Annotated in this window: 102 protein-coding genes and 3 pseudogenes (1 of these 105 running past the window's edge); 45 read left to right on the plus strand and 60 right to left on the minus strand. The window is 61.5% G+C overall.

Features of this window, described 5'->3' with window-relative positions; genetic code table 11:
- The 3 genes from F757_RS33075 to F757_RS0106560 all read right to left on the minus strand — a co-directional run.
- Positions 1–474, minus strand: a 474-nt coding sequence (locus tag F757_RS33075) for a POTRA domain-containing protein (RefSeq protein ID WP_442856629.1), incomplete at its 3' end; no start/stop codon positions are given.
- 307 nt (positions 475–781) lie between these two features.
- Complete coding sequence (locus tag F757_RS35675) at positions 782–928, minus strand: hypothetical protein (protein WP_156923534.1); 147 nt, start codon at positions 926–928, stop codon at positions 782–784.
- A gap of 515 nt (positions 929–1,443) precedes the next feature.
- On the minus strand, positions 1,444–2,316 hold the full coding sequence (locus F757_RS0106560; RefSeq protein ID WP_156923537.1) for a DUF6387 family protein: 873 nt from the start codon (positions 2,314–2,316) through the stop codon (positions 1,444–1,446).
- 1,749 nt (positions 2,317–4,065) lie between these two features.
- On the opposite strand from F757_RS0106560, the gene F757_RS0106570 reads away from it, so the two are divergent.
- Both F757_RS0106570 and F757_RS34925 read left to right on the plus strand, forming a co-directional pair.
- Entirely contained in the window at positions 4,066–4,659 is a 594-nt protein-coding gene (locus F757_RS0106570) for an outer membrane beta-barrel protein (protein WP_027210711.1), read from the plus strand.
- A gap of 294 nt (positions 4,660–4,953) precedes the next feature.
- Positions 4,954–5,589 (plus strand): LuxR C-terminal-related transcriptional regulator, encoded by a 636-nt coding sequence (locus F757_RS34925; RefSeq protein ID WP_198021354.1) that lies wholly within the window; start codon positions 4,954–4,956, stop codon positions 5,587–5,589.
- A 353-nt stretch (positions 5,590–5,942) separates the two neighbouring features.
- Here F757_RS34925 and F757_RS0106580 read toward each other — a convergent pair whose 3' ends face one another.
- The 6 genes from F757_RS0106580 to F757_RS0106605 all read right to left on the minus strand — a co-directional run bounded on the left by F757_RS0106580 (position 5,943) and on the right by F757_RS0106605 (position 12,527).
- Positions 5,943–6,671 (minus strand): Sua5/YciO/YrdC/YwlC family protein, encoded by a 729-nt coding sequence (locus F757_RS0106580; protein ID WP_027210712.1) that lies wholly within the window; start codon positions 6,669–6,671, stop codon positions 5,943–5,945.
- Between the two features lie 94 nt (positions 6,672–6,765).
- The gene (locus tag F757_RS0106585) at positions 6,766–8,370 is read right to left on the minus strand and encodes a long-chain fatty acid--CoA ligase (protein ID WP_084530750.1); all 1,605 of its coding nucleotides are present in this window, start codon (positions 8,368–8,370) and stop codon (positions 6,766–6,768) included.
- A gap of 36 nt (positions 8,371–8,406) precedes the next feature.
- Complete coding sequence (locus F757_RS0106590) at positions 8,407–9,612, minus strand: MFS transporter (protein WP_027210714.1); 1,206 nt, start codon at positions 9,610–9,612, stop codon at positions 8,407–8,409.
- A gap of 39 nt (positions 9,613–9,651) precedes the next feature.
- Complete coding sequence (gene leuD / locus F757_RS0106595; protein ID WP_027210715.1) at positions 9,652–10,254, minus strand: 3-isopropylmalate dehydratase small subunit; 603 nt, start codon at positions 10,252–10,254, stop codon at positions 9,652–9,654.
- Between the two features lie 3 nt (positions 10,255–10,257).
- A complete protein-coding gene (gene leuC / locus F757_RS0106600; RefSeq protein WP_027210716.1) occupies positions 10,258–11,655 on the minus strand; it encodes a 3-isopropylmalate dehydratase large subunit in 1,398 nt (465 codons plus the stop codon).
- Positions 11,655–12,527 carry an isocitrate lyase/PEP mutase family protein gene (locus tag F757_RS0106605; RefSeq protein ID WP_051376694.1) on the minus strand — a complete coding sequence of 291 codons (873 nt, stop codon included), beginning with the start codon at positions 12,525–12,527 and terminating at the stop codon, positions 11,655–11,657. Before F757_RS0106605 ends, leuC (F757_RS0106600) begins: the two co-directional genes overlap by 1 nt.
- A gap of 186 nt (positions 12,528–12,713) precedes the next feature.
- Here F757_RS0106605 and F757_RS0106610 point away from each other — a divergent pair, with 186 nt between their 5' ends.
- The 5 genes and pseudogenes from F757_RS0106610 to F757_RS0106630 all read left to right on the plus strand — a co-directional run bounded on the left by F757_RS0106610 (position 12,714) and on the right by F757_RS0106630 (position 17,794).
- Positions 12,714–13,484: a GntR family transcriptional regulator gene (locus F757_RS0106610; RefSeq protein ID WP_027210718.1), complete on the plus strand. Its 771-nt coding sequence runs from the start codon at positions 12,714–12,716 to the stop codon at positions 13,482–13,484.
- A 46-nt stretch (positions 13,485–13,530) separates the two neighbouring features.
- The gene (locus F757_RS33085; RefSeq protein ID WP_051376695.1) at positions 13,531–14,595 is read left to right on the plus strand and encodes an AraC family transcriptional regulator; all 1,065 of its coding nucleotides are present in this window, start codon (positions 13,531–13,533) and stop codon (positions 14,593–14,595) included.
- A gap of 101 nt (positions 14,596–14,696) precedes the next feature.
- Positions 14,697–16,499, plus strand: coding sequence for an acyl-CoA dehydrogenase (locus F757_RS0106620; RefSeq protein ID WP_027210719.1), 1,803 nt, complete (start codon positions 14,697–14,699; stop codon positions 16,497–16,499).
- A 92-nt stretch (positions 16,500–16,591) separates the two neighbouring features.
- Positions 16,592–16,909: pseudogene (locus F757_RS0106625) on the plus strand (acetyl-CoA C-acyltransferase); the annotation flags it as partial.
- A 30-nt stretch (positions 16,910–16,939) separates the two neighbouring features.
- Positions 16,940–17,794: a 3-hydroxybutyryl-CoA dehydrogenase gene (locus F757_RS0106630; protein ID WP_027210721.1), complete on the plus strand. Its 855-nt coding sequence runs from the start codon at positions 16,940–16,942 to the stop codon at positions 17,792–17,794.
- 126 nt (positions 17,795–17,920) lie between these two features.
- On the opposite strand, the gene F757_RS0106635 is transcribed toward F757_RS0106630, so the two are convergent.
- Positions 17,921–18,484, minus strand: coding sequence for an isochorismatase family protein (locus F757_RS0106635; RefSeq protein WP_027210722.1), 564 nt, complete (start codon positions 18,482–18,484; stop codon positions 17,921–17,923).
- 342 nt (positions 18,485–18,826) lie between these two features.
- Here F757_RS0106635 and F757_RS36085 point away from each other — a divergent pair, with 342 nt between their 5' ends.
- Complete coding sequence (locus F757_RS36085) at positions 18,827–20,239, plus strand: porin (RefSeq protein ID WP_198021356.1); 1,413 nt, start codon at positions 18,827–18,829, stop codon at positions 20,237–20,239.
- A 48-nt stretch (positions 20,240–20,287) separates the two neighbouring features.
- On the opposite strand, the gene lspA is transcribed toward F757_RS36085, so the two are convergent.
- The 6 genes from lspA to F757_RS36090 form a co-directional block, all read right to left on the minus strand.
- Positions 20,288–20,797 carry a signal peptidase II gene (lspA, locus tag F757_RS0106645; protein WP_027210723.1) on the minus strand — a complete coding sequence of 170 codons (510 nt, stop codon included), beginning with the start codon at positions 20,795–20,797 and terminating at the stop codon, positions 20,288–20,290.
- A 239-nt stretch (positions 20,798–21,036) separates the two neighbouring features.
- Complete coding sequence (locus tag F757_RS0106650) at positions 21,037–21,813, minus strand: MipA/OmpV family protein (protein ID WP_027210724.1); 777 nt, start codon at positions 21,811–21,813, stop codon at positions 21,037–21,039.
- The gene (locus F757_RS0106655) at positions 21,810–22,691 is read right to left on the minus strand and encodes an alpha/beta hydrolase (RefSeq protein ID WP_156923539.1); all 882 of its coding nucleotides are present in this window, start codon (positions 22,689–22,691) and stop codon (positions 21,810–21,812) included. The genes F757_RS0106650 and F757_RS0106655 overlap by 4 nt, the downstream gene beginning before the upstream one ends.
- A 1-nt stretch (position 22,692) precedes the next feature.
- Complete coding sequence (locus tag F757_RS0106660; protein ID WP_027210726.1) at positions 22,693–23,493, minus strand: DUF4118 domain-containing protein; 801 nt, start codon at positions 23,491–23,493, stop codon at positions 22,693–22,695.
- Between the two features lie 909 nt (positions 23,494–24,402).
- Complete coding sequence (locus F757_RS0106665; protein WP_027210727.1) at positions 24,403–25,533, minus strand: excisionase family DNA-binding protein; 1,131 nt, start codon at positions 25,531–25,533, stop codon at positions 24,403–24,405.
- A gap of 105 nt (positions 25,534–25,638) precedes the next feature.
- Complete coding sequence (locus tag F757_RS36090; RefSeq protein WP_027210728.1) at positions 25,639–25,824, minus strand: hypothetical protein; 186 nt, start codon at positions 25,822–25,824, stop codon at positions 25,639–25,641.
- 106 nt (positions 25,825–25,930) lie between these two features.
- Here F757_RS36090 and F757_RS0106675 point away from each other — a divergent pair, with 106 nt between their 5' ends.
- From F757_RS0106675 to F757_RS0106690, 4 genes are all read left to right on the plus strand, one after another.
- Positions 25,931–27,205: an EAL and HDOD domain-containing protein gene (locus tag F757_RS0106675; protein WP_027210729.1), complete on the plus strand. Its 1,275-nt coding sequence runs from the start codon at positions 25,931–25,933 to the stop codon at positions 27,203–27,205.
- Positions 27,206–27,340: 135 nt separating this feature from the next.
- The gene (locus F757_RS0106680) at positions 27,341–29,038 is read left to right on the plus strand and encodes a methyl-accepting chemotaxis protein (RefSeq protein ID WP_027210730.1); all 1,698 of its coding nucleotides are present in this window, start codon (positions 27,341–27,343) and stop codon (positions 29,036–29,038) included.
- Between the two features lie 196 nt (positions 29,039–29,234).
- On the plus strand, positions 29,235–31,595 hold the full coding sequence (locus F757_RS0106685) for an ATP-binding protein (protein ID WP_027210731.1): 2,361 nt from the start codon (positions 29,235–29,237) through the stop codon (positions 31,593–31,595).
- 30 nt (positions 31,596–31,625) lie between these two features.
- The gene (locus tag F757_RS0106690) at positions 31,626–32,066 is read left to right on the plus strand and encodes a response regulator (RefSeq protein ID WP_027210732.1); all 441 of its coding nucleotides are present in this window, start codon (positions 31,626–31,628) and stop codon (positions 32,064–32,066) included.
- A gap of 15 nt (positions 32,067–32,081) precedes the next feature.
- Here the strand turns inward: F757_RS0106690 and F757_RS0106695 are convergent, their stop codons facing one another.
- The 3 genes from F757_RS0106695 to F757_RS0106705 all read right to left on the minus strand — a co-directional run bounded on the left by F757_RS0106695 (position 32,082) and on the right by F757_RS0106705 (position 35,488).
- Complete coding sequence (locus tag F757_RS0106695; RefSeq protein ID WP_027210733.1) at positions 32,082–33,758, minus strand: sensor histidine kinase; 1,677 nt, start codon at positions 33,756–33,758, stop codon at positions 32,082–32,084.
- Between the two features lie 18 nt (positions 33,759–33,776).
- Positions 33,777–34,547 (minus strand): biliverdin-producing heme oxygenase, encoded by a 771-nt coding sequence (locus F757_RS0106700; protein ID WP_232221368.1) that lies wholly within the window; start codon positions 34,545–34,547, stop codon positions 33,777–33,779.
- 419 nt (positions 34,548–34,966) lie between these two features.
- Complete coding sequence (locus F757_RS0106705) at positions 34,967–35,488, minus strand: Lrp/AsnC family transcriptional regulator (RefSeq protein WP_027210735.1); 522 nt, start codon at positions 35,486–35,488, stop codon at positions 34,967–34,969.
- A 287-nt stretch (positions 35,489–35,775) separates the two neighbouring features.
- Here F757_RS0106705 and leuC (F757_RS0106710) point away from each other — a divergent pair, with 287 nt between their 5' ends.
- The 6 genes from leuC (F757_RS0106710) to F757_RS0106745 all read left to right on the plus strand — a co-directional run bounded on the left by leuC (F757_RS0106710) (position 35,776) and on the right by F757_RS0106745 (position 45,061).
- A complete protein-coding gene (gene leuC / locus F757_RS0106710) occupies positions 35,776–37,185 on the plus strand; it encodes a 3-isopropylmalate dehydratase large subunit (RefSeq protein ID WP_027210736.1) in 1,410 nt (469 codons plus the stop codon).
- A 159-nt stretch (positions 37,186–37,344) separates the two neighbouring features.
- On the plus strand, positions 37,345–37,998 hold the full coding sequence (gene leuD, locus F757_RS33095; protein WP_035466437.1) for a 3-isopropylmalate dehydratase small subunit: 654 nt from the start codon (positions 37,345–37,347) through the stop codon (positions 37,996–37,998).
- A gap of 269 nt (positions 37,999–38,267) precedes the next feature.
- Positions 38,268–39,581, plus strand: coding sequence for an MFS transporter (locus F757_RS0106725; RefSeq protein ID WP_027210738.1), 1,314 nt, complete (start codon positions 38,268–38,270; stop codon positions 39,579–39,581).
- Between the two features lie 667 nt (positions 39,582–40,248).
- On the plus strand, positions 40,249–42,570 hold the full coding sequence (locus F757_RS0106735; protein ID WP_027210739.1) for an alkaline phosphatase family protein: 2,322 nt from the start codon (positions 40,249–40,251) through the stop codon (positions 42,568–42,570).
- Between the two features lie 195 nt (positions 42,571–42,765).
- On the plus strand, positions 42,766–44,235 hold the full coding sequence (locus F757_RS0106740; protein ID WP_027210740.1) for a cytochrome-c peroxidase: 1,470 nt from the start codon (positions 42,766–42,768) through the stop codon (positions 44,233–44,235).
- Positions 44,236–44,389: 154 nt separating this feature from the next.
- On the plus strand, positions 44,390–45,061 hold the full coding sequence (locus F757_RS0106745; protein ID WP_027210741.1) for a hypothetical protein: 672 nt from the start codon (positions 44,390–44,392) through the stop codon (positions 45,059–45,061).
- A 36-nt stretch (positions 45,062–45,097) separates the two neighbouring features.
- Here F757_RS0106745 and F757_RS0106750 read toward each other — a convergent pair whose 3' ends face one another.
- Together F757_RS0106750 and F757_RS34550 are read right to left on the minus strand one after the other, a co-directional pair.
- Positions 45,098–46,003 carry a 2OG-Fe(II) oxygenase gene (locus tag F757_RS0106750; protein ID WP_027210742.1) on the minus strand — a complete coding sequence of 302 codons (906 nt, stop codon included), beginning with the start codon at positions 46,001–46,003 and terminating at the stop codon, positions 45,098–45,100.
- A 381-nt stretch (positions 46,004–46,384) separates the two neighbouring features.
- The gene (locus F757_RS34550) at positions 46,385–47,332 is read right to left on the minus strand and encodes a phosphodiester glycosidase family protein (protein WP_084530754.1); all 948 of its coding nucleotides are present in this window, start codon (positions 47,330–47,332) and stop codon (positions 46,385–46,387) included.
- Positions 47,333–47,699: 367 nt separating this feature from the next.
- On the opposite strand from F757_RS34550, the gene trpC reads away from it, so the two are divergent.
- From trpC to F757_RS0106780, 6 genes are all read left to right on the plus strand, one after another.
- Positions 47,700–48,491 carry an indole-3-glycerol phosphate synthase TrpC gene (trpC, locus tag F757_RS0106760; protein WP_027210744.1) on the plus strand — a complete coding sequence of 264 codons (792 nt, stop codon included), beginning with the start codon at positions 47,700–47,702 and terminating at the stop codon, positions 48,489–48,491.
- Positions 48,492–48,826: 335 nt separating this feature from the next.
- Positions 48,827–49,096, plus strand: coding sequence for a hypothetical protein (locus F757_RS33105; protein WP_027210745.1), 270 nt, complete (start codon positions 48,827–48,829; stop codon positions 49,094–49,096).
- An 876-nt stretch (positions 49,097–49,972) separates the two neighbouring features.
- On the plus strand, positions 49,973–50,842 hold the full coding sequence (locus F757_RS0106770; RefSeq protein WP_027210746.1) for an intradiol ring-cleavage dioxygenase: 870 nt from the start codon (positions 49,973–49,975) through the stop codon (positions 50,840–50,842).
- 468 nt (positions 50,843–51,310) lie between these two features.
- A complete protein-coding gene (locus F757_RS36990; protein ID WP_084530765.1) occupies positions 51,311–51,694 on the plus strand; it encodes a DUF3331 domain-containing protein in 384 nt (127 codons plus the stop codon).
- An 860-nt stretch (positions 51,695–52,554) separates the two neighbouring features.
- Entirely contained in the window at positions 52,555–53,385 is an 831-nt protein-coding gene (locus F757_RS34555) for a methyltransferase domain-containing protein (RefSeq protein ID WP_198021358.1), read from the plus strand.
- Between the two features lie 123 nt (positions 53,386–53,508).
- A complete protein-coding gene (locus F757_RS0106780; protein WP_027210747.1) occupies positions 53,509–54,066 on the plus strand; it encodes an RNA polymerase sigma factor in 558 nt (185 codons plus the stop codon).
- A 370-nt stretch (positions 54,067–54,436) separates the two neighbouring features.
- Here the strand turns inward: F757_RS0106780 and F757_RS0106790 are convergent, their stop codons facing one another.
- The 7 genes and pseudogenes from F757_RS0106790 to F757_RS0106825 all read right to left on the minus strand — a co-directional run.
- The gene (locus F757_RS0106790) at positions 54,437–54,886 is read right to left on the minus strand and encodes a universal stress protein (RefSeq protein WP_084530758.1); all 450 of its coding nucleotides are present in this window, start codon (positions 54,884–54,886) and stop codon (positions 54,437–54,439) included.
- Between the two features lie 839 nt (positions 54,887–55,725).
- Entirely contained in the window at positions 55,726–57,105 is a 1,380-nt protein-coding gene (locus F757_RS0106800) for an amino acid permease (RefSeq protein ID WP_027210749.1), read from the minus strand.
- A 501-nt stretch (positions 57,106–57,606) separates the two neighbouring features.
- Entirely contained in the window at positions 57,607–58,662 is a 1,056-nt protein-coding gene (dmpG, locus tag F757_RS0106805; RefSeq protein ID WP_027210750.1) for a 4-hydroxy-2-oxovalerate aldolase, read from the minus strand.
- The gene (locus tag F757_RS0106810; protein WP_027210751.1) at positions 58,659–59,621 is read right to left on the minus strand and encodes an acetaldehyde dehydrogenase (acetylating); all 963 of its coding nucleotides are present in this window, start codon (positions 59,619–59,621) and stop codon (positions 58,659–58,661) included. Before F757_RS0106810 ends, dmpG begins: the two co-directional genes overlap by 4 nt.
- A gap of 19 nt (positions 59,622–59,640) precedes the next feature.
- On the minus strand, positions 59,641–60,408 hold the full coding sequence (locus tag F757_RS0106815; RefSeq protein WP_027210752.1) for a 2-keto-4-pentenoate hydratase: 768 nt from the start codon (positions 60,406–60,408) through the stop codon (positions 59,641–59,643).
- Positions 60,408–61,214 carry a 2-keto-4-pentenoate hydratase gene (locus F757_RS0106820; protein ID WP_027210753.1) on the minus strand — a complete coding sequence of 269 codons (807 nt, stop codon included), beginning with the start codon at positions 61,212–61,214 and terminating at the stop codon, positions 60,408–60,410. Before F757_RS0106820 ends, F757_RS0106815 begins: the two co-directional genes overlap by 1 nt.
- Positions 61,211–61,426 (minus strand): annotated as a pseudogene (locus F757_RS0106825) (tautomerase family protein); the annotation flags it as partial. The pseudogene F757_RS0106825 and the gene F757_RS0106820, both read right to left, overlap by 4 nt.
- 123 nt (positions 61,427–61,549) lie before the next feature.
- On the opposite strand from F757_RS0106825, the gene F757_RS0106830 reads away from it, so the two are divergent.
- The 4 genes from F757_RS0106830 to F757_RS0106845 all read left to right on the plus strand — a co-directional run bounded on the left by F757_RS0106830 (position 61,550) and on the right by F757_RS0106845 (position 65,947).
- A complete protein-coding gene (locus F757_RS0106830) occupies positions 61,550–62,455 on the plus strand; it encodes a LysR substrate-binding domain-containing protein (RefSeq protein WP_027210755.1) in 906 nt (301 codons plus the stop codon).
- Positions 62,456–62,732: 277 nt separating this feature from the next.
- Complete coding sequence (locus tag F757_RS0106835; protein WP_027210756.1) at positions 62,733–63,371, plus strand: TetR/AcrR family transcriptional regulator; 639 nt, start codon at positions 62,733–62,735, stop codon at positions 63,369–63,371.
- 354 nt (positions 63,372–63,725) lie between these two features.
- Positions 63,726–65,198 carry an MFS transporter gene (locus tag F757_RS33115; RefSeq protein WP_156923543.1) on the plus strand — a complete coding sequence of 491 codons (1,473 nt, stop codon included), beginning with the start codon at positions 63,726–63,728 and terminating at the stop codon, positions 65,196–65,198.
- A 479-nt stretch (positions 65,199–65,677) separates the two neighbouring features.
- Entirely contained in the window at positions 65,678–65,947 is a 270-nt protein-coding gene (locus tag F757_RS0106845) for a YodC family protein (RefSeq protein WP_013341309.1), read from the plus strand.
- An 18-nt stretch (positions 65,948–65,965) separates the two neighbouring features.
- Here F757_RS0106845 and F757_RS0106850 read toward each other — a convergent pair whose 3' ends face one another.
- Positions 65,966–66,277: a superinfection immunity protein gene (locus F757_RS0106850; RefSeq protein ID WP_027210757.1), complete on the minus strand. Its 312-nt coding sequence runs from the start codon at positions 66,275–66,277 to the stop codon at positions 65,966–65,968.
- 465 nt (positions 66,278–66,742) lie between these two features.
- Between F757_RS0106850 and F757_RS0106865 the strand changes: the two genes are divergently transcribed.
- Positions 66,743–68,206: a M20 family metallopeptidase gene (locus F757_RS0106865; protein ID WP_027210759.1), complete on the plus strand. Its 1,464-nt coding sequence runs from the start codon at positions 66,743–66,745 to the stop codon at positions 68,204–68,206.
- 282 nt (positions 68,207–68,488) lie between these two features.
- Here F757_RS0106865 and xylB read toward each other — a convergent pair whose 3' ends face one another.
- The 8 genes from xylB to F757_RS0106905 form a co-directional block, all read right to left on the minus strand.
- On the minus strand, positions 68,489–69,949 hold the full coding sequence (xylB, locus tag F757_RS0106870; RefSeq protein ID WP_027210760.1) for a xylulokinase: 1,461 nt from the start codon (positions 69,947–69,949) through the stop codon (positions 68,489–68,491).
- A gap of 48 nt (positions 69,950–69,997) precedes the next feature.
- Positions 69,998–70,876, minus strand: coding sequence for an AraC family transcriptional regulator (locus tag F757_RS0106875; RefSeq protein ID WP_013341305.1), 879 nt, complete (start codon positions 70,874–70,876; stop codon positions 69,998–70,000).
- Positions 70,877–70,920: 44 nt separating this feature from the next.
- Complete coding sequence (locus F757_RS0106880) at positions 70,921–72,096, minus strand: ABC transporter ATP-binding protein (protein ID WP_027210761.1); 1,176 nt, start codon at positions 72,094–72,096, stop codon at positions 70,921–70,923.
- 3 nt (positions 72,097–72,099) lie between these two features.
- Positions 72,100–73,134 carry an NAD(P)-dependent alcohol dehydrogenase gene (locus F757_RS0106885; RefSeq protein ID WP_027210762.1) on the minus strand — a complete coding sequence of 345 codons (1,035 nt, stop codon included), beginning with the start codon at positions 73,132–73,134 and terminating at the stop codon, positions 72,100–72,102.
- Positions 73,135–73,144: 10 nt separating this feature from the next.
- Positions 73,145–73,957, minus strand: a complete 813-nt coding sequence (locus tag F757_RS0106890; protein WP_027210763.1) for a carbohydrate ABC transporter permease — start codon at positions 73,955–73,957, stop codon at positions 73,145–73,147.
- Positions 73,945–74,823 (minus strand): carbohydrate ABC transporter permease, encoded by an 879-nt coding sequence (locus tag F757_RS0106895; protein ID WP_027210764.1) that lies wholly within the window; start codon positions 74,821–74,823, stop codon positions 73,945–73,947. Before F757_RS0106895 ends, F757_RS0106890 begins: the two co-directional genes overlap by 13 nt.
- A 111-nt stretch (positions 74,824–74,934) precedes the next feature.
- Entirely contained in the window at positions 74,935–76,155 is a 1,221-nt protein-coding gene (locus F757_RS0106900) for an ABC transporter substrate-binding protein (protein ID WP_198021361.1), read from the minus strand.
- A 334-nt stretch (positions 76,156–76,489) separates the two neighbouring features.
- Entirely contained in the window at positions 76,490–76,876 is a 387-nt protein-coding gene (locus F757_RS0106905; protein WP_027210766.1) for a MerR family transcriptional regulator, read from the minus strand.
- Positions 76,877–76,963: 87 nt separating this feature from the next.
- Here F757_RS0106905 and F757_RS0106910 point away from each other — a divergent pair, with 87 nt between their 5' ends.
- The 4 genes from F757_RS0106910 to F757_RS0106925 all read left to right on the plus strand — a co-directional run bounded on the left by F757_RS0106910 (position 76,964) and on the right by F757_RS0106925 (position 81,189).
- Positions 76,964–77,872, plus strand: a complete 909-nt coding sequence (locus F757_RS0106910; protein ID WP_027210767.1) for an alpha/beta fold hydrolase — start codon at positions 76,964–76,966, stop codon at positions 77,870–77,872.
- A gap of 25 nt (positions 77,873–77,897) precedes the next feature.
- The gene (locus F757_RS0106915; RefSeq protein WP_027210768.1) at positions 77,898–78,791 is read left to right on the plus strand and encodes an alpha/beta fold hydrolase; all 894 of its coding nucleotides are present in this window, start codon (positions 77,898–77,900) and stop codon (positions 78,789–78,791) included.
- A gap of 133 nt (positions 78,792–78,924) precedes the next feature.
- A complete protein-coding gene (locus F757_RS0106920; protein WP_051376706.1) occupies positions 78,925–80,076 on the plus strand; it encodes a TDT family transporter in 1,152 nt (383 codons plus the stop codon).
- A 117-nt stretch (positions 80,077–80,193) separates the two neighbouring features.
- Complete coding sequence (locus F757_RS0106925) at positions 80,194–81,189, plus strand: malate dehydrogenase (RefSeq protein ID WP_027210770.1); 996 nt, start codon at positions 80,194–80,196, stop codon at positions 81,187–81,189.
- 61 nt (positions 81,190–81,250) lie between these two features.
- Here F757_RS0106925 and F757_RS0106930 read toward each other — a convergent pair whose 3' ends face one another.
- The 6 genes from F757_RS0106930 to F757_RS0106960 form a co-directional block, all read right to left on the minus strand.
- Complete coding sequence (locus F757_RS0106930) at positions 81,251–81,991, minus strand: SDR family oxidoreductase (protein ID WP_027210771.1); 741 nt, start codon at positions 81,989–81,991, stop codon at positions 81,251–81,253.
- A 143-nt stretch (positions 81,992–82,134) separates the two neighbouring features.
- Positions 82,135–83,040: an SDR family oxidoreductase gene (locus F757_RS0106935; RefSeq protein WP_027210772.1), complete on the minus strand. Its 906-nt coding sequence runs from the start codon at positions 83,038–83,040 to the stop codon at positions 82,135–82,137.
- Between the two features lie 62 nt (positions 83,041–83,102).
- Positions 83,103–84,182, minus strand: coding sequence for a HoxN/HupN/NixA family nickel/cobalt transporter (locus F757_RS0106940; RefSeq protein ID WP_051376699.1), 1,080 nt, complete (start codon positions 84,180–84,182; stop codon positions 83,103–83,105).
- Between the two features lie 90 nt (positions 84,183–84,272).
- On the minus strand, positions 84,273–85,310 hold the full coding sequence (locus F757_RS0106945) for a DUF4331 family protein (protein WP_027210774.1): 1,038 nt from the start codon (positions 85,308–85,310) through the stop codon (positions 84,273–84,275).
- Between the two features lie 203 nt (positions 85,311–85,513).
- Positions 85,514–86,818, minus strand: a complete 1,305-nt coding sequence (locus F757_RS0106955) for an MFS transporter (RefSeq protein ID WP_027210775.1) — start codon at positions 86,816–86,818, stop codon at positions 85,514–85,516.
- A 15-nt stretch (positions 86,819–86,833) separates the two neighbouring features.
- On the minus strand, positions 86,834–88,171 hold the full coding sequence (locus F757_RS0106960; protein ID WP_027210776.1) for a sensor histidine kinase: 1,338 nt from the start codon (positions 88,169–88,171) through the stop codon (positions 86,834–86,836).
- Between the two features lie 293 nt (positions 88,172–88,464).
- On the opposite strand from F757_RS0106960, the gene F757_RS36910 reads away from it, so the two are divergent.
- Entirely contained in the window at positions 88,465–88,671 is a 207-nt protein-coding gene (locus F757_RS36910; protein ID WP_332258130.1) for an SDR family oxidoreductase, read from the plus strand.
- On the opposite strand, the gene F757_RS33120 is transcribed toward F757_RS36910, so the two are convergent.
- The 9 genes from F757_RS33120 to F757_RS0107005 all read right to left on the minus strand — a co-directional run bounded on the left by F757_RS33120 (position 88,652) and on the right by F757_RS0107005 (position 97,168).
- Positions 88,652–89,620, minus strand: a complete 969-nt coding sequence (locus F757_RS33120; RefSeq protein ID WP_051376700.1) for a LysR family transcriptional regulator — start codon at positions 89,618–89,620, stop codon at positions 88,652–88,654. The two genes, F757_RS36910 and F757_RS33120, sit on opposite strands and share 20 nt — an antisense overlap.
- 101 nt (positions 89,621–89,721) lie before the next feature.
- Entirely contained in the window at positions 89,722–90,069 is a 348-nt protein-coding gene (locus F757_RS0106975; RefSeq protein WP_027210778.1) for a DUF4148 domain-containing protein, read from the minus strand.
- Between the two features lie 263 nt (positions 90,070–90,332).
- Positions 90,333–90,767, minus strand: a complete 435-nt coding sequence (locus F757_RS0106980) for a c-type cytochrome (protein ID WP_027210779.1) — start codon at positions 90,765–90,767, stop codon at positions 90,333–90,335.
- Between the two features lie 14 nt (positions 90,768–90,781).
- A complete protein-coding gene (locus F757_RS0106985; RefSeq protein WP_027210780.1) occupies positions 90,782–92,026 on the minus strand; it encodes a molybdopterin-dependent oxidoreductase in 1,245 nt (414 codons plus the stop codon).
- The gene (locus F757_RS36475) at positions 92,023–93,195 is read right to left on the minus strand and encodes a heavy metal translocating P-type ATPase (protein WP_051376701.1); all 1,173 of its coding nucleotides are present in this window, start codon (positions 93,193–93,195) and stop codon (positions 92,023–92,025) included. The genes F757_RS0106985 and F757_RS36475 overlap by 4 nt, the downstream gene beginning before the upstream one ends.
- Positions 93,111–94,331, minus strand: coding sequence for a heavy metal translocating P-type ATPase (locus tag F757_RS36480; RefSeq protein ID WP_269658693.1), 1,221 nt, complete (start codon positions 94,329–94,331; stop codon positions 93,111–93,113). Before F757_RS36480 ends, F757_RS36475 begins: the two co-directional genes overlap by 85 nt.
- Positions 94,328–94,915, minus strand: coding sequence for a c-type cytochrome (locus F757_RS0106995; RefSeq protein ID WP_027210781.1), 588 nt, complete (start codon positions 94,913–94,915; stop codon positions 94,328–94,330). The genes F757_RS36480 and F757_RS0106995 overlap by 4 nt, the downstream gene beginning before the upstream one ends.
- Positions 94,912–95,511 carry a cbb3-type cytochrome c oxidase subunit II gene (locus F757_RS0107000; protein WP_027210782.1) on the minus strand — a complete coding sequence of 200 codons (600 nt, stop codon included), beginning with the start codon at positions 95,509–95,511 and terminating at the stop codon, positions 94,912–94,914. Before F757_RS0107000 ends, F757_RS0106995 begins: the two co-directional genes overlap by 4 nt.
- A 1-nt stretch (position 95,512) precedes the next feature.
- A complete protein-coding gene (locus tag F757_RS0107005) occupies positions 95,513–97,168 on the minus strand; it encodes a cbb3-type cytochrome c oxidase subunit I (protein ID WP_027210783.1) in 1,656 nt (551 codons plus the stop codon).
- Between the two features lie 699 nt (positions 97,169–97,867).
- Here F757_RS0107005 and F757_RS0107015 point away from each other — a divergent pair.
- Genes F757_RS0107015 through F757_RS0107025 form a run of 3 tightly spaced genes read left to right on the plus strand, consistent with a single transcriptional unit; the run spans position 97,868 to position 99,527 of the window.
- Complete coding sequence (locus F757_RS0107015; RefSeq protein WP_027210784.1) at positions 97,868–98,848, plus strand: helix-turn-helix domain-containing protein; 981 nt, start codon at positions 97,868–97,870, stop codon at positions 98,846–98,848.
- Entirely contained in the window at positions 98,835–99,044 is a 210-nt protein-coding gene (locus tag F757_RS0107020; protein ID WP_027210785.1) for a hypothetical protein, read from the plus strand. The genes F757_RS0107015 and F757_RS0107020 overlap by 14 nt, the downstream gene beginning before the upstream one ends.
- A 33-nt stretch (positions 99,045–99,077) precedes the next feature.
- The gene (locus tag F757_RS0107025; RefSeq protein ID WP_027210786.1) at positions 99,078–99,527 is read left to right on the plus strand and encodes a DUF3331 domain-containing protein; all 450 of its coding nucleotides are present in this window, start codon (positions 99,078–99,080) and stop codon (positions 99,525–99,527) included.
- A 435-nt stretch (positions 99,528–99,962) separates the two neighbouring features.
- Here the strand turns inward: F757_RS0107025 and F757_RS0107035 are convergent, their stop codons facing one another.
- The gene (locus F757_RS0107035) at positions 99,963–100,307 is read right to left on the minus strand and encodes a hypothetical protein (RefSeq protein ID WP_027210787.1); all 345 of its coding nucleotides are present in this window, start codon (positions 100,305–100,307) and stop codon (positions 99,963–99,965) included.
- 88 nt (positions 100,308–100,395) lie between these two features.
- Positions 100,396–100,893 carry a Dps family protein gene (locus F757_RS0107040; RefSeq protein WP_027210788.1) on the minus strand — a complete coding sequence of 166 codons (498 nt, stop codon included), beginning with the start codon at positions 100,891–100,893 and terminating at the stop codon, positions 100,396–100,398.
- Between the two features lie 626 nt (positions 100,894–101,519).
- On the opposite strand from F757_RS0107040, the gene F757_RS0107045 reads away from it, so the two are divergent.
- Positions 101,520–101,906 carry a response regulator transcription factor gene (locus F757_RS0107045; protein WP_027210789.1) on the plus strand — a complete coding sequence of 129 codons (387 nt, stop codon included), beginning with the start codon at positions 101,520–101,522 and terminating at the stop codon, positions 101,904–101,906.
- Positions 101,907–102,079: 173 nt separating this feature from the next.
- Here the strand turns inward: F757_RS0107045 and F757_RS0107050 are convergent, their stop codons facing one another.
- The 4 genes and pseudogenes from F757_RS0107050 to F757_RS36995 all read right to left on the minus strand — a co-directional run bounded on the left by F757_RS0107050 (position 102,080) and on the right by F757_RS36995 (position 106,243).
- The gene (locus F757_RS0107050; protein WP_027210790.1) at positions 102,080–102,736 is read right to left on the minus strand and encodes a response regulator transcription factor; all 657 of its coding nucleotides are present in this window, start codon (positions 102,734–102,736) and stop codon (positions 102,080–102,082) included.
- Positions 102,737–103,024: 288 nt separating this feature from the next.
- Positions 103,025–103,279: pseudogene (locus F757_RS0107055) on the minus strand (alpha/beta hydrolase); the annotation flags it as partial.
- Positions 103,280–103,410: 131 nt separating this feature from the next.
- Positions 103,411–106,173, minus strand: coding sequence for a helix-turn-helix transcriptional regulator (locus tag F757_RS33130; protein WP_051376703.1), 2,763 nt, complete (start codon positions 106,171–106,173; stop codon positions 103,411–103,413).
- Positions 106,154–106,243 (minus strand): hypothetical protein, encoded by a 90-nt coding sequence (locus F757_RS36995; RefSeq protein ID WP_442856631.1) that lies wholly within the window; start codon positions 106,241–106,243, stop codon positions 106,154–106,156. Before F757_RS36995 ends, F757_RS33130 begins: the two co-directional genes overlap by 20 nt.
- A 652-nt stretch (positions 106,244–106,895) precedes the next feature.
- On the opposite strand from F757_RS36995, the gene F757_RS0107065 reads away from it, so the two are divergent.
- The 4 genes from F757_RS0107065 (at position 106,896) to F757_RS37000 (ending at position 111,128) form a co-directional block, all read left to right on the plus strand.
- Positions 106,896–107,552 (plus strand): HD domain-containing protein, encoded by a 657-nt coding sequence (locus tag F757_RS0107065; protein WP_035466492.1) that lies wholly within the window; start codon positions 106,896–106,898, stop codon positions 107,550–107,552.
- Positions 107,553–107,752: 200 nt separating this feature from the next.
- On the plus strand, positions 107,753–108,694 hold the full coding sequence (locus tag F757_RS0107070) for a LysR family transcriptional regulator (RefSeq protein WP_027210793.1): 942 nt from the start codon (positions 107,753–107,755) through the stop codon (positions 108,692–108,694).
- A 357-nt stretch (positions 108,695–109,051) separates the two neighbouring features.
- Positions 109,052–110,557: a catalase gene (locus F757_RS0107075; protein ID WP_198021359.1), complete on the plus strand. Its 1,506-nt coding sequence runs from the start codon at positions 109,052–109,054 to the stop codon at positions 110,555–110,557.
- 70 nt (positions 110,558–110,627) lie between these two features.
- The gene (locus tag F757_RS37000) at positions 110,628–111,128 is read left to right on the plus strand and encodes a DUF3331 domain-containing protein (protein ID WP_084530760.1); all 501 of its coding nucleotides are present in this window, start codon (positions 110,628–110,630) and stop codon (positions 111,126–111,128) included.
- Between the two features lie 271 nt (positions 111,129–111,399).
- Here the strand turns inward: F757_RS37000 and F757_RS0107080 are convergent, their stop codons facing one another.
- Both F757_RS0107080 and F757_RS0107085 read right to left on the minus strand, forming a co-directional pair.
- A complete protein-coding gene (locus tag F757_RS0107080) occupies positions 111,400–112,122 on the minus strand; it encodes an SDR family oxidoreductase (protein WP_027210795.1) in 723 nt (240 codons plus the stop codon).
- Positions 112,123–112,171: 49 nt separating this feature from the next.
- Positions 112,172–112,831 carry an HD domain-containing protein gene (locus tag F757_RS0107085; RefSeq protein ID WP_051376704.1) on the minus strand — a complete coding sequence of 220 codons (660 nt, stop codon included), beginning with the start codon at positions 112,829–112,831 and terminating at the stop codon, positions 112,172–112,174.
- A 178-nt stretch (positions 112,832–113,009) separates the two neighbouring features.
- Here F757_RS0107085 and pdxR point away from each other — a divergent pair, with 178 nt between their 5' ends.
- From pdxR to F757_RS0107100, 3 genes are all read left to right on the plus strand, one after another.
- Positions 113,010–114,419 carry a MocR-like pyridoxine biosynthesis transcription factor PdxR gene (gene pdxR / locus F757_RS0107090; protein ID WP_027210797.1) on the plus strand — a complete coding sequence of 470 codons (1,410 nt, stop codon included), beginning with the start codon at positions 113,010–113,012 and terminating at the stop codon, positions 114,417–114,419.
- A 118-nt stretch (positions 114,420–114,537) separates the two neighbouring features.
- Entirely contained in the window at positions 114,538–114,954 is a 417-nt protein-coding gene (locus F757_RS0107095) for a cupin domain-containing protein (RefSeq protein ID WP_027210798.1), read from the plus strand.
- A 24-nt stretch (positions 114,955–114,978) separates the two neighbouring features.
- Positions 114,979–115,343, plus strand: the 5' portion of a protein-coding gene (locus F757_RS0107100; RefSeq protein ID WP_027210799.1) for a carboxymuconolactone decarboxylase family protein. It continues 91 nt past the right edge of the window; only the first 365 of its 456 coding nucleotides appear in the window; the start codon lies at positions 114,979–114,981; the stop codon falls past the right edge of the window.

The raw sequence follows: 115,343 nt of genomic DNA on the forward strand, positions 1-115,343 counted from the left end.
ATAGTAGCCACGCGTGAGGTATTGGCGCTTCAGTTCCTGTTCGGCCTTGTCGACGAGCGCCTTGTCGTAGTAACGGCCCTGCGACAGGCCGACCGCGCGCAGCGCCTTGGTNAGGNTTTCCTTGNCNAACTCGTGAATGCCCGCGAAGTCGATNNTGCCGATGGNNGGACGCTCCAGCACCTGCACGATCACCACATTGCCTTCGGTTGCGATCTTGACGTCGTTGAAGAAGCCCGTAGCGTACAGCGCGCGAATGGCTTCGGACGCCTTGTCGTCGTTGAACGTGTCGCCCTGCTTGATTGGCAGATACTCGAACACGGTACCACGTTCGACGCGTTGCAATCCCTCGATCCGGATGCCAGCGACTACGAGGGAACCGGTAGCATACGCCGGCGGGGTGCCCCAGATAAGAGCGGCACACGCAAATGCCTTCGCACAATGGAAAGGTAGACTTCGGAATCTGGTCAATTTCATTTAGGACTCAAAATTGTCTATAACATGACCGAACCGACGCGTGTGAACGATCGGTCCGGGAGTCGCTGGTTTAGCCCCGGGACGGCTGAAGGACAGCCGTTACTCGTGTGGATGGACCTCGAAAGATATGGTCCTGTGTCTATCAGTAAGCGAGGCCTGGCAGATGCGCCAACCAGGTGGTCGGATGGCGTGAGCAGTAGAAGGAAGGCCCTCTGGCAGACGTAGAGGCCGGAAAATCCGTTGTGCCCGCATCGAAACTCGCCGCCGCTATTAGCACGCTCAGAAGCACTGCCATGACCTTGCCCCCCTACAGACGGAACTCGCGAATCGCCCGCTCCAGTGACACATACACCTCGTTGCTGAACGCGAGGCCGGGCGTGTCAGGCAGGCTGACAATGTCCACGCTCGCGACATACGTCCATCCTTCAATGTCAATGTGCGGCCCGAACAGCACGGCGGCTCCCAGTTCGCCTTCGGCGACCAGCCATAGGCCGGCAACTCGAGCGGCTCGCCTTCCTTATCCAGCTCCACAAGGCGGGGGGAGTGAGGTGTAAGCGGTGTGGAGAGCGTCTGTTGAAGTTTTGGGCGCGTGTGAATGGGAAACTTCCATCGGAAGGATGCAAGTTCCTCTGTACACAGTCCATTGAAATGACCGGCTAACGCTTGCCATGCAAAGTCCTGCTTTGCCGGGTCAAGGTTCTTCTTGTCTGCATTGGTGAACTGGTTCATAAAAGGACTCTTTGATATCAGGTTGAAGAAGTTGCGGGCGCGTACATCCGGGAGGCGGGTCGCGCAGCAAATCGGAGCACCCCACTGGCGGCGACCCTGGCCTGAAACGGATACCCAGATTTAAAGCCATTCAGGTCGGTCTGTCGCGGCACTGATTTCGGCGCAAAGCGTGCCTTAACGCCCTTCGTCGTAGTTTGGCGGCAAGACGTCCAGGCGCGGACGCCGCCCAGATGGCAACTGTCATTTGCCTCCCGTCTTCGAGTCGCGCACCTGGTCCACCAGTACCGATAGGGTCTGCGGCTTCATCAGCGACAAGGCTAGCGGCGCGACAGTACGACGTACCTTATCGGCGGGACTGGCAAGTTCAATGTCATCCGGAAAGAGGTGCAGACCTATTTCGTTCAGGGTGAATTTCTTGTTTCCCAACAATCCAATGATCCTAAGGTCGAGATAGGCCAGCACTCTATTGCGGTGCCATTTATCAAAATCGCGTTGTTTGAATGGGCTTCGCATATCTTTAATTCCAGTGTGCTTCCTGAGTTTCTGCACGGTTGATGCCATATCTTTGAGGATCGTCTCTGTCGGAGCGAGCAAGTTCACGCGGAAATAGGCATAGCCGTCCTCGCGGATGCGCTTCCCATCGCTGTCGATCAGTGTCCTGTAGGGCTGACTGCCAAGTTGGTAAAGCTGGCAGTCGGCCGGGAGTGCACTGCCGCCCGTGTCCGGCTCAGAATGACGCGCCACGGCGTCAGAAGAGCAGCTCGCTGCACGCACGTTCAGTTGCATTTCGCTTAAGTTGTTCACCGTCACCTCCATGACGGCCCGTTGTCGATCGACCGTGTCATCCAAACACAGCCGAGACCCGTCGACGGCCGGCAAGAGCGGTTGCTGAATCCGCCTCATGCATTTCCGATAAAGCGCGTCGACATGTGCCAGCTGAGCCGCTTCACCATCAGGAAAGGGAAAGCGACCGTTCCGTAGCTGCTCTGCTTCGAACAAATCGAATTCTCGAGGGATCAGGTTTGATGCCCACCTTAAAGCACTGAACTTCTCCGTCCCCTCGTACTTCGTAATATCGAAAAAGGACGGGATAGAGGAATGAGGATTACCCATTAGGCGATCCATTATCGAAAATGACCGAAACTGCTGCGAAGAAAGATGCCAAAGATCTTCTTGCGCAGATTCTTGAATACAAGAGCCCCGTCAGGGACTCGACCTCGCGACGGCACAAAGCGCCAACGCCAGAGCTAACTAACCTTGCCATACGGGCTCCCTATGATTTGCACCACGTTCGCGTGCGAACCAGACGTACTCGTGACGGGACGAGTGGACAGACCTCCGGGCAAGGAGGGCAGGATACGGCAAAGAAAAGTCGGGTTAAAAACGGTGTGGGACATCGTGGTCACCTCTCTGAGTAATGTTGCGCTCCCGCGAATTCAGGCAGTCCAGATCAGACTGTGCTCCGGGCGCGCAACCATTAGAGCTCGAAACCGGCCCATCTGTCATGGCAAAGGAATCGTCCCTGTTCCATGCCGCACACGTTCGGCAACGCAACAGAACAGTGCGTCAGGCGGGTAGAGAAAGGTCATTCCGTCGCCGTATTAACTAATCGGTGAACCGCCCGTATCGCCGCAAGTCATCGTCTCCTCAAGGTGGTGGCCGGAGAACTTGACGCAAGTGGTAGTCAACACGCCGGTCGACCGAACCGGTTTCTGGGGCTGGCGTGAGTCGGGACCTCCTTGTTGATGGCGTCAGAGCCTCTGCCTTGCTCGCTCGTTTTAGAGGAAGACCTCAACATGTCTCTCAGAACGAAGGCGTTCCTCGCGCCCGACCTCGCCAAAGAATTGAGCAACCATCTTCGTGTTAAGCGAATGAGAATGATGTTCGTTGCTTATGCCGCCTGATGACATAGCGGGGGACGTCGGTACGGGCCGCACAGCTTCGTACCTGGAACACAAAAGGGAAGGTGACAATTGTCGTGCAGACGGCGTCCGCGCCTGCACGTCTTGCCGTCTAACTGCGACGAAGGGCATTTCGGCATGCTTTCGCGCGGGAATTCGTGCCGCGACAGACCGACCTGAATGGCGTTAAATGCTAACTGTCTCGTGTTTGAGCGAGCCTTTCCATTCAGGAGCAACAGGCATGAAAGAAAATCGCTATAGCCAGTCCAATCGGACTTTCCGTTTCGATCTCCGCCATTGTGACGGAGGGCTGACTGTTCACTGGCGTCGCTGCTTGACCCGGCCCCTTTGCCAAGCCTCGCAACGCGAAGCATCGCCAGATGCAGTTACCCCGGATGCCGGCGATCTCGCGGTCTGGCTAGGCACCAACACCATATACAGAAGTACGGACAGCTTGAAACTCGACTTTGACGGCATCAGCGGCGTTGATCTGTCCGTCGGCGTAGGGCGGGACCGCGGCGACTTTCACGTGTCCGCAAGCGCAGGCATATGCAGGGAAGAATCAAGGGTCGAAAAAGCATAGACCGCGAGAAGTGAAGAAAAATGGACAGAGGTTTTGGTGTGCAGCAGTACGTTTAAGGCGAGCAAAACATTACTCACGAGAACCACAATTCTCGGAGCATGTTTTCAGTCGGCGTCCAATCTGGTTTCCAGGCAATTTACCGGACGCTGACGTGATTTTGACGCCTCCGTGTGGATCCGGCGGGCAGTCACACGCGACATGAATCGATTGCCGCGAGCCGAAAAAGAGCATGCGAGATGAGCAGCATGCAGTCGGCCGGCAGCTAAGTAATTTTCAACTGAGGGCGCAGTCAAGTTCTCCCGAATAGGTAGTTCTTGTCCCTTCTCACCACGAAGTATCCGTGTGCGAACGCGCCTTCTTATTTCTGGAGCAACAAGTATGAAAAAAGTGGCTATAGCCGGGCTGATGGGCCTGTCCATTTCTGTCTCCGCCGTTGCGTCGGAGAGCGGGTTTTACCTTGGCGGCGCTGGTGGTCCTGGCGGACTAGTCAGCCTCTTTTCTCAGGTAAACGGTGGCCACCAGTCTGGTCGTAGAGTACTTCATCTCGACAACAAGAACATTAATAGCGCAGGTAAGGCGTTTGCTGGCTGGGAAATGAAGTTGCCCGATAATAAGAGCAGCATCGGTATGGAACTCGATGCAATGGGACTGGGACTGTTGAACCAGAATTATCTTTCCAAGCCAGCGTGGGGTGGCGCTCTATCGGCGAAATACTCTTTGGAGCCAGTTGACCAGGTCAAAGTCTTTCTCAAGGCCGGCGCCTCAGCGATTAGCCTCGACAACGGGAGCGGGGGCAGGCAATGGGCCATTGCACCTGCTGTCGGGGTAGGCGCGTCATATGACGTCAGCGAGCATCTCTCAGTGCGGCTAGAGGGGCAAGCGCTTGAGGGCGACCGGCGCGTGGCACGCGACAGCACGGGTGGCCTGAATGCGGTCGGATTGGTGACCGCCGGCTTCCAGTATAGTTTCTGACCTCCGAAAAGCTGCCCTAAGTGTATTGCGGCACGCACGTCTTATCTAGCGTCGCGTCTCTTGTCGCGTCTCTTGACAGTGACGTTCACCTTGCAGGCTTCGCGCAGGGTGACGCCTACTGGCGGAGCATAACGTGTGTGCCGCTCGAGCAGCAACTCGCCTTTGCAACGAGCCCGCTCCCGCTCACCAGCATGCTTCGCGTGATGGTGAGCTCTCTGCGGCAATCACAATCTCGGTTGACTCTTAACAACGACGTCCATGTGCACTAAGGTCATCTACGCGGGCAGACACCCCGTGATTTCGGCAGGTATAGTTTCCATCATCGACCGGCTCGAAAATACGGAACTTGCAGGTTCCGCCGATCACTGTTCCAGTGCTCTACGTCTCGCAGACAAGGTCTTTTTCGACGTACTTGTCACTGACACGAGCGTACCGGCACCCGGAGACGGCGAATGGCGTCCCCTTGTATGCCTTATCCGCGATCGACATCCAGAAAAAGGTGTTGTTCTTCATTCGTGCAATAGCAATGCAGCGTACCTGTCAACGCTATTGAGCCGCGGGGTTGATGTGTTGGTCGACTCGTTCGATATTATCGAGCACTTAGGTGAGGCCATCTCGGCAGCCGAACGCGGTGACAGTTACCTGTCGCCCCGATTGAGGTCGACCGTTGAGGGGCACTTACGTGCTCGCGGAAAGCCGACGCCTCTTTCAAATATCGAGATCGATGTGCTGCATCTGTTGATGGCGGGCCTCAGCGTCAGCGAAATCGCGAAAAAGCGCTTCCGCGCCAAGCAGTCGATCAGCACGTGCAAGTGCAGCGCAATGGCCAAGCTTGGCGTCGCCAGTGACGCCCAGCTTTTCAGTCTGTTATCCATCGAGGACGTCAGCCTGCTCGCAGCGTTGAAAAGCACGGTCCCGGCCGGTGTCTGACTTCTAGCCAGGACAAATCTGCGCGGCCCCGAAACAGGGCAATCTTGCATTGCCGTATCTGGAAAACGGCTACCGCTTCTTCAGCCCGGCACTGATGCGATGCAACCGTCCGGACGATCGGAGTCCATTCATCGTTGCAGATGCAACGGGTTTGACAAGCACACAGCGCTGCAGTCATACCCCGCTGAGGCGTCCGTCGTGTTTCCGTTGTCGAGAGTTGGCGAAGCGGTCACAAACGGGCAGACGATCGATTCCGGTGGACCGGCCGCCATACCCCGCATCGAAGGTACTCGAAGTGCGCCCACGTGTACCCGAGCGAGCGCGCTATCGGCTATCTGAGCTGCTAGTTGTTTTTAGCGGGCGAGCTCGAACTCTTTCAGATGACCAGACGGCAGAACATCGCGGCCAGGGTCCGCCGGAAGTTCGATACCGTACTCCCGTCGAACAGCATCGACGATCAGTTCGTAGCAGGTTCCAATACGCACCACCTCAACCTCGGGGAAACGCATGATGGTTACTGAGCGTCCGTAGTGGTGATACTTGCGCAGCCCATAGTCCAGCACAATGTCTGCGGCAGCGCGGATTTCCGGCTGGAGATCGTCGGCCCGGAACCTTTGACCCGTACCGCTCAGGTTTGCAGAGGAGCCAAATAGAGGCTGTACTTCTTCGCGGCTAAGACGCGTCAACTCGGCATATACGGGGCCCGCATTGAGCAGCATGGCAATCGTGCCATTTGCCGTGCTCGCTTCCAGCAGTTCGGGATCGACTTTACGCAGCAAGGGGTGGTGGGTATTGCACGGCGCGATCACGCCCAAAGGAAGGTTGTAGTCGATAGTAATCGTCTCGATGATGTCCTGCGAACGTCGATCGAGCTTATGTACTTCACGTTGGGTGACGGCGTCGCCGATGAGGGCGTTTCTCTTATGACTTCCGCGCTTCTTCGTGTCGAAGATCTTCTTCAGCGCCTGAGTGGTTCCCCCGATCATCCCATAGCCGACATCATTGGGCCAAATGGCTACTCCGCCCTGTTTAATGACATCAAAAACGCGGCGAACGTCACCGGGAATGTCCAGTCGTGGCATTGCTTTCTCCAGTTATATAAAGAATCTGGCGCTTTACGGCGTCAGCACTACCTCGTGCGCTGAGCGCACGGTCAGAACAGTAGGGCAGCAATATCTACTGCTTAAGGTGCTGTCGAAGTGTGGCTTTGACAACCTTGCCTGTCGCGGTGTGGGGAAGCTCCTCGACAAAGTGGACTTCATCGGGCACCCACCATCGCGAGACCCGGGTGCAGAGGTGAGACACCAGGTCTTCTCTGGACGGCGAAGTGCCGGGTCGAGCGACCACGAACAGGACGGGGCGCTCGCCCCATCGCTCGTCATTGCGAGCAACGGCCGCAGCTTCGCAAACGTCGGGATGGGACATCGCGGCGTTCTCGAGCGTAACGGAGCTGATCCATTCGCCTCCCGACTTGATGATGTCCTTTGCGCGATCGACGATCTCGACGACACCAGATGCCTCCACTGTCGCAATGTCACCTGTCTCGAACCAGTCGCTATTGGTGCTCTTTGATTCGACAAAGGGAACGGTGAAGTATGTCGACGCAATCCATGGACCGCGAACCTGCAACCGTCCGGAGGTCTCTCCATCGTGAGTCAAGGTTCGATCGTTGTCGTCGACAATGCGCGTCTCTACACCGAAGAGTGGCTTGCCTTGCTTCAGGCGCTGATTGGCGGGCGTTGTGCCTTCTGGAGCAATTGAGGCAGGCGCCGGACAGCGATGGGTCAGCCCGACCGGGCTGGTTTCTGTCATCCCCCATGCGTGGATAACCTCAACGCCGTGCCTATGAAAACGATCGGCCATAATCTGCGGACATGCTGCGCCGCCGATGGCCACCCGTTCCAGCGGGGCGAGGGTCTCCTTCTGTTCGTTGAGCCAGTCCAACAACGAGCCCCATACTGTTGGTACGCCCGCAGTGAACGTTACTTTTTCACCGGTGATGAGCCAGTAGAGACTGGCGGCATCGAGTTTTTGCCCCGGCAGGACAAGTCGTGCGCCAACCATCGGGGCGGCGTGCGGTAGGCCCCAACCATTGACGTGAAACATAGGGACGACCGGCATGACGGTCGCGTGCTCACCGAGGTTGAACACGTCGGGCGCGCAGACCGCCAACGCATGAAGCACAGTGGAACGGTGGCTGTAGAGCACGCCCTTCGGATCGCCGGTCGTGCCTGACGTGTAGCAGATTCCCGACGCGTCCTTCTCGTCCAGACATGGCCAATCGAACGTGCCATCGTGCGGCGCGATGACTTCCTCGTAGCACTCGAATTGTTCTGCGATGGCCTCGGCCGGCATGGAATTCGCCGCACACATCACGACGACGCGCTCCACGGAACGAAGGCGCTGCCGCAGACCTATTACCAATCCAACGAAGCTTGGGTCCACGAACAACACACGGTCACCGGCGTGGTTGATGATATAGACGATCTGGTCCGGGAAAAGCCGGGGATTGATGGTGTGGCAGACGAAGCCCGCGCCGGACACTCCGTAATAAATTTCCAGATGCCGATGGTCGTTCCACCCGAGCGTTCCGACGCGCTCGGAGCTTTGCAGTCCCCAGGAGCTAAGGGCATTCGCCAGTTTCCCACTTCGTTCGCAGACCTCGGCGTAGCTCGTGCGATGAAGCGAACCGTCGCTTACCCGCGAGACGATTTCAGTCGACCCATGACAGGCCGCCGCATGACGAATGATCGACGATATAAGTAGCGGTTGGTCCATCATCGTAGAGCGCATCTTCAGGATCTCCGTCGGTGGCGCTCAGGCGCCGGTTACAGTTTGCAAGCGTGCAGGGGCGTGCCTGACCAAGGCGAAACCACAGCAGCCAGCAATGAAAAGCGAACCCATCATTGCGCCGAAACCACTCGCGAACGTGCCCGTTTCCTTGACCAGCGTTCCGATTACGAGTGGGGCGAGTACGCTACCGATCATGCCCACGGTGGCGACGATGCCCGCGTAAGCGGCGCGCGCTTCCTTGGGTGCGAAATCGAGCACGAGGGTGCCGTATGTGCCGAGACCGCCGTAGACGCAGAAGGCAGCACCGCACAAGCCCGCGATACAAAGCGGGAGTGTGTTGGCGTAGTACGCGGCGAACAGGCAAAGAGCGCCCAGCAGGTTGATGCCGCTAAGCAGCTGCGGACGTTGCTTCAGCATGGGGCCCCGGCCAAGCCAACCAGTGACAATCAGCCCAATTACGCCGAAGACATACGGTATGCCACCGAGCAGGCCGGCGGACTTCAGATCGATGTGTCGTTCGAGAGAGAGATAGCTTGGCATCCAGCCGAGCAAGCCCCAGTAGGCTGCGTTCCAGAAGCAGAAGACACCACTGATCAACCACAGTGCCGGCTGTTGAGCCAGGATTCGAAACGGAATCCTGGCTTCTTCTGTCATGCCAACAGCGCGAGCCACCTCGGCTTTCCTCGGAAGCAGTGCGGCGTTCAGCACAGCGATCGCAATTGCGGGAGCGGCGAGCATGACGAACACCATCTTCCAGCCGAACGTGGTGAGAAGTGTCCCGACGAGTGGACCCGAGAGGGCTGGCGCTGCCGCGATGGCCGTGGCCCACCAGGCAACCGCCTGAGCCCGCTCGCGCTCATCGAACGTATCGCCAACAAGCTTGTAGATCGCGGGGTTTGACAGTCCTTCGGAGACACCGAAGGCAAAACGCACGAGGACAAGAATCGCAACTCCTGTGAACAGCCCCGTCAGTCCCGTCAGCAGCGCCCAGAAAAGCGGTGCGACAACGAGAACTACGCGCGTGCCGAAGCGGTCAGCGAGCCAACCTCCTGGCATCTGCGATACCAGGTATCCCACGGCGAATGCCGATAAGATGACGCCGAATGTCTGCGGGTTGAGATGGAGTGTGTGCATCATCGCGGGTCCCGCAAAACCGAGAACGACGCGATCTATATAGTTGACGACCTGCAGCAACCATATTGCGACCAGGATGCCCTTTTTGCCTTTCATGTGTGTCTCCGTAGTAGTTCTATGTTTCGAGCTCGACAGCTAGTTGGCTGAGCGTGACCCGATGTAGACCCAAGGACGCCTGAGCGCGTCGTCTGTCTGCCACTGGCGGATGGCGTCTTGCCTGCGAAGGGTGAGCGACAGCTCATCGGCGCCTTCGAGCAACATTTCGCGTCTCACGGGGTCCACTGAAAACGCAAGCGCTGTTCCGTCGGGAGCCTTGACGACACAGGCATCCAGGTCTGCGGTTACTGCTGCGCCGCCTTGCGCCTGTTCAGCGAGATCTGCGACCTTCTCTTCGGTGAGCACGACTGGTAATACGCCGTTCTGGAAGCAGTTCGACATGAATATCTCGCCGAACGACGGGGCGATGACAACGCGCAGTCCCAAGCCTTGTAGTGCCCACACAGCAGCTTCGCGCGACGATCCACAGCCGAAGTTCGCACCTGCGATCAGAATCGGGGCACCGACGAAGGGCGCCCGGTCAAGAACGAAGTCGGGTCCGCGCCAGACTTCGAACGCGTACTGACCGAGCTCTTCCCGTGGAAGACCGGTCAGCCTTTCAATGCGAATGATCACGTCTGTATCGACGTCCCGACGTAGCAGTGGAGCTGCCGGGCCATTCACAGTCTGAAAACGTTCCATTGCTTATCCCCTTCTTGGATCGACGATGGCGCCGGCGATTGCCGCGGCTGCTGCCGTTGCGGGACTTGCCAGGTGCGTGCGCGCTCCTGGTCCCTGACGACCGATGAAGTTGCGGTTCGACGTGCTGACGATGCGTTGGCCTGGCGGGACGACATCGCCATTGGCGGCGACGCACATCGAACAGCCGGGCTCGCGCCACTCGAAACCGGCCGCGCGGAATACGTCCGCGAGACCCTCGGCCTCGGCCATCTCCTTGACCAGTTGGGAACCGGGTACGACCCACGCCCGCACGGTTGGCGCAACGTGCTTGCCTCGCACGATGGCCGCTGCTTCGCGCAGGTCGGAAATTCGCGAGTTCGCGCAGGAACCGATGAACACCCAGTCGACGGCTGTTCCAGCCAGAGAATTTCCGCCGCCAAGGCCCATGTATTCAAGCACCGCTTCGAAATCCTTGCGGCGCTCAGCGTGCGTGCTGTCTTGCGGGTCGGGAACCGTGGCCGTGACAGGTAACGCGTGCTCGGGTGTCGTGCCCCAGGTCACCATCGGTTGCACATCGCCCAGATCAATCCGGACCTCGACATCGAATTGCGCATCGTCGTCAGAACGCAGAGTGCGCCACTCGCTGACAGCCTGCTCAAATGCTTCGCCCGAAGGCGCGTAGGGCAGACCGCGCAGAAACTCGAAGGTAACGTCGTCGGGAGGACACAAAGCGATCTTGCTTCCGAGTTCCACCGACATGTTGCACAACGTGAGCCGTTCGTCGACGCTCATGCCCCTAAGGGCAGGGCCCGAATGTTCGATTGCGTAGCCGACCCCGGCGGAGCAGCCCAGTTTTGCAATCACGTGAAGTGCGAGATCTTTGGCAAACACGCCGGCGCCCAATGCACCGCTATAGACAATTCGCATCTGGCGAGGCTTTTTCTGGCGAACGGTCTGTGTCGCGAGGACGTGTGCCAGCTCGGAGGAGCCGATACCGAACGCGAGTGCGCCCAGGCCGCCGTGCGTGCAGGTATGACTGTCGCCGCACACGATAGTCGTGCCGGGCAGCGTAAGGCCCAGTTCCGGCGCCATCACGTGCACGATGCCCTGGCCAGCTTTTCCGAGGTCGTAGAAAGGAACGGAAGACGTATCGCAGTATTGCCGCAGGCTCGCATACAGCTTCGCGCCAGCCGGATTTGTCTCGCCCGTACGGTGCGGGGCACTGCTGACCGCATGGTCCGCCGTTGCGAAGGAAAGGTCGGGGCGGCTCACAGGCAGTCCGCGCGCAGCGAGCGTCTCGAAACCGCCGGGTCCCGAAAGGTCGTGGAGCAGATGGCGGTCGATTGCGAGCAGCGCCCAGCCGCCGCCCAGGTCTGTTACCACGTGAGCATCCCAGATCCGGTCGAACAGGGTCTGCGCCATCATTTCGCTCCATCAACAACGGTGGACGACGCAGACGGGAACTGCCATTCGAGTGCACCGAGCCGGTTGAACAGATCGCGCACAGGAAGGTCGCCGGGTCGCGCCTCAATGCGTCCTTTGGTGCGTAGCGTCGAAAGTGCGAGGTCTGCAGCGCTCATCATGTTGGTCAGCAACAGCCCCGGCAGAATCACGATGCGAAAGTCCAGCTCGGCAACTTGCGGCAAAGGAATGTTGGGGGTTTTGCCGCCCGGGACCAGGTTGAGAAGGCAAGGTCCATTCACCCGGCGGGCGATGGTCGCGGCTTCTTCGACGGTTTGCGGAGCCTCGACGAAGGCGATGTCGGCGCCCGCGTCAAGCGCCCGGTTCACGCGCTCGATCGCGTCATCAAGGCTCGTCACAGCGCGGGCGTCGGTCCGCGCAACGATCAGGACTCCGCGTTCGCTGCGTGCGGCAGCCGCCGCGGCGATCTTTTCCACGAATTCGGCCGTCGGGACGAGTTCCTTGCCTTCCAGGTGGCCACAGCGCTTGGGAAACAGCTGGTCTTCAATCTGGATGGCAGCAACACCCGCTTTCTCGTATTCCTGAACTGTGCGCCGCACGTTCAGTGCGTTCCCGAAGCCCGTGTCGGCGTCGGCGATAACGGGAATGGACACCGAGCGGGTCAATGTCCGCGCGGCCGCCGTCATCTCGGTCAGGGTAACCAGCCCGAAATCCGGGTAACCGTTCGCCGCCGCTACGCCGGCGCCGGTCATATACGCGACGGGAAACCCGGCTTGCTCGATCAGGCGGGCGCTAATGCCATCCCAGGCGCCCGGCGCAACGATGAGTTCCTTCGACTCCAGCTGCTTGCGCAGCTTGCTGACTGCTTCCAATTTTCTTCTCCGGTCTTGCTAGCGTGCTTTCACTTTACGACCTATTATGACTACATGCAAGTAGTTGTTATACTTACAACGGCTAAGCGTAGAGAAACGGGAATTTCTGTTGGCAGGTCAGTCAACCAGTGTTGGCAGTCGTTGTGGTGCAGAGGTAATATGACTTCTTTAAGCGCGACTATTAATATGACAGAACCCAAAGAAGGCCCTCTGTACGCGCGCGTCCATCGGGCCCTCATGGACGCCATCGAGCGTGGCAAGCTTGCGCCGGGAACCGTGCTGCCGACCGAAAAGGAACTGGAAAAGCAATACGGCGTAAGTCGCATTACCGTGCGGCGGGCGCTGGATGACCTCGAGCGGGTCGGTTTGATAGAGCGTGGCCGCGGAAGGCCGGCAAGGGTGGCCGCTCCTCTCATTGCGTCGACGACGATGGCTATCGACCAGGACCTGCCGTCGATACTTGAGATAGGACGCGGAACCGTGGCGCACGTGCTGTCGTATCTGTGGAAGATGCCGAGTGCTGACATAGCGCAGCGCTTGCAGGTCGATCCCAGCGAGCCGGTTCTCGAGGTGACGCGCTTGCGCCGTCGGTTCGAGCGTCCGGTTCTGCATACGGTTGCGCGAGTTCCTGCGCCAATCGGGGCGCTTCTGTCGAAAGAGACACTGGAAGCGACCAACATGCTCGATCAGTTGTCCAGTCGCGGTCTGCGGGCGGCGCGGACCGAGATGGAAATGCGGGCACAGGCGTGCGACGCGAAAGTCGCTGAACTTCTCGAGCTGAAAAAGGGCGATCCCGTCTTTGTCATGGAGCGCCTGGTATCTGACGCAACCGGGCGACCCATACAAAGCATGACGGCCACTTTCCGGGCGGACAGCTTCACGTATCGAATCGTCTCGTCCCCTCAACCCGAAAACGGCCAGGCAATGCGAATGGAGGCAGCAGGGTTGTTCAACTGAAGAACAACCGCCAGGCGCGACGTTTCACTACCTTCGGGTCATCGGCATGAGCCCTCTCTGCGCTACCGTACCCATCTCGGTCGTCAACGGATTCCTGGCGCGCGCGGATCGCTCTGCAATCGGTCGCCTCGCGGTCCGCTCGGGCATTTCACATAACCTGCTGTCCCAAGCTGCGGCACGCGTAACGCAGGAACAGTTCGCGACGCTGTATCGGCTGCTGGCTACCGAGCTCGACGACGAGATGCCTGGCATCTTTGCCCGGCCACTGCGCAAAGGGACACTGAAGTTCTTGTGCCTGAGCCTCCTGGATGCACCGCGTCTTGAAGTGGCATTGCATCGCTTCGGCCAGTTTTTTCACCTGGTTCTCGACGAGTTCCAGATCATTTCCCGTCGTGCAGAAGCACATGCTGTCGTCGAGATCGTGCCTAACCCGCACGGACCGGTTGCAAGTGCGCTCGCGCGCGAATTGATGCTGAAGTTGGTACATGGCGTTGCGTCCTGGCTCGTACGCGAAAAGATCCCACTGGTCGAAGCCGAATTCGATTTTCCGCGGACGGAGCAGTCGGGCGACCTGCTCAATCTGTTTCCCGGGCCAGTCCGCTTCGAGCGCGATTGCACGCGACTTATCTTCGATGCGGCGTATTTAAACCTTCCGGTCCGCCAGCGAAGATCCGACCTCACCCTGTTCCTCCAACGCGCCCCGGAGGACTGGATCTTCGTCTCGTTCTCCGAGGAGATGGTCTGCCATCGAGTCCGGCAGTGCATCGCTTCGAGGCTACCTGCCGTGCCGACAGTCGATGCTGTCGCAGAGCAGCTGCATTACTCCGTTCGTACCTTATGCCGGCGCCTCGAAGGCGAGGGCACATCTTTTCAGGCCATCAAGGACGAAGTTCGCCGGGACATTTCGATCCAGCGGCTTATTCGGTCAGACGACGCGATTGCCTCTATCGCCTATGACGTCGGGTTCGACAATCCGACGGCGTTTCATCGCGCTTTTCGTCACTGGACCGGTAGTACGCCTGGTGCATACCGGGAGGCGAGGGCGCTTGATGCCCGCTGGCCTGAACGTCACGTTGGCAGGTTTAGTCAATCAAAGGGCAGCTTTAGGTAACGTTGAATGGCGAGACGGTCGCTACTATGACACGCAACGTAGCAACAGATTCGTAGTCCACACTCCTTGCGATCGGGACGTGGCGCTATCAGGAGACATTCATGAGCTACACGGTCCCCGTCAAGGAAATGCTTTTCGTGATGGAAAATCTGGCGAACCTGACGAAGGTCGCAGAACTCCCCGGTCTTGCGGATTCGAATTCGGACACCGCGCGTGCGGTGCTGGAAGAAGGTGCCAGACTTTCCTCTCAAGTCGTTGCTCCCCTTAATCTGCCCGGTGATCAGAGCCCAAGCGAGTGGCATAACGGCGCAGTCAAAGCGAGCCGGGGCTTCGGCGACGCGTATCGTCAGTTCGTCGAAGGTGGGTGGCAAGGCACCAGTCATCCGACCGGATTTGGTGGGCAGGGCCTCGCAAAATTGATCTCGGCACCGTGCACCGAAATGCTGAATGCGGCCAACGTCGCGTTTGCGCTTTGTCCTCTATTGACCGACGGCGCCATCGAGGCGCTGCTGACCGCCGGCTCTGATGAACTGAAGAAGCGTTACCTTCCGAAACTCATTGAAGGTGTCTGGACGGGCACGATGAATCTGACCGAGCCTCAGGCGGGATCGGATCTGTCTCTTGTCCGCGCACGTGCCGAACGACAGGGCGACGGCACCTACAAAGTGTTTGGGACGAAGATATTCATTACATGGGGCGAGCACGATATGGCCGGGAACATCGTGCACCTCGTGTTGGCACGAACACCCGACGCGCCGCCAGGCGTAAAGGGAATCTCGCTGTTCCTGGTCCCAAAGTACCTGACGAATGACGATGGAAGCCCCGGCGAGCGCAACGATGTGAACTGCGTTTCCATCGAGCACAAGCTGGGTATCAAGGCAAGCCCGACCGCCGTCTTGCAGTACGGCGACAACGGCGGCGCGACCGGATACCTCGTGGGCGAAGAGAATCGCGGGCTGGAATACATGTTCATCATGATGAATGCGGCACGCTTCTCTGTCGGCATACAGGGAATCGGCATCTCAGAGGCCGCATATCAGAAAGCTGCCGCTTACGCGAAAGAGCGCATTCAAAGCCGACCCGTGGACGGATCGAGCGCATTGCCGGTGGCAATCATCGAGCATCCGGACGTTCGACGCATGCTCGGTACGATGCGCGCTTTGACGGAGGGCGCGCGTGCCCTGGCGTACGTAGCGGCAGCCCATCATGACATTGCGCGCAATCACGAGGACCCGTCCGTTCGCGCGGAAAACGCAGCGATTTACGAGTATCTCGTCCCGGTCGTGAAGGGGTGGAGCACGGAAATGAGTATCGACGTAACAAGTCTCGGCGTGCAGGTGCATGGCGGAATGGGATTCATCGAGGAGACCGGTGCGGCTCAGTTTTATAGGGACGCGCGAATTCTCCCGATCTACGAGGGTACGACTGCAATCCAGGCAAACGATCTGGTTGGACGTAAGACGTTACGGGACGGCGGCACAGTGGTGAACGTCCTCCTGGCACAGATCGATGCCACGCTTGATGAACTCCACGCGTTCGGCGCGCGCGACGCGGGGCGTGCATTCGGCGCAATGCACCGCCGGCTCGCGGACGGGCGGGCCGCACTGGCTCGCGTCGTCAAGTACATGCTGGAGGCTGGAAAGAGCGATCCGAACGCCGTGTTCGCGGGCAGTGTCCTTTATCTGAAGCTCGCCGGGATCGTCCTTTCGGGTTGGCAAATGGCGCGCGCCCTTATTGTGGCGCAGTCAAAACGGGCCGAGGACACTATGTTTTACGAGGCGAAGATCGCAACTGCGCACTGTTTTTCTGAGTACGTGCTGACCCAGGCCGGCGCGCTTGCAGAAGCCATCGTCTCGGCAAGTGGCGATGATCCACTGCTCTGTTTGACAAAGGAGCACTTCTGAGCGCCGATATTCCCGAGAGGACATACAGGCGCTATGGAATCAGAGATTCCTGGCAAAGAGTCCGCAGACCTGATTGAGCGCTACGAAGCTCGGGAATCGGTCCAGTGCCTGCAAGCCGCACTGCACTGCAAGGCGCCGGTCTCGATTTTGCGCAGCTCGATGTCATCGAGAGCAATGAAGCATTCGCCGCACAGGCGTGTGCTGTGATGAATGAACTTGGGCTCGATCCGCAAAAGGTCAATCCCAATGGATCCGGCATTTCGCTCGGCCACCCGGTCGGCGCAACAGGCGCGCTTATCGCGGTAAAAGCGCTGTACGAGCTGCAGCGCATTGGCGGGCGGTATGCGCTTGTCACGATGTGCATAGGTGGCGGCCAGGGAATTGCGGCCGTTTTCGAAAAGCTTCAATGATCGGACCGGTCCTTTCGAAGTAGATGACTTATGAAAATTGAATCGGTTGGTGTCGTAGGTGCCGGCGCGATGGGCTCCGGAATAGCGCAGGTACTCGCTGTCGCCAGCATCAACGTTGTGATTATCGACGTAAGCGACATTGCGCTTGAAAAGGCCACAGGGAGGATCGACCACAGCCTGCAGCGACTCGTAGCCAATGGAAAACTGGCTGTGTCTGCGAGAGAGGCGGCGCTTGCGCGAATCGTTACTTCAACGGAGTACGCAAGTCTCACGTCGATGGATATGGTTATTGAGGCCGCGACTGAAAACGTAGAGTTGAAAAACCGAATAATTGCTCAGATCGAGTCGGCCGCGAGAGCAGACGCGGTGATTGCAACCAATACGTCTTCGATTTCGATTACGGCGCTTGCTGCGGGACTGGCCGACCCTTCGCGCTTCATCGGTATGCACTTCTTCAATCCGGTGCCTGTTATGCCGCTTGTGGAAATTATCCGGGGTTTGCAGACGAGCGACAGGACAGCGTCCACTGTTCATGAACTCACGGAGCGGATCGACAAGTCACCTGTCGGCGTGCGCAATTCCCCGGGATTCGTCGTCAATCGCATCCTCGTGCCCATGATCAATGAAGCGTTCTTCGTTCTGCAAGAAGGTCTCGCGAGTGCCGAAGACATTGATAAGGGCATGAAGCTTGGCGCTAGCCATCCTGTTGGGCCGCTCGCGCTGGCCGACCTTGTGGGGCTTGATGTCTGTCTCTCAGTGATGGATGTTTATCTGCGGGACTTTGGTGACCCGAAGTACCGCGCGTGTCCGTTGCTGCGAGAACTTGTAGAAGCGGGGCGCCTGGGACGCAAGAGCGGCCATGGCGTGTACGACTACTCAGCGTAGAAGCCGGCGAGTGGATACACAGCTAACAGGATCGGGTGCGAGGAATTGGAGGGGGTGAAGGCCGCGGTGTCTCAGGGCATCGCGGCCTGTCTTTCGCTTTGACCAGCTATGGAAACGGCGTGACTCTCATGATCCAGCTTTTTGCACGAGTGCGAGGATTTCCCCGGTCCTGCCGGTTTCTCCAAGCCAAGGGAAGATGCGCGATACGCTGTTCTCGTGCGCATCTGCGTTCAGATCAGTCATCGCATCTATGGCCAGGGTCACATTGAAGCCTAGAGCATGTGCCTCTCGCGCCGTTGATTCAACACCAATGCTGGTGGCGATGCCGGCCAGCACAACTTGAGTCACGCCTTCGGAGCGGAGCCAGGACTCGAGAGCCGTGCCCGAAAAAGCGCCCCACGTTTGCTTGGTCACGAGGTGGTCGTCTGCATCTCGCTCAAGCTCCGCGATCAGATCGGTCCAGTCGGCGGGGAAGTCGGCGGTGTTGTGGCAGAACTCTGCACGACCAGGAGGGCCCCCGGCGACATTCACCAGTACCACCGGAAGGCCACGGCTGCGAAACGCCGCGGCAAGCGCATTCGCGCGTTCGGCAATCTGGCTGACGGGGTGAACCAGCGGAAGGGCGGCGATGCCCTTCTGAAGGTCGAGGACTATTAGTGCTGTTCGAGAGTCGAGCGTTGTCACACTCATTGCGGTAATTCTCCAAAGGTAGAAGCGCAAAAGACCTGCCCGTGTCGAGCAAACCATACTAGGTATACTACCATGTATAAAGATGGTATGACAAGATGTAGGATAGCGCTTGATGGACTTGCATCGCAAGTGCTGCTTCCCCGAGGGGGAAGATCAGGTTGCGGACGCAATCCGCGATTACGATCTACGTTCGACTGGATGAATGCTCAACCGTCAACCCAGGCGCGATTCCGGCCGCAGCGTAGCGTGAGACCCGGTGCACGGAATGATGCATGTCCATCAACTCATAACAATTTGTATAACGAATGATCACATCCAATAATCCTTACGTTGGAGGCGAATATGCCGAGAATCGATATTGCAGGCGATGTACGCCGGGTCTTTGAAGTCGTAAAAGGCGGGGGCATTGCAATCTGGCCAAACGATGTCGGATACGGCATGGTCGGCAGCAGTAAGGCGGCCATGCAGAAAATTTTCGACACGAAGAAGCGCGGCAGCCACAAGCGTAATGCCATCCTCGGGGATGCCATTACCCAGCGGGAAATTCACGCGCTCGACAAGCGTTCGCAGGACATCATTGAGTCGGTCACACTTGACTACAACTTGCCGCTCGGGGCGGTTGCGCCCTGCCGGCTCGATCACCCGCTTCTTCAGAAAATAGACGGCGAGTTGCTCGAAGCAAGTACGGCAAACGGCACTATCGCCATGTTGCTGAACGCCGGCCCTATCTATAACGAGCTCTGTCCCTCCGGTGTATTGCAGGGCAACCGGTTCGGCATGGTGGGAATTGAAGACATCGGGCACGGTCTGAAGACGGTGTTTCGCCTTGAAAGCGGGTTCTCTTTGACCAACGGCAACCTGGGCCAGGGCGGGCGCATGTTTGGGCGCCAGGCCTATGTCGGAATCAGCAGCAGCACTTTTGGCACGTTGACGGCCGGGCGCCAGTACGACTCGGTCGTCGATTATTTGCAACCCTATAGCGGCGTACCATACACCGGTCTTGCGCATCCGCTGGATAACGACAACATTGTCAATTCCTTCCGGATCAACAACGTTATCAAGTACGCCAGCGCGGAGTTTAAAGGGTTGAAGTTCGGCGGCATGTACGCCTTCAGTAATAGCGCAAGCACCGGCGCGCCCAACTCCGGTTTCGCCGTCAACCGTGCCTGGAGCCTCGGGAGTTCGTACACGGTGGGGGCATTCAGCGTCGGCGCGGCATACCTGCACTTGAATTCGCCGAACAGCAACACAGCCGGCGCCGTGTCCGGAGACTACATCAACGTGGGTCGCACAGGCGCCTTGCAATCAATTGGGCTCGCGGGCCCAGTCACAAGACAGGACGTCGTGGGCGTAGGCAGCTCCTATGCTTTCAGCGGCGGGAAAGTCGGCGTGCTCTACAGTCATACTCGGTTTGATTCGAACGTCGACCGTCTAACGTTCGACAACTACCAGGTCAACGGGACCTACTTCGTCACTCCATTCTTTTCGTTGGCCACTGTGTACAGCTTTACGGACGGCAAGCTGAAGTCGACGGACGCCAGCCCGAAGTACCACCAGGTGCAACTTGTCGGCGACTATTTTCTGAGCAAGCGGACAGACGTGTATCTGCTTGGCGCCTACCAAAGGGCTGCTGGGGATGCGAAGGTGGCATCGATTGCACCCGACACTTTCGGTACAGGTGGCTCTGCGGCGCCGGATGCGTCGACTACGAAGAACCAGGTATTGGTGCGTCTGGCTTTGCGTCACAAGTTCTGAGTAAGCGCGGACCGCGCGACGGCCGGCTATCACGAGCGGATGGAATGGTCAGGCACTTGCAGAGCCAGGCAACGTCGGTTTGCGTTTCATGCCCGCAAAAAGAAGCATAACCACTCCGAGCATGATTCCGACGTCCGCGACGTTGAAAACGCCCGTTCTCAACTGCCCGATTCCCATGTTCAGGAAATCGAAGACCAGGCCTCCATAAATCCAGCGATCCAGGAGATTACTCAGTCCACCGCCCAGGACGCAGGCGATCGCAAGGACCTCGATGCGGCCGAGTCTGGGTGACCCGAGTAACCATACAAACAAGCCGACGAGGACGGCGAGCACACCATAGATAAATACGATGTTGCGAGTCGCGTCAGACATGTGCGCCCCGAGGCTGAGGAAGGCCCCATGGTTGTAGACAGGAAGCACCACGAGGCTTCCGGCAAGAAACGACTTTACGTCGCCCGGAGCCAATACCTGCTTGAATATTGCCTTGGTCAGCTGGTCGACGACGATCCAGGCGAGCGCGCATAGCACGGCAGTCGTGACTCTGTGCTTTTTCGACATTCTTTGTTTGGAATTGGTAGACGGTGACACGATTGTAACGGTCCCTGACTGGCCGACGCTCTCGCGTGGCGCGCAGCGGATTGCGGACAGCCCATCGTCAGAGCTTGCGTTTAGAACCTGGCCGTCTGGTGAGCATCTTTCGCGCTGAGATAACGCCCGAAATTTGCGTTGGCCGCTGTGGTTGGTCACAGTGCGTGCGACGAGCTACGCAGGCAGGTCGAGCGCTAGCGAACGGCGCGCTAGAACCGATACAACACCGAAGCCATGCCATTCAGATCGAGACGCCGCTCGGTGATCGGGCTACCGGCAGCGGACTTCTGCAAACGCCCGACTACAGCCGCAACGTTCGCCGACCAGTGCGAATCGAATTTATACAGCGCGTTCACGTTGATGTGCACGTCGCGCAAGCCTGAATGCGTCGCATACCGAGGCAGGCCCGACGCTGCGCTTTCCTGAGCGTTCACGCCGAAAAAGGTCTGCGTGTACGTCGCGTTCGCCCATGTCACACCTGGCCCCGCGGACAGCAGCAATTTGCCGAGCGGCGCGGATACGAAGAGGTCCGCCATCGCGGTCAGGCCTTGCCCGGTTCCGGCTATGTCCCGGTACACCGCCGCCGAGCCAGTGAAGGCCCACCAGGTGTAGTCGGCGAAAAGCCGCAGTTTCGGTCCGTAGTGCACATCGGGCAAGCCTTTGAGCCGCACATCGTCCGAACTGCTTCGCGACTGGAAATCAAAGCTCAGCGAGGCCCCGGCATGATAGTTCTCACCCGCGAGCGCATTGACGCCCAGCACGTCCGGACCTTGGGAGAAGACCCGGTCGTTCCACGAGATGTCCTGAACGGGAAACGGCAGCACCTGAATCTGCGAAGAGCCCGGATATTTCGGAAACACATACAAGCCCGGTCCAACCGATATTTTCCAGTTGCTTGCTGCTTGCGGTTCGTCGGCGTGAGCCGCGCCGGCAAAAGCTGCCACCGCGAAGCCGCACACTACTGCTGGCAGAGGCGTGCGCTTCATGCTTTCCTCGCCACAGTCGCCAGTTGCCGCAGGCGGCGCGCAAGCGCCCGGGAAACCACGGGCGCCGGATTATGGCTGCACACCGTTGCAGCCACGCTTTCGCGCAGGAAGAGTGCACATTCGCGCGCCACGACTTCGCGCTCGTTGTCGGAAGTGATCATGTGATAGGAGTCGTCGAGCCAGATGGTTCGCAAGAACGACGCGCCAATGGTGGTCCCCACGAACCGCGCGTTATGCGGGCTCGAGGTCTCGTCGTCGATAGCGTGAATAATCAGGCAATCGGTTCCGATGCCCTTGAGCTGCTTCTTTACCGAGTCCGCAAGGCGGCCGGCCTCGTGCAGCGCTGGCATGCCGATGGATGCCGGTCCAACTTCGCTGATGTCGTTCTTCTGCATGGCTCGCGCGATCTTCGAGCGCAACGCCTCGTTGCGCAGCCCGTAGGGTTCCTGTTCGCGATAACGATAACGTGAGCGAAGGGGCGTGTAATACACGTAGTCCAGCAAAAAGCGATACCAGGGAAGCGACCAGCCGTCGTAGTTCAGCGTGATCGATAGCAGCAGCAACGCGCGGGCGGCGGGCCGCTCGTGCGCGACGGCAGCCGCGAGCGTCGCGCCCATCGACAGACCGCATATCGAAACGTGCTCATGCTGTGAGGCGAGCTTATCGAACTCCGCGATGGCCGCGCCGATCCATTGCTCCATCGGCAGATGTCCGGTGCCTGCGGTGTAGCCGGGCAATTCGGGCGTATGGGTGGCAAAGCCCTCGTCGGCAAGCAGTCGCGCGAGAAAACGCAACTCGAGCGGCGAGCTCGACAGGCCGTGCAACAGCAGCACAACGTGATCGCTGTGGTCAAGGCTTGAAAATGGCGTGGCGTTCATGTCAGTCATCTGCGCGCAAAACAAGGAATTCACCGGACGACGTGGTGAAGCGGTCGCACGCGCACTCAACCGGCCGCCAGTCGTCGCGGGCGCTGGAGAGAAAACGCATGCGGTGACGCCCTGGCGTCAGATGGACGCTCACGTGCGCGAGATCCTCCTCATGCACTTGCGTATGCTTCGCGCAGTAGGCGATGCCCGCGTGCAACGATGCGTCGCCCGCGGGGGCGTCGGGTGTAGCCGTGGCGGCGGCGGCCACGAAGTTGCACGGAGGCAAGCTGTTGGCGGGATTGAGCGCCTTAATGAGGATCAGGGAGCGGTTGTACTGGGCGATATGACGCAGCATGCGATGCATTTCATCGGTGGCCCGGCGGGCAATCAGCCGCTCGTTGTCATGGCGCAGCAGCATTTCGTAGCGCGATTGCGCCACGGCTGCGAGCAGTTCGGCGCGATACTGCGCGCGCCGCAAACGTTCAACGAGGCCGATGACGAAAACCGTCATCAGAGGGTACGAGATCAGCAGATGCAGATCCGACGCGTCGATCACTTCGATGTGGCCATAAGGCGGCACGAAGAGATAATCGGCAAGGCAAAGGCCGAGCAGCATCACGCATAACGCGGGCGCGAGGCCACAGTAGTACTCGACGAGCACCGCGGCGACGAGAAAAGCAGTGCCGGGCATGAACGGCCCGAGCAGCGGGTGCAGGACCGTCCGGATGATCGCCGCGGCAACGAGTGCCGCTGCTGCGGCGATCCACCTGTTCCGGCCACGTGGCGCCCACCGTTTTGAATTTTTGACTTCCATGCACTCGATGCAAACATTAAAACCTTTCTCCCCATTAACGGCGATATGGGGGAAAGGTTTAGCAGATAACCCGTTCGATCTACCAAGCTTTGAGCGCGGCGACCAAACTCGAAGCCAAAGTCTGGTACAGCGCTGATGGCGGCGCGAGTTCCAGGACGTGGGCGTGCAGCCGCGCCGCTCATCGCCTGTACGAATCCGATAAGCGCGCACACCTTGCTCTGTTTCTCAGCGGTTCAGGACAAGAAGCGCTTCCGGATAGCGGTCGCACATGAAGTCGACGAACGCTCGCGCCCGTTGCATTCCCAGCACAGACCGCTCGCGTGCGCCGCGCAGAACTTTCGCCGCGGAAGCTATAGCTTCGTTGCCTGAGCAATTGGCGGGAGACGACCTGCAACAGTGGTCATTATCTGATCCGCCAGGACCGCTAACCAACTGCTAACGGCCGTTAGTCGAAACGTCCTTTGATTAACATGAACCATCACCGCATCCACCGCCAGGAGTTCCCAAAGGTCCGATAGTGCGCCAGGGCGTTGACCCATTAAAGCCGGAGGTTATCGGAGCCAGACCCGCCCGGATATGCGACAAAGAGCCCCGGCAAGAGGACGGTGATCTGTCAGAACAAGGGATCGGGCTTCGTCGCGCGGAAAAAACCGCTCAAAATCAAGGTCGACAGGATCGTTGCCCGCTTTGCACTCCCCGGAGCCGAGCACAGCCGTGGACTCTTGATCGACTCGGCCGACGCGCCGCGGGCAAAAAATGATGGCATGCCGGCCGAGCAGCGCGACATGACCTCGTCTGTACTCAATGGGAAGGCGCCACCTACTGATGCGCCGTGTCAGCAAAAAAGCAGTGCCACCGCCAGTCTCCGCGCCAGCCCTCAGCGCTTGAGCGAGGGCAGACGAGACTGCATCAAACACCAGACGTTGCGGTGGAACTCGCCGGCTGCGCCGTGGCCCAGCGGAGCTTTCGTTCCATGACGCGCAGATTGATGTGGTCAGACGCGAGGCGTCCCAGTGTAGTGAGTGCGTCGCGCTGCGATTCCAGGAGCCGGCGCGGCGTGCGGTCGATCACACAGAGTGAGCCGAGCCGGTAGCCCTGAACGTCGCAAATGTTGACCCCGGCGTAGAAGCGGATGTGAGGATCGCCCGTTACCAGTGGGTTACTGGCAAATCGCAGGTCGATCGTTGCGTCCTCAACGACGAACACGCCATCCTGCAGGATCGTGAAATTGCAGAACGCCCATGACCGCGGCGTTTCTGCCGTTTCGAGCCCCCAACGAGATTTGAACCATTGCCTGTCGGGCGTGAGAAGCGTCAGCAGAGCAATTGGCGCCTCGAGAATCGTGGCGGCGAGGCGTGTGATTTCATCAAACGATTCTTCGGCAGGGCTATCCACCAGGCCGGAAGCCGTGACTGCGATCAGCCTTTGCGCCTCATTACCCGCGGGGTCACCGCTCAACGGTTCGACCACAGGCCGCGCCAACGGTCCGCCGTCGCCAAGCAACCGGCGGACCGTGGACTGGAGCGTACCCGCAGACCTGTTGGCGGCTACAACATGCAGGCGCCGGCCGGCAGTCGGCAATGCCGACAGGTCTGTGCCGCCGACGTCCCCCGCTATGACCACGTGAGTGTGACCGAGAGCGGGGTGCGCAAGAATCGCCTCGAGGAGGCGCATGCAATCCGACCCGTCGGCGTCGAAGTCAAGCACGATCACTGATGGCAGAAGGTGGCCGGCACTGAGCAAGGTTTGATAGGCATCGGAGCTTGCGTGCACGGCGCACTCAGGCATGGCGTTGAACATTTCTACAAAGCGCTGAGCCTTGTGCCGGGGCGTATGCACCAGCACCAGCGCGGGCCCATGAATCCTTTGCGCAGCGAGCCTCGCCTTAAGGTCCATCACAGCGCTGCGGCGGACACGACGATGACCACCGGGCGTTTTCCAGGAGTCGAGCGTATTCGTCTCGATCCACGTCTGTGCGGTGCGGGCCGACACGCCGAGAAGTTCCGCCGCTTCCCGGGTCGTGATGATGGGGTCTTCCATGTGATTCCTGTTCTATTGCTCGCAGCATACTCGATCTAGGGGTATACGGCATCAGGGAATAAGAAAATGGCAAATTCGGAAATTTGCGTTACGATAGATCCCGTATCAGTCCTCGACCTGACCCGCCACCCCGACGGGAAAGGGCTTATCGAACCGGCCTCCGGCCGGTTTTTTTTCGCCCTTGACGCGCGTTTTTTCGGGGTGGAACGGAAAATCTGGAATGATCGGGGCGACGTCGGCGGCGCTTTCGCGCGGCTTGGTAGTAACCGCGTAATTCGGAAAAATCGGCAAATTATGTTAAAGAATCGCTGACGGCTGCCGTTAAGTCCGTCAGAGCTCCGCGCAGCGCGCGCCGGGCCGAAGCCAACAAGAACGCGAAAAACGGAGGAGCAAACTCATGAGCCACGCCTGGCCGGGGACACTGACCGAGGCCGCCACGACGTTCGTCGCGCGGCAGCCCATCGTCGACAGGGGCGGGCGCATGGTCGCCTATGAACTGCTTTTCAGGGACGGCGATACTGCTGCTGCCGATATAGCCGATGGCTTTGGCTGCACCGCGCATGTCGTCGAGCGCACCGTTGGCGCGTTGGGGCTTGACATGGTTCTGACAGGGCTCGATGGGTACATCAATTGCACGGCGCACTTCCTGCACTCAGGGGTGCCCCAGATCCTGACCGGTGGGCGATTCGTGCTCGAGGTTCTCGAATCGTGCGAACTGGACGGGGCGCTCAGAAAGCGCTGCAACGCATTGCGCGCGGCAGGTCTGCGGATTGCGCTGGATGACGTGGCAGAGCTTAGCCCCGCGATCGAAGCCTTCCTGCCGGCAGTCGACATCGTCAAGCTCGAATGGCCGGCGCTGGATGCGACCACCGCGCGAGCGATGGTCCGGGAGCTCAAGCGCGCCGGAAAGATTGTGGTTGCCGAGAAGGTGGACGACCGCGAGCAATGGCAAAACGCGATTAACTGGGGATGCGACATGGTGCAGGGGTTCTACTTCAGCCGGCCGCAGATCATGGAGGCGCGGCGTCTTGTGCCCGACCTCGGGCAACTGCTGGAGCTGTTGAACCTGATCATCAACGATGCTTGCGATCATCGCATCATCCGCGCCCTGTCGGACATGCCGGTGCTCGTCACGCAGGTGTTGAGACTCGCCAACTGTTCGGGTAACGCAAATCCTAAGCGGACTGCGATTGCGTCGCTACATCAGGCGCTCGCGACGATCGGGACGACCCGGCTCTTCCAGTGGTGCAGTCTGCTGCTCTACAACCATTCGGACCCCGACGCCGTCTGTCGGGATCCGCTGCTCGCGCTCGCGAGGCAACGCGCGTCGTTCATGTTGCAGGCGGCTCTCTCCGAGGACCCTCGCGCAACGGCGTTTGCACAGACCGCTTACCTGACAGGCATGCTCTCGCTGCTGCATGTCATCTGGGGGCGGCAGCAGGACGAGTTCGTGGAGACGCTCCCGCTTGAGCGTGGCATGAAGGCCGCCCTCGTCGATCGCTGCGGCAGGCTCGGGGAGCTGCTGACGGGCGCCGAAATCTTCGAGGGTAAGCCGCGTTCACTAGTAGCAGATCCCGGGCACCACGATGCGCAAACGCGCGACCGCTCTGCTGAGCAGCCCGGCATCGGGCACGAGAATGGCCCCTTGAACGAGGCGTTGCCCGTCTGTTGAATCGGGCAGGCGCCCGGGACACCGTACACGAAAGAAGCATCCCCAACAGCAACCTGATGAAAGCTTTTCTAGCCCCGAGGCCATTCGGACTGGCAGAGCGAAACCGTTAAGCAGAATTTCAAACTGGAGAATCACATGAAATACTTAGGTAACCTACGAATTGGAACCCGCCTGCGGGTGGGGTTCGGCATTACGCTGCTACTGCTTATGATGACGGGCGGGCTGGCGATGCTGCAGGCGTCGAGAATCTATGCAGGAACTGAGGAAATCGCCGACAACTGGCTTGCCAGCGTTCAGACGCTGGGCGAGATCAGGGCGCTCGCTAACGGCGTGCGCCGGGCGAGCTTGCGATCCGTGCTGGAGAGCGAGGCTACAGCGAAGCAGAGCCAGCGCGCGCAGCACGACGCCGCACTGTCATCCTTCAAGGCCGCTATGGCAAGCTATGAGAAGCTCGTGTCATCGCCCCAGGAGCAGGAGATCTTCGGCAATCTGACCAAAGCCTGGGCCGCATTCGAGACTTCCGACACGAAGCTGCTTCAGCTATCGGAATCGGGCGATGCCGGCTTTGCCGCTGCCAGGTCGCTGGCGACAGGCGAGTCAGCAACGCTGTTCACTCAGGCGCTGCAGCTCGTCGAGCAGGACGTGAATCTCAATCGCGCTGGCGCGGCCGCCGCCACGACAGATGCAGCAGGAAATTATCACGCGACCATCGTGCTGACCGGCGTGCTGTGCGGCGCGGCCCTGCTGCTGTCTGTCGTCGTTGCATGGCTGATTACCCGTTCCATCGTCGCTCCGCTCGAACGGGCGGTTGGTATAGCCGAGACGGTGGCGCGCGGCGACCTCACGTCGGAGATCGAAGTGTCCGGTCGTGACGAGACCAGCCAGCTTCTGCTCGCGCTGCGCAACATGAACGCACGGCTGCTGGACGTGGTGAGCCGCGTGCGCTCGAGCAGCGAAAGCATCGCCACCGGTTCCGCACAGATTGCCGCGGGCAACACTGACCTGAGCCAGCGTACCGAGGAGCAGGCTGCATCGCTCGAGGAAACGGCGGCCAGCATGGAGCAGTTGACGGCGACGGTCAAACAGAACACGGACAACGCCCGCCAGGGCAACACGCTCGCCAGCAATGCATCGGAGGTGGCAGCCAGAGGCGGTCAGGTCGTTGCCGAGGTCGTTGACACCATGCACGACATTTCCGACAGTTCGGCAAAAGTGGCTGAAATCATTGCTGTCATCGAGGGAATCGCTTTCCAGACAAACATACTCGCGCTGAATGCCGCTGTTGAGGCTGCACGGGCTGGCGAAGAAGGCCGGGGCTTTGCCGTCGTGGCGAGCGAAGTGCGGGGGCTTGCGCAGCGCAGCGCTTCTGCTGCGCGGGAAATCAAGGAGCTGATCAACCAGTCGGTGGCCAAAGTGGAGGCGGGCACGTTGCTCGTCGACAATGCGGGTGCCACGATGAAGGAAGTGGTCCACTCGGTAAAGCGTGTCACCGACCTCATGGGCGAAATTGCGTCGGCATCGGTTGAGCAACATACCGGTATCGAACAGGTCAATCAGGCCGTCATGCAGATGGACGAGGTCACGCAACAGAATGCGGCGCTGGTGGAGGAGGCTTCGGCAGCAGCGCAATCGATGGCATCGCAGTCGAGCACGTTGCGCGAACTGGTCTCGGTTTTCCGCCTGCCTCCTTCAAGCGCAGGCACAGCCGGTCCGCCCGAGACGCTGAGCGCGGCTCCCGGGCGTGCGGCGCGGAAGGCGGCAAGCGTTGGTCAACGCAGGCCCAACGCCGCAGTCGCTGCCAACGAAAGCAGTACGAGCTGGCAGTCGTTCTAACTGGTGGCCCGCACGCTCTGCCGCTCGAATTGGCTGGAAAGTGCTATTCGGCGCGACGCGCGTCGCTGCGCAAAGCGCGTGCTGACAGGTCCATTTTCGCTTTTTTAGCCGACGTTCCTTCGCTCCACGCCCGTCGAAAGTGAAGGAACTGCTAAATGACTATGCGAAAATGCACTACACCCATCCCGGAGCAAGCATGGCCCAATTGCACTCCTCACCGCCGTCGTCGGCGGCCGAAGCCGAATGCGCGCGAGAACCCATCCATATTCCAGGCGGTATTCAACCGCACGGGTTCCTGTTTAGCGTTGCTCCGGATGGAACGTTGCTGCAAGCCAGCGCCAATATCGCCACGTTGACGGGTTCATCCGCAGAAAGCGCGCTGGGCCGTCCCATCGCTCATGTTCTCGGCGACGAATGGAGCGCGCGCATTATCAGCGGTCTGGCCTCTCAAGAGGCCGAAGGTGTTCCGCTGTACATCGGTTCGATGAGCGACCCGCGCGGCGACACAGCGGATGCGCGAATCGGGCCTTTCGCCGTGGTCGTGCACCGCTATCAGGGCGTTCTGTTTGTCGAACTCGAACCGGCGCTCGGCACCGAGGACGTTTTCTCTTCGATGTACCCGCTGGTGCGCACCTTCATCAATCGTCTCGAAGAGGCGAACAGTGTGCCGCGCCTCGCACAGCTTGCTGCCGACGAAGTGCGCCGTATCACAGGATACGGCCGCACGCTCGTCTATAACTTCGATGATGCCGGGGTTGGTCATGTGATCGCCGAAAACATCCAGCCGGGATACACCTCTTACATCGACCAGCACTTTCCGGGCTCCGACATTCCGGCTCAAGCCCGTGAACTCTATGTGCGCAACCGCATCCGTCTGATCGCCGACGCCGCTTATCAGGCCTCGCCGCTCGTACCGTCTCTGCATCCGTCCACGGGCCGGCCCACCGATCTCACGTACGCCTCGCTGCGCAGCGTGTCGCCCGTGCATGTGCAATACATGAAGAATATGGATACGCTGTCTTCCATGTCCATGTCGATCGTGGTGAGGGGCAAGTTGTGGGGCCTCATCTCGTGCCATCACGCTAGCGCACGCGTGCCGCCATTCGAAGTGCGCATGGCGTGCGAACACATCGCACAGGTGCTGTCGTTGCAGATCGAATCGAAGGAAGATCATGCGCAAGCCGAATACCGGCTCAAACTGCGCCGCACACTGACTCGGCTGCTCGGCGTGATGGCCGATGCAGACAGTTTTACTGAAACGCTCGCGAGCGATCCCGCCGATCTTCTTGCACTGACCGCCGCAGACGGCGCAGCTATTGTGTTCGACGGCCGCATCCAGTTGATCGGCGCTACGCCGTCCGAAGAAGAGGTGGGCAAACTGGTCGAATGGCTGGATTCGAAAAGCGAGGAGACGTTCGATACCGACGTGCTCGGCTTCACCTGCCCGGTGCTGCCGGCCAACCCGAACTACGCCGGTCTGCTGGCCATATCTATTTCGACGTTGTTCAGGAATTACGTGCTGTGGTTCCGCAAGGAGGCCATCCAGACAATCAAATGGGCCGGCGATCCGCGGCTGAAACTGGCAAATCTTGCTCCCTCGCTGTCGCCGCGCAGGAGCTTCGAGGTCTGGACGGACACCGTGCGAGACCGCTCGCTCGCCTGGAGTCCCGCCGAAGTCGAAATCGCGGCTGAGTTTCGTGCCGCTTTGCTCGGCATCGTGCTGCGCCGTGCCGAAGAGTTGGCGCAACTCGCGCAGGAACTCGGGCGCGCCAACAAAGAACTCGAAGGTTTCTCCTACACCGTGTCGCACGATTTGCGCGCGCCGTTGCGGCACATTGCGAGTTTCGCGGACCTGCTGCGTCAGATGGAGAACGACGCGCTGTCCGAGCGCGGTCAACACTTTCTGGAACGAATCATCTCGTCGGCGAAGTTCGGCGGCGAACTGGTCGACGATCTGCTCGCCTTCTCGCAAATGAGCCGCGCGGCACTGCGTCCGCAACCGTTCGACGTGAACGCGCTGGTCGAGTCGCTCATCGCCGACGAAGCCAAGCATACGGCTCACCGCAACATCGAGTGGCACGTCGGCGATCTCGGCGAGGTCACGGCCGATGCGACGCTGATTCACATCGTGCTGCGCAATCTGATCGAGAATGCCGTAAAATTTACGGCTACCCGAGATCCGGCCATCATCGAAATCGGCCGTTACGCGGGCACGGGCCAACTCGCCGACCAGGAAGTTTTCTTCGTGAAGGACAACGGCGTGGGCTTCGACATGCTCTATGTCGACAAGCTGTTCGAGGTCTTCCAACGCCTGCATCGTATGGAAGAATTCGGCGGCACGGGCATTGGACTTGCAAGCGTCAAACGGATCATCGAACGCCACGGCGGCAAGGCCTGGGCCGAGGGCGAAGCGGAGAAAGGCGCAACCGTGAGTTTTTCTTTGCCTCATTCCCTTCACGTGGCGGCGAGCGAGAGCGATGAATCTTCGGCTATCTCAACGGCACGGTCCAGCGCGTTGCTGACAGGTAAGCGCATGCGCGTTGTGCGCAAAGGCTGAAAATGGTGAACAGGAATGGAGGAAAAGCGCGTGCTGAAACCAATTCTGCTGGTTGAAGACAATCCCAACGACATCGAACTTACGCTGATCGCGCTCGAAAAGACGCGGCTCGCGAATCCGGTCGTGTCGTTGCGCGACGGAGAAGAAGCTCTGCAATGGCTGCGCCGCGAAGGGCGCTGGGCGGAGCGCAGCGAAGGAAGTCCGGCCGTTATCCTGCTGGACAAGAAACTGCCCAAGGTGGACGGTCATGAGGTGTTGAAGTCCGTTCGTGAAGACGAGGAGCTTCGGCGCATTCCAGTGGTGATGCTCACTTCTTCTCGCGAGGAAAGCGACTTGCTGCGCAGTTATGACCTTGGCGTGAACGCGTACGTGGTGAAGCCGGTCCAGTTCGACGACTTCATGGACGCCATTAAAGATCTCGGCGTTTTCTGGGCCGTGCTCAACGAACCGCCGCCGCACCCGCGCGCATGAACGCCTATGCTGGCGCTAGCGGTATAGGGGCAGCCTGACACGGAAGGTGGCGCCATGCCCCAGGCCCGCACTTTCCGCGACGATCGTACCGTTGTGCAGGTCCACCAGATTCTTCACGAGCCACAAGCCTAAACCGAGCCCGGCAACACGTCCGGAGCCGTGCGCTGCGAACTGCTGGAAACGTTCGAAAATGCGTTGGAGCGATTGGTCGTCCAGACCGACGCCGGTGTCTCGCACAGCCAGTTCCACGTGCTCAGTGTCGGCTTTCACCCACAATTCAATCGCTCCGGTCGTGCAGAACTTGCGCGCATTCGACAACAGGTTCCACACCACCTGCTTCATGCGGCTTTCGTCCGCCAGAACGGTAACCGAAGCGAGATCGTCGGCGATCAGGCGCAAGCCTTTTGCTTCCACGTCAATTCGCATATCTTCGGCGACATTGCCCGCCAGTGCGCCGAGATCCACCGGGCTCATGTTGACTGACAGTTTTCCCGTGACGATTGCGCCGCTGTCCAGCAGATCGTCGACCATGTGGGCAAGCTGACGTGCGTTGCGGCTGATCACGCCGGCAGCACGCGGCGCGACCTGTGACGGCTCGCTCGAGCGTTCCAGCAGATGCGTCCAGGAAATGATTGCCGAGAGCGGCGAGCGCAGTTCGTGACTGACCGTCGTGACGAAGTGGTCCATTGCGGTGGCGAGACGTTCGCTCTGCTCACGCGCCCGCTTTTCCGACAATGCGATCTGCTGCTGCTCCAGTTCCGCTTCTTTACGCGTGGTGATGTCCAGTGTGAAGCCGATGACCGAATTGAGCGTACCGTCCGGCAGAAAACGGCCAACGCCGCGCACGAGAATCCAGCGGATCGACCCGGTAGTCCAGCCTACCCGGAAGTCCACTTCGAAATGATCCCGGCTCGCAACGGCCATGTTCATTGCGTCGCGCAAACGGCCACTGTCTTCCGGATGCGCGATCTCGCCGAATAGCCGCTGCTCGGTAATCACCGACGTGCTCACGAGACCGAGATTGGTCTTGCACTGATCCGTACAGTTGATGAGGCGGGTACGCGGGTCCAACTCCCAGGCGCCCAGTTGTGAAAACTCGAGCGCGAGCTGGAAGCGCTCTTCGTGTTCGCGCAACTGTTGTTTGGCTTCCTGCGCAACCACCAGGCGAAGCTGCGCCTGCGAGCGCAGCTTGGCGCGCTCACGCTGTTGACGTTCGTATTCGTCGACGCGGTCGGTGACTTCGCTGACGCGCAGCGCGATATACGCGTTGCCGTCGTGCGCCGTAGCGAGCAGCGTCGCCTTGACTCGCCAGTAACGCGCCGCAAGCTGTGGGGCAGATGCTTCAGGATCGGAAACGGGTTCACGCGCTGCTGCCGTCGCGCGCGGCGGCGTTTCATAGCGGAACAGGGTCGACCATTTTGACTCGCCGGGAACGAGGTCGGCTAGCGCGCTGTCGAGCCACGAGCGCCGGGCTTCGCGTTGTTCGCGCGGACCGAACTGGTTGATGTCGAAAATCGATTTGCCAAGCACGTTGCTCGATGACTGATCCACCAGGCTGCGGTAGCTCGCGTTTGCATGCAGTATCCTGAACTGCCGATCGAGGATCAGATACGCATCCGGTAGCAAGTCGAAAGCCGCCGCTGCATCGAGCGGATACGGCGGCGCTGAACTGTCCTCATGGCAGCGATTCATGGCGTGGGCGCCCGGGGATTAGTCGGCATTTATGCCGCCAGCGAGAGCGGAACAGGGCACGAGTTCGATGAGAAGTGCGAACGCGTCTGACGCGCCGCGGCACGCTTCATGAATCTTCGCTTCGGTGTCCAGGCCGGCGCACATGGCTTGAACGAAAGCGGGCCAACGTTTGCCCGGCGCCCCGCGACCAAGTGCGAGATAGTCGAGAGGATGGGGCGCCAGGCGTTCTTTGAGACGATCATAGAGAACCGCACCGCCTAGCTGGGAACCCTCGATCACGTAGCACACGCCCCAGCGATAAGCGGCGCTTTCGCTGCGACTTCGCCAATTGGGTTGTTCATCGGGTTGCTCATTAGCCGGCGGCATTGTGATGCGCCCTTGGGCATTCACACAAGGGTGCGATAGATCCGCCTCGATCAATGCGAGGCGGTTCACCGGCGACACGACATGGGTAGCCTGCGGCCCGTCGCTGAACTGCTGCAACCATGCTTCGAGTTGCCGAAGCCATTCGCGCAGAATGCCCAGGTGTGCGACGTAGTCGTCACGCGAGACGCTATTCACCGACAGCGGCATGAGTTGATGCGTCAACTCGTGTTGTTTCGAAGTCGCTGCGCGCAATGCGGCGAGTACGCGTTGTTTATCACTTCTCGGGCCAGCGGGTTCTCTGGCGATATCGATTTGGTCGGTCAACGTGCGAATGGAACCTGGAAGTTGCGGAATCAGACGAAGAGGCGAAACATAAAAGCACAGATGACGCAGCGAAGTCGTTGCGAGATATTTGCTGAGCACGACCGTGCAAGCATTCTAAAGCAACAAGCGCAGACGTATTAGCGCCGCCGCAAATGACGTGCGCCCCGTTCGCTCAATGCGAAAATATCAGCAGCAGCATGCAAGAATTTCCGATGAGTTAGTTGCGAGTCGGCATCGGTAATTCGTGCACTCCTTTCTGTTGAGAGGTCCACAACGTATAACACGACACATCATTCAGTGCATGGCTCTTTCCCCGTTGCGCTGTCCATGTGCGCATCGCTTCCATTGCGCAGGGACATCGGCACGTCGGTAGCATGCACCGCGCTGAACAATCTCCGGGAACCTTGCACGACGGCGCGTAGGTGAAATATGACTCCAAGGCCGCGCTCGATGGCACCTAACTTCGGACCTTCACGGCTCGGGCGGCGTCGGGAACAGAGCGGGCATCGCATGCGATGTCACTCCCGGTTCTCGTCGTCTCCTGAACTCAGCGTCATCCCTGCTGCCGGCAAAGGTAACGCCGTGCGATAGCGTACCTGCTTGAGCGCAAAGCTCGACCGGATGTTGGCGACACCCGGAATTGTCGTCAACTGCTCGAGAATGAAACGCTCGAGACTCGGCATGTCGGGTACCACTACGCGTAACAAATAATCGGCATCGCCCGACATCAGATAACACTCCATCACCTCGGGGCGCTTGTCGATAGCTTCCTCGAAACGGCGCAGCGCCAGCGTCACCTGCTTTTCCAGACTCACCTGAATGAACACGTTGATTCGCAGGCCCAACGGCTCGGGGTTCAGCAGTGTCACTTGCTGCTTGATAAGGCCGAGCTTTTCGAGCGCGCGCACGCGATTGAAGCAAGGCGTGGTCGACAGATTGACCGCGCGGGCCAGTTCGGCGTTCGTTATGCGAGCGTTCTGCTGCAGCTCATTGAGAATGGCGATGTCGATCCTGTCCAGCTTTCGAGTCACGGGGCTCATGGTGGCGATATTCTAAAAAAATAAGAAAGACAGTATAAAACGAACTGCGTGACCGCTGTTTATGAGTTAAATGAGATGCACATTCCATTGCTTGCTGTGTAATCTAACGCCATCGTTTTTCGGTCGCGGAGCCTGTCATCGTGCACATGTCAGTCGTGCCTCATGGATTCGCGCGTTCGTACGTCGCCGTAAGGGCACGTCCTGCGCAGCAGTCGCTGTGCGGCCGTCCAGTCAGCAACCAACCATAAATCACCGACTGCCCGCAGTCATCACTATCCCTGCATACCATGGCACAGACTCTTTACGACAAATTGTGGAACACCCATGCGGTCCACACCGAAGAAGACGGCACGACGCTTTTATATATCGACCGCCATCTACTGCATGAAGTCACCAGCCCTCAGGCATTTGAAGGGCTGAGGCTGCAGCAGCGCCCGGTATGGCGCAACAGCGCCAGCCTGGCCGTCGCAGATCACAACGTCCCCACCACCGACCGCAGCCAGGGCATCGCCGATCCGGTTTCCAGGAAGCAGGTGGACACGCTCGACGCGAACTGCGACGTGTTCGGCATTGCCCACTTCAAGATGAACGACATGCGTCATGGCATCGTGCACATCATCGGGCCAGAGCAGGGCGCCACGCTGCCGGGCATGACGATCGTCTGCGGCGACTCGCATACGTCGACGCACGGCGCCTTCGGCGCACTTGCGCATGGCATCGGAACGTCGGAGGTGGAACACGTCCTGGCTACGCAAACCCTGCTGCAAAAGAAGAGCAGCAACATGCTGGTCAAGGTGGAAGGCCAACTGCCGCGAGGCTGTACGGCGAAAGACATTGTGCTTGCCATCATCGGTAAGATCGGCACCGCAGGCGGCACCGGCTATGCCATAGAGTTCGGCGGCTCGACTATTCGCGCTCTGTCGATGGAAGGTCGGATGACCGTGTGCAATATGACGATCGAGGCGGGCGCACGGGCGGGCATGGTCGCCGTCGACGACACCACGATCGAGTACCTCAAAGGTCGCCCGTTCTCGCCGACCGGTCCCGAGTGGGACAAGGCCGTCGCACGCTGGAAGCAGTTCGCCTCGGACCCGGACGCGCACTTCGACCGGGTGATCGAGGTGAATGCCGCGAACATCGTCCCGCAAGTTACGTGGGGCACGTCGCCCGAAATGGTGGCGTCGATAGACGGCCATATCCCGGATCCGGATCGCGAGAAAGATCCGGTCAAACGGGAAGCGCTCGAGCGCGCGTTGCAGTACATGGGCCTCGAGCCCAACCAGCCGGTGGAAGCGATCAAGCCGGACAAGATTTTCATCGGTTCGTGCACGAACGCGCGCATCGAAGATATGCGCGCGGCCGCGTGGGTGGTCAGGAAGTTGGGGCGCCGCGTGGCATCCAGCGTCCGTCTGGCGATGGTCGTGCCGGGCTCTGGTCTCGTGAAAGCGCAGGCCGAACGCGAAGGTCTCGACAGGATATTCATCGATGCAGGTTTTGAGTGGCGCGAACCGGGCTGCTCAATGTGCCTCGCCATGAACGCCGACCGGCTCGCGCCGGGCGAGCGCTGCGCATCCACGTCGAACCGCAACTTCGAAGGCCGCCAGGGGGCGGGCGGGCGTACGCACCTGGTGAGCCCCGCCATGGCCGCAGCAGCTGCTATCGAGGGCCATTTCGTCGATATTCGCAAGCTTGCTTGAGACACAGCTTCAGACCCGGCTTGAGACGCGGCTCTGGACGCGTCGCAACCCGGGGCTGCAATAAACGAATTCCAAATCGCCGTTGGCACCGAGTCTTCACGCGCGCTCACTGCAAACGCGCGTGGCAGGCGCCGCGGTCTTGAACAGGCATACAGCATCATGGACAAATTCACCGTACACACCGGCCTCGTCGCACCGCTCGATCGTGAAAACGTCGACACCGACGCGATCATTCCGAAGCAGTTTCTGAAGTCGATCGAGCGCACCGGTTTTGGCCTCAACGCTTTCGACGAATCGCGCTACCTGGACCAGGGCGAACTGGGCAAAGACAACTCGAAGCGCCCACTGAACCCAGACTTCGTGCTGAACCAGCAACGCTATCAAGGCGCGTCGATCTTGCTGACCCGTCGAAATTTCGGCTGCGGCAGTTCGCGCGAGCACGCACCCTGGGCATTACATCAGTATGGCTTTCGTGCACTGATTGCGCCCAGCTTCGCCGATATTTTCTATAACAACTGCCTGAAGAACGGCGTGCTGCCAGTTGTCCTGAGCGAAGCGCAGGTCGATCGCCTGTTCAACGATGTCAACGCGTTCATCGGTTTTCAGCTAACCATCGACCTGGAGAGGCAAGTGGTGTGCGGCATCGACGGCGGCAGCGAGTACCCGTTCGAAGTAGATGCATTTCGTAAATATTGTCTTCTGCATGGCTTTGACGACATCGGTTTGACGCTGCGCCAATCGGACCGGATTCGCCAGTTCGAGTCTGGTCGGCTCGCAGAGCAACCGTGGCTCGATCTCCGGCTGGCGCGGTAAGGCGTCCGGTTTGCGCCGCGCCTCGTTTGCGGCGCCGCTGCCTTGCGCATTGCACCAGGGGCGCGGGCGCTGTCCACGCAGTTGCTCGCGTCAGTTTGACCTGTGTGATGGGGTCCGCGAATTTCTATTGTTACCGCATTTCTGACGCAACCATTTACCCCTTCCGTGTCCTTTTATCTTGAGCAAACGCGGAAGATCCGACGGCCGGCTACTAATACGCAGATCACTTGCCGGCGGCGCAATGAAGCACATTGGAGAGAGACACGCAGATGGGCACGAACACGACAACGACTGTGAAGAGCATGGCACGAAAGCGCTGGTTCATCATCTTGCCAGCGGTCTTTGTGATGTACATGATCTCGTTCTTCGACCGAGTGAATGTCGGCATGGCACTGCCGTACATCGCCAAAGAGTTCGCGCTGAACCCTGTGCAATCGGGGTGGATCGGCGCCGCTTTCGCCTGGGGATATATCGTGACCCAACTGCTCGCCGGCTATCTGGCACTCCGGCTGGGTCCGCGACGGCTAATCGGAATCTGTCTGGTGCTGTTTGGCGGCCTATCGATGCTGACGGGTTTTGCCCGCAACTTTCAGGAGCTGCTTGCTGTCCGCTTTGCGCTGGGTCTTTCGGAAGGTCCGATCTACGCGGCTTCGGCGATGTTGCTGGCTCAGTGGTTCATCAAGTCGGAAAGAGGCCGCGCCTTCGGCATCTCGAACCTCAGCGTCGCTGCAGGCGGGTTCCTCGCCGGACCTATTTCCGCTTTGGTTCTCGCTCATCATGACTGGCGTGTCATGATGATTGTCGAAGGGCTTCCGGCGTGGATATTCTGTCTTGTATGGTTTTATGCGATCCCCCGCGGTCTCGGCGCTGCGCGATGGTTATCGAATGCCGATCGCCAAACTATTGAATATCACATTGCCGACGAACAGGCAGTGCACAAGGACAGGAACGTGGACTCATGGCTCACGATCTTCAAGGAACCTTTTGTCTGGATGCTGGTGCTCGGGTTTGCTTGCAGTCAGATCATTCTCTACGGCCTGACACTCTGGCTTCCCACCATATTCAAGGCTAACGATCGTATCAGCAGCATGATGGTGGGTGTGCTGTCCGGCGCACCGTTTATCCTGTCGATGCTTGGCATTTACTACATTACGGACCGGTCGGACAAACATAATCAGGAACGCCGCTGGCACGCTGCAGTACCCATGGCCGTATCGGGCATTTTGCTGATCTGCCTCGCGCTGACTCCGACGCGCCTTCTGTACACCCAGATCGCGTTGATACTCGCAGTCGGCTTCGTGCTGAAGATGCCCACGCCGCTCATCTCGTCGTACCTGACAGAAGTACTGCCGCTGCGAAAGGCGGTGCCTGCCGTGGGCCTGGTTATTGGCGGCGGAAGTTTCCTTGGTCAGTTGTTGGGCCCGTTGCTTGTCGGATACACGAAGTCCATTTCAACTAACTTTGGACCTTCGTTTATCGCGCTTGGCGTTATCGGAGTTTGCGGCGCTTTGATCCTGCTCGCGGCCCGCGGCGGCGGCAAATCCGGGTTGACGTTTCGTTCCGCGGAGTTGACCAGGCAATAGGGCTGAAGCTTAGTCTGCCTAACCATCGTGTGACGCCAACCGTCACGATTGCACAGGCCAATCCGTTCGCTCGTCGACCCGGCAGACAGTGGGGCGCGACAAATGCGCCTCAGTGTGTATGCCGCGAAAGACCGCGACAGTCCGGCCCAGGCCGATACACAAGGCGCTGTTCTCTCAACCGGATCGAAGACCCGCACGCTTCGATCCGAGCTATTTCCCTGCTACGAGAATGTAAGTCGGGAAACTTACGAATTATGTATTCAAACATTACTGTCTGATAACGGCGCTGCAAGAAGGTTTTCACCCTGTCTTCAGTCCGGCCTGTAGAGCCCTCATCAGACTCTTCCATTAATGATATGAACCTATCGAATTTTGTGCATTATCACAGCATCAGCGGCAAGGCGAACACGACGAAGAGCAATATGCAATCCGTCTGCATGAAGGTGGCTTGGGCGTAATGTCTGATGGCATTTAGCACCAACAGAAGCCGACATATAGTTAGGATAACGTTTCATTGAAATAGAAACGAAAGAATAAAAGTTATCAAAAGTTACTTTGTTTCACAGAACGTTAATCTCGCCGCCCGACAATTCGACCCCGCCACTAGCACGTTCAGAGTTCGCAAGAGCATAAGAAGTAGCAACGCAACTACCCCAGGGGCTCCCACATGTCGGTCATTACTAAACCTCGCAATACGCTTCTTCTAACCTCAATCGCGTCAGCGTGCATGCTGACCGCCTGCGGCGGCAGCGACAACAATGGTTCGTCGTCGTCCGTCGGCAGTGCACAGCCGCAGCAGACGCTAGCCGGCGTCGTTGTAGCCGCGGCCTACGTTCCGGGCAACACGACCGGCAATCCGACCATCAAGGCTGGTTATTACAGCGGCGCTACGGTGTGCTTCGACTCAAACGGCGATGGCGCGTGCGATTCGGAAACAGCTACGACGGACGCCAATGGCCATTTCACGCTGAAAACCACCGGCACCGGCCAGTTGATCGCCGACATCAGCACCAAGGCTAAAAACACCGCAAACGGCCAGACCGTCGCCAGCCACATGATTCTGCGGGCGTCCGCCGCCCAGATCGCCGACCAGGGCGCGACTAACGTCGTCATCAGCCCCATGTCAAGCGAAGTTCAGCGTCTGGTCGAAGCCAACGGCACCAGCTACGCGACCGAGAAGAACAACCTGGCCACGCGCATGAGCGTGCCGGCACTGGGTGCGTCGTCGGTGGCAGTAACCGCATCTACCGTGCTCGGCGACCTGAACGCTATGTCGGGCGCAGCGCAGCAGTCGATGCTGTTCGAAGACAACCAGTTGGCGAACCGCTACACGTACGCGACGACCAAGTTCGACCGCCACGACCTGTACCCGGATAACCTCGCTGTGCCGGGCGGCGATCCGTCGCTAGTCGGTCTCGCTAACGTAAGCACGGCCACCGCCGTGGCGCCGGCCCAGCAGCAAACGCCGATTACGTTCGCGCAGTCGCAGCAGGCCGCATTCAACATCGAAGGGATTCCGCGCTACGACAACATCTTCATCGTGATGCTCGAGAACAAGAGTACGAACACGATTCTCGGCTCACAGTTCGCCCCGAACATCAACGCTCTGCTGGCGGCCAACAACAACTTCCCCACGTACTACGCGACCGGCAACCCGAGCGAGCCGAACTACACGGCACTCGGTGGCGCAGACGACTGGGGTATCACCGACGATAGCTGGTGGGGTTGCGGCGCGGGCGCGCCGGGCAGCGGCGCAAACGGTGCTCCGACGGACGCCGCGTTCGCCGGGGGCACCGCCTCGGATGGCGCACCGCTCGTCGCGACGGGCACTACACCGCCGCTCGACAGCGCACATCTTTCGAGCTTCGGCAGTCAAAGCTGCGCCGTCGGTTCGGTTGCGGTACACAACGTGAAGGCGCCGAGCCTGTTCACGATGATTTCGCAAGCCGGTATGAACTGGCGCACGTACAGCGAATCGATGAACCCGGGTCAGGATCCGCGCTCGGACAGCATTGCCGATTCCGCGGTGTCCGACACCTTTACTGGCCCCGGCGCGGTGGGCACGCCGTCCGCGGTTCCGGGCGGTCTGTACAAGACGAAGCACCACCCGGGCATGGCCTATCAGACCACGCGCGATCTACCGGAGTTCTACGCGGATAATCGCACGCTGTTCGGCACGCAATACACGGCCGCTGACTGGGCGAAGTCCACGGCCTACCCGATCCCGGCCGGCTGGAACTACGATCAGTTCAGCACCGACCTTGCAAGCGGCGATGTGGGTAACATCAACTTCATCATGCCGGACCAGTGCGACGACATGCACAGCGTTGGTAGCGATGCCTCGTGCAAGGGCACCAACATCATCCAGCGTGGTGACGCATACGTTAAGCTGCTCGTCGACAAGATCCAGGCATCGCCGCTCTGGGCGAATCGCCAGCGCAAGGTGGCGATAGTCGTGATGTTCGACGAAGGCGGCGGCACCAGCACCTCATGCTGCGGCTGGAATCCGACGTCCGGTAGTAGCGCTCAGCCGCTACAGCAGAACGCGGACGGCAGCTTCTCGCCGGTTGCGGCATCGCTGCTCAAGTACGGCAACGGCAACCACGGTCACGGCAACTCGATCTTTGGTGTCCTGACAAACCAGCAGACCGCGGCTCAGGGTATTACGGACAGCGATTCGTACAGCCACTTCTCGCTGGTGCGTACGCTCCAGGACATGTTCCAGATCGCCGATCCGATGCGTCCTGCCACATACCTCGCCCGTGCGAAGTACACGGAATTGTTCATCGCGCAGAACATCCTCAACCTGCCTGAATTCGCCAGCAGCGCGGACACGCACTTCGATTCCGTTCGCCCGATGAATCACGCCTACACCATTCCGGCGGCGTACAAGCAGCGCCTTAATCCCGGTGACGTGAGCGGCACTTCGCTCGCTACCGCGCAGGTGGGTCCGGACGCGAAGCAGACCAACGTGTGGACGCAGAAGTAAGCAAAGCGGACGGCAGCGGGAGGCGCAATTCGGCTTCCCGCTGCCGATATGCATTCGTTCGTTAATACCAGTTGATGCATGGCAGGCCACGTGTTGCGCGGCCTGCCAGTTGCATTGTGTGACGTGCCACCTGCGTTCGCTCTCCGATACGTTGAGAACGGAGTCGTCTGAAGAGCGAACCCGCAAGGAATCGATATGCGCAAGCTTTATCTCGGCGTGCTTACGGGTGCGCTCTTATTAATCCTGGCGGGCTGTGGCGGCGGCAGCGGGGATTCGCCCCAGGCCTCGTCGAGCGAACCACTCGGCTCCAGCCCGGACGCGACCCAGCAAGTGAAGCTGAGCGCGGCCGCTCAGGTCGGCAAGCAACTGTTCTTCGACCAGAATCTGTCGGGTGGCAAGAACATGGCATGTGCGACGTGCCACAACCCCCAATTCGCGTACGGGCCGCCCAACAGCCTGTCCGTTCAGCTCGGCTCGGATCCCTCGGTGAGCGGCCAGCGCGCGGCGCCTTCTCTGCGGTACAAATCCATGACGCCGCCGTACGACGACATCGCTGCCAACCCGGACGGCGTCACGCAAAACGCGCCGGGCGGCGGCTTCATGTGGGACGGCCGCGCCACTACGCTCGCGACGCAGGCGTCGCTGCCGCTCCTCAATCCGCTCGAAATGAATAATTCGTCTGCGGCGAACGTGGTGCACGCCGTGCAGAGCGCGTCCTATGCGCCGCTGTTCCAGCAGGCGTTTGGTGCAGGCGTGTTCTCGAATACGGATGCCGCGTTTACCGACATCGGACTGGCACTGCAGGCGTTCCAGCAAGAAGACCCGAGCTTCCAGCCGTACTCGAGCAAGTTCGACCTGTATCTGGGGAACAAGATTGGCGGCACGCTGACTGCGGCAGAACTGCGCGGACTTGCGCTCTTTAACAATACCGACAACGGCGCAGGGTGCGCAGCCTGCCACTTCGGGGGCGCGAACTTCAACGGCTCGGTCGCGTTGATGACCGACTTCACGTATCAGGCAATTGGCGCGCCGCGCAACGACGCGCAGATTCCCGGTAATCCAAACCCGATTCCAAGCAACGCGAATAGCGCGTACTACGACATGGGCCTGTGCGGTCCGCTCGCGACCATTCACCCGCCCGGCACCGCAAACAGCGGCGGCGGTGCGGACCAGTTTACCGGCGTCAATGTTCCAGACCCGTACTGCGGCCGTTTCAAGGTGCCGACGCTACGCAACGTCTCGACGCGCACTGCGTTCTTCCATAACGGCGTCTTCCACTCGCTCGTGCAGGTACTGAATTTCTACAACACGCGCGATACGAACCCAGAGTACTGGTATCCGAGCACAGGTGGCGACACCAGCCAGATGGTTCAGAATCCGTCGTTTGCGCTGTTCCCGCAGGCAGCCTCGGGTGCCACGGCCGCACGTTTCAACGATCTGCCCGCGCAATTCCAGGGCAATATCGACGAAGAACTGCCGCTCGGCCAAGGGCAGACCGATGCGGGCGGCACGACCGCGGCGGACGGCGCGCTGCCGCGCCCGGTTCACTCGGCGCCGCAAATGACGCCGCAGGACATTGCCGACGTCATTTGCTTCCTGAACACGCTGACGGACGGCTATCAACCGCCCGCTACGCCGCCGACGAGCGGTGCCTGCGTCAACTAACGACGAACGGCGCAGGGCCTGGCTCACGGCCGGCCAAGCGCCGCATGTCGACCCATCTATTCGCATGTATCGCCACGCGTAACCGGTCCATAAAGCCGGCCCATCGCAACTCGATAACTTATCCAGACGTTAATCAACCAGAGCAACATAGACCATGACACGACGTTCCACTGCCGCCCGCCTTGCTCTTGGCGCGCTGTCCCTGATTGCGCTTACCTTGTTCGCCGGCTGCCATGACAAGAGTCAGGACGCCAATCGCGAGAATTTCACCGCCGCCGTCAAAGGTTTCCTCGAGCACCACGGCCATCTGTGCCTCGCCAAGTACGATTGGCCGATCTACGTGACGCCCGACGATCGCGCCAACGGTACGCGCGACGCGATTCAGATGCCGGTGCTCGAAAAACTCGGCCTCGTGGCAGGCAAGGACATGCAGGTTGAACGTGTCGACGCGGACGGCAAGAAGATTACCTCCATGGCGCGGCAGTATCAGTTGACGCCAGAAGGTCAGAAGTACTATCTGCACATTCCCGAAGTGGTCGCTACCGCCGTGTCACGCGTGACGCATCCGGCCGACTTCTGCGCGGCGACCCTGACGCTCGACAAGGTGGTGGGCTGGGAAAAACCCATCCAACTGAACGGCAAGACGGTGACCTCGGTGGTGTACACGTACAAGATCGATCCCGCGCCGTGGGCGAAAAATGCCGACGCGCAGCGCGTATTTCCGATGATCAAGCGTGTAGTCGAAGGCGCAGGCACGATGCAATTGCGCGAAGGCGTGTACCTCACGGCGCACGGCTGGGTCGCCGACGAGGTATTCCAGCGGTGAAGGCAGGGCGGCTTGATGCCGCCCACCCGCAGGCGTTTATGGGTTGTCACGGGCGTTGTCGCGCGGCACGAAGCGGCGCGTACGAATCCATTTCGTGGCAACCCACTTTTCGCCCGCGCGTAAGGGCGTGCTCGCATGCAGCGAGCTCGGATCGGACAGCCCGGACCTGTTGCCGTATTCGAAGTAGAGGGCATCGCCGCGTCGCGGCGTCACCGACCAGCCGAGATGCGGGAAGACCGTTTCTCCGCCGCCGCCATCGACGTCATTCAGATACATCAGCAGTGTGCCCATGCGTTGTCCGCTGCGAGCGACTGACTCGATGTTCGACGCATTGTTGGCGACCAGGTAGTCCACGTGCGGCGTCGATTCCGTGCCGGCTTCGTAATGCAACAACTGCAGACCTTCGCCATGCTCGACCGGCAGCCCCGTAAGTTCGGCGATACGCGCTTCGAGGCGCGAGATCAGCGGCGTTTCGCCGAGACGAAAGAACATGCCGTGGCTGCTGCGATGACCGGCCACTACCTGACGGCCGGTCACCGGATCGACTACCGTCGAGCGGTCCAGACGAGGTCGCGCGAGTGCGATCAACTGTTCGCATTCGTTCGCACTCAGAAAACCGGCCAGTTGCACCGCGGCCGGCCGCTGCATGCGCGCGATCACGCGCGCCGTGCGCTCGCCGAGCGGAATCAGCGTGCCGTCCGGAATACGCAGCGGCTCCGGCTGATACGTTAGCGGCGTTGCGCCGATCACTATCGTCTCGCCGGGCAATGGTGCGCCGTACATGAACGCAGACGACACCGCATCGACCATGGCCGAGGCAAGCTCGACAGGATTGTTTCGGCCGACCAGTTCTTGCACGATCGCCGACGGCACCACGCCGCGCGTCAGATTGTGTGCGATCCAGTCGCGTACTTCGGCAGGAAAACTGACTGTAATCGACATTGTAAATATCGCAGATAAAGCTGGACGGATTGGGAGAACAACAATGGTCCTCCATGATAACGATTCTCCGCTGCGTTAGCGAATCGAAAAATAGCCAATTCACGTTGGTTCACGGAATCACGAGATGTGAAGAAAGCTCCTGTTTTTTTAACGTCATAGATGTCATTTTTTTGACACTAAGGAGTGCATAAATGTCCACGCTGAAGAACACGCTACGCACCCTACCTGGGCCGTTTGTGCTGCCAGTACGTTTTTATCACCCAGAACACCGTCTACAAGGGTCCGAATAACGCCGCGCTCGATCGAGCGTGAGCCCTCGCGAATCGACGCGCTAACCGTCGGGCGCGTCGGTGCGTCGTGTATCCGCCATCTTCAAAGGTGCTAGAACGGCGACCCGGGCAAGTCCGGCAGCTTCAACGCATGTACGCCGATTGCGGCCGCATCGAGCCGTTCTGCACCGCCGCTTGGCGTGTTGACGATGAAAGGCACTCCTCCATGCTGAGCGCTCACGAGTTCGGTCGACCCGCCGCCATCAAGGTTGATTGCATCATCCGCGCCGATCGCCTTCATCAATTGCGCTGACTGCGCGTTGGTCGTGCCCGCTGAGTAGCCCGCCACACGCCCATCGATCACCGTCAAATAGAGAAACCGCCCTTGATTCGAGAGGCCCACCAGCGTCCGTGGATTCGGATTCAGCGGATCACCTTCGTTGGGGCTTTGGGCGCTGACGTCCTGGCCGTTCTTGAGCAGAATCGCGGAGCCGGCGACTGCCGTGTCGATAAGCTTCAGGTCCTGCGCCGAAATCTGCGGTGCTTCTGCGATGTATGCGCGGCCTTGTCGCGTGATCGCGAGCACCGCTTCGCTTTGCGTCGGATCATTGGTCAATGGACTCACGACCTGCCCGTGTGACACCAACAGGCCGATGACCGTCTTCGGCTCGGGTGTAGCGGCGCAGCAAGGTGCGAAGAAGTTCGCGTTGATTGCGAGGCGTGCGCCAGTGCGGGCGGCAAACTGCGAAATTGTCTCTGAAGTCGTCATCAGGGGGCCGCTATGTGCGGTTGTCTCGACGCTCACGCCTGGCGCACGCAAATCGACGCGCATCACATACGCGCGGCTGATGGTGGGCTTGCCCCCAGCCGTCGCCGGATTCGACGGCACGGTTGCTGTTTCGGTATCGACGCCGATATACAAAGGCGTGTAGCCGCTCTGCGTAATCTGTGTCGTGGGATCTGGCAACCCGGCTTGCGCGCTTGGTGACGCCAGAGCGATGACTGCCGCAGCGGCAGCGATCATTTTGTTGGTGGGCGGGGCAGGGAAGGGCGTACGCATGATGTTGTTTATCTCCGTTGACGGCGGTGACGAAGCTGTCACGTGTTGCCGTGCGCAGACCTTAGAGACACGATATGACCAGCACGTGATTTCTTTTTTTCATTGTGCTTTCGAGGATCGGCCGCAGCTTCATGCATTGCGAAAAAAATGCGAAAAAATCACACTGTGACGTCTATGTCTCGTGCTCCACGGGGGAATGCCGACAGCCCCTATGCACCGCATGCCTTGCTTCGTTGCAGGCGCAAAGAAACACAAACTTCCGGGAATATTCGTCTGGGAAGCGTGTTCTAAGGGCGAGTACTCCCGAAGCACGCACGTTTTTCAACTACCGTGGCATTCAGTGCCATGCAAGACCAGCAAATCAAATATGTCCGATGTTTTGAAGAAAATCCTTGCCGCCAAGCGCGAAGAAATCGTCGCGAACCAGGCGTCGAAGCCCGTAGAAGTGCTGCAGCGTGAGGGTGCAGCTCAGCCGGTGCGCGACTTTGTCGGCGCACTGCGCGAGAAGCACGCGAGCGGCTTGCCCGCGGTGATAGCAGAAGCTAAGAAGGCTAGTCCATCGAAAGGCCTGATTCGCGATCCGTTCGAACCGGCGCAGATCTCCGCGTCCTACCAGAAGCATGGCGCGGCATGCATGTCGGTGCTGACCGATCGACTATTCTTCCGGGGGACCGCCGCCGACCTGACTGCCGCGCGTAACGCCTGCGTCCTGCCGGTGTTGCGTAAGGACTTCACGGTTGACCCGTATCAAATCTACGAAGCCCGCGCGATGGGAGCCGATTGCATCCTGCTGATTGCAACTGAGCTCGATCCGGCGCAGATGCGTGACTTCGAGGCTCTTGCGCATTCTCTGAAAATGGCAGTGCTGGTAGAAGTGCATTCGCGCGAAGAACTCGACACGGCTCTGACCCTGACCACACCTCTAATCGGCATAAACAACCGTAACTTGCGCACATTCGAAGTCGATCTCCAAACGACACTGGACATGCTCGACGACATTCCGGACGACCGCATTGTTGTCACCGAGTCGGGCATTCTTCGCACCAGCGACGTCGAGCGGATGCGCGGCGCTGGCGTCGACACGTTCCTCGTCGGCGAGGCGTTCATGCGCGCGCCAGACCCTGGCGCGGAACTGGAACGGCTCTTCTTCGCGGCCTGACCGCGGTTGCGTGCTGCATCGCACATAGGCCGTGGAACGCGCTTCCTCGCGGCGGGGGAGCAAGGCAGACAACGCGAGCCGCACGGCGTCGGACCATTCGAAGTTCAAGCTGCCGAACGCGCATGCCAGTGATGCCTGAAATCGTCGGCGTCGTTTCGAGGTGTGCGTACGGATGCTCAAGTAGCTTGCCTTCGGCGGGCGCGGATACGCCTCTATCGGCGGCCTGGCCCGGCCACGGTGGCCTTGGCCCCGCGGAGCATAGCCGCGTCAGGCGCATTCCTTGCTCATCGTACGCACTGACTGACCACGCTGTACCGACATTTCGGAGGACAAACATGGCTCACGTAGAGCAGTTCAAGGACGACCTGGAAAACAACGCGGATGGCCTCATTGGGGGAGGCCGTGGCGATTTCATGGAGGCACTCGGGGAAGCTGTGTATGAGCACATGGCTGACGAACAGGCAGACGGCATCATTGCAGCGTACCTGACGCTGCAGGAGGTGCTGGATGAGAACGTCGGCAACCTCGACGATGAGGCCGATGAGGCGATCGATAACGCCACCAGCAAGTTCCGTGAGACGGTCGGCAAGATCCTGAGGATGTAATTGCTGTGCGCATGGGAAGCCCGCCAGCCACCCGCGGGCTACTGCAATGCCACACGTCAGCCTTAACTCGCCCATGACTGGCTGCCGGGCGGAATTTGCGCGGTAGTCCCATTAGCTCGCCGCCAGTTACTGGCGCGGTGGACAGTGGTAGACCGGCAGAAAATCAGGGGGACCGTCGCATCGTCGATGGATACCCGCAGCGGGCACGCCGGCGCGTGCCCCTTGAACCAGCGGTGAGCACTGCCGTCCAGCTGGATCAGTTTGCCCGGGCATGCGCCGCGTGCCCGCCGCTGGTGGATCTTTGGCGGACGCTGCTGGCGCGGGATTCAGCGCCCGGCCTCACGCCGGGTTTCGGATAGTCAATTATCTACCTCCAATCAACTGTCGAACGGGCCATGCGCGAGCAAGTCGTTGTCCCGGCCCGGCCGCAAACGTTCTCCCGATGCTCGCCGCCCCAAAACGCGCCAGACGGAGCCGGCGAAGACCGCGTGCCGGAGCGCTCTGCGTCCACGATGAGTGGTCTTGGGCAAGCGAAGCCTGTGAATCGTACGCCTTAAGTAGATCTCTAGGCGCGCATTGGTAAGACGAAGCCAGCGCAAATAGTTCGGCTGTTCAGCGATTCCTGTGGAACGCGCTGCGGGTCATGCGCAGATGATTCCGGGAAAAGGGCGTCTGGCTGGAACAGTTCAGTGAAGCCGCTTTTCATCTTTGCGGTGACCTTCTGGAATAACACCTGATCCCAAGTGTTCTACGTGGTGAGGCGTCGTTGCCTGCCTGGCAATACCTTCTTACTGCCACCAGCACCACGGAAATGGGCCGGTCAAAATCCCGTCAGCAGTCCGGTTCGCGACCCGGTCGCCATAAACGAACTCACGAATGCGAAATCTCGACGAAAACACCGTTACAGAAGCCGTTATTGCCAGTCACCAGAATGCCCCAGACGAAAGGCTCAAAGCTATCGTCTCCAGTCTTGTCCGGCATCTTCACGCATTTGCAAGGGAAACCGGCCTGACAGAACGAGAATGGGAGGCTGGAATCCGCTTTTTAACCGACGTCGGTCACGTTACCAACGAGCAGCGTCAGGAGTTCGTTCTTCTGTCCGACGCTCTAGGGCTTTCCGCGCTTGTCACAGCGATGGCACATCGCAAGCCAGATGGCTGCACCGAAGCCACCGTCCTTGGACCTTTTTTCGTTGACAACGCACCGGCCTATCGGAACGGCGACGATATTGCCAATGGTGCTGCTGGCGAGCCCTGTTTCGTTTCTGGTCATGTTCGTGGCCCCGAAGGCGAACCGATAGCAGGCGCGCGTATTGAAATATGGCAAGCGGACGCCGATGGGCTTTATGACGTTCAGCGATTGAACGACGCACAGCAACGCGCGCGAGGCGTGTTGCACAGCATGCCGGATGGACGCTATTTCTTCCGCTCGATCGTGCCCACGCCGTACCCGATCCCACACGACGGTCCGGTGGGACTCATGCTCTCTGCGCTAGGGCGTCACCCCTGGCGTCCCGCTCACTTGCACTTCATGGTCACAGCGCCCGGGTACGAACGGCTTGTCACCCATGTGTTTAGGGAAGGCGACCCTTATCTTGACGGCGATGCGGTGTTCGGCGTCCGATCCTCGCTAGTCGTGCCTTGGACCCGTCACATGCGAGGTCGATCGCCCGACGGCAACATGATGAGCGATCCGTTCACCACGGTCAGCTTTGATCTTGTCCTTAGCCGACGACTCCTTTCGTGACAACTGCGCCCGCGTAACGGCGGCTGACGCAGTGGAGCTAGAGGATGGCGGCGGGGGCAGGTTCTATGAACGGTAAGCAGATTGATCGTTTTCTATGCCCCTGAACTGCGGGACTAAAACTGATCTGGGCAATTGATCGCGTTACGGTACGCGCTGGTCGCCTGGTGCTTATCTCGCGAGCGGTGGTGCATGCAGGCGACAGCTAATCCCCTGGCTTGCCAGTGGACGGCGGCCCCCCGGCGCGCATCCAGGCACTTGGATGACAGCCCTGTGGCACACAGCGCAAACGCAGCACCTCCAGATCTGTCGACGTGTGAGCAGGACAAAATGAGTAATGTCGCGAATGATTGCATTGGCGCCGCTCGACCGGAAGCCTTGCCCGAAGAGGGCGATACCTATCCAGGCAACTACCCGGCGGCTATTGCGGCTCCAGGAGATTTCTACTTCCGTGCTTTGGTTGAGGTGCTGATGCCCCATCCATTCGCAGAGAAACTGGCGCCGACGGGCGGATTCGGTCCAGGAAGGAAGAGTCGGCTTTCGCCACGGCTGCGAGCCAATGCGCGGGCGCAGGCTTACGTAAAAAACCCTGAGAGGCTCGTGTCAAACATGGAGCGACTTACAACAAGGACGCTCAGCGTGTCGTGGAGCGACCCGTGCTCCGGCAGGTACGCTGACCAACTATGGCGGCTAGGCGTCGCGCGGGACGATGGGTTATGTATTTCTAGCGGTCTGCACGTTAGACGCGGAGACTCGGTGTTTCTGCCCCCCACGTCAGTGAGATCGCACCCGGCGAACTTTGTACGCATGATTCTCGAGTCACAGGCGCCCTGCTATTCCAGCAGTGCGTCATGACAGAAGCCCGAGCCAGGTAGATGGTTATTCCGTTGAGCCTACCCGACGAATGGTGTTTATCACCGGGCTCGATGAACAATGTTTAGTGCAGACTTCAAGTTCGAGGTAAGCACTTAGGGCTATCAGTTCACCGCACTCCGGTCCTGCTGCCGACAGCCTCGGCCAGCTCACCTCACTAATCGACGCTTCGCGACGCACTTCGATCTGAGTCACAGCCAGGCGGGCATTCGTTGTCTCCAGCAGGAGAGGAGCGTACCGCGGCGGCGCCTCCGATGGTCGGGCTACGCTGCAACACATCAGCAGCAGGGTACCTTTCGTTTCAGGCTGCCTATCGATGGTGCAGACGATCAGCGCTCTGATGGGGGCCAACGCGATTGCATGAGCGGCAGGCGGGACCATGGAAGCATCTTCGTATCGCTGGCGCGTACGACATCCAGGGACATCATCTTGCGATCCGGGCTTACACCATTGACCCGCAGCGACCGTGCTCGATTTGGAAAGGCAATTTCGCGAATTGCGGATACACAACGTTGTTCATCGAACTACACTGACGCGCTGCCATCGCGGCTGGCAGTTCCGCGGAGAAACGATCGGATACGACCGGTGGCTGCGCCGATTAGCCCGGTCTCGCTATTGTCCGATTCGTTGTATCGGCATTTGCTCGTGCCCGGGAATTGGTGCGCCACATAACGACAGCCTGCTAGATGAGTAGCAAACCGCTCGCGCAAGGAACAGCACACGCCGAAGTTGTTCGTGCGCTATGCGGATGCAAATCTTCAGGGACGATTCATCGCAAGGGAGGTAGAACGTATGAGCTTCTCCCGCTTCACTCACGGTCCATTATGGTGTCACAGAAACAGTTGAAAGGCCCGGACGTCTTTGCCCGAACGTTCGAGGCAGATGAGAAATCACTGTCAGCCATTGCTGCACGGCTGGAGGCCCGCGCAAAGCACTGCTTTTTTCAGCAGGTGGTTGACGAATATGTCAACGCACTGAAACTTAACGGTCATGAATCGGTTCTCGACCTTGGCTGCGGGACGGGAGCCATCGCCCGGATGATCGCGAAGCGCGACACCTTCAGCGGACGGGTCACGGCAATTGACATCAGTCGTTACCTTATAGAGACCGGGAAGCGGTTGGCATCGGAGGAAGGACTGGCCGACAGGATAGATTTCCTGACCGGCGACGCTCATTCAATCATCGAACTGCAGGGTCATTATGATGTGTTGATCATGCATACTTTGGTAAGTCATGTTGTCGACCCAGCAACCGTTTTGCAGGAGGCGCGGCGACTCCTTCGGCCCGAGGGCAGGATCGTGGTATTTGACGGTGACTTCGATTCCCTCACGTACGCGACCGACGCGCCTGACGGAGGCGCCGGGACTGACCGGCTGCAAGCGCTGGCGGGCCACACTCAAGGCCGCGTGATGCGGGCAATGCCGAGGCTTCTGTCAGATCAGGGATTCAGCCTGGAATGGTCAAGAGCGTATGTTGCCGCCGACATCGGACGTGCCGATTTCTGGTCCTCGACTCTCCCCGCGTTACGCATTCTGCTGCCGAGTGCTGGAGTGATGTCGGAACGTGAGGCCAGTGACTACGTCGACAAGTTGCAAAGAGCATCGTCGAGCAATACGTTCTTTGCATCCTGCAACTTCTACACGATGATAGCGCGCCGCATGCACACGGGCTAAGAATGCTTGCACGAATGGCTGCGGGACATGAGTCAGAGAGGTGGCAGTTGGCAGCCGTCCGTCCGCCAGCAGCCATCCGCCGCATTTGAGTGCCCTGTAACTTTCGCTTTCAACTGGTCAATCATGTCAAAAGCAGATTTTGAGAATCTGCCCAGTTTGCTGCCAGGCATGCTGCCGCGGTTGTGGGCGTTCGCTCTGCGCCTGTGCGGGAATCAGCACGACGCCGAGCATTTACTCCAGCGAGCCTGCGTGCGAGGACTCGAGCGTGCGGGCCAACTGCAGCCAGGTACGTCGCCCCTTAGCTGGATGTTTTCTATCGCGCACTCCACGTGGATTGACGAAGTGCGCTCCCGTCAAGTGCGCAGGCGTTGCAGCGAGGAATGGGACGACATCTTGCTCGCCACTGCGGCGGACCCCGGCGCGCGCAATCCTCACGTGGCCGTGCTGGGCGGCCAGGTCATCGCGGCCGTCGAGCGACTGCCCGAGGCACAGCGAATCGTCATGCTGCTGGTGGCTGTGGAGGGGCTGAGTTATGCGGAAGCGGCCGAAACGCTAGGCGTGCCGATCGGCACGATCATGAGCCGACTCTCTCGTGCGCGGCAAAAGATCGGCGCCCAGTTCAGCAAGCGGTTGGCTCCGACGGCGCGTTCTGACAGCGCGAGCCAAGGAGCGGGGCGTTAAATGTGGCGGTCATTCTGCTGGCGGTAGGCTGAAAGAGAGCTATGAAGCGACGACGATGTGAAAATCAGGCGAGCACCGACTACGCCGGGGGCACGGGTGAGATCAGATCTGACTCGAAGGGCGACCTCAAGCAAGGCGTCGTATCGTCGTATCGTTGTATCGCTATGAAGCGGGAAAAAACGCTGATCGACGTCGCCAAGATGTAGGCGGCGGCGCATGTCCGTTGGAAACGGGCAGGGCGCCATTGGCAACTCACTGGCCAGTCTGAAGTGGTCTTTCCTTTGGTCGACTCGGCGAGCCGGGACGGGGCTGGTGGCATGTGCCGCCCAGGTCGCCGCGCTCGCCAAATGGCAAAACGATCACTAACTCTCTATTCTGCCGGCAGCGTAACGGTAACGATGGTGCAACCCGGCAGACGTTCTGCCAGATCGACATAAATGGGACGCTCGCCCCACCAGCGCACGAGTCCCGTTTTCGGACGATGCCCGACCACGACCATACCCGGCGGCGAAGAGGCCGCGTGGTGTGAAATCGCATCCGCCTTGCGCCCGAACGTCAGATAGCCATGCGCCGTCACGCCGTGTTGCATCAACTGAGCAACCGCGGTAGCGAGCGTGCGGCGCGCGAGATCTTCGAGGTAGGTGTAAGCAAGCTGGCTCAGCATGCCGGCGCAGGTCGCGTTTGCACTGTCTGGATCGACGACACACACGACGTCTACATGAGACTTCAATGCCAGGGAGAGCTGCGTGCAGCGCGTGAGCGCTGCTTGAGATTCGGCCGTTCCATCGTACAGGAGCAGCATATTCGAATGGGGTGTCATATTCTAGTGTTATGGCGGCAGGAGCCGATGCAAGGCCCTAGCCCAGATCAGAAACAATGCGTTGTCACGCATGACCACGCGGGTGCCCGACAGCGTGACCGGTGCATCGTCAAGAACACGTGGGCAGCCTGGGTTATTCCACGAATGGGAGAACAGTGCGCAGGGGTCCGGCACAACAGGAGCAGGCCGCGTCCGGTTCTGCGGCGAAGGGCCTGCCCGCGTCTGCGCGTCAGTACGTTTCGCGTGAATTAGTAGCAAAACTAACTACTTACTGACTGGTCTATTTCGAGGACAGCGTTTCCGTCGCGCAGTTGCCGACACCAAGCTTCGTTGAGGTCAGGGTATTGCTAACGCATTCGGTCACACGCCCAATGAGCCTGTACGTAACAAACTGGACGCGCCGGATTTGTGACGCTAAATTGTTGCAATTGGCGGGGTGTGGGAGCGCCCGCGTTGGTTGCTGAAAGGCTGTGCGCGGCCTTTGGGAGACATCGGTAATCACTAGTCCGCGGTCGTCCGGATGACCGCCGCACCGCCGACAACGGACGAACCGGACGCACCGCGACTTCGCAGCGATCGCGCGACGCGACGCTTTGCCACTCGTTCTTCCACACGGAGACGGACAATCGGGATCGTAGCCTACCGCGGCGTTCCCGGATGACTGACCGCGGTCGCATTAGTGCGGAACGCAGCGTCGTACCCCGCGCAATCGGGCCGAGGCGCTGATCGGGCATCCAATGGTGGCCAGCCCGACCGTCTGCGCCGTCGCGCACCCGCTCATGAACGGCACGGTGCACGAGGTCGCGCTGTTCGACTGAATGCAAACACAGGCCGCCTCGTCAGCGCACCTTCGCGCCGGACGTCTGCTCGAACGACGGATGCCTGCGCCGCACGTGGTACGACGCGACGATCGCGAGCGCCGTCGATATAACGAACCAGAACTGAAAGCGCGATTCCGGATTGAATGCCTGTGACCCGAGCACGGCGACCAGCGCAAGCAGCGCGACCCAGTTCGACACTGGATAGAACCATGCACGGAACGCAGCCGGGTCGCGTTGCTCGTGCTTCGTCTGCCGGCGCATCGCGAAGTGCGCGACGATAATGAAGATCCACACGATCATAACGAACGCGCCGCTGCTCTTCGCGAGCATCAGGAACAGGTCGCCGCCGCTCAGGAAGTGAATGCCGAGGATCGACACGCAAATCGCAAGGCACAGCACGAGTGCGTTCATCGGCACACCTTTCGCGTTGGTGCGGCCGAACATCGCGGGCGCATGGCCGCGCTGGCTCAGCGAATACAGCATGCGCGAATTGGAGAACAGGAATGAGTTCATCACCGACATGAACGACACGAAGAGCACGACCTTCATTGCAATGGCCGCGCCGGTGAAGCCCGCCATGCTGAACAGCGACACATACGGCGATTTCAGGTTGGCCTTGTCGGTCCACGGCATACACAAGATCAAAATCGACACCGAACCGACGTAGAACACCATCACGCGCACAATCACGCTCTTTATGGCACGGACCACGTTCTTGCCCGGGTTCTCGGATTCGCCTGCGGCCACTGCCGCGATTTCGCTGCCCCCAAGCGAGAAGATCACGACCATCACGCCGGAGACCACGGGCGAAATGCCGTTGGGCATGAAGCCGCCGTGGTCAGTCAGGTTCACGAGCCCCGGCGCGGGGATGTGCGGCTGTAAGCCGAACAGGATCGACGCGCCGAGCACCATGAACACGATGATCGTCGCGACCTTCGCGAACGACAGCCAGTATTCGGCTTCGCCGAACGAGCGCACCGAGTACGCGTTGCTCCCGATCAGCGCGATCAGCATAAACAGCGCACCAGCCGGGACCGGTAGCCATGGCAGGAAATCGTGGAGGATCGCGCCGAGCAGGATCGCCTCTACGGTGATCGTAATCATCGACTTGAACCAGTAAAGCCAGCCGACCGCGAAGCCGGCCCATTCACCGAGATAGCTGCTCGCATACGTGGAGAACGAGCCGCTGTCAGGGTTACGAGACGCCATTTCGCCGAGCATGAACATGACCAGCGTCACAATTGCGCCCCCGATCAGGTACGACAGAATCGCCGCGGGGCCGGCGGTTGCAATAATGGAGCCGGAGCCGACGAACAGGCCTGCGCCGATGACGCCACCGAGTGCGATCATCGTGATGTGTCGTTGCTTGAGGCTTTTTCTTAATGAGTAGTCCTGCATGTCTTCCTCCACGGTCTTTCCAGATTATCGATGAAATGTGTTTGCACCTTGTCTTTTGCGCTAGCAGGCCATGATGCGTCGGATGTTACCCAGCGACGACGTGTGGGCAGGAGCCGAACGCGCATTGCCATGCAACCCGAGGCGAACGGCGGTCGACAATCGCTCTGCTATCGAGGCGATTCTTCGCATTGACCGACTGCAATCCCGTCGAAGGGATTTGTCTACAACCTCGCGTTGGCAGGCTCAACGCCCGACTGACGACCCTTGCCCAATATTCACGTTCGAGCCACCATCCGCCTTACCGCACCAAACCTTCTTTTCCCGTTCCTTTTACGACCCCGAGGATTAAGGTGGTAATGTGCCCGCTGCCAGTGCTGCTTCGCACGCACGCTTTAGCCGCCTTCCATCTTGAGGGTTTGCTACGGCCCGTTGATGAACAAGGCATCGAATGAGATATGAGTTTCGAATGCAGGTAGCCAATACTTAGTCATCGAACGATATCTATGCACTTTGTAATGCGCTTCTATCACGCTCGTGTCCGCCTTGGCTAAAAAGATCCAGAGCCACGTCGACGATCATGTCTTCCTGGCCGCCAACCATCTTGCGCCGACCGAGTTCGACGAGAATATCGACTGTTTTTAAACCATACTTGCTTGCAGCAAGTTCGGCGTGCCGCAGGAAGCTGGAATACACGCCGGCATAGCCGAGCGCCAGCGTCTCCCGGTCAACGCGCACTGGACGATCCTGCAACGGACGCACCAGGTCGTCTGCCGCGTCCATCAGGCGGTACAGGTCGCAGCCATGATTCCAGCCCTGACGCTGCGCTGCGGCGATGAAAACTTCAAGCGGCGCGTTTCCTGCGCCTGCACCCATTCCGGCGAGACTCGCGTCGACGCGATCGCAACCTTCTTCGACGGCGACCAGCGAGTTCGCGACGCCAAGGCTCAGGTTATGGTGTGCGTGCATGCCGGTCTGGGTCTGTGGGTCCAACATGTCCTTGAAAGCGCGGAAGCGGTCCCGGATGTCCGCCATACCCAGCGCGCCGCCCGAATCGACGACATAGACGCAGGTCGCGCCGTAGCTCTCCATCAGCTTTGCCTGCTGCGCAAGTTTCTGCGGCGTCGTCATGTGGCTCATCATCAGGAATCCGACGGGATCCATGCCAAGCTCGCGAGCGAATCCGAGATGTTGGCGGGACACGTCGGCTTCGGTGCAGTGCGTCGCGATGCGCACGATGCGTGCGCCTGCATCATATGCGTTGCGAAGATCATGGATGGTGCCAATGCCCGGAATCAGCAGCGTTGCTATCCTCGCGGTTTTGACGCTTTCCGCCGCTGCAGCGATCCATTCGACGTCGCTGTGCGCACCGAAACCATAGTTGAAACTCGACCCTTCGATGCCATCGCCGTGCGCGACCTCAATGCTGTCGACACCCGCCTCATCAAGCGCCCTGGCGATTGCCTGGACGTTGGCAATGCTGTATTGATGGCGGATTGCGTGACTGCCGTCACGCAACGTTACGTCGGAGATATATAGTTTCTTGTCGAGCGATGTCATTGAATAGCCTCCTTCTGGCCTCGGACGATGCCGGCAGCAAGGCGTCGGCGGGCCATCATGTCGCCGCACGCGAGCGCGGCCGATGTCATGATGTCGAGATTGCCCGCGTACGAGGGCAGGTAATGGGCGGCGCCTTCTACTTCAAGGAATACCGACGTCTTCAACCCGTGCTTTACACCGATACCCGGCACGTTCAGCGGCTTTTCCGGCGAGACGATGTCGAACTGAACCTTCTGCTTCAGGCGATAACCGGGAACATAAGCCTGCACGCTGGCAACCATCTGTGCGACGCTGTTCTCAACCGCGCCAAGATCTACGAGATCGGACAATACAAACACGGTATCGCGCATCATCAATGGCGGCTCAGCTGGGTTGAGCACGATGATTGCCTTGCCCCGAGTTGCCCCACCCAGCGTCTCGATTGCGCTGCGGGTGGTCTCAGTAAATTCGTCGATGTTTGCCCGCGTTCCCGGCCCCGCAGACTTGCTCGAGATAGAGGCGACAATTTCCGCGTAGTGGACCTTCGCGACACGCGACACGGCTGCAACAATCGGAATTGTCGCCTGACCGCCGCACGTGACCATGTTCATGTTGGACGCATTTTCGGCCTCGAGATTGATCGCCGGAATCACATACGGGCCAACCGCAGCCGGCGTCAGATCGATAACTTGCACGCCGTGCTTTTGCAGCACATCGTTGTGATGCTTGTGCGCACTGGCCGACGTGGCGTCGAAAACGATATCGATGTTCTTGAACCCATCGAGTTTCAACAGCCCGTCGATCCCCTCCGCTGTCGTCGCAACGCCCATCCTTGCAGCGCGCGCGAGCCCATCCGATTTCGCGTCTACTCCCACCATTGCAGCCATTTCGAGGTGCTGGCTGTTGCGCATCACCTTTATCATCAGGTCGGTCCCGATGTTGCCCGGACCGATGATCGCGATTTTTACCTTTTCGTTCATATCCACTCCGAGATTGCGGTTACGCCGCGACGTGAAATCCAACACTGCCGAGCTGCTCCATATCGACTGATATGTACTGCCCTGGCTTGATCCACTCCGCTGGTGTAGCACCGCCCGCCATGACGACCCATCCGGCTTGAAGAGGCTCGCCAGCCTCCGCTGATAGACGCGCGGCGGCGACGAGCGAACGTAAAGGATGACCCAACAGCGCTGCCGTGGATCCTACCTGGACGACCCGCCCGTCGATGCTCACTGTCAGCCCAAGGTTAGAAAAGTCGATCTTCGGGTCGCGCCAGGTGCCGATAACAAGACCGCTAGAGGACGCGTTGTCTGCGATCACTTCCGGCAGCGAGAACTTGAAATCCTTGTAGCGCGAATCGATGATTTCGATCGCCGGAGCGATCGCTTCCACGGCCGCGAGGGCTTGAGGTCCTGTGACGTTCCCTTCGAGCGGCCGCTTCAGTATGAAAGCGATTTCCGGTTCGCAGCGGGCATGAACGAAGCGCGAGAGACTGATCGCTGTCCCTTCCTCGATCTGCATTGCATCGGTCAGTCGTCCCCAGATGACATCGGACAGGCCCATCTGGACCATTTTGGCCCGGCTGGTAAAACCCATCTTCACACCGACGCGTCGTTCGCCGCGGTCGAGTCGACGGCGGATCGATTCGGCTTGAATACGGTACGCCTCGTCGAGTGACAGACGGCCGTCGGGATCGAACTGCGTGACCTCCGTTGCACTTAATGCTGCATCGTCGAGCAGCCTGGCGAATTCGGCAATATTGCTCATTAGCGCACCTCGTTTTTTGATAGCGGTTCGAACACGGCGCGCACGGACCCTAGCCCGTGGATGCGAGTTTCGAACACGTCCCCCGGGATGACGGGGACCATGGGTCCGAGGGCGCCTGACAACACCAGGTCACCGGTTTTTAGGGGCTGGCCTAGCGATGCCATCGTCCGGGCCAGCCAGACAACTGCATTGACTGGATTTCCCAGACAGGCGGCACCTGCGCCGACGGATACTGGGTCGCCGCGTCGCTCCATCACCATGCCGCACAAGCGCAGGTCGAATTCAGACAATTTGCGAGGGGTGGTGCCGAGCACGTACGCCGACGAGGACGCGTTATCCGCAATCGTGTCGGTGATGCGAATATTCCAGTCCGCTATCCGGCTGCCGACAATCTCGAGCGCAGGCAGCGCGTACTCGATCGCGTTGAGCACGTCGACCTGGGTTGGGTGGTCCATCGTCATGTCACGTCCGATGACAAATGCCACTTCTGATTCGACCTTGGGTTGCGTGAGAATCGATGATGGGATTGGCTCACCATCGCCGTACCCCATATCGTCGAAGAGCATGCCGAAGTCGGGCTGGTCTACACCGAGCTGCTTCTGCACGGCGACCGAGGTGAGGCCGATTTTGCATCCGACGACGCGGCGGCCTTCGGCCCGGCGACGCTCGGTGTTCACTCGCTGGATCGCGTACGCGTCTTCGATAGTCAGTTGATCGTACGTTTCACGCAACGGCGCAAGGTATTTGCCGCTGCGCTGCGCTGTTGATAGCGCAGCAGCTGCTTCCTCGATAAGGAGCGGCGTCATTTGCCGTTCTCCAGAGCGGGGGTGCCGAGTTCGTCCTTGGTGCGTTCGCCTATTGCCCAGTGTGTCGAGGGCACCTCGTTCGCATAGACCCGAATGCTTTCCAGGGGCGCGCCGAGCGTTTCGTGCACGCTACGGGCGATTGCCTTAAGGCACGCCTTGACGGCCTCGGCATCGCGGCCCTCGATGAGCGAGATGTGGATGATTGGCATGACTCGTTTCCTGGCATGTTATGAGCGAGGTCATGATGTACGATGCATGCCGTGACGGTCCAATACCGTTTGGACCTGTATCGATACCGAATCGGTATTGGAATCAAGGCAGTATCTGGAGGAAACATGGACCTGAAGCAGATGCGCTATTTCATGGCGCTGGCAGAGGAGTCGAACTTCGGACGGGCGGCGGAACGTCTGCACATGGCGCAACCGCCGCTCACACGCAACATCCGTGCGCTCGAACAAGAACTAGGTACGCAATTGTTTGTCCGGACCACGAAGGGCGCCGAGCTGACCGAGGCGGGGCGCGCGTTGATGGAAGAGGTGCCCAACATCCTTGCTCTTGCCCGGCGTGCGGAGGAACAGACTCAATTGGCCGGGCAGGGCTACCTGGGAAGGCTGGATGTCGGCATCTTCAGTTCGGGGATTCTGAACGTCATTCCCAGGCTGCTCGCCGAGTTCCATACCGAGCGGCCCGAAGTCAAGATTGGCTTGCACAATATGTCCAAGGCCGAGCAGATCAGTGCGCTGCGTGAGCGGCGCATCACAATCGGTTTCAATCGTCTCGTGCCCGACGAACCCGATATCGCGGTTGATTGGGTTCTAAGAGAACCGTTTCTGGTTGCGCTGTACGAAGGGCATCGGCTGTGCGCGAAGAAGGCAGTGACGCTGCGGGATCTCGACAACGAGCGAATGATTCTTTATCCCAACGCACCCGTGCATGGCCTCGCGCAGGAGGTGGCCGCTGCGTTTCGCGCCGAGAATGTGCAACTGCGTGTTGAGCAGGAAGTCGAGGACGTGGTGACGTGCATCGCATTGGTTGCGAGCCGTTTCGGCATTTGCGTGACCACGGAATCGGCGGTCAATCTTCGGCTGCCTGGCGTTGTGTACCGCCCGCTCAGATCGACACAGTTACGGGAAATCGAGTTGACCTGTCTGTATCGTCGTGGGGACAACTCCCCGATCCTGCAAGCGTTTTTAAACCTGGTACGGACTTCGCGAACCCACCGCGTTCGTGCCCGGCTTTGAGCGGCGGAGGCGAGTTAATCCGGGACGTTGAGCTTGCGTCAGCGATCCTACGAGGTTTGCGTTAGCCCGAGTTCGGCCCAATTTGAGACCTCGACATGGCTCGATGCTTAAAACATTAAAAACAACTTTCATTTTCGGGGTCATTGCACGGCATCCACCGGCGTTTCCGAGTCTATCGCTCAATTTTCACCGTCTATGGTGCAGGCACGCCGGCATGAGCCGCTGCCTACGAAATTTCGATTTGATTTGTTGAACGGTTAGTCATAATATCCGTTGGATGAAGCCAACCGGTCAACCCCATTCGTCGCCGAAGAAAGCGGGCGAAATGTGTCCGCGCGGGCGGCCGCGCGAGTTCGATACGAACGCCGTGCTCGCCAGCGCGAGCCAGGTGTTCTGGAACCACGGCTATCACGCCACTTCCATCGACGACCTCTGCAAAGCCACCGGCCTGCTACGCGGCAGCCTGTACGGCGTGTTCGGCGACAAGCACGGCATCATGCTCGCCGCGCTCGACCATTACGCCGAAGGTTCAGTTGCCCGGCTCGCCGAGCGGCTGAATGCGCCCGTGCCCCCGCAAGAGGCCCTGCGCGATGCGCTGCTCCACTACGCGCGGGTTGCCTGCGCGCTCTCCGGCGAACGTAGCTGCTTCATCACCAACACGACACTGGAAATGCAGCCCGGCGACGACGAGCTGCGCAGCCGCGTCGCCGCCATCCAGCGCCGCATGGCGACGTTGCTGGCAGCCTCGGTGATTCGCGGCCAGGCAAGCGGCGCATTCAACTCCACGCTTGACGAAAAAGCCGCCGGCGATTTTCTGCTGTGCGTCATGCAAGGCTTGCGCGTACTGGGGCGGGTCGCTCACAAGGAAGACGCGCTGACCGGCATCGTCGAGGTGGCGATGCGGGCGCTTATCTAATTTTTTTATCTATTTATTGAACGATCAGTCATGAAATCGGAGCCGATCAAGTCGTCATCGACGGCATTCGCCGAGGCGGATGGCGTTGCAGCCGCGCCGCGCGCCGCCGCCAGCGTTGCCGTGTGCCCGGGGCCTGTCGCGGCGAGCGCCGCGGCACAGAGCGCGACGGCCACCGCAACACATCGAATGGCCGAACACGCGAACAACAGCGGGCACAAAAGCGGAACCAACAGCGGAACCAACAGCGGAACCAACAGCGGAACCAACAGCGGAACCGACAGCGGAACCGACAGCGGGACCCACAGCAGGACCCACAGCGGTAGCGCGAGCGGGGACCCGGCACAACCCGCGTCGTTGGCCGGTCAACCCGCGCCCGCGTTCGCACGTCAGGGACTGGCGCTCGCCGTGCTGTTTGTCGGCGCGTTTCTCGCGCCACTCGACTATTTCATCGTCAATCTTGCGCTACCGTCCATTCGTAGTGGCCTGAACGCGACCGATGCACAACTGCAGCTCGTCGTGTCGGCTTACTCCTCGGTGTACGCGGTGCTGCTGATTACCGGCGGCCGGCTCGGCGACCTGTTCGGCCGGCGCCGCATCTTCATGGCGGGCATGGCTGGGTTCGTGGTCGCCTCAGCGTTATGCGGCTTCGCGACGAGCGGCCATATGCTGGTGATCTCGCGCATCGTCCAGGGCATGGCGGCGGCAATCATGGCGCCGCAGGTGCTGGCGACCATCCGCGCCGTCGTGCCGCTGCATCAGCAAACCCGCGTGATGAGTCTCTACGGCTTCGTATTCGGCCTCTCGTCGATTGTCGGGCAGCTTGGCGGCGGCGCGCTGATTACCTATCGTCCGTTCGGGCTCGACTGGCGCATCATCTTCCTCATCAATATTCCCATTGGCATCGTGGCGTTCCTCGGCACGTGGAAGTTCGTGCCCGAGAACCAGCCGGCTACGCGCACCAGCCTCGATATGAAGGGCGTCGCGCTCCTCTGCGCGGTGCTGCTGCTCGTGATTTACCCGATGACGCACGGCCGCGAAGCCGGCTGGCCCGCGTGGACCTTCGCAATGTTCGCGCTCGCGGTGCCCGCGTTGGCGCTTTTTGTCGCCACTGAAAAGCGGGTGGAGCAGGGCGGCGGGCATCCGCTCGTCGATCTGCAGTTGTTTCGCAATCGCGCGTTTGCGCTCGGTCTCGCGCTCGCGTTTCTGTTCTATTGCAACAGCGCGTTTTTCCTGACCTACGGCATCTTTCTGCAGACCGGCTTGCACTGGACGCCGCTCGCCTCGGGCGTCGCCATCATGCCGTTCGCCATCGGCTTCGTGATCGGGCCGCTGACGTCGCCGGCGGTCGTCACGCGCATCGGCGGCCACGTGCTCACGCTCGGCTTTTCGCTGATGACGCTCGGCTTCGCGGTGACCGGCTGGGCCGCGACCGAGGCCGCAGCGCCGGACCTGGCGTTCTATGCCGGTCTCGTGTGCGCGGGCGTCGGCCATGGTCTGCTGTTGCCCAACATCATGCGCATTGCGCTGCTGGAGGTCGCGCCTGAAAAGGCCGGGCTCGCGTCGGGCGTGGTGTCGTCGACCCTGCAGATCGGCTCGGCATTCGGCACGGCTGCTATCAGCGGTGCGTTCTTCGGCGCGCTCGGCGCGGCGAATGCGACAGCGATCAGCGGCGGCCACGTTGCAAGCGCGACGCCGGCCGCCTATGCGCACGCGTTCCAGTTGAGCCTTGCGATCAACGCAGTACTGATGTTCGTTTGCATCGGTCTGAGCGTGCTGCTGGTGCGGCATCAGCAACTCGCGTTGCGCCGCGCCGCACGCCCGCTTTAAAACAGCGGGGCAGTAATCGTTTTCATGGCTGTGGCAGCGTGAAAATCATTAACGCTTTTCACACGGATTTCATTTAATTTGCCAGGCTATTTAGGGATGATCGCGTCATTCATAGGTAATCGGGAATGCGCGGTAAATGCTGGCAACCCTATGCGGATTCAAAGGTGTTTCAGATTTGAAGCATTTTCGGCATGCAGTATCTACAGCGCGGGCCGGCAGGGTCAGTAATTCTTGCGCTCTGTGCGGTGCCGCACGTTCGGCCTGCAACCCCTTGCGGGTGGCGACTCGGGTGTAACCCGCAATTGCACTGCGGCAAAGTGTCTTTCTCCGGCTTATTAGCGCGTTATTAATGAAAAGCGCTTGCCGACTTCATTTTCGATTGTTAATCTGAACGCGTTCTAGAGGCATCCCTCAGTTGGTCGTAGTCGATACACGGCGCAATGACTTGAATACCGAAAAGGTTCCGTAGAGGATTGAAAATGCTGACCGCTACCATTGACGCACTCACGCCGCTTCCCGCCCGCTTCAGCACTGGCGACGTCGTCACGTTGAAAGACGGAGGCCCGCGCATGACGGTGACGTACGCAGGCCCGGTGGCGCTCAATCCTGGCGAATGGCTGGTGTGCGAGTGGTTCGACGAGCACGGCGAATTGCGCCGCGAAATGTTCGCGCCTTCCAGCGTGCGTGCCGAGCCGCGCTCGATTCCGGCCGGCTCCGTGCGGTGGAACCGCATGAGCCGCGCCGCATGAAGGCAGTGGTCAGCGGGCCTATTTCTGCGGGCGATCTCGCGTCGTGTCGCGCCGCTGAACGCGTAGCAGCAGCGCGGACGAAAACGCGCGCATGCTCACCAGTTTCCGTTTCTCCACCACTTCGCCCGCGAGATTCTTCGGCGGGTTAGGCTGCAACGACCAGTAGAGCGCGAGCAGCCAGCCGAGCACTGTCCATCCCAGGCACGCATTGAAGAGCGCAAGCGTCAGCACGTCGACGCGTTTGCGTCGATCGGCCAGAATCGCCGGCAGGAAATACAGCGCCAGCGCGATCACCACGGCGATGATCTGAATGGCAACGCGCTCATTCATATGCCGCCTCCCGAAAGCTGAGTCGCTGCACGGCGGGTGGCCGAATCACCGGCCTGCCAGACGCGGCTCGCATGCAAGGCGTGCGCAAATGCGTGTGCCTTGCGGCTCATATACCAATTGTCGCGCGATTGTTGGCCGGGTGCAGCGTTGGTGAAAGCTTTCCAGTGCGTCGGTAATGGATTCAACGCAGCGCCGCCGCCATGTCGCCGCAGCCGGACACGGCGGATGCCCACCACGCACACGCTGCGCTGCACCGTGCCATGCCATGCCATGCTATGCCGTGCGGTGCGGTGCGGTGCGGTGCGGTGCGGTGCGGTGCGGTGCGGTGCAGTGCTGCGCGCTCCATGCCGTTTGCGCCGCCGGCCGGGCCGCGGCATCGCCGCCGGGCCACGAATACTTCAGCGCACGCAGCATCAGGACTATCATGTCCGTTTCGAGTGAACGAAACCGTTACGGACAGCCATCATGATCTCCGACGATACGACCCAAGAGGCTCAGCGCCTGAACCCCGACACGCTCCGCGAATTCGTGGACCGCAAATGGAACGATGAGATCGTGCCGGCGCTCACCGACTACATCGCGGTGCCCGCGAAGAGTCCCGCATTCGATCCCGAGTGGGTGCAGCACGGCTACCTGGAGCGGGTCATTACCGACGCCGCGCAATGGGTCGAGCAGCAGCCGGTGCGCGGCCTCACGCTCGAGATCGTGCGCTTGCCGGGCCGCACGCCAGTCATTTTTTTCGAGACCCCGGCCACACGTTCCGGCAGCGACGAAACCATCGTGCTCTACGGCCACCTCGACAAGCAGCCTGAGTTCGACGGCTGGCGCAGCGACCTCGGTCCGTGGACGCCCAAGCTGGAAAACGACAAGCTCTATGGCCGCGGCGGCGCTGACGACGGCTATGCGATCTACGCGAGCATTACCGCGCTCGCCGCGCTGGACGCGCAAGGGGTCGAGCGGCCGCGCTGCGTCGGTCTGATCGAAACCTGCGAGGAGTCGGGCAGCTACGATCTGCTGCCCTATGTCGACGCATTGCGCGAACGGCTCGGCAAGGTCGGCCTCGTGGTGTGCCTCGATTCGGGCGCCGGCAATTACGATCAGTTGTGGCTCACCACGTCGCTGCGCGGACTCGTGGCCGGCGATCTGGAAGTGCAGGTGCTCGACGAAGGCATTCACTCGGGCGGCTACGGCGGCATTGCGCCGTCGAGCTTCCGCATCATGCGGCAACTGTTCGACCGGCTCGAGGACGCGGCCAACGGCACGCTGCTGCCCAAGGGCTTTCACTGCCCGATTCCCGCCGACCGTCTGCTCGAAGCCGAGGCCACCGCGCACATTCTCGGCGACGACGTGTGGAAGAAGTTGCCGTGGGCGTGCGGCCAGGACGGCCGCCAGGTGCTGCCTACCACGACCGATCCGAAGGAGGCTTTGCTCAACTCGACGTGGCGTCCGTCGCTTTCGGTGACCGGCGCGGCCGGCCTGCCCGCGTTAGCGGACGCCGGCAACGTGCTGCGTCCGCGCACCGCGTTCAAGTTGTCGCTGCGCCTGCCGCCGCTGATCGAAGCGGAAAAGGCCGTCGCGGAACTGAAGGCGCTGCTCGAACTCGACCCGCCGTACAACGCGAAGGTCACCTTCAAGCCGGACGCCGGCGCGGCGAGCGGCTGGAGCGCGCCCGAACTTGCGCCGTGGCTCGCCACTGCGCTGAACGACGCCTCGCGCGCGCATTACGGCGCGGACGTCGCGTACATGGGGCAGGGCGGCACGATCCCGCTGATGAACGTGTTGAAGGCCGGCTTTCCGCAGTCGCAGTTCATGGTGTGCGGTGTGTTGGGGCCGAAGTCGAATGCACACGGGCCCAATGAGTTCCTGCATGTGCCGTATGGCAAGAAGCTGACGGCGGCGGTCGCCCAGGTGATTGCAGCAGCGCCCTGATCGGGAGGCGCTCGGCTCGTCGGGCGGGGTGGGCCGGCGCGCACCTCGCGCGGCTCGCGCACCTCGCACGTCGTGCGCGAAGCCAATGACATTTCCGTCGATGCCGCCACTCGGGCGCAGGTGCGTGCGAGCCGGCGCGCGCCGCGATTTTTACGACGCCCGGCGCCCGGCCAGCAATCTGGGCGATGAACACAGAAAGAAACAACGGCGCGACGGAAGGACTGGCAAAGACCTCAGCACTCTCGATCAGGAACCCCGAGACGCGCGGATCTGGCTGGACATCTACCTGGAAAATTCGTCTTTCAGCGCCGCGTAGATTCTGCGATACCGCGCGAGCCGGTCCTCGGTCACGGTCCGGTGCGCTGCGTCGGGCTCGCATACCTCGATGGTTGTGGGAGACGTACACACCTGGTTGACGTTCTCCTTCGTGACGGCCAACCTTGCGAGCCGTGCAGCGCCCAAAGCGGCGCCCACATCTCCGCCATGATGGCGGCGCATTGCAACGCCTGTGGCTGTGGCACAGAGCTTCGCCCAGAAACGGCTACGCGAGCCGCCCCCGATGAAAGACGCCGTGTCCAGCGCCGTCCCGGCGCTTTGCAGCGCTGCGTAACCGTCGGCCATCGCGAACGCTACGCCTTCCATTACGCTGTACGCAAGGTCGGCCTCGCCGTGAGCGCCCGTCAGCCCCCAGAACACACCTTTTGCATTCGCGTCATTGTGAGGCGTACGCTCGCCACTCAGGTACGGCAGAAAGAGTGGGGCGCCCCGCGCGTCGGCCTGCTCGGCCAGGCCGGCAACCTCGACGACGTCCTTCTTGAGCACGCCGGAGAGCCACGCGAGACTCGAAGCCGCCGACAGAATGACGCTCATCTGATGCCAGCGGTCCGGCAGGCAATGGCAGAACGCGTGTACCGCCTGTGCGGGATTCGGCGCAAACCGGTCGGTCCCGGCAAACAGCACGCCCGATGTGCCCAATGACAGGAACGCGCTACCGGCGTCGACGACGCCCATGCCGATCGCGCTTGCTGCGTTATCGCCCGCACCGCCGCAAAGCAGCACTGGGCTCGCAATGCCCCATTCGCGCCGCAATGTATCGTTTAACTGAGCCGCAGCCTCGCTGCCTTCTACCAGCCTCGGCATATGCTCACGCGAGAGCCCGGTCGCGGCGAGCATTCTGTCCGACCAGTCGCGCTTCGCGACGTCGAGCCACAGTGTGCCCGACGCATCGGACATCTCGGAGACGAACTCACCGGTGAGCCGCCACGCCACGTAGTCCTTGGGCAACAGGACTTTGTGCGCCGCGCGGAACACCGCCGGTTCGTATTTAGACAGCCAGAGCAGTTTCGGCGCGGTGAAACCCGGCATTGCAAGGTTGCCGGTAATCGAGCGCGACTCGGGAACCAGCGCTTCGAGTTCCACACATTCGGCAAACGCCCGGGTGTCGTTCCACAGAATCGCCGGGCGTAACACCTGACCGGCGCGATCAAGCAGGGTCGCGCCATGCATCTGTCCAGATAAACCAATTCCGCGTAGCGCCGAAAAGCCAGCCGGATTGGCCGCCCGCACCTGCGCGATTGCGTCGAGCGTGGCGTGCCACCACGCCTGTGGGCTCTGTTCGGACCAATGAGCGTGAATATGCTCGACTTCGAGTCGTGCACCGCCGGTGGCGATCGTGTGCGATTCGTCGTCTGTGAGTAGCGCTTTTACCTCGGAGGTCCCAAGGTCGATTCCAAGGAATGTCAAGAGTGTCGTCCCGGTTTTGTGGCCGGCTCGCCTTGCCGAAGCAAGACGTCAAGCCGCGATCATGTGTTCGTTAAGCTGATGCAGCGCGCGAAACTTCGATGGCGGCATCGCCTTCGTTGCAAGGAATTGACGGTTGAAGTTCGACAGATTGTTAAAGCCAACGCGATAGCAGATTTCCGTCACGCTAAGCGTCGAACACATCAGCAGCTCACACGCTTCGTTGATCCGCAGCCGGTTCTGGTACTGCACAAACGTGCACCCGGTATGTCGCCGGAAAAAACGTGTAAAGGTGCTCACGCTCATGCCTGCAAGCTCGGCGACATCGGCTTCGCGCAATGTGCCCGGCAGGTTCTGCTGAATGTACGAGAGCACCTGATTGATCGTGGACTGCATGTAGCGATGCGCGTTGACATCGTATGCGGGTCCTGCGAGCAATCTGCGCTCGGTGCACGAGGACAACCTGTCGAAGATCGACATCAACAATTCGACGCGGCGACAACCGTGCGAAACAGCAAGCTCCAGCATCATCGGCGCAATCGCCAGACCCACCGCGTCCGGAAACTGTATCCCCCGAGCTGCATCGTCGATCAGCCCGACGATCGAGTGCAATTCGGGGAACGCGGCCACCATGCGTTCGACCGCATCGCGCGAAAACTGCAGAACCACATCGCGTGACGGCACGGTTTCCCGCTCGCCGACTTCGCTGATCCAGTTGTGCGGTAAATTCGGCCCGGTGATCACCAGGTTGCCTGGCGCGAAGTCACCGATGAAATCGCCGACAAAAAACTTGCCGGTGGACGCCCGGATCACGTGAATTTCATACTCGGGATGAAAGTGCCATTTCGCTACCGTATGCGGATAGTCGTGCGCCCAGGCCCGAAACGACTCGTCCCGTCGCGTGTGCACCAACTCCAGGTCTGGATTCATACCGCTTCTCCTCCTCGGCCGTCTGGACGCCGCGTCTTCTTCTGTTAATGCAAAGCCGCTCCCTGTACGCCTGCGTCCTGATGTGACGGAGCTGCGTGCGTTGTTCCGGTGCTCCGAGCAACAGGCAACGAGACGTTCTGCTCCGTCTGGGCATCAAAAACGTGCAGGTCGGCTGCTTTGAACTGAAACGTTACCACGCTATCGCGTTCGGGCAACTCGCCCGCCGGCACCAGGGCGGCCAGGCGTTCGCCGCCGGATTCAAACGTGACGAGCGCTTCAGCGCCCAGCAGTTCGATCAGCTCCACTTTGCCGCGAAGCCTCAGCGAGCCGGACTCATCGTCGGCGGACGCCACCTTCAGATAGTTTGGCCGGATCGCCAGTTTCACCGGCTGGCGGTGTTGCAGTCCTGCGAAACGCGGCCCGGCAAGAGCCCAGCGCTGACCCTGTACCTGGACGAAGCACATTTCACCTGTCCGCTCGATCGTCCCGGATATGAGATTAATGGCGGGTGTGCCGATGAACCCTGCGGCGAACAGCGTATGCGGGAAATGGTACAGATCGGATGGTGTGCCGGCCTGCTCGATCCGCCCGCCGCGCATGAGAATCACCCGGTCGGCGAGCGTCATGGCCTCCAACTGGTCGTGCGTCACATACACCGTCGTGGTCTTCAGGCGCTGGTGTAGCCGCTTGATGTCGCCGCGCAACTGCGCTCGCAGTTTCGCGTCGAGGTTGGACAGCGGCTCATCGAAGAGAAATACCTCTGGCGTCTTGATCATTGCCCGAGCGATCGCGGCGCGCTGCTGCTGGTCGCCCGACATTGCGCGCGGTTTGCGATCGAGCAACGCGTCGAGGTTCAGCATCGCAGCGACTTCCCGCACGCGACGGTCGATCTCTGCAGCCGGCACCTTCAGCCGGCGCAGGCCGAACGCGACGTTGTCATACACAGTCATGTGCGGATACAGCGCGTAGTTCTGGAACACCATCGCGACGTTACGCTCGCGCGCCGGCAAGTCGTTCACGACGGTGTCACCAATTGCGAGTTCTCCGCCCGTAATAGCTTCGAGACCAGCAATCATGCGAAGCATCGTGGACTTGCCACATCCGGATGGCCCGAGCAACACCACGAACTCGCTGTCGCGGATCTCCATATCGAGCGGATGCAGCACTGGTGGCCCGCCGTCGTAACGCTTCGTGAGGCCTTTGCAGACGATTTTGGCCATGGCTCAGTCCATCTCGATCTGGATCTTGACATTGTCCGGACGCCCTGCGGCCGCCTCTTCGAACGCGCTGAGGCCGTCGGAGAATGCGAACTTGCGCGAGATGAACGGCTTCACGTCGATCATTCCTGAGCTGATGAGCGCCAGCGCGCGCGGGAACATATTCGCGTAGCGAAACACCGATTCGAGGCGCGCTTCCTTCGCCTGCATGGCGACGACGTCGAGCGGCACGCGGTCGACCGGCATCCCGACCAGGACCGCGCAGCCACCGGGACAAAGCAGATCGAACAGGTCGTCAAATACCTTCGCGTTGCCACTCGCTTCGAACACGACGTCGGCACCCCAGCCTGTGGTGACTTCCCGCACCACATCGGCCAGCCGTTGCTGCGCCACATTGACTGTCGTCACTGCCCGGTTGTCGGCGAAGAGAGCCAGTTTTTCCTTGACCACATCGGCCAGAATGACGCGCGACGCGCCGCCTGCCAGTGCGGCGAGGGCGGTCATCGCGCCGATCGTCCCGGCGCCGATGACGACGGCGACATCGCCGGGTTTCATCGCAGCCTTCCTGGCGGCCTGTAGCCCGATGGACAGGGGCTCGACGATCGCGCCCTCCGCGAACGACACATTGTCGGGAAGCCGGAAGGTGAATGCCGCCGGATGCACGACATAAGGCGTCAGGCAACCGTGAATGGGCGGCGTTGCCCAGAAACGAACCGCAGGGTCCAGGTTGTACAGGCCGCGCATGGTCGCCGGCGAGTCGAATGAAGGAATGCCCGGCTCCATGCAAACGCGGTCGCCTATACGCAGGTGCGTGACCTCGCTGCCGGTTTCGACCACCGTTCCGGACGCTTCGTGACCCAGCACCATCGGTGCTTCGACCTTGAACGGTCCGATGCGTCCGTGCGTGTAGTAATGGACGTCGCTACCGCAAACGCCAACCGTATGAATCTTGATCTTGACGTCGCGAGGACCGACTTCGAGCGGCAGGTCGATATCGCGCAGCGCGAGTTGGCGCGCTTCTTCGAGTACGAGGGCTTTCAAAACGATCTCCTTACTTGCCTTTGAGCATTGAATTCAACAGCCGGCTCAGGACGCCGACAAAAATAATCGGAGGAAGAGCGAGCAGGACGGTGGAAGCATTGATGACGCCCCACGGCACCTCCTGCCCGAGCGAAGTGAACGCGGAGGCAACAACCGGCAGCGTCGCGCTTCTCGACGATGTCAAGGCGAGTGCGATCATCAGTTCGTTCCAGACCAGTACGAAGCTGAACACGATGCCGCCCATCAGGGTGGTTGCGCTGATCGGCAAGGCAATGCGCCAGAACACCCCGTACGGGCCGTAGCCGTCCAGGGTAGCGGCTTCTTCCACTTCGCGAGGCAGGCGCTGAAATACCGGGATGGACAGCCACGTAATGGTCGACAACGTGACCAGCAGATACGTGACCACCATCGAGAACTTCGTGTCGTAGAGTCCCAAGTCCACCCAGATAGCGATCAACGGTATGGCGACCGCGACCGGCGGCAGGAAGCGCAGCGACAAAAGGAAGAACTGGATGTCGCGCTTGCCCGGCACGTGATAGCGCGCAATAACATAGGCAGCCGGAACGCCAAGGAGCGCGCCAAGCACGACAGCAAGACCTACGATGGAGAGGCTGTTTCCGAGTCCGATCAGAACCTCGGGGCTCGACACGACCTGCCGGTAGTTATCGAGCGTCGGCGAGAAAATGAAACGCGGCGTCGGCGTGACGATGTCGAGCAGATTCTTCAGCGAATTGAGGAACGCCCAGAATATCGGAAACACGGCGACCACTGCGAGCACAAGGCCAAATGACCATGTGCTACTTCGCGAGATCAGTCTTCCCATTTGTTCACCCGCTTCCAGATGAAAGTGAAAATCACCGTGGTCGCAACCATCATCAGCACGGCCATACTCGACGCATAGGAGACCTTTCCGGACAACCCGATACCTTGCGAATACGCATACATGTCGAGGGTTTCCGTGGTGATGCCCGGTCCGCCTTTCGTCATTACATAGACCAGATCGAACGAGCGCAGCGATTCCACCATCTTGATGAACACCAGACTCATGATCGGCACCTTCAGCATCGGCAATGCGATATACGCGTAGACCTGCCAGGTGCGCGCATAGTCGAGTCGTGCGGCCTCGAGCGGCTCTGGCGGCAGCGTTTCAAGCAGTTTCAGTACGACCACCGCGAAGAACAGTCCCCACTGCCAGATGTCGACGAGTGCCACCGCGTACAGCGCCAGGTGCGGATCGGATAGAAACGCCGTGTTCCCGATTCCCAGCAGACCAAGAAACCAGCTAAGAATGCCTGTGAGAGGCGAATACATGAACTTCCAGATGAAGGCCGCCGACACTCGCGGTAGAAGCACCGGCACGATCAGCAACAGCGAAATGACGCTGCGCATGCGGCCATGAATCTGCTCGAACAGATAGATCGCAACCAGAACGCCGACCGCGACCGAGCCCACGACCGTGGCAACTTCCCAGATCGCGGACACCTCGATGGAATTGAGGAACCGTCTATCCGAAAAGAGCCGCAGGAAATTGCGCAGCCACACATATTCGCTGTCCGGGTAGCGCAGCACGCGATTTTTCAGCGCGAGATTGATTGCCGCGACGGTAGGAACCAGACCGAGGACCGCCATCACCGCAAGAGGCGGTCCGAGAAATACGAATGGAAGGCTTGTTTTGCCCCGATTGAACATTGACTTCTCCAACAGCGTAGAGTCCGCGAATTCAGTGTTCCCGTGAGACCACGACCGGATCTGCAGTGCCTCTTGCGACGCAACGGGTGCAGCAAGCAAGGGGCGTCTACGTTACTTCTTCACGCCATGTTCCATTGCGTCGCGAGCGTACTGAACGGCGTCGTTCAAGGTTGCCTGAACGTCCGGCTGCGTACCCGTGAACACCTCCTCCAGCGCGATACCGAGGTTGTCGCCGATATCCGGCCACTGCGGGCTTGACCAGATCGTGACCTTCGTCACCGGGTTGGTATCGTTCAGGCCAGCGAGAATCTGCGGCTTGACGTGCTTCTGGAAGTAATCGCTCTTGATCGTGCTCGAGCGGTTGTAGTCGCTGAAGACGTTGTCGCGAAGGCGGGCCTGCTCCTGATCCTTGCCTGTCGCCCAGGCAATGAACTTCCCTGCCGCCTGACGCGTGCATTCGTCCTTCGCGCCGACAGAAGAAATCGCGAGGCCGTGACCGTAAGCAGCCGACGGTAACGGTGCTGGCGGCTTAACGTATCCCACCTTGTCCGCCACGCTGGACTTGGTCGGATCTTCCATCCAGTCGGCGAACGGCGTCGATTCGATCATGAACGCGACTTTGCCGGAACGGAACGCTTCAAGCGCGTTGCTCCAGTCGTACGTCGAAGAACCAGGGGGCGCGTATTTGAAGAGATCCCGATAGAGTTGCGTCGCCTTCACGGCGCCCGGCGAATTGAAGGATGGAGCCTGGTTTTTGTCGGTCCAGGTACCGCCCTCGGCGAGCATGAATGGCGCCCAGCGCCACACGTTCATGCCCGACCCGCGTTGCCCGCGTGCAACCCAACCGTACATGTTAGGCGGCGCATTGAGCTTCTTGATGTCCGCGACGAGCTCGTCGAGCGTCTTCGGCACTGGAAGATGCGCTTTCTCGAGAATGTCGCGACGGTAGAACAGGAAATCGCCTCCGCCGATCAGCGGAGCAAAATACGCGACACCCTTATAGCTTGCCACCGCGCGCCGGCCCGGCAGGAAGTCGTCGTAGTCGGCGTCTTTCGGGTAGTACTTCAACAGCGGCACGACCCAGCCCGCTGATGCGAACTCGGCGACATTCGCCTCGTCAACGTAATAGATCTGGTAGGAACCCGCGCCCGTTGACGCGTCAAGTCGTGACTTCGAACGACGGTCGTTTTCACCAAAGTAGTTGATTTCAATCCGGGTGCCGCTGCGCTTTTCATAATCGGGCAGCGACTTCTCCATGACTGACAGGCCGAGGCTCTTCTGGGCAAGCATCTTGAGCACGGGGACGTTGCAGGTCTGCGCCGTCGCTAGCATGGGAAGGCTTGCGCTCATGAACGCGCAAGCTGTGAGCAATGGGATGGGTTTCACTCTCGTCTCCGCTTTTGGAATGTTCTTTGGCATCGCCATACGGGTGCTGCAATTCAGAGCAGGGCAGGCGTACGGTGACGAGAACTGTAGTGGCCGCGGCCAATGTCCAGCCACTGCAAAAGACGGAAGCCGCCGATACTTTTTGCTCGCGCGTTGGGTGCGGTGCACAAAATGTGTCAGTGACTGAAGCGGTCAGGTAGGCCGCGCGCAGACATGCGCAGCAAAAAAGCCGCGTTCAATGTTCCTGTTTGACGGAGATCTCTGTGTGTCGCGGTTCGCGTCAGTCGACGGGCGGCACCGCACCTTCCAGCAAGGTCTTGATGAGCCGGGCGCGCCGCTTTTCGAGGTCCGCGATCTGGCGCTCGATGGCTGCGAGCCTGACTCGCTGGACGTCGGTGATCTGATCGCAAGAACGGGCGCCTTCGATCAGAAGCATGCAGTCGGGAAAGCCACGAATATCGTCGATGGTGAAACCGGTCGCGATCATGCGCTGAACCTGCTTGACCTGCGTGACCGCTTTTTCGGGGAACATGCGATAGCCGTTGCTCGCACGTACCGAGGCGAGCAGACCATGCTCGTCGTAGTGCCGGATAGATCGCACGCTCGCGCCGGTGAGTTGCGAGAGTTGTCCGATGGTCAACAGTTCGCGTGTAGGCGTGTCTTTCATGAACAGCAGGCTAACACGAATTCGCTTGACTCTCACATCGGTGTAAGGGTTGAGACTAGGCGCACTGCCACTCTTTCGGGAAAGACAATGAGCTTGCGAACGTTCCTTCACTTTTTGAGTGCCGCGTTGTCTGCCGCGACACTGCTTGCATCTGCACCCGACGCGATGGCGGCGCCGACCAGCTATATGGTCACATCGGCGGATGGGGTGAAGCTGGCGGTTCAGGAAAGCGGTGACCCGAACGGTCCGCCCATCATTCTGGTGCATGGGCTGCTCGGCAGCCGCCTGAACTGGGACGCGCAGGTGCAGAGTCCCGAATTGCGCCAATACCGGATCATTACTTACGATCTGCGCGGCCACGGTCTGTCTGATAAGCCGTCCGGCGCACAGCCGTATCACGACGGAAACCGTTGGGGGGACGACCTCGCGGCGGTGATCCAGGGCTCACACGCGCGCAAGCCCGTGCTGGTTGGCTGGTCGCTCGGCGGTGTCGTGATATCGAACTACCTCGCGAAGTATGGCGATCGCGCGGTCGCGGGTGCTGTGTATGTCGACGGCGTGGTCGAGCTGGCGCCGGTTCAGATTGTCGACCATCCCGATGTTTATCGTGACATGAATTCGCCGGATCTGAAGACGCATCTCGACGGTGAGCGCACCTTCGTCGGCCTGTGTTTCAACCATCGGCCTGACGCCGATACATTTGACCGGCTGCTAGCCAACGCCGCGATGGCATCGTGGGACATGCAAAAAGAAGTGCCGACGATGACGGTGTTCGCTGCAGAGGGGCTCGGCAAAACACGCATACCGCTGCTCTTCATCTACGGCGGTCAGGATGCGCTGGTCAACACACATGCGACGCTGGCTCGCGCGACCGCGCTAAACCCCCGCATTGTCAGCAAGGTATACACGGACTCGGGTCACGCGCCGTTCATTGAGGAAGCCGCGCGTTTCAATCGCGATCTGGCCGAGTTCGTCAGGTCGGCGTCGCAGCAATGAAGCCACGTTTTACGAGGACATGAGCATGGCGCATGGAGTCGAGCATGACTTCTTTCCGGGGTTCGGGAGCCTCGACGTCGAAGCGGGCGATGTCTCGTTTCGGGGCAGAATTGGCGGGAGCGGATCGCCGGTTCTGCTCCTGCATGGCTACCCGCAAACACACATTGCGTGGCGATTTGTTGCGCCGACGCTCGCCAGGTCGCACACCGTGATCGTGCCGGACCTGCCGGGGTACGGCGACAGCCGGACCCGCAATGATCAGCCGCGCTGGTCCAAACGTCGCGTAGCCAGCGCGCTCGTCGCGCTGATGGACCGGCTCGGGCACGAGCGCTTCGCAGTGATCGGGCATGATCGGGGCGCTCGGGCCGGATACCGGCTTGCGCTCGACCATCGTCGCCGCGTCGCGGCGTATGCCTCGCTGACCGTGATACCGACGCTCGATGCATTCGCATCTATCGACAAGACATTCGCGCTGAACGCCTGGCACTGGTTCTTCCTGGCACAGCCGGGCGATCTGCCGGAGCGAATGCTTGCGGCTGACCCGGATGCTTATCTCGACACTGCACTGGCGAAGATGGCCGGCGGTCTTGAGCGGATCGATCCCTTGGCTCTCGACGTCTATCGAAATGCGTTCAGGCGTCCGCACGTGCGCCACGCGATCTGCGAAGACTATCGAGCCGCTGCTGCCGAGGATCTGGAGCACGATGCAAGCGATGCAGCTGCGGGACGAAAACTCGCCTGTCCGGTGCTTGTACTGTGGAGCGAGAGGGAGCAGAGGGCTCGAGGCATCCAGCCCCTCGAAGCCTGGTCTCGATGGGCAGCGAACGTGACAGGCAAGGGATTGCCCGGCGGCCATCTGTTGCCCGAGGATGCGCCCGGTGCGGTATTGACGTCCCTTCAGGGTTTTCTGGCCGGATAGCTGTAGCGTTGGCTCCCGTAAAGATCTGGCCCATGCCAATCTATTATCGCGTCTATGCAAAAGATGTATTTTTCGTATGGCAGCCCGCGCTTTACATTGCATTCATCCGATGGCTTCGAAGAGGAACACCGCGATGAACGCGAAAAGGTATGGCGTGTTGCCGACGCACGGTCGGCAAGGATGGGCGGAAAGAGTGCGGCAATTCACGCCGAACTGGTTTGCCATGACGATGGGCAACGGGATCGTGTATCTCGTGCTGGCCGGACTGCCTTGGCATTTCGCCGCGCAGACGGCGTTGGCCGAGATGCTATGGGCCGTCAGCATCGCGCTTTATGCGGTCTTCGCGGCGATGCTGATCGCGCGCTGGATCTTCTATCCCGAGACGATCCGGCCGATGCTGCATCACCCGCTGCAGTCCATGTTCCTCGGCGCGGTGCCAATGGGGCTGGCCCCGATCATCAACGGACTCGTGCTGTTTGCCGGCCCGCACCTGGGCGACGGCGCGTATCAGCTCGCCTATAAGCTGTGGTGCCTCGACGCGATACTCGCGATTGCGGTCGCCATCGGCGTGCCGTACATGATGTTCACGGCGCAAAGCCATGCATTCGAGCGCATCACGGCGGTGCTGTTGCTGCCCATCGTCGCGCCCGAAGTAGCTGCGGCGAGCGCCGCCGTGCTGGCCCCGCACGTCGATGCGCAAACGGCCCGCTTCGTCGTGGCTGCGGGCTATGTGCTCTGGGCGCTTTCCGTGCCGCTCGCGTTTAGCGTGTTGACCGTTGTTTTCTTCCGGCTCGTCATTCACAAGCTTCCACATCGCGACCTTGGCCCGTCGAGCTGGCTCACGCTGGGTCCGATCGGCACCGGCGCACTCGGTCTGCTCACGCTCGGTCTCGCCGCGCCCGCTGCGTTTGCCGGCACGCCGCTCGCCGCTACGGCGCTGGTCGCGCGTGACCTCGGTTTGATCGGAAGCTTGCTGCTGTGGGGCGTGGGCTTCTGGTGGCTCGCTACGGCCATGCTGTTCACGGTGCGCTATTCCCGCGAGGGCTTGCCCTTCAATCTTGGATGGTGGGCCTTCACGTTCCCGCTCGGCGTCTACACCGTTGCGACCTTCGGGCTGTATCGCGCGACAGGATTCGCTGCGTTTGCCGTGATTGGCGGCGTGCTCGCGACGATGCTGGGCGCCTTCTGGGTAGTCGTGCTGTCGCGTACATTGCGCGCTCTTGCGCGTGGCGAACTGTTCCATGCCCCGTGCCTCGTTGCTCACGTGCGAGCAGCGCTGGCCTGACCGCTATCACGCCCCGTCGTCCTGCAAAACCTGCGAGGCCCGCGGCGTATCGAATGAGCGTGTGTATCCCCGCGCTCCCTGCACCCTCGCGTTTCCTTCTCCAGGAGAAATTTCATGATGTCCAGACCCGCACGGCGTGTGGCTGTCACCGGCGCGGCCGGCCAGATCGCGTATTCGCTGTTGTTCCGCATCGCACGCGGCGACCTGCTCGGCGAAGACCAACCCGTGATCCTCCAGTTGCTCGAACTGCCGCAAGCGCTGGAGGCGCTGCGCGGCGTGGTAATGGAACTCGAAGACTGCGCCTTTCCGCTGCTGCGTTCCGTCGAAGTCAGCGATGACCCGCGCGTAGCGTTTCGCGACGCCGACTACGCGATGCTCGTGGGTTCGCGGCCGCGCGGCAAAGGCATGGAGCGGCGCGATCTGCTGGCAGCCAACGGTGCGATCTTCCGCACGCAGGGCCAGGCGCTCAACGAGGTGGCGCGTCGCGAGGTCAAGGTGCTCGTGGTCGGCAATCCTGCGAATACCAATGCGTGGGTAGCCCGCCGCTATGCGCCGGACCTGCCGCCCGACGCCATTTCGGCAATGATCCGCCTCGATCACAACCGCGCTGTCTCGAAGCTCGCCGCGCGCTGTGGCGTCGCGGTGGATGCTGTCAGCCGCATGATCGTGTGGGGAAATCATTCGCCCACGATGTACCCCGACTACCGCTTCGCGTTGATCGACGAACAACCGGCGGCGGCGCGCGTGGCCGACGAGCGCTGGAATCGGGAAGTCTTCATTCCGGAAGTAGCGCGTCGCGGCACCGCGATCATCGAAGCGCGCGGAGCGTCTTCGGCGGCCTCGGCTGCGAATGCCGCCATCGATCAGATGCACGACTGGATTCACGGCAGCGCCGATAGCTGGGTGTCGATGAGCGTACCGTCCGATGGGTCTTACGGTGTGCCCGAAGGGCTCATGTTCGGCGTGCCCGTGATTTGCCGCGACGGCACGTTCGAGCGGGTTGCGGGGCTCGAGATCGACGCGTGTGCCTGCGCGAAGATCGGCGCTTCGGTACAGGAGCTGCTGGAGGAATCGCTTGCCGTCGAGGCCATGCTCTCCGCGCATGGCGAATAACGATGGCGGGCGCAGGAACGCACACGCCCGTGGGCGTTCCTGCGCCTATCTGCTGTGCGGCTTAGCACATGCCGCCGTTCGCGCGGACGATCTGGCCGTTGATCCAGCCGCCTTGCGAGCCCACCAGGAAGGCGACCACGCTCGCGATGTCTTCGGTCTGCCCGAGCCGTTCCAGCGGATTCATTTTCGCCATGCGGTCGATGAGTTCAGGGCTCTTGCCCGCGAGGAACAGATCGGTAGCAACCGGCCCCGGCGCCACGGCGTTCACCGTGACGCCACGCCCGCGCATTTCCTGTGCGAGAACCTGTGTGAGTCCTTCGACGGCGCACTTCGTGGCGATATAAACGGCATACGTCGGCAGGCGCACACCGGTCACGCTCGTCGTCAGGTTCACGATGCGCCCGCCGTCACGCACCCGGCGCGCGGCTTCGCGCGACACGTTGAACGCACCCTTGAAATTGATGGCCACAGTTCGATCGAACGTGGCGTCGTCGAAATCCACGATCTTTGCCTGATTCATGACACCGGCGCTGTTGACGACGGCGTCGATGCCGCCGTACGCTTTTTGAGCAGCGTCGAACAGGGCGATGGTGGCCGCCGGATCGGCAATGTCTGCCTTGACGGGCAGGGCGTCGCCACCCGCCTCGCGAATCTTCGCCGCGACTTCTTCTGCAGGGCCTGCATGGCTCGCGTAGTTGACGACTACCCGGAATCCGTCTTGCGCGAGACGAATGGCGATTTCGGCGCCAATGCCGCGCGAAGAACCGGTGACGATCGCAACCTTGCCAGACGTTGAGGACATACCGCGCTCCTTGAGATAAGTGCCCGGTCGCGGTCGACGAGCGTCGCGCAACCAGCGCCGGACGGTTGAGTGAATGGGTTTGTATCGGATGGCATCGCGCCGCGCCGGCGACGCGCGCACGCGCGCCGACGCTGCGTGCCCGCTCAGGTCGCGGTGTGGACCTGCGGCACGAGGAGTTCGCCTAGCCCCACGCGATGCAGCATCTCGGCCCGCAGCCGGTCCAGAACCGCGAAGCCCACATTGGCACCGTCTTCTGTGGGGTCGATGTGCACGCGAAACGGCCGCTTGCCGAACGGCTTGTCCACCACCTTCACGATGGCGTCGGCGACGAGGCTCGCGTCGGCGTCCGGCGGCACGATGGCGGCGAAGGCTTCCTGAACCTCCTTGCCGAAGCCGGCGTACGGTCCCGTTTCGTACTCGGCGGCGCGAGCCTGATCGGCGGGCAGCCCCGCGTGCGGGAAGTGGTTGGTGCCGCGCGTGAAAGCACCCGGCACGATGATCGACGTTTCGATGCCCCAGCGCGACAGCTCGCGCGCGTAGAGCACGGCGATGGCGTCCATCGCGGCCTTCGCGCCGAAGTAGGGCGCAAGGTACGGCGGCGTGCCGCCGGCCGCGCTGCTGCTCGATACCCAGACCACCAGCCCTTGCTTCTGGCCGCGCAGGTGCGGCAGCACCGCGCGGTTCACGCGCTGCGTGCTCACCACATTGACGTCGTAGAGTTGCGCGTACTGTTCCGGCGTGAAGGCTTCGGCCGGACCGAATGCCATGTGACCGGCGTTGTGAATCAGCACGTCGATGCGGCCGGCATCGGCGATGACTTTCGCGACTGCCGCCTCTACCGACGCTTCCGACGACACGTCGAGTTCCACCGTGCGCAGGTCCGTACCGGCTTCACGCGCTTGGGCCGCCATCTCTTCGGCCACTGGCGCATTGCGGCCGCGTGTGTCGCGCATCGAGGCATAGACGGTGTAGCCGGCTTTCGCCAGCGCTTCGGCAGTCAGGCGCCCAAAGCCACTGGAAGCGCCGGTGATGAGAACGACTTGGCTCATGATCGAATCTCCTTGAACGGTTAAATGGAGTGAAAACGCGGGTCAATGGACGACCCATGAAGTCATGCGTCGTGCTCGTCGCGCACGGCGGGTTCGGGAACGACGGACCATCGCTCTTCGATGCGTCCGAACTTCCATATCGCAGCCGAAATGGCCCACGTCGCAACGAACAGGCCGACGATGGCGTAGCCCGCTTCGTTGAGATCGACGCTCGAGGTCCATGTCTGGAGCACGCCGTGTTTGCCCGCTGCGCCGGGCGCGGCATCGAGCAGGCCCAGCACTTCGATGGTCGCGATGCTCACCGCAACACTGGTGGAAAGGCCCGTTACGACGAGGTTGTAGTAGATCTTGCGCACGGGCTTGTCGAGCGCCCACCCATAGGCATAGCTCATGAACGAGCCGTCGATCGTGTCGAACAGCAGCATGCCTGCCGCGAACAGCACGGGCAGGCACAGGATGGCGTACCACGGCAGCCCCGACGCCGCGCCCGAACCCGTCAGCACGAGTAGCGCGATTTCCGTGGCGGTATCGAAGCCGAGGCCGAAGAGCAGACCGACGAAATACATCTGTGCGGGCTTGCTCACGATGCGCATGAGCGGTGCGAGCACGCGGCTCACGAGGCCGCGCGATTCGAGGCACCGCACGAGATACGCGTCGTCGTAGCGGCCGGTTTTCATTTGCCGGAAGACCTGGTAGATGTCACGGAACGCAGCGACGTTCAGCAGCGCGATCACAAAGAGAAAGCCGCTCGAAATGAGCGTGCCCAGCACGCCCGTCAGTGTGCGCAACGTCGAGCCGCTGTCGACCAACTGGTTCGACACTGAACGCATGCTCACCGCGATCAGCAGAGAGAGCCCGAACACGATGCTCGAATGACCGAACGAAAACCAGAATCCGACCGATAACGAGGACTTGCCTTCGCCTACCAGCTTGCGTGTGGTGTTGTCGATTGCGGCGATATGGTCGGCGTCGAACGCGTGGCGCATGCCGAGCGCGTACGCGGCAATGCCCGCGCCGATACCCAATGCCGTGGCGCTCCCGCCGCGGTGCAGAGGGGCGACGAGAGCGAACAAGGTGCCCCAGCCGACAAGGTGGAGGAGTGCGATGAAACCGCCCATCGCGGCAACAGGACGTGTAGACATGGTGGGCCGATCAAGAGAGGGAAAGCGGAGTTGGCACGATGGGGCGGCACGCCCGGCTGCGCACGCCTTGCGCGGCCGGGCGCGCCGGTGTCATGCGACGGCCCTGGGCACGTACGGAAACCGGGAAGACGGTTTCGAGGTGACCGACTCCTTGCCGATGCCGAGACTGATCGGCGTGTTCGCGGCCATCGTGAACATCACGTCGGGCGCGTTGTCGGTCATGGTCCGGCCGTTCCAGAGCGCGACGCCGAACACGGCCGGCGTGCCCACGGTGTACGGCAGGATGTTGGGCAGAAAGCGGTGCGCCACAGCCGTGGCATAGCCCTCCGGGTCTTCGCTCGTGCCGTTGGCCCGCACGGCCCCGGCAATGGACCGGATGAGCTGCGCGCCATACGTCTCGAAGTCGTCGGCGGGACGGCCCGCATTCAGACGGTCGCCAAGTTCTTCGTTGTACTGCGTGAAAAGCGGGTGAATCATGGGCAGGCCCACGCGGTTGATGGACCGCCAGCCGCCTGCGTCCGTGGCGAGTGTCGCAACCGCCCATACGCCGATCCTGCGGTTCGTGCCGGCTGTTGCGAGCAGATCGGCGTCCGGCACCTCCAGCACGATCGAGTACACAGTGTGGCCTGCGAAGAGGTTGCGCGCGTCGGCGGGTTGCCAACTGCCGAGCTCGAGCGGCGTGCCGTCCTGAAACGCATGGCCTACCGCATGCAGGACGTCCGGTTCGATCCAGAACGGGTCGCCGGCATGGCCTGCCCACACGCGCAGACCGGAAGGCGTCGTCACCGTTTCGTCCGTGCCGCCGCGCGCCACCACGTCGCCCTGCGCATGCGGGTCTGTTGCCTCGGCGTCGGCAATGCGGCGCACGACGAAGCGCTGTTTTCCCTGGGCGTCGCGTTCGTCGAATGTGATGCGATAAGTCACGTCCTCGACGGCGTCGTGATCCAGGTCAATCTTGAATTCGTAGAAGCCTTCGGGATGGTAGCCGGGCGTGCGTTGTTCGCCCGCTAACGAGTGGCACACGTTGATCACGAACGCGGTGCCCGTTTCGCCGCGAAAGCAGTAAAGATCCGTGATGTCGAGGCGCACGTCCTGGCGGGCGAGCGGGGAGTCGAGGTGGTGAGACATGGTTCGATCCTTTCCGTAAGGTCAACGACGATGGAGCGGCGCGGTATCGCGCGCGCCGGTTGCTGCGCATTGCGCTGGACGACGGAAAGGAGTGTCGCGCGCGAGCGGGGCGCGCGCTGTAGGCAAACGTGAGGGCGTTGCAGATTTGCACGACGGCGTCGCGCTCGCACGCGACTAATCTCGCACGCGACTAATGCGCCTCGCTACGCGTTCGCAGCGGGGCCTTGCGCGCACGCGGCGTTCGAGACCCGCAACAGGAGAAGGGCGAGCAACGTGACGGCGGCGGACACGAACACGTACCACCCGGCGGCCGCCTGCGAGCCGCTCCATGCGGCGACGCAGGCAACGACGAACGGCGTCGTGCCGCCGAACAGCGCGACGCCCGTGGCATAGACGAGGGACATGGCAAGGGCACGCCCGCGTACCGGAAACATTTCGAGGATCACGATGATGGTCGGTCCGCCCGCGAGCGCGGACAACCCCGCGAACAGCGCGACGACGCAAAAGAGTGCGCCGGGTTGCGGATACGCGGCCGCGTAGTGAAACGCGGGCACAGCAGCAAGCATGGTCAACGCGCGGGCGAACGCGATGGTGCGCAGGCGGCCGATGCGGTCCGCGAGCCAGCCGCCCGCTACCGAGAGCGCGAGCGTGACCATCCCCACCGCGGCGGTCGTCACGAACGAGGCGTGCGCGGACGGCGGCGCGCCCGCGACGCCGAACGTGGTCGCGTAAGTGGCCACGTAGGTGGGCACCGTGCCGCCGAAGATCAGCACGACGGCGAGCAGCCATTGCCCGCGCAAGCGGGCCAGCATGCCGCGGAATGGCTGCGCGTCATGCGGCGGCTGCCACGTCTCGGCAATATGACGGCGCAGGTAGATCTGCACGGGAATAAGTGCTGCGGCGAGCGCGAACGGCACGCGCCAACCCCAGCGCCCGATCTGCTCCGCGGTGAGGAGGTCGTGCAGCGCGATGCCGCAGGCGCCTGCCGCGACGAGCGCGAGCCCTTGCCCGGCCATCAGCCAGCCGGCGTACAGACTCTTTTGGCCGGCCGGGCAATGTTCGATCAGCAAGGCCCCCGACGAGCCCATTTCTCCGCCCACCGCGACGCCTTGCAGGATCCGGCAGAGCAATACCGCTATCGGCGCCAGCACGCCGAGCGTCGTATAACCCGGCGTGAGTGCCACGCCGAGCGAGCCCGCGGTGACGAGTGCCGCCGTCAGCAACAACGCCGGCTTGCGCCCCGCCGTGTCCGCCTGTGTACCGATGACGAGCGCACCGACAGGCCGCGACAGGAATCCGGCCGCGAACGTGCCGAGCGAGAGCAGCGTTCCGTATGCGCCCACGGCATGCGGAAAGAACGCACGCGCAATGAACGCGGCGAAAACCGTGTAGCAGAAGTAGTCGAAGAATTCGATCGCGTTCGCGAGCACGATCGTGGCTAACGTGCCAGGTGCGAGACGGTGCAAAGCCGTTGCTGCGGCGTGGTCGTAGTTCGGGGAGCGGTGCATGCGGCTCGCGCTGCTTTAGAGCGAACCGTCGTTGCAGCTCACGGCTGCCCGCGTTGCGTGCGCGACGGGTCGGCCTGTGCCGTGCGCGCGAGCCGAACAGGGCAGCGTGAAGCAGAACCGCGTGCCCGAGTCGCCCGTGTGCGCCACCCATATCGCGCCGCCGTGCGCTTCGACAATCGACCTCGAGATGGGCAGCCCCATACCCATGCCGTCGCTCTTGGTGCTGGAGAGCGGTTGAAAGATCGCGTCGGGCTGCAAGGCCTGGATGCCGCCGCCCGTATCCACCACCTCGAAGAGCGTCTGCGAGTCGTTATAGCGGCGTGCCCGCACGGTGAGCAGCGGCTCGCGGCCCTCGGCGCTCGTAGCGGCAATCGCATGGATGCCGTTGATCAGGAGATTGGTCAGCACCTGCTGGAGCTGGATGCGGTCCGCGTAGGCGGTCACGGCAGGTTCGATCTCCTTGGCCAGCGTGATCGCATTCGCGTTCGCTTCCGACGCGATCAGCAGCATCGCGGAATCCACGATCTCGGCGCAGTCCAGTTCGATCGCCTCGACCGGCGCGCCCGCAAGAAAGCCGCGCAGACGCCGGCAAATGCCCGCGATGTCGTCGGTCCACTGCGATGCATGACGGAACGCGGCGAGCGCTTCGGCCACGTTGGGTTCGGGCCGGTCCAGCCAGCGCACCGCGGCGTCGAGCCCCGTGCGTACCGCGCCGAGCGGCTGGCCGATCTCGTGCGTGATGGACGCCACGAGCTGCCCGACCATCGAGACCCGCGCCGTGCGCGCCATCTGGGCACGCAGCGCCTCGAGCCGGTCGGTGTTTTCCTTGTGCTCGGTGACGTCGAACGCGTAGAAATGCAGGCGCCGATATTGAGCGATGTCCCTCGGCAGCGAACAGCGCCAGACGATCGGCACTTTCCGGCCGGTGAGGGTGGTGAGAACGCGCTCGCCCTGGCACGATGCGTGACCTTCGAACATCGCGCGCAGCACTTGCGAGTTGCTGAACCGGTTCGCCGGCAGCAACTGACGCGACCACTCGAAAAACACTTCCTTCGACGCGGCATCGAAGAGCGCAAGTGTCGCGTCGTTGGCGTCGACGAACGCGTGCAGTTCACGCAGCTTCTGAATCACCTCGGGATGCTCGTCCAGCCAGGCGTCGAGATCGTCCACGCCGCTGGTTCTGAGCGAGTCGACCCACGCTTTGATACCCGACCAGTCTTCGATCAGAATCGGAATGGGCGCATCGCGGAACAGGCCGTCTGTTTCGATAAGCGCCTCGTTCGCAAAGTGCGCAGATGCATCCAGCGGTTGCTGTATCGGCGCGGCTATCGCCTCGGTATTTGGCTCGTTCATGCGGCAGGTCCGATACGGGCGGATGGGCAACTTTCCCTGAACTGCGGCGGCGGGAAGTCGCGACAAGAAAGTTGCGGCGATTATACAAAACCAAAATGCTGCGAAAACAGCCCTGGAAGGCTTTTCGCAGTGCCGCGGCAGGCACATTGCATGGGTTCGCCACGCCGATTTTCGCAGCGTCGGCATTTGTCTGCTTTCAGAGCGTGCAAATCGAAAAACGTCTTCCCGTGCGGCGCGCATGGTGGGACGCGCACCGGGCAGGCCGGTGCCTCACCACACTGAAAGGAGCAGAAATGTCGAAAGCGTCGAAAGTCGCCCTCGTCACGGGCGCCTCGGGCGGCATTGGCAAGGCCGTGGCGTTGCGTCTCGCCGCGGACGGATTCCCGGTGGCCGGCCACGGCCAGCCGAACGACATTGCGGGAACCGTGGCGTTTCTGGTGGGCGACGACGGCGAATGGATAAACGGCCAGATCGTGTACGTCAACGGCGGCTTTGCCTGACGCTGCCGGCGCTTTCGGGGCCAACGGCTTCCCAAGCGCCGGCTGCGCCTTCTTCGGCAGCCGTGGCGTTGAGCGTGCCGCTTGCCACGAGGTCGAAGAGCGCCTGGCTGCTGGGCGACAGCGACCGCCCCTTCGCCCACACCATGTGCAGCGGCCGCACGATGTGCAGGTCTTCCACCTCGATGATGGTCAGCTCGCCGCGCCGCAATTCTTCCTTCACGCTGAGCGTCGAGATGTAGGCGAGTGCGTGCCGCGAAAGCAGCATGCGCTTGATCGCTTCCGTATCGCTCACCGACATGAGCGGTTCGATGTCGAGCCCCGCGCGCCGGTACGACTCTTCGATGATGGCGCGCGTACCCGAGCCTGGCTCGCGCATGATGACAGCCTGTTCCACCAGTTCGCACGCGCGCAGCTTCTTGCCCGCGCACGGATGTCCCGGCGCCGCGATCACCGCGATTTCGTCGGAGCCGATGCGGCGCGCGTGAAGAATGGAATCGTCGAACGGCCCTTCGATGAAGCCGATGGTGAACGCCAGATCGCGCAGCCCCGCTTCCACGCGTTCGGTGTTCGTGACCGTGAGGTCTATGGCGACGTGGGGATGGCGCGCATTGAACCGCGCGATCGCATCGGGAACGAAGTACACCCCGAGCGTGCCGCTCGCGCCGATCTTCATGTGTCCGCAGCCGAGGCCGGCGAGTTCTGCCAGCTCTTTCTCGGCGGCATCCGCAAGCGTGAAGATGCGGCTCGCGTATTCGTAGAGCAGCTTGCCGCCTTCGGTGGGTGCGACGCCGCGCGGCAGGCGGTCAAAGAGCATCATGCCGAGGCGGTCTTCCAGTTCGCGAATCTCGCGCGTCACGGCCGGCTGGCTGACGTGCAGCCGCTCCGCGCCGGCGCTGATGCTGCCCGCGCGGGCCACTTCGTAAAAGGCGAGCAGGTGAGTGAAGTTCATGTAATGTCGAAAAAGGACCGCGCGTGCCCAGCGGAGCCGGCCATCGGTCGGGTCTTGCTGGGCAGTGCGGATAGTGCGGACAGTGCGCTCAGCATGAGCGCTCAGCTACCGAAGTACAGATCGCAGAAGCTCACGGGGCCGACGCAGGAATCTGGCGCGTGCGTCGCCGTGTGGGCGTGCATGCCGCTTGCCGCGGTGCCGTTCATCGGTGTGCCGCCCACGTCGCCCGCGGCCTGTTGCTGTTGGGCAGCCACCTTTGCTTCGGCTGCCTGAATGTCGGTGGGGTACTGCACGTCGTTGCCGGTCGACGGATTGTAGCCGGCCTGCTCGACGCGAATCAGGTCGGCGCGCACCTGTGCACGCGTGAGGGGCGTGGTGCATTGAGCGAAGCTTAGCGTGGGCGCGGCAAGGGTACCGATAACGAGGGCGAGGCAGGCAAGCGTTTTCATGTTGAGACTCCTTCAGTTGAATTGAGCGCGAAACATTTTTCGCAGTTGATCGATCGCTGTTGACGTGTGCCGCTGCGCTCGCCGAAGCGTGGGTGGCTCTTGCGTGCGCGCGTCTGCGGCGTGTCATTCGTGTTTACACCGGCGAGTCCGATTTATTCCCGCTGCGGCGATGAATTGCGAGTCGATGAATGAAGGTTAGTGGAGCTACGCGTGCGCGAAAAATGCATCATTTCAATGCGTGCCATGACGTGCCGTTATGGCGTTCAGCTCGCCTGATTGTCGACGCCCGAGGGACCCGCCTGCGGCTTGCGGCCATCGATGGCGTTCAGGTAATGCGCCAGCGCGTCGATCTGGTCCGGCGTAATGGGCGCGCCGAAGGCGCTGCGCATCTTGTTGATTTCCACCTTCCATTCGCCTGTCGTGAGCGGCGGTTGCCGCAGCACCATGCCCGTGGAGTGGCACATCACGCAATTCGCGTTGGCGATCTCTACGCCGGGCCCCGGCGGAAAGGTGGACTGCCCCGGCGGCAAGATCACGTTGAGCGCCGTGAGATGCACGGGCGGTGCGATAGCGTCCTGACGCGCGGCCTGCGCTGCGATCGACTCGGGAAGATAGTGCCGGCCCGCCACGCCCAGCAGCGCGCCGAGCACGACAGGCGCGACGAGCAGCAGCGCGATACGCTTCATTCTTGCGTTCATGTCGTTGCTCCTTGTCAGGCCACGTCGAGCTGAATGGATTCGATCACGTTGCGCATGAAGCCTGCGCCGTTCCAGTTCGGCGTGGCGGGCTGGGCCTGCCCCGTCGAGTCGATGGCGCGCACCATCAGCGTCTGTGGGCCGCGCTGCGTGAAGCGCACATGGGTCTGCCACTGGCGGAAGCTGTACTTGCCGTAGTCGCGGCCCAATTGCGTTTCGGCCCAGTTGCGCCCGCCGTCGGTCGACAGCTGCACGCGCGCGAGCGCGTTGATGCCTCCGAACGCGATGCCGCGCACGAGCGCGGCTTGCCCGGTGTTCAGCTTGTCGCCCGTCCTGAGGTTCGTGAAGAACGAGCGTGGCAGCATGCGGTTGATCGGAATCTGCGGCACGTTGGTCTCGCCGGGCCGCACGTTGGCGAAGTGATTGGCGGGCACCTTGTAGGCCTTGGCCGTCCAGAAGTTGTCGTCGGGGGTGTCGAGCACTTCTATGTCGGTCACCATCTTCACCCAGTACGTGGCGTACCAGCCCGGCACGACGAGCCGCAGCGGATAGCCGTTGAGCAGCGGCAGCGGCTCGCCGTTCATCGCGTAGGCGAGCATGACTTCGCCGTCTCGCGCATGGTCGATAGCGAGCGACTTGAGGAACTTGGGCGTCTGCGGAATGACGCCCGAATCGAGTCCGTTAAAGCGCACGGCGACCGCGTTGCCGCGCACGCCCGCGTAATCGAGCACGTCCTTGAGCCGAACGCCTTTCCATAGCGCATTGCCCATCGCGCCGTTGCCCCACTGGCCGCCCGGCACACGCGGGCTGAAGAAGCCGCGCGAGTTGCCCGAGCATTGATTGACCGCGGCGATCTCGTAGCGCGGGAACTTGCGCATCAGGTCGTCGAGCGAAAGGCTCAGCGTTTGCTTGACGCTGCCATGAACGGCGATGCGGTAGGTGGCCGGGTCGATGGAAGCGGGGATATTCGCGAGGTGCCAGCGCACGTAGAAGCGGTCGTTTGGCGTGAAGACGCCCTGATCGAAGACGTCGAAGGGTGTTTCCAGCAGCGGCGGGCGCGTGCGCTGCAGTATCACGCCGGATTTTTGCGGCAGGTCCGAAGTGAGCGGACGGCTGCCGTTCTCGAACGGCAATTCGATGGTGCCGCCCTGCGCGCCGCGCGCGAGCATGGGCGTCATGAACGCCGTTGCACCCAGCGCGCCGAGGCTGCCCAGCAGCCGGCGCCGGTGCAGCGAGAAGGGATCGTGATCATGTTGGCTCATGAGGGGCTCCAGGTCTGTTCGATGGGCAAAGCGCGTGTGAAACGCGATACAGGCGATGGGCCGGCGCGAGGCGACGGCGCATCGGTGCGGGCCGCGAGGCGCGCGGCGTTCAGCGTGACCGACACCGAGCTCACGACCATCAGCGCCGCGGCTGTGGCGGGCGAGACGAATCCGCAGACGGCAGCCGGAATGGCAAGCACGTTGTAGACGACAGCGGCCGCCAGGTTCTGATGCATGGTGAGCGCGGTGCGGCGCGCGAGCCGCAAGGCGAGGTCGAGTTTTTCCACGCCGGCATCGACCAGCACGATCGACGCGGCAGCCATCGATGCAGCCGAAGCGCTACCGACGGCGATGCCGACATCGGCTGCGGCGAGGGCCGGCGCGTCGTTGAGCCCGTCGCCCACGAAGGCGACGCCGCCCTGACTGATGCGCTGCGCGGCAACGATGTGCGCCGCTTTCTGCTCGGGCCCCTGGGCCGCGAAGAGCGGCGCGTCGCCCAGCCCTACGGCGTCGGCGATAGCGCGCGCCACGCCCGGGCGGTCGCCGGTCAGCATGGCCACTGTGGCGCCCTGCGCGCGCAGCGAGTGGATGGCGTGCCGGGCGCCTTCGCGCGGGCGGTCCGCGAAGCCGAGCATGCCGCGCCATCGGCCGTTGCGGGCGACGTGGACCGCCGTGGTCGCGTCGTCGATATCGGGTACCGGCACATGGTGGCTGCGCAGAAACGCGGCGGTGCCGGCGAGAATGCGCTCGCCGTGCGCGCCTTGCCACAGCACGCCGGCGCCGGGCACTGCGCGCGAGGTGCCTGGCGGGGCATCTACTGCGCAGGCCAGCCTGTCAGGTGCGACGAGGGTGCGAATGGCCGCCGCGATCGGATGTTCGCTGCCGCGTTCGGCGCGCGCGGCTTCCTCGATGAGGTCCGCCTTGCGAACGTCGTGCGCGGTCAGTGCACGCACGAGCCTGGGCTTGCCTTCCGTCAGCGTGCCCGTTTTGTCGAGGAAGAACATGCTCAGTGTGTGCGCCTTCTCGATGGCCTCCACGTCGCGAAAGAGAATGCCGGCGCGCGCCGCGCGTCCGACGCCCGCGCTCAGCGCGAGCGGCACGGCCATGCCCAGCGCGCAGGGGCACGTGATGACGAGCACGGCGACGGCACGTTCGAGCGCATCCGCCACCCCATACCCAGCACCCCCCCGCCGACGAACACCACCAGCGCGACCATGACGATGGCCGGAACGAGACGGCGCGTGAAGCGCTCGGCGATGGCCTGCGACGCCGTCTTGCGCGCGAGCATCGCGCGTACGCTCTTTGCGATCGCATCTACACGTCGTTCGCCCCATCGGAGCGTCACGCGCACCAGCAGTTCGCCGTCGGCGTTGAGTGCGCCCGCTTCGACGAAGCTGCCCTGGGCCACGCCGACGAGTTCGCTTTCACCGGTGAGCAGTGCCCGATCGAGCGAAGACTGGCCGTCGATCACGACACCGTCGAGCGGCAGACGCTCGCCTGGCAGCACGCGAATGGCGCTGCCGGGTGCGACGCGTTTCGCGAGTACGACCGCTTGCGTGCCGTCGCTCGCCAGCACGCGCGCCGTCGGCGCGGGCAGATCGAGCAGGGCGCGCACGGCATCCGACACGCGGCTGCGCACGCGCAGTTCGAGCCAGCGGCCTGCCAGCAGGAAGGTAATGATCATGGCCGCCGAATCGAAATAGACGACCGATTCGCGGTGCGCGACGCGCCACACCGAAAGCAGGAACGACGCGCTGGTCCCCATTACGACGAGGCAGTCCATGCCCGGCACGCGGGCACGCAAGGTTCGCCACGCGGCCCTGAAAAACGGCTGCGCGCAATAAGCGAGCACAGGCAACGTGGCGATGCCGGCGAGTATGGCGAGGCCATAGCGAACAGGCTCGGGCACCGTGGCGGCCGTGGTGAAGTAAAGCGTGGTTTGCGCCGTCATCACCCACATCGAGCAGAAGGCAGCGATGACGAGCCGGACCGTCAGGTCTTCGAGCAGCGCGGCCGTATGCGCGCTTCGATCCGGCGTCGCGTGCTCGGGCGTGCATTCGTAGCCGAGCTTCGCCGCCGCCGCGAGCAGACGGTCGAGCGATGTGCGGCGCGGGTCCCATTCGACCGTCGCGGATTCGGAGGCGAAGCTCACTCGTGCCTGCAAGGTGCCGGGATGGCGTTGCAGCACGCGTTCGAGTGCATTCGCGCAGCTCGTGCACCACATGCCGCGCACGTCGAGCGTCGCGCTGTCAGGTGCAGCCGACGCGTCGGGCGCAGCGGGCTTCATGGCAAAGGCCTCGCTCATGGACGCTTCAGCTCGTCTTCGCCCGCCCACGGTGCCGTGCGGCTGCCGATGGCGGCTCGTTCGGCTTTCACCACGTCCGCGCTCAGCGCGGCCGAGTGGTTGCCGAAGCTCGATCGCACATGCGAGGCCACTGCTGCAATCGCGGCATCGCTCAGCGTGGTGCCGAAGGCGGGCATCGATCCGTTAAACGTGCTGCCCGCTACCGTGATCTTGCCGGTGACGCCGAGCAGCAGGATGCGGGCCACGACCTTTGGATCGCCGTTGACCCATTCCGAGCCCGCGAGCGACGGGAAGACACCCGGTAGACCTTCGCCCGTGGCCTGGTGACACGAGGCACAGCGGCTCGTGAAGAGCAGCGCGCCGTTAGGCGTGGCCGGCGTCGCAGCCACCGTACCTGTGCCGCCTGACGTAGCGCCGGAATCGGACCCCAACCCCAGCGCGGGGTTCAGCAGGAAGTAGCTCACGCCCCAGACCGCCAGCGCGGCGGCCACGAGGCCCAGCAGCCAGGGCACCGGGTTGCGGCGCTCCACCGGTTCGGCATGCTCGCGCGCGCGAACGGCATTGGCGTTGTCTTGTTCGCTCATTTCGTTGCTCCCGACGGATCGGCCGGAGCCGGGTAGGTGTGATTGAGGGCCGTGAGATAGGCAACCAGATCCAGTGCGTCCTGCGATGCGACGACCTGCCGGCCGTTGGGCGGCGCCAATTTGGGCGGCAACTGCACCAGCACGTCGCCGGGCTTCGCGTGATCGACCACCTTGAAGAGGAACGGATAGCCCGGCATCACACTGCCTTGCGTCAGCGCGCGTGGCTGATAAAGGTGCGCGAGATGCCATGCGGCGCTCGGCTGCCGCGCGCCGATGTTGAAGAGATCCGGGCCCGTGCGCGATACGCCGAGCAGATGCGGATAGTCGTAGACATAGTCCGCGGGCACGGACGGGCGACCCCATCCACGCAGTTCGTCCGGACCCAGCGAGGACGCGCGCGGCTGTTGCGAGTGGCAGTAGACGCAGCCCATGTTCACGTAGGTGGCGCGTCCGCGCAGTTGCGCGACGGTGTAGGGCTTGAGCGGCTCGGGTGGTGCTTCGTCGCGCAGTTGTCGATACGGAAGCGCGACGAGCACGAGCGTCGCCATGGCCAGCATGATGAGAGAGCCGATTACGACTGTGAGAATGCGGTTCATGTCAGGCTCCCATCGAGATCGCCTGGTGAGCCGGCGCCGCGTCGGAACGCGCGCTCTGACGACCGAAGACCAGCGCGAAGAAGTGATACGCGAACACGAAGTGGCCGGCTGTCATGAGCGCACCGCCCAGGGTGCGAGCCTGCAGGTATGGCGTGAGCACCTCGACGGAATCCATGAACGGACGCGCGGGATCGAGCAGCGCGATGCCTTGCAGCACGCCGCCTACCGTGAGCGAGACAAAGTAGATGGCAAAGCCGATGGCCGCGAGCCAGAAGTGCAGCCAGACGAGTTTCGGGTACGGCCATTCGCGTTCCAGCACGCGCGGCATCGCAAAGTAGATCGACCCGAACATGATCATCGAGAAGAAGCCGTAGAGGCCCAGGTGCGCGTGGGCCACCTTGTACTGCGTGAAGTGCACCAGCCGGTTGAAAAACGGCAACGCCTCCAGCGAGCCCTGCAACGACACCAGCGTGTACAGCGCTGCGCCCAGCACGACGAAACGCAGCGTCGGCGAGTGCTTGAGCGCGCTGAAGTGGCCCGCCACAGTCATGTGATGGTTCACGCCCACGGCGAGTACCGGGACGATCATCATCACGCTCTGCACGACGGAGACGCTCTGCAGCCATTGCGGGACCGGGCCGCCCAGCAGGTGATGAATGCCGGCCTGGCTGTAGAACATTGCGAGCGCCCAGAAGCCGACGAGCGAGAGCGCGTACGAGTAGATCGGCCGCCCGAGCACCTTCGCGATGAAGTAGTAGGCGGCGGCAAGCCCGATCGGCGTAAGCCACAGGCCGAGCACGTTGTGCGCGAACCACCAGTTGACGATGGCCTGCTCCACGCCGAAGTGCACGCCGGGCACCTTCGCGACGACGTAGAGAATGGGGAACCACAGCAGCGCCGCGGCGAGATACCACACCGAAACGTACAGGTGGTGCGTGGTACGCCTTGCGATGGTCATGAGGAGCGGCACCGCCGCGAGCGCGCCGCCCACGGCGAGCAGGATGCCGATCTGCCAGGGGATCTCGAGCCATTGCAGGCCGTCGGTCCATCCCGAGAAAATGGCGGCGATGCCCGCGGCGAGGCCGGCGTTCCAGAATGCGGCACCGGCAATGGCGAAGCGCTCGCCCGCGAGCCGTGTCCTGAGCAGGCGCGGCAGCATCCAGAGCGAGATGCCGATGCCCGCCATGGAGGCCCATCCGTACACCACCATGTTCAGATGCGCCGTGCGCACACGGCCGAACGTGAGCCACGCGGACTGCGTGAGGAAGTCCGGCGACGTGAGCTTCTGCGAAGCGATCAGACCCGCGACGGAGCCGAGCAACAGCCAGAACACCGAAGAGCACACGAAGACGAACGCGGGCCCGCGGCTCGAAGCGTCCTGCTGTGCGCGTTCCTCGAGTTCGCGGCTCAGTGCTAGCCGATTGCCTGCGGGGCCGGGCGGTGCGCCATGTTCCGCGGCCTGCTGAAGCGCCTCGCGATGCGACGCGGAAAGACCGGGCTCTTCGGTCTGTCCCACTTCCCCTTCGGCGAAGATCACCTCGGCGGCCTCAGGTCCGGCTCGCATCAGGCCGTTCATTTGCGCCCAGAGGAACAGGAAGAGTCCGAGCACGGAAATCAGGAACGACAACGCGAGCAGCGTGCCAATCGTGAAGTTCATTTCGACAAAGCTCCTCGTTGAGATGAATGCGCGGCGAGCGCGCGTAAAGCGTCCCCCTCGAGCAGGAAGCGCTCGATGGCGTGCGTCGTGACACAGGCGGATGGGTACGGCTACTGTCGAAAGCAGGGCACCACGGCGAGAGCGAGTATAGGTAGCGCTATCCCGCTTGTAATATTCAAATTCGTCATCGCTGGCATACCTTTTTGGCATCGCGTGCGTGTCGACGGTCAGGCAGCACGCGATGTCACCAGCATGCGGGCTCTCTGTGCCTGCCTGTTTTCACGTCGGGCCGTGGTCTTTGAAATTCGCACGATGGCGGCGGCGAGGCCGTGCATCGCATGCGGGGTCCACCTATACGGGCGTATGGAACGTCCTGTCCGCTTTGCCGACGCAGAGTTCGCATGCGTCTGCGTTCGTGCGCGAGTCGCGCGTTTTTGCAACCACGCATGTGCAAGGAGCGGCGCCTGTCGGCGATGCCGCGCCGTGCGCAGCCCCGCACGTCACGCTCCATGCACGGCGCGGCAGTGCCCGACTAAACCTTCGTATGACGCGACCACACCATCGGCGGGCGCGAGCTAGCGTTTCATGGCTCCGGACAACCTCTTTGTACGGCTGGTTCGGCGCACCGCGTTTCGATACCTTGTGTTCACCGCGCCGCAGGCCCCGCGCGCAACGCTTCACGATTCCAGGTAACCCGTCATGATTCTCGCGTCACCGAAGCTTCCTGAATCCGCCGCCGCGGCCGCCGATGCCGTGGCTCTTGCCGGCGCCCGTCCGGTGTCCAGTCCGATCAGTGCCGAGCGCGCGTGGCGCGATCCCGGCGCCGCCGCCCGGGAGGCCGGGGCCGACATCGCGCTCTCGCGCTGGACCCGCAATGCGGCGCAACCGCTCGAACTGGTCAACGACGGCAGCCCGCGCTGGCATTGCATCGGCATCAACCTGAAGTGCACCACGCTGACGTTCTCGCATGCCGGGCGCACGCTGGTGCAAGGGCGCGTGACGGCCGGGACCGCGCAGATCACCGCGCCCGGCGTGGCGTGCCGCGCGGTGTTCGACGCGCCGAGCGACGTGCTGCATCTGTTCGCGTCCCAAGCGGTGTTCGCGGAGTGCTACGAAGACCTGTTCGGCCGTCCGTATGCGGGCGATATCGTGATTGACGACCCGCGCCTCGTGCGCGACCCCGCACTCGAACGGCTGGGCCAGGCGCTCGCCGTGTCGCATACGCAGGACGCCACGCTCGGCAAGGTATTCGCCGACAGCGTGAGCCTTGCGATCGTGTCGCGCATCGTCGCGCGGCGCTTCGCGGCCGACGGACGCGAAGCACGCGACACTCGGGGCGCAGCCGCGCTACCTGCGTGGCGCATGCGTCGCACTCTCGAATACATCGACGCACACCTGGCCGATTCCATCAGCCTCGCCGACATGGCGCAGAGCGCCGGCCTCGCGCGCACGCACTTCGCGACCCAGTTTCGCCGCGCAACCGGACTGCGGCCGCACGAATATCTGATGCGGCGGCGTATCGAGCACGCGCAGCAGTTGCTGCTCGACACGCGCCACGGCGTACTCGACGTCGCGCTCAGTTGCGGCTTTCGCTCGCAGGCGCACTTCACGGCGGTGTTCAAACGCTTTGTCGGCGAAACCCCTTACTGCTGGAGGATGAAGACCCATGTCGATCGATGACCAGATCCCCACGTTCCTCGCGATCAGCGAGGCCTTTCTTCGTGAAGCCGGCAGCGCTTTGCCGGCGAAGCATGCGTGGCTGGCGGCCGGGCCATTTCAGGACATGCGTATGCCGTGCTGTGGCTTGCGCGTACACGAAGCCACCCGGGCGACCCGCACCGGGAACGACGACACGTTCGCCACGCCGCGCGTCTGAACGACCCAGTCTATCGACACAACGAGGGCAGCAATGGACTTCCCGACGAACAGCACCCCGACGGACCCGTGGACGCAGACACTCGGTCTGCTTTCCCAACTGTGCGGCGGCGATGCGCGGCCTGCGGCACGTGAACACGAGGCGCAGTTTGCGCGCATGGCGGGTTCAGCGGCCGCATCCGCAGAGGCGTCGCCCGCGCGTGCGCGAACGGGCAATGCGATGCGCCGCCCGGTCTCGCTGAGCGTGTTAGAACGTCCCAGTTCGACCACCGTGACCATCGCATGGCGCGATGCCACGCACTGCTCGTACGGTGACCAGTTGTGGCTGGCCGCCCGCGCACGCAGCAGCGGCATCTGCGCTATGAGTGGGCGCGCGATCCGGCGTGGCGACCTTGTCTACCAGCCGCGGCGCAGTCGCCCCAGGCCGCTCAACGACGGCGCAATGATTCTTGCCTCGGTGCTGCGCGACGTGGAAGCCGACTAAACGGCCATCGCGCAAGGCGCAGCGCGTCACTCGAGCGCTCGCGCCGCGCCCACCGTTTTCTTCGAGGTACGTGGCCCGGGCAACGTACGACCCGTCACGACGCTGATCGCCGCGACGACGGATGGTGGGGCGCATTGAGGTGCTTGCGGATCAGCCCGAAGGCTGCGTTCCCTTCGATGGGTACATAGCGGTCCAGCGCGCTGTCGTAGACCGGGGTGCATGAGGGCCCGCGCATTGCGAGTTCTAGTCGTCCCAGGTTTTTCCCGTTCGGCAACGCTGTGCGCGATGCGTATGACTTTCTTGCCGGCCATGTGGGACTTCCTGTTCCGTTCGCTTCGACCCGCGCTCGACGCCACTGAGCCGTCGCCGCGCGCGTTCCGGATTCGCACGTCGCGGTTGGTGCTTTGACACGTGTGTGGTGCGACGTGCGTTCGCTCAGGTCCAGTATTTCGAGTCGCTGACCGACTGCCGGTAGCCCGGCGCGATACCCAATGCGCGATGTGCCGCGCGCGGGCGCAGCGCATCTTTCCAACCGCTCAGTCCCGCTGCATTCGTCGCGGGCGCGGACGGCTCGTGGCGACGCGCTCCACGTCGTGACGATTCGGGCGCGTCCGGTGCGTCGGTTGCCATGCGCTCCAGCGGCATCTGCATGTCGGTGCCGACGCAGCGGACTGCGTCGGCGAACGCCGGCAGCCCGACGACGTGCGTTACCGTCGCGGCCACGGCGGCCAGCGCGACGAGGCGCAAAGGCTTCACGGATCTCAAGGCGTTGGGCTTCATGGAAACACTCCGTGCGAAAAGGACCGCCCGCCGGGAGCCACCGGCGCAAGCCGGCGTAGGATGGCGGCCCGAAAGTTGCGCGCGTGCGTCAGCGGCACGCTTCTGCGAGAAACCAGGCACGCCGCTGCGCTTCGTCGATCCAGTTTTCGAGCAGGCTTGCCGTGGCGACATCCCGATGGCTCTCGCACACCTCGTGTGCGTCCAGCATGAACGCGGCGAGTTGCAGGTTGTCGCGGTGCAGTTCGTCGAGCATCGCTTCCGCGCGCAGTCCGCTTGCATCGTTGTCCGCGATGCGCTGGTGTCGCGCCACGTCCCCGATGGAACGCAGCGTCGTGCCGCCAATCTTGCGCACGCGCTCCGCTATGTCGTCGGCAATGGCGAAGATCTGCGCGCCTTGCTCGTCGAGCATCAGGTGGTAGTCGCGGAAATGCGCGCCCAGCATGTGCCAGTGAAAGTTCTTCGTTTTCAGGTAGAGCGCGAACACGTCGGCTAGCAGTGGGTTCAGCGCGTCGGAGATTGCGCCGATGGCGCGCTGGTCGAAGCCGGATGCAGTTTGTGCGGTGGTGGTGTGAGTGACGTTTGACATGGTGGGACTCCTTTTAGATGGACGTGAATGACGGGGCGGCGGGCACCGGCCCTGCAAACGGCGTGGCTACGCTCGGGTCCACAAGCAGGTCGACAGGCAGGTCGACAGGCAGGCCAGCTCATAGCCGTTGCGGGTGGGAATGAGAGGCGGCATAGGCGCGCCGCACATTTCCAGCAGGGTTTGCTCGATAAGGACAAGCGATACGTTCATAAGCGGATGTTGATCGTTCGCGTGCGTCGCGGCTTTCGAATTCGCCCGCCGTGCAGCCGATTTGCACGATGGCTGGTGGGCCAATGCCGTGACGAAGAAGCGGAAGCACACTGTGACCGTGCAGATCGGAAAACACCGGTTCGCACCGAAAAGGCTCTGGCCGGCCCGCTTCGATACTGATGCCGTTGCGCGACGAGGCTGCCCTGCAAGAGAGGACGAGTGAAGCGTCGCGCAAATCGCCGTGTGCGGCCTGCGTCACGCGGCGCAGCGCAGCGCTGCGGGAGGCAAGCCGTCTTTCGTGCAACCGCGCCTATACCTACATATGATTTTCGCGGTGGGGCGTTTTCATTAAGATCCGTTCGACGTAGCGGGCAGTCGCGCCGCTGTCAGCGTCAATCCGGCCGGGGAGCCGTCGTTTGCACATGAATCCGATCGTTTCGATTGTCGACGACGACGAGTCCGTGCGCGTCGCAACCTCGAGCCTCGTCCGTTCGCTTGGCTGGGGGGCACGGCTCTACGCATCCGCGGCGCAGTTCCTCGCAAGCGACGAAGTGGACGGTGTGACATGCATCATCTCCGACGTGCAGATGCCCGGCATTTCCGGGCTGGAGATGTATCGGCGTCTTCTGGACAGCGGCGTCAGGCTGCCTGTCATTTTCATTTCAGCGTTCGCGTCTGACTTCGTGCGCCGACAGGCGCTCCAGCTCGGCGCGCTCTGTGTGCTGAGCAAACCTGTCGACGCCGCCGAGGTCTCGCGTCATCTGGAAACGGTGAAGGCAGGTCGCGCGGATGCGGCGCGCTGAACGCGCGGGCATGCCGCTTCTCTATTTCCTGGGCCGCATGCCGCGGGGTGGCAACGGTGTTGAGTTCAGATTCGGCCCAGCTCTGGCGTGAGAACCAGGGCTTGCGGTATGCAGTGGGTCTGCACTAGCTGAGCCTTCCTGCTGCGCGCCCAGTTGCGGGTTTAGTCGCGCATTCAGTCATTTCCTGCGAGCCGGTTCTCGCGATCGACGAGGCCCAATGCGTCGGCTTTCAGCACGAAATCCGCGAGCGACGGCGATTCCATCTTCTTCATCGCCTGGCCGCGGTGCAGTTTCACAGTGATCTCGCTGAGATTCAGTTCGGCCGCGATCTGCTTGTTCAGCAAACCGTTCGCAACCTTCGTCATGACGGTGCGCTCGCGCGGCGTCAACAGCTCATAGCAGGCGCGCAGCACCGCCGCGGAGCGCTCGGCTGCGCGCCGCTTGCGGTCGGCCTCCAGCGCGCGGGCAACCGCATCGATCATGTCCTGGGCCCGGAAGGGCTTGGAAAAAAAATCGACCGCCCCGGCCTTCATCGCCTGCACCGACATGGCGATGTCGCCATGCGCCGTCATCAAAATCACGGGAATGCGCAGCGTGTGCGCAATGTGCTTTTGCACTGCGAGTCCGCTTTGTCCCTTGAGCCTGACGTCGAGCACCACGCAACTCGGTACGTCAGGCAAATCCAGCGCGAGAAATGCCTGTGCCGAGGCAAATAGCCTGACGTTCACGCCCACCGAGTCCAGCAACGAATCGAGGGCCTGGCGCATCGCGCTGTCGTCGTCTATTACGAAGACGGTCGGCTCGTTTGCGCCGCCTGTCATTCCGGTCATAAGGTGTATCGTCCATCCAGTCCGAAAGGAACGGTACTCGGGGCCGGCACGCTTATCCTGACCGTTGCGCCGGGCCCGTCGTTGTTCCTCTTCGATATTTCGCCGTCCAGCGACCGAACAATGGTCTGCGGCTGCCCAATCCCACGGCGGGGCCCTCGGGCTTCGTTCTGAGCGTAACGCCGTGGTCCAGCAGTTCGCGCCTCGCGAGCGGCACAAGGTCTACCACCACATCGTCTTACACCACATCGTTAATCAGGAGCGGTGCGACGTGCGGCGGCGTTCGCATGGTCAGCGCGCGAGATGCGCCTTGGTTCCGGCCGATATCTGACGGATCGCCGTCTGCGGATTGGGATCGGCCTGAATGCCGTTCAGCAGCACGAAGTCGTCGATCATTCCGTGGTAACGCCTGGCGACGACCGCAACGCCGGCCTCCTTCAGTTTGCGGGCGTAGGCTTCGCCTTCGTCGCGCAACGGGTCGTTTTCCGCGGTGACCATGAGCGCGGCCTGAAGCGCGTGCAACTGCTGGTTTGCGTCATGAGGGCTGCTCCGAGGGGCAGGTTGCGAGTGAGAGCGCGAACTTCATGGTCATAGTGCTCGGGTTGGAGCCACATAGTGTGCTCCGTGAAGCCGACGCGCGCTTCTGTCAAATGACCAGTCTGACGACCGGCGGGCGGTCAACCGGCCGGGTTCTCGACTTTGGCAACGATGGAGCCGAGCGAAGATCGCGACGTGATGCCGGTCTTCGAAAAAATCTGACGCAGGTGATAGCCCACGGTGCGGTGAGAGAGGTACAGCCTGACGCCGATCTCCTTGTTCGACAGCCCTTCGGCCGCGAGTTGCGCGATGTGGAGTTCTTGTGGCGTGAGCGTTTCCCACGCACGCTCCGTGCGCCCTCGGCTTGCTTCGCCCGAGGCACGCAGTTCCTCGCGCGCGCGGTTGCCCCACGGTGACGCACCGAGTGCATCGAACATATCGCGCGCTTCTCTCAAGGGCGCTCTTGCCTTCGCCGGTCTGCGCTGCCGGCGCAGCCATTCGCCGTAGGCGAGCAATAGTCGCGCTCGCAGGAAAGGCCAGTTCTTTGCGCAAGGCCCGAGGCCTTGCAGAAAGAAGCGCTCGGCGTCGGCGGGCGCCGCGAGCAGCGCCTTGCCGTAATTCAGCATGGTCTCGACCCACGGCACGGGCTTTGGCGCCGCGATACGTCCGGCTTCTTCGATCACGCCACGCACGGCGTCCGCGTTGCCGGAAAACACGCCGGCTTCCACGTAATCCGCGAGTCCGAAAAATTGAAGACCAGCATTGAAGGCAGGATCCGAAGGCGTAAAAAGGCGCTGCAGGTGTTCGTACGCCTCCCCATGCCGGCCCGCGCCGATAGCCGATATGCCGCGCGCCACCTGCAACATGGCAAGCAAAAAGCTGGCGCCGATCGAGAGCGCGAGGCGTTCTGCCTGTGCCGCGAAGGCCTCCGATTGCTCCATGTCGCCCTGCATTCCCGCCAGCCGCGCTTTCACAATGGTGGCCGCGGCGATCCACGGCGTGCCGCCCGTCTCCTCGGCGAAGCGCACCGCTTCTTCGGCCTCTCTCATTGCGCTTGTCCAGCGGCCGACTTCCATCTCCGCCCACGCCTGCGCGAACAGCACGCGCGCGAGGTCGCTGAGCCGCCCCTGTTCGCGCAGCGCAGCGCTCGATTCCGAGAGAAAGCCGGCACCAAGGTCGAAGGCGCCGATGACATTGGCCGTGCTGCCCAGGATGCGCGCGACGGCAGGATCGCCGTGCCGTGCTTCCGAAAGCTGTTGCAGCCTCTCGTGGAGATCGCCGCCCAGACGAAGCGGTTCGACGTACGCCGAGATGGCGATGAGGCGCGGGTCTGTCTGCGGCAAATCGAGCCGGTTTGCGGCGCTCAGCACCCGCGTGCGCAGTTCTTCGTTCGCGCTGCTCCACCAGCAGCGTTGCGCGGCGCGCCACATGAGATTGCTGGCCAGCTCTTTCGCACCGGCGGCATGGGCCTGGGCCGCGAAGTGGATGAGCGCTGGTATTTTCGCGGGATCGCTGATGGCGGGAGGCTGGATGATCTCGCGGCACCAGCCCACTCGCGCCGACGCAAGCTGATCGCCGGCGTCCACGTCGGCCTGACGCAGCAGACGCTCAAGCATCTCAGGTTGGCCCAGGTCGGCCGCCAGTTCCGCTGCGCGCAAGAGCCGGTCGGTCCGCCCGCTTGCCGTGCTGCTCAAGCGCGCCGCCCTTTCGAGCACCTCGATGGCCATGGCCACGGCGCCTCGACGCAGTGCGCGCGCCGCCATGCGGTCGTAGTCGTCGGCGAGGGCGTCGTCGGTGCCGATGGTAGCTGCCGCGCGATGCCACAGCCGACGATCGAGCTGGTCCTGGATGATCGCCGCGAGCGCCGCGTGAATCTTCTGCCGGGTGGCCGGGTCCGCCGCCTGATGCATCGCGGACCGCACGAGCGGATGCCGGAAGCGCACCTCCGTTCCGTCGATCTGGATGAGCCCGGCGGCGATGGCGGGCGACAGCGCATCCAGGCCCGACCGTTCGCCGAGCACCGCTTCGCCAGCCGAGAGTATTTCGTGCAGCGACGTGCCGTCGTTTTCCGCCGCCACGAACAGCAGCGTTCGAGTCGCATCCGGAAGATCGGGCAAACGGCTCGAAAAGGCGCGCTCCAGCCGCTCTGTCAGCGGCAGCCACGGCGCGTCCGGCGCCTGCCCGGCACGCTCGCCGCGAGGCAGTTCCAGCAGCGCCAGCGGATTGCCTGCTGCCTCTTTGAGAAAACGGCTGCGTATGTCGGCGGGCAGGTTCGGGGCGCGGCTGTCGAGCAGACGCCCCGCATCGGCGTCATTCAGTCCAGAAAGCCGCAGCCGCAGGGTGGACGTGTCTCCGAAGGAGCGATTGAAGTCCTCGCGCATGGCGACGAGCAGAGCGGCAGAGTCCGCACCCAACCTGCGCGAGATGAAAGCGAGCACGTCGTAGGTTTCCTGATCGAGCCACTGCGCGTCGTCCGCGACGAGCAGCACGGCCTGGCTGGTTGTGGTCAGCAACGTCAGCGTTGCGAGAGCCACCAGAAAGATGTCCGGCGGCCCTGCGTCGTCGCAGACACCAAACGCCGTGAGCAAGGCCGACCGCTGGCGCGGCACGAGGCTCGCGGCGCGCTTCATAAGTGGGCGCAGCGCGAGTTCGAGCGCCGCGAACGGCAAATGGACTTCGGCCCGAACGCCGGTCATGGTCAGTACTGCAATGCCTCGCCCGGCCGCCCGATGTTTGGCCACCTCGAGCAGCGCAGATTTGCCGATGCCGGGCTCGCCGCTGATGACGAGCGTCGAGCTGCCCCGATCGATCCGGTCGATCAGGTGATTGATCAGCGCAATGTCGTGCTCCCGACCTTGCAGCTCGGGAGGCATCAATTGCTTTTCATCCGTCCGCTCGTTCATCCACGTAGCCGGTGATCAGTTGGTTGCCGCCAATTGCTAATCTGCACAGGTCACCTTCAGTATTTTTCAACGCAGTTGTATTTCCATCGCGTTCCGTCAGCCTAATGTCGAAATTTATGTGCGGGCGGAGCGATCAGACCAAGGGATAGCGTGGTCCTGACCCGGAATGGTACATCCAGAAGCGTCAATCTTGGATCTGTATGGTGGCCTGATAGGAGCGTAACATCCGTCACATGCAGCCCCTGACCGGTTGCAATGCCATTAGAGCTGCAAAGAAGATCGTCGGTTGCTTTCTATCACGGCGTGAGCCATCGCCCCGCAGCGCATTCGGTACTTGCAACGACGATTTCCCCGGTTAAAAGATCGTGACTTCGCGCGACCCAGGGTTCGCAGCATCGTCCCCGATTCGAAACGGGAACTGCGGACCCGTTGATCGGGGCGTGCCTGAAAGCCTGGTTATTGCCGATCACTCGCAGTACCGTCGCTGCATGTGGTGCGAAACGCGCGGTGTCCGGGCCGGGACTTCTGTGGGGATTTACGCACACGCCTCGCCGGGATCGGTGTGCGGGTTCTGGTTATCTAAACTTGTTTGCGAAATGGAGAAGATCATGAAGTCCGGCAGTATCGTTGCTGCAGTTTGCGCCGCTATCGTTCTCGCAGTTGGGGGAATCAGTCTTGCCCCCGATGCACAGGCGCAGACGCAACCCAAATTCGATCAAGCTATGGCGAACGCTGGCGATGATGTTCCCGGCGTAAAGATTCCCGATAGCGAATTAGCGCGCGAGGCAGCCAAAACCATCCGCGATTCGGAAGGCGATTTTCTCTTTCAGCACTCCATGCGCGTCTACTATTGGGCTGCCCTGGCAGGAAAGCGCAAGGGCCTCGCTTTCGACCCGGAGCTTCTGTACATTGCGGCGATGTTCCATGATTTCGGCCTGACGGCAGCTTATGGACACAGCCACTTGCGCTATGAAGTGGATGGCGCCAACGCGGCACGTGAATTTCTGCGGAGCCACGGCGTTAGCGAGGCGGATAGTCAGATGGTCTGGCTTGCGATTGCACTGCACACGACCAATGGGATTTCCGCTCAACTGTTCCCCATTGCTGCACTTGTTGCCGAAGGCGCCAACATGGACCTTGTGGGCGCCGGCTACGACGATTTCACAGCCGCGCAGCGCAACGCGGTTGAGGCGGCCTATCCCCACCCGCCACAATTTGCAGAGGAATTCATGCAGGCTCTCTACGACAGCCTGAAGCATCGCCCGGAGACCACGCAAGGAACGGGTCTCGCCGACGTCATGGCCTACAAGGACCCCGGATTCGCCCGTAGGGACTTCAGCAAGCTGATGCGCAATTCGCATTGGGCTACCGGAAAGTGACCAGCGTCCTCGGGCGCGGGGCATCTGCGCCCCGACTTTGGTCGGACAGTGATGATCGCCGGTTCCTCGCGAGCCCGTCGTTGGCCGACCCCGCCAACAGCCAGTCGAACATGTGACAGCAAATGCCGCGACTTCTGCTTTAATTCGGGCATGGCCGAATCTTCTGCAAGGACCGACGCTGCTCAGCGCACGACAAACAAATGACTGCAATTCCGGACAAGCTCTCGTGGGACGACCTGCGAATCGTGAAGGCGATTGGCGAAAGTGGCAGCCTGGCGGGTGCCGCGGCAGTGCTCGGTATAAACCATTCCACCGTTTCGCGGCGCCTCTCGTCTGTCGAGCAATCGCTCGGCGCGGCTCTGTTCGACCGGCGCCGCGCCGGTTACGTGTTGACGAGCATCGGCGCAGAAGTCATGGCGCTTGGCGAGCGGGTAGAGAAAGACATTCTGAGCGTCGTTCGACGAGTCTCAGGCGGTACGCAAGGCCATAAGGGCGATCTGCGCATTACGACAAGCGACTCCCTTCTGCTCGATTTTTTGACACCTATCATTGCTGACTTTCAGACAGACAATCCGGAGATCAGGATAGAGGTAATCGTCGCCAATAAACCGTTGAACCTTGCACGCGGGGATTCCGATATTGCTTTACGGGCGACCACTGCGGTCCCCGACAATCTTTTTGGGCGCAAGGTCGCCACGGTTGCATGGGCAATCTATGGCCGCCGCGTCGACTACGCCGGTACATTGCCCACTGCGGGCGGTCTTTACCAACAGCGCTGGGTGTCGTATGGGAGCGGCCTGTCCCGCCTCAAGGCGTTCAAATTTGTCAACGATCGCGTGCCTCGCGAACGGATCACATATCGAAGCGATTCAGTAGTCGGCGTGGCTTCAGCGATTGCAGCCGGCATGGGGATCGGTTTTCTACCGTGCATGCATGGAGATCTCGTGCCGGGGCTCGTACGCCTGGGTCCCGTGGAACCGGACGTATTCGATGAATTGTGGGTCCTCACCCATCCTGACATCCGCAAGTCAGGACGGGTTTACGCGTTCCTTACTCATTGCGCCGATGCGGTCGCAAGGGAGCGCGATTTTATCGAAGGCAGACAGATCCGTTGTAGCCAGCCCGCTGGCAGTGATCGATAACGGCCGGGCTTTTGCGTCTCTCGCTGCGAAAGGCGGCAGACTCCTCCAGACCTCGTGTCTTCGACGGGCAGCGGCCCGTGCGTGCGCAACGGCAAGTGCGCAATTTTGCACACGGCATTCCGCACGAATGCAGACCGCCGCGCTGCAACTCCCCTTAGAATTCCGCTCATCCAATGAACAACGGAGGACCGGCCCGCATTGGTGCTTTGTTCCACTGCGCATTCATGCCCGGTCGTCGCGTTCAAGCGTAAGCGTGTTCCTGGCGAACATCCCATGTTGAACATGTGCCGGTTTTGTTTGACGCCGTCCGGGAAGACACGGAGGCGTTGACGTCTCAGACTCATCGTTTTCTCCGGCATGCTGACCGCCGGCCTTTCTATCATCATTGGAGAGCTGACCGTGAAGAAGCTGACAACTGCTTTTGGCGCACCCGTTGTGGACAACCAGAATGTTCAAACGGCCGGACCGCGTGGTCCTGCATTGCTGCAAGACGTATGGTTTCTCGAGAAACTTGCGCACTTCGATCGTGAAGTGATTCCTGAGCGGCGAATGCATGCCAAAGGTTCGGGCGCATTTGGCACCTTCACGGTTACTCACGACATCACGAAGTACACGCGTGCAAAGATTTTTTCCGAAGTCGGCAAGAAGACGGAACTGTTCGCACGGTTTTCCACAGTAGCAGGCGAACGCGGCGCGGCCGACGCCGAGCGTGATATTCGTGGCTTTGCGGTCAAGTTCTATACGGAAGAGGGCAACTGGGACCTGGTCGGCAATAACACACCCGTTTTCTTCCTGCGCGATCCGCTGAAGTTTCCAGACCTGAATCATGCGATCAAACGCGACCCTCGCAGCGGCCTGCGCAGCGCGGAAAACAATTGGGACTTCTGGACGCAATTGCCCGAAGCATTGCACCAGGTGACCATCGTCATGAGTGACCGGGGAATTCCCAAGTCGTTTCGACACATGCATGGCTTCGGAAGCCATACGTTCAGCTTTATCAGCGCGGCTAAAGAGCGCTTCTGGGTCAAGTTCCACCTGGTGACCCAGCAGGGCGTTCAGAACCTGACTGACGAGGAGGCAGTAGCGCTCGTCGGTGTCGATCGTGAAAGCTCGCATCGCGATTTGTACGAAGCGATCGAACGCGAGGACTTCCCTCGCTGGAAGCTATTTGTGCAGATCATGCCGGAGAACGATGCGGCGACCTATCCGATCAATCCTTTCGACTTGACCAAGGTCTGGCCGAAGAAAGACTATCCGTTGATCGAAGTCGGCGTCATGGAATTGAATCGAAACGCGGAGAATCATTTTGCGCAGGTAGAGCAGGCGGCGTTCAATCCGGCGAACGTGGTGCCGGGCATCAGCTTTTCGCCGGACAAAATGCTGCAAGGCCGGCTCTTCTCCTATGGCGACGCGCAGCGCTACCGGGTAGGCGTGAATCACAGCCTGATTCCGGTCAATGCGCCGCGCTGCCCGGTGCATAGTTATCACCGCGACGGCATGATGAGAGTCGACAGCAACGCCGGCGGCGCAACGCCGTATAACCCGAACACGCGGGGCGAATGGCTGGACCAGCCGGATTTCAGCGAGCCGCCGTTGTCGTTGGAAGGTGCGGCCGATCACTGGAACCATCGCGTGGACGACGATTACTACTCGCAGCCCGGCGCGCTATTCAGGCTGATGTCCGATACGCAGAAACAGGCGCTATTCGGCAATACCGCACGTGCACTGTCCGGAGTGTCCGAGCCGATCCGAAAGCTCCACATCGAGCACTGTACAAGGGCAGACCCGGCCTACGGTCAGGGCGTAGCCGCAGCACTCGAGGCGCAGCGTGCGCGCGAGGCGAGGACGAATCAGGCGCTTTGATCCGTTGGTTTGAAGGCCCAATACGGGCCGCGCAAGCGGCTCGCGCTTTGCGAACGTCCTCGGCACCTGGATGAGTCCGCATCAGGACTTACCCGAGCGGAACGGAGGTCCAACCTTGGTCAATCGAGATCCATGGCTTGCTATCGTCTATCGGCTAAAGGAAGCGGCGTTGGGTGTTAGGCCGACGATTCGCACGATTGGCGCTCGTCGGTCGGGCGGTTATGGCGTACAGCCTGCGCGTGCTGTATCGAGCGCATTCGATATCGTGGACATCGCGCGTCAGTCGGATGCAACACTACTCGTATCCTGGAGCGACCCCACTCTAGGCCGATTCGTCGATCAGCGATGGCTGATCGGATGCGCGCGCGTCAACGGGACGTGCCGTTTGACTGGCAACGCGGTCCGCCCGGGCGACGCTGTCTTCCGTCCTCGACCCCGCAAAGGTATCGAGCCGCCCAATGCCCGCGACATGATACTGGTTGCCAGCGTGAGACACTTGTTCGCAGAACGCGCGCTTACGTCGAGAACAAACGATTGCCTCGATTTTCCTTGCGCCTATCGGGCAGACTGAGCTTGTGGGCGAATTGCCGGTGACCGGTCAATGTCACCGCGACCCGTGTGGTGGCCCTTGCGTCGTGGCGAGGCGCGGGCCTTGTTTGTGTTACTGCTCCAGTCAGCGTTCTCCTCTCGCTGTTGCGCGTCACTCGTCTCATATGGGTGATGCGCAACTGCGTTTGCCAGCAGACGAACGTGCCCTTTCTTCCGAATTTTGAGGACGGCAAGAGAGAAGAGGCGAGAGGCGAGAGACAGGAGACAGGAGACAGGAGACAGGAGACGAACGATCAGAATGCCGCCTTGCCCACCGACGCGCCACCGTCAACGAACAAGGTTTGCCCCGTGATGAAGCCAGCATCCTCGGACAAAAGAAACGCCACGGCCGCCGCCAATTCCTCAGGCTTGCCGAATCGCTTCATGGGCACCAGCGACAGAAAGCGCTGCTCCGCTTCGCTGCCGACGGGCGTGTTTTGCCGGAACAGTTCGGTTTCGGTGGGCCCGGGCGCGACCGCGTTCACGGTAATGCCGGTCTGCGCAAGCTCCAGTGCCCAAGTGCGCGTAAAGCTCATCATCGCGGCTTTCGCCGCAGCGTATGCCGTGCGGTTGGCAACGCCAAGCACGACAAGGCTCGAGAGATTAACGATTCGCCCCCAGCCTCGATCCCGCATGCCGGGCAGCAAGGCTTGCACTGTTTGCACGGCAGAGGTCAGATTGTGGCGGAAAGACGCCTCCAGATCGTCGAGATCAACTGCTTCAACGCTGGCCAGACGGACAAACCCCGCATTGTTGATGACGCCATCGAAGCTATAACGGCCGACGAGCCTCTCGAGCGCTCGTGTCGTGGCGTCCCGGTCGGTTAGATCGACGGAAACGAGCGTACCGGGGAAGCCTGGGTCATCGGCCCCGCGTGCAAGACCAATGACCTGATGTCCGTCAGCGGCGAGCCGGTGCGACAAAGCGCGCCCGATACCCTTGCTGGCGCCGGTGATCAAAAATGTACGTCTGCGCATGGTGAAAAGAAAGTAGCGGTAGAAGAGAGTTCGTAGGGTGACGAGAGCGTCAGCCCCACCTGGAGTTCAGCATGATGCTGCACATGTTCACGCGCTCGAAGCCCGGGTCCTTGTACGCCAGAAAATCGTCGTTGAAGGTGCCGAACGTAGTGGTGGGGCGGTGCTTCATGCCCTCGTAGAAGGCGTCGATCATCTTGCCGACGAAATCGGCGCCGCGCGGATAGGCCTCGACCACCGCCGCGCGCTGTTCGTGCGTCAACTCATCGAAGCCGCGTCCCGCTACGTCCATCCCGGCACCTGCCTGCACCAGCGCGATCTCGCCGTGCATGTGCTCTGGAATGCCTGGCGTGGTATGGAGCGCCACGGCGGTCCATACTTTCGCGATGTCCGCCTCGTCGATATGGTGGCTGCGCAGAAAATCGCGCGCGGCGTTGGCGCCGTCCACTTCGAAACGCAGTTCGCTGTCGCGATAGGCCGACGTCAAACCGATATCGTGGAACATAGCCGCCACGTAGAGCAGCTCAGGGTCGAAGGCAATACTGTTTCGTTTGCCCAACAGCGCGCCCCATAGGTAGACGCGCGTCGAGTGATTGAACAGCAGTTTACTTTCGGTGTCGCGCACGAGCTGGGCTACCTCACGCGCTAGCTGGCTGTCAGGAATGACGATATCGAGCGTTTCGTTCGTCGAGGCCGTTTTATCGTGCTTCATTGGTTGCTGAACCGGGTCGGAGCGTGCGTTTGCTGCTGCACGCTTTTTTCTGGACCACCCCTCGGGCGGGCTAATAAGCGCTGGAACTGACTGGCGGCAGTTACACAGAAGAAGTTACGCTTCCCGTGGGGCATGGAACAGCCCCAAGATCTGGCAATCGGAATGTACTATTGCGCCCATGACAAAGCTTTCTATTGGCATCGATCGCGCAGGGCACATCTCGCTGTCGGCGCAAATTTACGGCTCCATCCGGGACGCAATCGAGTCCGGCCAGCTTGCCTCCGGCGCGCGGCTACCTTCGTGGTCGGATCTGGCCGCGCAACTCGGTGTGTCCCGAGGCACCGTTCGTGCTGCCTATGCACGTCTGATCGACGAGCAGTTCGCGATCGGCCTGGGCGCGGCCGGCACCCGGGTAGCCGCCCGGCCCTTGCCGGCGAGAACTGGATGGTCACCGGAAGCGCCGCCGCTTCCGGAGCTCTTCAGCGACTTCAGCACGGCGCCTTTAGCGTTTCAAATGGGTGTACCGTCGCAGGACGCTTTTCCGTTCAAGCTCTGGTCGCGCATTCAGGCACGCGCGGCGCGCCGGGCGGCAGCGGCCCCTGTCGGATACCCCGATCCACGCGGCGAACCAGATCTGCGGCAGGAGATCGCGTCGTATCTTGCAGTCTCACGCGGGCTGCGATGCAGTCCCTCGCAGGTCTTCGTCACGGCAGGCTTCTCCGGCGCGCTCAATCTCGCGATTCGCGGCCTGCAACTGGAAGGCAGGAAAGCCTGGATGGAAGATCCGGGCTTTCCGCTTACGCGTACTGCGCTCGCGCTGGCGGGCATGACCGTGGCAGGAGTGCCGGTGGATGTGGACGGACTGGATATCGACGCGGGCATCCGGATCGCACCCGGAGCCGTCCTCGCTGTGGTCACACCGGGTCAGCAGGCGCCGCTCGGAATGACGATGTCGCTCCCTCGACGGATTTCACTGCTCGAGTGGGCCAGACACCACGAGGCCTGGATCGTCGAAGACGACTATCTCGGCGAATTGCAGTTGAGGGGACGGGCCGCACCGGCTCTGGCCTCGCTCGACCAGGACGGGCGCGTGCTGCACATCGGGACGTTCAGCAAGACCATCAGCCCGGCACTACGGCTGGGTTTTCTCGTTGTACCGTCGGACCTGGCACGCCGCTTTGGCGACGTCGCGGCTTGCCTTGCGCCCGCGCCGGCTGCATCTGCGCAGCACGCCGTCACCGAGTTCATGCACGACGGCCACTATTTTCGCCATCTGCGTCGTATGAAGCGCCTTTACGCCGCCCGACAGGAATCTCTCGTTCGTTGTCTGAACGAACTGACCTCGGAATCAATCAAGGTGCAAGCCGCCGCAGGCATGACCGTCGTGACCGCTCTTCCCGAATCCGTATCGGATGTCGACATCGCTTTGCGGGCGCGACTTTTCGGGCTGGCTCCAGTTCCTCTGTCACCCTGGTACACGAGCAATCCGGGGCAGCGGGGGCTGTTGCTCGGTGTGACGAACGTGAATGAGAGAACGGTGGCGAGCAATTGCTCCCGCCTGCTGGAACTCATACTCGGGCACCACTAATAAACCGGCGGACTTCGTCCGCCTACGCTTCTTGGTGCATTGAAAATGTTCGTTCCCGGTGCTTTTGTGGGCCCTCATGTCGCCAGATAATGCGGGAACACAAAGGAGCGATCAACCCATGAACATTCCCTCTAACATACGAGCCGCCTGCACAGCCATGGCCTTCGGCATTGCCGTTCCAGCTATCGCGCATGGCGGGGCCGAAACCGTCACACCCAACTTTCAACACGCCATTCCTAACGTGCCTGGCAAGTCGTTGACCGCCGTCTCCGTCGATTACCCACCGGGCGCCGCGTCGTCCGCCCACAGGCATGCGGACTCAGCATTCATCTATGCGTACGTCGTATCGGGCGACATCGAGTCACAGGTAGGTGATGGTCCGAAGCGCGTCTACCATGCCGGCGAGAGCTTTTTCGAAGAGCCTGGCGCTATTCACCGCGTAAGCCGCAATGCAAGCGCAACGAAGCCTGCAAAGTTGCTCGCCGTGTTCGTCGTGGACAGCAACGATAAAGTCCTGACTACCCCCATCAAGTAATCCACTGTCTCAAGGAGCTACCTCATGAGCAAGCGCCTCGACTACACCCAGATTGCACCCGCGGGCGTCAAAGCCCTCGGAGGCGTCTACGGCTACGTTATGAACTGCGACCTGTCGCCGGTTCTCGTCGACCTGGTTTATCTGCGCGTCTCGCAGATCAACAACTGCGCCTACTGTCTCGACATGCATACACGCGACCTGCTGAAGAAGGGCGTGAAAGTCGAGAAGCTGGCACTCGTGCAGGCATGGAGAGAGGCGGGCCATCTGTTCGACGACCGCGAGCGTGCAGCACTCGCGTGGGCCGAATCAGTCACGCTGGTGGCGCAGACCGGCGTGCCCGACGCGTCATACGAGGCCGCCCGTGCCGTGTTCAATGAACGTGAACTGGT

This window comes from Burkholderia sp. WSM2232 (assembly GCF_000472545.1).
Taxonomy (GTDB): Bacteria; Pseudomonadota; Gammaproteobacteria; order Burkholderiales; family Burkholderiaceae; genus Paraburkholderia.

Bases quoted from the DNA above. Each gene is read 5' to 3' on its own strand.
- F757_RS0106560 (WP_156923537.1), bottom strand. From the start codon at position 2,316: ATGGGTAATCCTCATTCCTCTATCCCGTCCTTTTTCGATATTACGAAG.
- F757_RS0106570 (WP_027210711.1), top strand. From the start codon at position 4,066: ATGAAAAAAGTGGCTATAGCCGGGCTGATGGGCCTGTCCATTTCTGTC.
- F757_RS0106580 (WP_027210712.1), bottom strand. From the start codon at position 6,671: ATGCCACGACTGGACATTCCCGGTGACGTTCGCCGCGTTTTTGATGTC.
- F757_RS0106585 (WP_084530750.1), bottom strand. From the start codon at position 8,370: ATGATGGACCAACCGCTACTTATATCGTCGATCATTCGTCATGCGGCG.
- F757_RS0106590 (WP_027210714.1), bottom strand. From the start codon at position 9,612: ATGAAAGGCAAAAAGGGCATCCTGGTCGCAATATGGTTGCTGCAGGTC.
- leuD (WP_027210715.1), bottom strand. From the start codon at position 10,254: ATGGAACGTTTTCAGACTGTGAATGGCCCGGCAGCTCCACTGCTACGT.
- leuC (WP_027210716.1), bottom strand. From the start codon at position 11,655: ATGGCGCAGACCCTGTTCGACCGGATCTGGGATGCTCACGTGGTAACA.
- F757_RS0106610 (WP_027210718.1), top strand. From the start codon at position 12,714: ATGACAGAACCCAAAGAAGGCCCTCTGTACGCGCGCGTCCATCGGGCC.
- F757_RS33085 (WP_051376695.1), top strand. From the start codon at position 13,531: ATGAGCCCTCTCTGCGCTACCGTACCCATCTCGGTCGTCAACGGATTC.
- F757_RS0106620 (WP_027210719.1), top strand. From the start codon at position 14,697: ATGAGCTACACGGTCCCCGTCAAGGAAATGCTTTTCGTGATGGAAAAT.
- F757_RS0106630 (WP_027210721.1), top strand. From the start codon at position 16,940: ATGAAAATTGAATCGGTTGGTGTCGTAGGTGCCGGCGCGATGGGCTCC.
- F757_RS0106635 (WP_027210722.1), bottom strand. From the start codon at position 18,484: ATGAGTGTGACAACGCTCGACTCTCGAACAGCACTAATAGTCCTCGAC.
- F757_RS36085 (WP_198021356.1), top strand. From the start codon at position 18,827: ATGCCGAGAATCGATATTGCAGGCGATGTACGCCGGGTCTTTGAAGTC.
- lspA (WP_027210723.1), bottom strand. From the start codon at position 20,797: ATGTCGAAAAAGCACAGAGTCACGACTGCCGTGCTATGCGCGCTCGCC.
- F757_RS0106650 (WP_027210724.1), bottom strand. From the start codon at position 21,813: ATGAAGCGCACGCCTCTGCCAGCAGTAGTGTGCGGCTTCGCGGTGGCA.
- F757_RS0106655 (WP_156923539.1), bottom strand. From the start codon at position 22,691: ATGAACGCCACGCCATTTTCAAGCCTTGACCACAGCGATCACGTTGTG.
- F757_RS0106660 (WP_027210726.1), bottom strand. From the start codon at position 23,493: ATGGAAGTCAAAAATTCAAAACGGTGGGCGCCACGTGGCCGGAACAGG.
- F757_RS0106665 (WP_027210727.1), bottom strand. From the start codon at position 25,533: ATGGAAGACCCCATCATCACGACCCGGGAAGCGGCGGAACTTCTCGGC.
- F757_RS0106675 (WP_027210729.1), top strand. From the start codon at position 25,931: ATGAGCCACGCCTGGCCGGGGACACTGACCGAGGCCGCCACGACGTTC.
- F757_RS0106680 (WP_027210730.1), top strand. From the start codon at position 27,341: ATGAAATACTTAGGTAACCTACGAATTGGAACCCGCCTGCGGGTGGGG.
- F757_RS0106685 (WP_027210731.1), top strand. From the start codon at position 29,235: ATGGCCCAATTGCACTCCTCACCGCCGTCGTCGGCGGCCGAAGCCGAA.
- F757_RS0106695 (WP_027210733.1), bottom strand. From the start codon at position 33,758: ATGAATCGCTGCCATGAGGACAGTTCAGCGCCGCCGTATCCGCTCGAT.
- F757_RS0106705 (WP_027210735.1), bottom strand. From the start codon at position 35,488: ATGAGCCCCGTGACTCGAAAGCTGGACAGGATCGACATCGCCATTCTC.
- leuC (WP_027210736.1), top strand. From the start codon at position 35,776: ATGGCACAGACTCTTTACGACAAATTGTGGAACACCCATGCGGTCCAC.
- leuD (WP_035466437.1), top strand. From the start codon at position 37,345: ATGGACAAATTCACCGTACACACCGGCCTCGTCGCACCGCTCGATCGT.
- F757_RS0106725 (WP_027210738.1), top strand. From the start codon at position 38,268: ATGGGCACGAACACGACAACGACTGTGAAGAGCATGGCACGAAAGCGC.
- F757_RS0106735 (WP_027210739.1), top strand. From the start codon at position 40,249: ATGTCGGTCATTACTAAACCTCGCAATACGCTTCTTCTAACCTCAATC.
- F757_RS0106740 (WP_027210740.1), top strand. From the start codon at position 42,766: ATGCGCAAGCTTTATCTCGGCGTGCTTACGGGTGCGCTCTTATTAATC.
- F757_RS0106745 (WP_027210741.1), top strand. From the start codon at position 44,390: ATGACACGACGTTCCACTGCCGCCCGCCTTGCTCTTGGCGCGCTGTCC.
- F757_RS0106750 (WP_027210742.1), bottom strand. From the start codon at position 46,003: ATGTCGATTACAGTCAGTTTTCCTGCCGAAGTACGCGACTGGATCGCA.
- F757_RS34550 (WP_084530754.1), bottom strand. From the start codon at position 47,332: ATGCGTACGCCCTTCCCTGCCCCGCCCACCAACAAAATGATCGCTGCC.
- trpC (WP_027210744.1), top strand. From the start codon at position 47,700: ATGTCCGATGTTTTGAAGAAAATCCTTGCCGCCAAGCGCGAAGAAATC.
- F757_RS33105 (WP_027210745.1), top strand. From the start codon at position 48,827: ATGGCTCACGTAGAGCAGTTCAAGGACGACCTGGAAAACAACGCGGAT.
- F757_RS0106770 (WP_027210746.1), top strand. From the start codon at position 49,973: ATGCGAAATCTCGACGAAAACACCGTTACAGAAGCCGTTATTGCCAGT.
- F757_RS36990 (WP_084530765.1), top strand. From the start codon at position 51,311: ATGCCCCATCCATTCGCAGAGAAACTGGCGCCGACGGGCGGATTCGGT.
- F757_RS0106780 (WP_027210747.1), top strand. From the start codon at position 53,509: ATGTCAAAAGCAGATTTTGAGAATCTGCCCAGTTTGCTGCCAGGCATG.
- F757_RS0106790 (WP_084530758.1), bottom strand. From the start codon at position 54,886: ATGACACCCCATTCGAATATGCTGCTCCTGTACGATGGAACGGCCGAA.
- F757_RS0106800 (WP_027210749.1), bottom strand. From the start codon at position 57,105: ATGCAGGACTACTCATTAAGAAAAAGCCTCAAGCAACGACACATCACG.
- dmpG (WP_027210750.1), bottom strand. From the start codon at position 58,662: ATGACATCGCTCGACAAGAAACTATATATCTCCGACGTAACGTTGCGT.
- F757_RS0106810 (WP_027210751.1), bottom strand. From the start codon at position 59,621: ATGAACGAAAAGGTAAAAATCGCGATCATCGGTCCGGGCAACATCGGG.
- F757_RS0106815 (WP_027210752.1), bottom strand. From the start codon at position 60,408: ATGAGCAATATTGCCGAATTCGCCAGGCTGCTCGACGATGCAGCATTA.
- F757_RS0106820 (WP_027210753.1), bottom strand. From the start codon at position 61,214: ATGACGCCGCTCCTTATCGAGGAAGCAGCTGCTGCGCTATCAACAGCG.
- F757_RS0106830 (WP_027210755.1), top strand. From the start codon at position 61,550: ATGGACCTGAAGCAGATGCGCTATTTCATGGCGCTGGCAGAGGAGTCG.
- F757_RS0106835 (WP_027210756.1), top strand. From the start codon at position 62,733: ATGAAGCCAACCGGTCAACCCCATTCGTCGCCGAAGAAAGCGGGCGAA.
- F757_RS0106845 (WP_013341309.1), top strand. From the start codon at position 65,678: ATGCTGACCGCTACCATTGACGCACTCACGCCGCTTCCCGCCCGCTTC.
- F757_RS0106850 (WP_027210757.1), bottom strand. From the start codon at position 66,277: ATGAATGAGCGCGTTGCCATTCAGATCATCGCCGTGGTGATCGCGCTG.
- F757_RS0106865 (WP_027210759.1), top strand. From the start codon at position 66,743: ATGATCTCCGACGATACGACCCAAGAGGCTCAGCGCCTGAACCCCGAC.
- F757_RS0106875 (WP_013341305.1), bottom strand. From the start codon at position 70,876: ATGAATCCAGACCTGGAGTTGGTGCACACGCGACGGGACGAGTCGTTT.
- F757_RS0106880 (WP_027210761.1), bottom strand. From the start codon at position 72,096: ATGGCCAAAATCGTCTGCAAAGGCCTCACGAAGCGTTACGACGGCGGG.
- F757_RS0106890 (WP_027210763.1), bottom strand. From the start codon at position 73,957: ATGGGAAGACTGATCTCGCGAAGTAGCACATGGTCATTTGGCCTTGTG.
- F757_RS0106895 (WP_027210764.1), bottom strand. From the start codon at position 74,823: ATGTTCAATCGGGGCAAAACAAGCCTTCCATTCGTATTTCTCGGACCG.
- F757_RS0106900 (WP_198021361.1), bottom strand. From the start codon at position 76,155: ATGCTAGCGACGGCGCAGACCTGCAACGTCCCCGTGCTCAAGATGCTT.
- F757_RS0106905 (WP_027210766.1), bottom strand. From the start codon at position 76,876: ATGAAAGACACGCCTACACGCGAACTGTTGACCATCGGACAACTCTCG.
- F757_RS0106910 (WP_027210767.1), top strand. From the start codon at position 76,964: ATGAGCTTGCGAACGTTCCTTCACTTTTTGAGTGCCGCGTTGTCTGCC.
- F757_RS0106915 (WP_027210768.1), top strand. From the start codon at position 77,898: ATGGCGCATGGAGTCGAGCATGACTTCTTTCCGGGGTTCGGGAGCCTC.
- F757_RS0106920 (WP_051376706.1), top strand. From the start codon at position 78,925: ATGAACGCGAAAAGGTATGGCGTGTTGCCGACGCACGGTCGGCAAGGA.
- F757_RS0106925 (WP_027210770.1), top strand. From the start codon at position 80,194: ATGTCCAGACCCGCACGGCGTGTGGCTGTCACCGGCGCGGCCGGCCAG.
- F757_RS0106930 (WP_027210771.1), bottom strand. From the start codon at position 81,991: ATGTCCTCAACGTCTGGCAAGGTTGCGATCGTCACCGGTTCTTCGCGC.
- F757_RS0106935 (WP_027210772.1), bottom strand. From the start codon at position 83,040: ATGAGCCAAGTCGTTCTCATCACCGGCGCTTCCAGTGGCTTTGGGCGC.
- F757_RS0106940 (WP_051376699.1), bottom strand. From the start codon at position 84,182: ATGTCTACACGTCCTGTTGCCGCGATGGGCGGTTTCATCGCACTCCTC.
- F757_RS0106945 (WP_027210774.1), bottom strand. From the start codon at position 85,310: ATGTCTCACCACCTCGACTCCCCGCTCGCCCGCCAGGACGTGCGCCTC.
- F757_RS0106955 (WP_027210775.1), bottom strand. From the start codon at position 86,818: ATGCACCGCTCCCCGAACTACGACCACGCCGCAGCAACGGCTTTGCAC.
- F757_RS0106960 (WP_027210776.1), bottom strand. From the start codon at position 88,171: ATGAACGAGCCAAATACCGAGGCGATAGCCGCGCCGATACAGCAACCG.
- F757_RS36910 (WP_332258130.1), top strand. From the start codon at position 88,465: ATGTCGAAAGCGTCGAAAGTCGCCCTCGTCACGGGCGCCTCGGGCGGC.
- F757_RS33120 (WP_051376700.1), bottom strand. From the start codon at position 89,620: ATGAACTTCACTCACCTGCTCGCCTTTTACGAAGTGGCCCGCGCGGGC.
- F757_RS0106975 (WP_027210778.1), bottom strand. From the start codon at position 90,069: ATGAAAACGCTTGCCTGCCTCGCCCTCGTTATCGGTACCCTTGCCGCG.
- F757_RS0106980 (WP_027210779.1), bottom strand. From the start codon at position 90,767: ATGAACGCAAGAATGAAGCGTATCGCGCTGCTGCTCGTCGCGCCTGTC.
- F757_RS0106985 (WP_027210780.1), bottom strand. From the start codon at position 92,026: ATGAGCCAACATGATCACGATCCCTTCTCGCTGCACCGGCGCCGGCTG.
- F757_RS36480 (WP_269658693.1), bottom strand. From the start codon at position 94,331: ATGAGCGAGGCCTTTGCCATGAAGCCCGCTGCGCCCGACGCGTCGGCT.
- F757_RS0106995 (WP_027210781.1), bottom strand. From the start codon at position 94,915: ATGAGCGAACAAGACAACGCCAATGCCGTTCGCGCGCGCGAGCATGCC.
- F757_RS0107000 (WP_027210782.1), bottom strand. From the start codon at position 95,511: ATGAACCGCATTCTCACAGTCGTAATCGGCTCTCTCATCATGCTGGCC.
- F757_RS0107005 (WP_027210783.1), bottom strand. From the start codon at position 97,168: ATGAACTTCACGATTGGCACGCTGCTCGCGTTGTCGTTCCTGATTTCC.
- F757_RS0107015 (WP_027210784.1), top strand. From the start codon at position 97,868: ATGATTCTCGCGTCACCGAAGCTTCCTGAATCCGCCGCCGCGGCCGCC.
- F757_RS0107020 (WP_027210785.1), top strand. From the start codon at position 98,835: ATGTCGATCGATGACCAGATCCCCACGTTCCTCGCGATCAGCGAGGCC.
- F757_RS0107025 (WP_027210786.1), top strand. From the start codon at position 99,078: ATGGACTTCCCGACGAACAGCACCCCGACGGACCCGTGGACGCAGACA.
- F757_RS0107035 (WP_027210787.1), bottom strand. From the start codon at position 100,307: ATGAAGCCCAACGCCTTGAGATCCGTGAAGCCTTTGCGCCTCGTCGCG.
- F757_RS0107040 (WP_027210788.1), bottom strand. From the start codon at position 100,893: ATGTCAAACGTCACTCACACCACCACCGCACAAACTGCATCCGGCTTC.
- F757_RS0107050 (WP_027210790.1), bottom strand. From the start codon at position 102,736: ATGACCGGAATGACAGGCGGCGCAAACGAGCCGACCGTCTTCGTAATA.
- F757_RS33130 (WP_051376703.1), bottom strand. From the start codon at position 106,173: ATGAACGAGCGGACGGATGAAAAGCAATTGATGCCTCCCGAGCTGCAA.
- F757_RS0107065 (WP_035466492.1), top strand. From the start codon at position 106,896: ATGGCGAACGCTGGCGATGATGTTCCCGGCGTAAAGATTCCCGATAGC.
- F757_RS0107070 (WP_027210793.1), top strand. From the start codon at position 107,753: ATGACTGCAATTCCGGACAAGCTCTCGTGGGACGACCTGCGAATCGTG.
- F757_RS0107075 (WP_198021359.1), top strand. From the start codon at position 109,052: ATGCTGACCGCCGGCCTTTCTATCATCATTGGAGAGCTGACCGTGAAG.
- F757_RS37000 (WP_084530760.1), top strand. From the start codon at position 110,628: ATGAGTCCGCATCAGGACTTACCCGAGCGGAACGGAGGTCCAACCTTG.
- F757_RS0107080 (WP_027210795.1), bottom strand. From the start codon at position 112,122: ATGCGCAGACGTACATTTTTGATCACCGGCGCCAGCAAGGGTATCGGG.
- F757_RS0107085 (WP_051376704.1), bottom strand. From the start codon at position 112,831: ATGAAGCACGATAAAACGGCCTCGACGAACGAAACGCTCGATATCGTC.
- pdxR (WP_027210797.1), top strand. From the start codon at position 113,010: ATGACAAAGCTTTCTATTGGCATCGATCGCGCAGGGCACATCTCGCTG.
- F757_RS0107095 (WP_027210798.1), top strand. From the start codon at position 114,538: ATGAACATTCCCTCTAACATACGAGCCGCCTGCACAGCCATGGCCTTC.